This is a genomic window from Aeromonas sp. 160P (genome assembly GCF_055193095.1).
In genome coordinates this window covers 2737199-2852541 of sequence record NZ_JBUXKV010000001.1, presented here as the reverse complement: position 1 = coordinate 2852541, position 115343 = coordinate 2737199, and the positions used below count along the sequence as shown (strand labels likewise).

General features: G+C 57.9%; 97 protein-coding genes, 5 tRNA genes and 3 pseudogenes (1 of these 105 cut by a window edge). 56 read left to right on the top strand and 49 right to left on the bottom strand.

What is annotated here, in order from left to right:
* Positions 1-98, bottom strand: partial view of a CvfB family protein gene (locus ACY8FN_RS13465; RefSeq protein WP_101324676.1) — the start only. 793 nt of this gene lie to the left of the window's left edge; the window shows 98 of its 891 coding nt (coding positions 1-98); the start codon lies at positions 96-98; its stop codon lies off the left edge, out of view.
* A 213-nt stretch (positions 99-311) separates the two neighbouring features.
* Between ACY8FN_RS13465 and ACY8FN_RS13460 the strand changes: the two genes are divergently transcribed.
* From ACY8FN_RS13460 to ACY8FN_RS13445, 4 genes are all read left to right on the top strand, one after another.
* Positions 312-1526 carry a UPF0149 family protein gene (locus ACY8FN_RS13460; RefSeq protein ID WP_463100271.1) on the top strand — a complete coding sequence of 405 codons (1215 nt, stop codon included), beginning with the start codon at positions 312-314 and terminating at the stop codon, positions 1524-1526.
* A gap of 170 nt (positions 1527-1696) precedes the next feature.
* Positions 1697-2161 carry a MarR family winged helix-turn-helix transcriptional regulator gene (locus ACY8FN_RS13455; protein ID WP_162515569.1) on the top strand — a complete coding sequence of 155 codons (465 nt, stop codon included), beginning with the start codon at positions 1697-1699 and terminating at the stop codon, positions 2159-2161.
* Positions 2162-2163: 2 nt separating this feature from the next.
* Positions 2164-2352, top strand: coding sequence for a DUF4250 domain-containing protein (locus tag ACY8FN_RS13450; RefSeq protein WP_463100270.1), 189 nt, complete (start codon positions 2164-2166; stop codon positions 2350-2352).
* 166 nt (positions 2353-2518) lie between these two features.
* Positions 2519-2698, top strand: coding sequence for a hypothetical protein (locus ACY8FN_RS13445; protein ID WP_101324669.1), 180 nt, complete (start codon positions 2519-2521; stop codon positions 2696-2698).
* Positions 2699-2879: 181 nt separating this feature from the next.
* Here ACY8FN_RS13445 and ACY8FN_RS13440 read toward each other — a convergent pair whose 3' ends face one another.
* Entirely contained in the window at positions 2880-3467 is a 588-nt protein-coding gene (locus ACY8FN_RS13440; RefSeq protein WP_162517155.1) for an FMN-dependent NADH-azoreductase, read from the bottom strand.
* A gap of 226 nt (positions 3468-3693) precedes the next feature.
* Between ACY8FN_RS13440 and ACY8FN_RS13435 the strand changes: the two genes are divergently transcribed.
* From ACY8FN_RS13435 to ACY8FN_RS13415, 5 genes are all read left to right on the top strand, one after another.
* Entirely contained in the window at positions 3694-4584 is an 891-nt protein-coding gene (locus ACY8FN_RS13435; protein WP_463100269.1) for a DMT family transporter, read from the top strand.
* An 85-nt stretch (positions 4585-4669) separates the two neighbouring features.
* On the top strand, positions 4670-5848 hold the full coding sequence (gene purT / locus ACY8FN_RS13430) for a formate-dependent phosphoribosylglycinamide formyltransferase (protein ID WP_463100268.1): 1179 nt from the start codon (positions 4670-4672) through the stop codon (positions 5846-5848).
* A gap of 127 nt (positions 5849-5975) precedes the next feature.
* Complete coding sequence (hxpB, locus tag ACY8FN_RS13425; RefSeq protein WP_463100267.1) at positions 5976-6635, top strand: hexitol phosphatase HxpB; 660 nt, start codon at positions 5976-5978, stop codon at positions 6633-6635.
* Positions 6636-6906: 271 nt separating this feature from the next.
* Positions 6907-7110, top strand: a complete 204-nt coding sequence (locus tag ACY8FN_RS13420; protein WP_049049438.1) for a CPXCG motif-containing cysteine-rich protein — start codon at positions 6907-6909, stop codon at positions 7108-7110.
* A gap of 344 nt (positions 7111-7454) precedes the next feature.
* Positions 7455-8123: a hypothetical protein gene (locus tag ACY8FN_RS13415; protein WP_463100266.1), complete on the top strand. Its 669-nt coding sequence runs from the start codon at positions 7455-7457 to the stop codon at positions 8121-8123.
* A 181-nt stretch (positions 8124-8304) separates the two neighbouring features.
* Here the strand turns inward: ACY8FN_RS13415 and ACY8FN_RS13410 are convergent, their stop codons facing one another.
* Complete coding sequence (locus tag ACY8FN_RS13410) at positions 8305-8922, bottom strand: riboflavin synthase subunit alpha (protein ID WP_463100265.1); 618 nt, start codon at positions 8920-8922, stop codon at positions 8305-8307.
* Between the two features lie 132 nt (positions 8923-9054).
* Between ACY8FN_RS13410 and ACY8FN_RS13405 the strand changes: the two genes are divergently transcribed.
* The 7 genes from ACY8FN_RS13405 to ACY8FN_RS13375 all read left to right on the top strand — a co-directional run bounded on the left by ACY8FN_RS13405 (position 9055) and on the right by ACY8FN_RS13375 (position 11486).
* Entirely contained in the window at positions 9055-9261 is a 207-nt protein-coding gene (locus ACY8FN_RS13405; RefSeq protein ID WP_042023783.1) for a YaeP family protein, read from the top strand.
* Positions 9262-9408: 147 nt separating this feature from the next.
* Positions 9409-10788 carry an MATE family efflux transporter gene (locus ACY8FN_RS13400; protein ID WP_101347197.1) on the top strand — a complete coding sequence of 460 codons (1380 nt, stop codon included), beginning with the start codon at positions 9409-9411 and terminating at the stop codon, positions 10786-10788.
* A gap of 175 nt (positions 10789-10963) precedes the next feature.
* Positions 10964-11040: transfer RNA gene (locus ACY8FN_RS13395), tRNA-Val, on the top strand.
* A 13-nt stretch (positions 11041-11053) separates the two neighbouring features.
* Positions 11054-11130, top strand: a tRNA-Val gene (locus tag ACY8FN_RS13390).
* A gap of 18 nt (positions 11131-11148) precedes the next feature.
* A tRNA-Val gene (locus tag ACY8FN_RS13385) sits at positions 11149-11225 on the top strand.
* A 70-nt stretch (positions 11226-11295) separates the two neighbouring features.
* Positions 11296-11372, top strand: a tRNA-Val gene (locus ACY8FN_RS13380).
* A 37-nt stretch (positions 11373-11409) separates the two neighbouring features.
* Positions 11410-11486 (top strand) — tRNA-Val (locus ACY8FN_RS13375).
* Positions 11487-11644: 158 nt separating this feature from the next.
* On the opposite strand, the gene fdhD is transcribed toward ACY8FN_RS13375, so the two are convergent.
* From fdhD to ACY8FN_RS13345, 6 genes are all read right to left on the bottom strand, one after another.
* Complete coding sequence (gene fdhD / locus ACY8FN_RS13370) at positions 11645-12517, bottom strand: formate dehydrogenase accessory sulfurtransferase FdhD (protein ID WP_463100264.1); 873 nt, start codon at positions 12515-12517, stop codon at positions 11645-11647.
* On the bottom strand, positions 12514-14646 hold the full coding sequence (locus ACY8FN_RS13365) for a sigma 54-interacting transcriptional regulator (protein WP_463100263.1): 2133 nt from the start codon (positions 14644-14646) through the stop codon (positions 12514-12516). The genes fdhD and ACY8FN_RS13365 overlap by 4 nt, the downstream gene beginning before the upstream one ends.
* Before the next feature lie 469 nt (positions 14647-15115).
* Positions 15116-15538: a hypothetical protein gene (locus tag ACY8FN_RS13360; protein WP_101347195.1), complete on the bottom strand. Its 423-nt coding sequence runs from the start codon at positions 15536-15538 to the stop codon at positions 15116-15118.
* Positions 15535-15969, bottom strand: coding sequence for a hypothetical protein (locus tag ACY8FN_RS13355; RefSeq protein WP_303843713.1), 435 nt, complete (start codon positions 15967-15969; stop codon positions 15535-15537). The genes ACY8FN_RS13360 and ACY8FN_RS13355 overlap by 4 nt, the downstream gene beginning before the upstream one ends.
* A gap of 82 nt (positions 15970-16051) precedes the next feature.
* Entirely contained in the window at positions 16052-18196 is a 2145-nt protein-coding gene (gene fdhF / locus ACY8FN_RS13350; RefSeq protein ID WP_101324494.1) for a formate dehydrogenase subunit alpha, read from the bottom strand.
* 122 nt (positions 18197-18318) lie between these two features.
* Entirely contained in the window at positions 18319-18933 is a 615-nt protein-coding gene (locus ACY8FN_RS13345) for a 4Fe-4S binding protein (protein ID WP_042023801.1), read from the bottom strand.
* Positions 18934-19725: 792 nt separating this feature from the next.
* Here ACY8FN_RS13345 and ACY8FN_RS13340 point away from each other — a divergent pair.
* The 3 genes from ACY8FN_RS13340 to kup all read left to right on the top strand — a co-directional run bounded on the left by ACY8FN_RS13340 (position 19726) and on the right by kup (position 24115).
* Positions 19726-20535 carry a class I SAM-dependent methyltransferase gene (locus ACY8FN_RS13340; protein ID WP_463100262.1) on the top strand — a complete coding sequence of 270 codons (810 nt, stop codon included), beginning with the start codon at positions 19726-19728 and terminating at the stop codon, positions 20533-20535.
* A gap of 155 nt (positions 20536-20690) precedes the next feature.
* Positions 20691-21611, top strand: coding sequence for a hypothetical protein (locus ACY8FN_RS13335; protein ID WP_463100261.1), 921 nt, complete (start codon positions 20691-20693; stop codon positions 21609-21611).
* A gap of 635 nt (positions 21612-22246) precedes the next feature.
* Entirely contained in the window at positions 22247-24115 is a 1869-nt protein-coding gene (gene kup, locus ACY8FN_RS13330) for a low affinity potassium transporter Kup (RefSeq protein WP_463100260.1), read from the top strand.
* Between the two features lie 297 nt (positions 24116-24412).
* On the opposite strand, the gene ACY8FN_RS13325 is transcribed toward kup, so the two are convergent.
* A complete protein-coding gene (locus tag ACY8FN_RS13325; protein WP_042023806.1) occupies positions 24413-25807 on the bottom strand; it encodes a DEAD/DEAH box helicase in 1395 nt (464 codons plus the stop codon).
* 351 nt (positions 25808-26158) lie between these two features.
* Here ACY8FN_RS13325 and ACY8FN_RS13320 point away from each other — a divergent pair, with 351 nt between their 5' ends.
* Positions 26159-26986, top strand: coding sequence for a substrate-binding periplasmic protein (locus ACY8FN_RS13320; RefSeq protein WP_463100259.1), 828 nt, complete (start codon positions 26159-26161; stop codon positions 26984-26986).
* A 113-nt stretch (positions 26987-27099) separates the two neighbouring features.
* On the opposite strand, the gene aroC is transcribed toward ACY8FN_RS13320, so the two are convergent.
* Together aroC and prmB are read right to left on the bottom strand one after the other, a co-directional pair.
* A complete protein-coding gene (gene aroC, locus ACY8FN_RS13315; protein ID WP_463100258.1) occupies positions 27100-28188 on the bottom strand; it encodes a chorismate synthase in 1089 nt (362 codons plus the stop codon).
* Positions 28189-28200: 12 nt separating this feature from the next.
* Positions 28201-29136, bottom strand: coding sequence for a 50S ribosomal protein L3 N(5)-glutamine methyltransferase (prmB, locus tag ACY8FN_RS13310; protein ID WP_042024068.1), 936 nt, complete (start codon positions 29134-29136; stop codon positions 28201-28203).
* An 86-nt stretch (positions 29137-29222) separates the two neighbouring features.
* Here prmB and smrB point away from each other — a divergent pair, with 86 nt between their 5' ends.
* Complete coding sequence (smrB, locus tag ACY8FN_RS13305; RefSeq protein ID WP_042023811.1) at positions 29223-29747, top strand: endonuclease SmrB; 525 nt, start codon at positions 29223-29225, stop codon at positions 29745-29747.
* A gap of 57 nt (positions 29748-29804) precedes the next feature.
* Positions 29805-31089 (top strand): annotated as a pseudogene (locus ACY8FN_RS13300) (sensor domain-containing diguanylate cyclase).
* A 614-nt stretch (positions 31090-31703) separates the two neighbouring features.
* Here the strand turns inward: ACY8FN_RS13300 and ACY8FN_RS13295 are convergent.
* Together ACY8FN_RS13295 and ACY8FN_RS13290 are read right to left on the bottom strand one after the other, a co-directional pair.
* Positions 31704-33167 carry a chitinase gene (locus ACY8FN_RS13295; protein WP_463100257.1) on the bottom strand — a complete coding sequence of 488 codons (1464 nt, stop codon included), beginning with the start codon at positions 33165-33167 and terminating at the stop codon, positions 31704-31706.
* A gap of 307 nt (positions 33168-33474) precedes the next feature.
* Positions 33475-34695, bottom strand: coding sequence for a methyltransferase (locus ACY8FN_RS13290; RefSeq protein WP_463100256.1), 1221 nt, complete (start codon positions 34693-34695; stop codon positions 33475-33477).
* Positions 34696-34890: 195 nt separating this feature from the next.
* Here ACY8FN_RS13290 and ACY8FN_RS13285 point away from each other — a divergent pair, with 195 nt between their 5' ends.
* Entirely contained in the window at positions 34891-35469 is a 579-nt protein-coding gene (locus tag ACY8FN_RS13285; protein ID WP_463100255.1) for a PhnA domain-containing protein, read from the top strand.
* A gap of 214 nt (positions 35470-35683) precedes the next feature.
* Here ACY8FN_RS13285 and ACY8FN_RS13280 read toward each other — a convergent pair whose 3' ends face one another.
* Positions 35684-37210 (bottom strand): fumarate hydratase, encoded by a 1527-nt coding sequence (locus tag ACY8FN_RS13280; RefSeq protein WP_042023816.1) that lies wholly within the window; start codon positions 37208-37210, stop codon positions 35684-35686.
* 294 nt (positions 37211-37504) lie between these two features.
* Between ACY8FN_RS13280 and pabB the strand changes: the two genes are divergently transcribed.
* The 3 genes from pabB (at position 37505) to ACY8FN_RS13265 (ending at position 40913) form a co-directional block, all read left to right on the top strand.
* On the top strand, positions 37505-38788 hold the full coding sequence (gene pabB, locus ACY8FN_RS13275; RefSeq protein WP_463101173.1) for an aminodeoxychorismate synthase component I: 1284 nt from the start codon (positions 37505-37507) through the stop codon (positions 38786-38788).
* A gap of 43 nt (positions 38789-38831) precedes the next feature.
* The gene (locus ACY8FN_RS13270) at positions 38832-39398 is read left to right on the top strand and encodes a CoA pyrophosphatase (RefSeq protein WP_463100254.1); all 567 of its coding nucleotides are present in this window, start codon (positions 38832-38834) and stop codon (positions 39396-39398) included.
* Positions 39399-39614: 216 nt separating this feature from the next.
* Positions 39615-40913, top strand: a complete 1299-nt coding sequence (locus tag ACY8FN_RS13265) for a serine/threonine transporter (RefSeq protein ID WP_463100253.1) — start codon at positions 39615-39617, stop codon at positions 40911-40913.
* A gap of 270 nt (positions 40914-41183) precedes the next feature.
* Here ACY8FN_RS13265 and ACY8FN_RS13260 read toward each other — a convergent pair whose 3' ends face one another.
* Together ACY8FN_RS13260 and sstT are read right to left on the bottom strand one after the other, a co-directional pair.
* Complete coding sequence (locus tag ACY8FN_RS13260; protein WP_463100252.1) at positions 41184-42176, bottom strand: hypothetical protein; 993 nt, start codon at positions 42174-42176, stop codon at positions 41184-41186.
* A 205-nt stretch (positions 42177-42381) separates the two neighbouring features.
* Complete coding sequence (gene sstT, locus ACY8FN_RS13255; RefSeq protein ID WP_101315950.1) at positions 42382-43632, bottom strand: serine/threonine transporter SstT; 1251 nt, start codon at positions 43630-43632, stop codon at positions 42382-42384.
* Positions 43633-43988: 356 nt separating this feature from the next.
* Between sstT and ACY8FN_RS13250 the strand changes: the two genes are divergently transcribed.
* The 4 genes from ACY8FN_RS13250 (at position 43989) to ACY8FN_RS13235 (ending at position 51246) form a co-directional block, all read left to right on the top strand.
* Positions 43989-45902 carry a RecQ family ATP-dependent DNA helicase gene (locus tag ACY8FN_RS13250; RefSeq protein WP_463100251.1) on the top strand — a complete coding sequence of 638 codons (1914 nt, stop codon included), beginning with the start codon at positions 43989-43991 and terminating at the stop codon, positions 45900-45902.
* A gap of 594 nt (positions 45903-46496) precedes the next feature.
* Positions 46497-48419 (top strand): PrkA family serine protein kinase, encoded by a 1923-nt coding sequence (locus ACY8FN_RS13245; RefSeq protein ID WP_042023831.1) that lies wholly within the window; start codon positions 46497-46499, stop codon positions 48417-48419.
* 25 nt (positions 48420-48444) lie between these two features.
* Positions 48445-49716, top strand: a complete 1272-nt coding sequence (locus tag ACY8FN_RS13240) for a YeaH/YhbH family protein (RefSeq protein WP_042023833.1) — start codon at positions 48445-48447, stop codon at positions 49714-49716.
* A 9-nt stretch (positions 49717-49725) separates the two neighbouring features.
* Positions 49726-51246, top strand: coding sequence for a SpoVR family protein (locus tag ACY8FN_RS13235; protein ID WP_068978805.1), 1521 nt, complete (start codon positions 49726-49728; stop codon positions 51244-51246).
* Between the two features lie 174 nt (positions 51247-51420).
* Here ACY8FN_RS13235 and fadJ read toward each other — a convergent pair whose 3' ends face one another.
* Positions 51421-53568: a fatty acid oxidation complex subunit alpha FadJ gene (gene fadJ / locus ACY8FN_RS13230; protein WP_463101172.1), complete on the bottom strand. Its 2148-nt coding sequence runs from the start codon at positions 53566-53568 to the stop codon at positions 51421-51423.
* On the bottom strand, positions 53568-54878 hold the full coding sequence (gene fadI / locus ACY8FN_RS13225; protein WP_463100250.1) for an acetyl-CoA C-acyltransferase FadI: 1311 nt from the start codon (positions 54876-54878) through the stop codon (positions 53568-53570). The genes fadJ and fadI overlap by 1 nt, the downstream gene beginning before the upstream one ends.
* Positions 54879-55072: 194 nt before the next feature.
* Here fadI and ACY8FN_RS13220 point away from each other — a divergent pair, with 194 nt between their 5' ends.
* The 11 genes from ACY8FN_RS13220 (at position 55073) to ACY8FN_RS13170 (ending at position 67315) form a co-directional block, all read left to right on the top strand.
* Positions 55073-56023: an AAA family ATPase gene (locus ACY8FN_RS13220; protein WP_101324635.1), complete on the top strand. Its 951-nt coding sequence runs from the start codon at positions 55073-55075 to the stop codon at positions 56021-56023.
* The gene (locus ACY8FN_RS13215; protein ID WP_463100249.1) at positions 56014-56916 is read left to right on the top strand and encodes a DUF58 domain-containing protein; all 903 of its coding nucleotides are present in this window, start codon (positions 56014-56016) and stop codon (positions 56914-56916) included. The genes ACY8FN_RS13220 and ACY8FN_RS13215 overlap by 10 nt, the downstream gene beginning before the upstream one ends.
* The gene (locus ACY8FN_RS13210; RefSeq protein WP_463100248.1) at positions 56901-57440 is read left to right on the top strand and encodes a DUF4381 domain-containing protein; all 540 of its coding nucleotides are present in this window, start codon (positions 56901-56903) and stop codon (positions 57438-57440) included. The genes ACY8FN_RS13215 and ACY8FN_RS13210 overlap by 16 nt, the downstream gene beginning before the upstream one ends.
* Positions 57437-58429, top strand: a complete 993-nt coding sequence (locus ACY8FN_RS13205) for a VWA domain-containing protein (protein WP_463100247.1) — start codon at positions 57437-57439, stop codon at positions 58427-58429. The genes ACY8FN_RS13210 and ACY8FN_RS13205 overlap by 4 nt, the downstream gene beginning before the upstream one ends.
* A complete protein-coding gene (locus tag ACY8FN_RS13200) occupies positions 58420-59877 on the top strand; it encodes a vWA domain-containing protein (protein WP_463100246.1) in 1458 nt (485 codons plus the stop codon). Before ACY8FN_RS13205 ends, ACY8FN_RS13200 begins: the two co-directional genes overlap by 10 nt.
* Positions 59878-59897: 20 nt before the next feature.
* Entirely contained in the window at positions 59898-61400 is a 1503-nt protein-coding gene (locus tag ACY8FN_RS13195; protein ID WP_463101171.1) for a BatD family protein, read from the top strand.
* A gap of 21 nt (positions 61401-61421) precedes the next feature.
* Positions 61422-62021, top strand: a complete 600-nt coding sequence (locus ACY8FN_RS13190) for a sigma-70 family RNA polymerase sigma factor (RefSeq protein WP_139691741.1) — start codon at positions 61422-61424, stop codon at positions 62019-62021.
* Complete coding sequence (locus ACY8FN_RS13185) at positions 62014-62787, top strand: DUF3379 domain-containing protein (RefSeq protein ID WP_463100245.1); 774 nt, start codon at positions 62014-62016, stop codon at positions 62785-62787. The genes ACY8FN_RS13190 and ACY8FN_RS13185 overlap by 8 nt, the downstream gene beginning before the upstream one ends.
* A gap of 386 nt (positions 62788-63173) precedes the next feature.
* Positions 63174-64475, top strand: coding sequence for an outer membrane protein transport protein (locus ACY8FN_RS13180; protein WP_463100244.1), 1302 nt, complete (start codon positions 63174-63176; stop codon positions 64473-64475).
* A 252-nt stretch (positions 64476-64727) separates the two neighbouring features.
* Positions 64728-65972: an OmpP1/FadL family transporter gene (locus ACY8FN_RS13175; RefSeq protein WP_463100243.1), complete on the top strand. Its 1245-nt coding sequence runs from the start codon at positions 64728-64730 to the stop codon at positions 65970-65972.
* Positions 65973-66088: 116 nt separating this feature from the next.
* The gene (locus ACY8FN_RS13170) at positions 66089-67315 is read left to right on the top strand and encodes an EAL and HDOD domain-containing protein (RefSeq protein ID WP_463100242.1); all 1227 of its coding nucleotides are present in this window, start codon (positions 66089-66091) and stop codon (positions 67313-67315) included.
* Here the strand turns inward: ACY8FN_RS13170 and ACY8FN_RS13165 are convergent.
* Positions 67308-68471: a thiolase family protein gene (locus ACY8FN_RS13165; protein ID WP_463100241.1), complete on the bottom strand. Its 1164-nt coding sequence runs from the start codon at positions 68469-68471 to the stop codon at positions 67308-67310. The genes ACY8FN_RS13170 and ACY8FN_RS13165 overlap by 8 nt on opposite strands.
* A 121-nt stretch (positions 68472-68592) precedes the next feature.
* Between ACY8FN_RS13165 and ACY8FN_RS13160 the strand changes: the two genes are divergently transcribed.
* Positions 68593-68988, top strand: coding sequence for a MerR family transcriptional regulator (locus ACY8FN_RS13160; RefSeq protein ID WP_101347073.1), 396 nt, complete (start codon positions 68593-68595; stop codon positions 68986-68988).
* A 124-nt stretch (positions 68989-69112) separates the two neighbouring features.
* On the opposite strand, the gene rplY is transcribed toward ACY8FN_RS13160, so the two are convergent.
* The 5 genes from rplY to ACY8FN_RS13135 form a co-directional block, all read right to left on the bottom strand.
* Positions 69113-69400 (bottom strand): 50S ribosomal protein L25, encoded by a 288-nt coding sequence (gene rplY, locus ACY8FN_RS13155; protein WP_042023867.1) that lies wholly within the window; start codon positions 69398-69400, stop codon positions 69113-69115.
* A 113-nt stretch (positions 69401-69513) separates the two neighbouring features.
* A complete protein-coding gene (locus ACY8FN_RS13150) occupies positions 69514-70395 on the bottom strand; it encodes a hypothetical protein (protein WP_463100240.1) in 882 nt (293 codons plus the stop codon).
* A gap of 92 nt (positions 70396-70487) precedes the next feature.
* Positions 70488-74399 (bottom strand): ATP-dependent RNA helicase HrpA, encoded by a 3912-nt coding sequence (gene hrpA / locus ACY8FN_RS13145; RefSeq protein ID WP_463100239.1) that lies wholly within the window; start codon positions 74397-74399, stop codon positions 70488-70490.
* A gap of 243 nt (positions 74400-74642) precedes the next feature.
* Complete coding sequence (locus tag ACY8FN_RS13140; RefSeq protein ID WP_463100238.1) at positions 74643-75065, bottom strand: CBS domain-containing protein; 423 nt, start codon at positions 75063-75065, stop codon at positions 74643-74645.
* Positions 75066-75192: 127 nt separating this feature from the next.
* Positions 75193-76476 carry an HD-GYP domain-containing protein gene (locus ACY8FN_RS13135; RefSeq protein ID WP_463100237.1) on the bottom strand — a complete coding sequence of 428 codons (1284 nt, stop codon included), beginning with the start codon at positions 76474-76476 and terminating at the stop codon, positions 75193-75195.
* Positions 76477-76913: 437 nt separating this feature from the next.
* Here ACY8FN_RS13135 and ACY8FN_RS13130 point away from each other — a divergent pair, with 437 nt between their 5' ends.
* Positions 76914-78215 (top strand): D-amino acid dehydrogenase, encoded by a 1302-nt coding sequence (locus tag ACY8FN_RS13130; protein WP_463100236.1) that lies wholly within the window; start codon positions 76914-76916, stop codon positions 78213-78215.
* A gap of 353 nt (positions 78216-78568) precedes the next feature.
* Positions 78569-79681, top strand: coding sequence for an aspartate-semialdehyde dehydrogenase (gene asd / locus ACY8FN_RS13125; protein WP_463100235.1), 1113 nt, complete (start codon positions 78569-78571; stop codon positions 79679-79681).
* Positions 79682-79813: 132 nt separating this feature from the next.
* On the opposite strand, the pseudogene ACY8FN_RS13120 reads toward asd, so the two are convergent.
* A pseudogene (locus ACY8FN_RS13120) lies at positions 79814-80019 on the bottom strand (formate dehydrogenase accessory sulfurtransferase FdhD); the annotation flags it as partial.
* A 171-nt stretch (positions 80020-80190) separates the two neighbouring features.
* Between ACY8FN_RS13120 and ACY8FN_RS13115 the strand changes: the two are divergent.
* A pseudogene (locus ACY8FN_RS13115) lies at positions 80191-81068 on the top strand (FAD-dependent oxidoreductase); the annotation flags it as partial.
* Between the two features lie 497 nt (positions 81069-81565).
* On the opposite strand, the gene ACY8FN_RS13110 reads toward ACY8FN_RS13115, so the two are convergent.
* From ACY8FN_RS13110 to sdhC, 9 genes are all read right to left on the bottom strand, one after another.
* Positions 81566-82264, bottom strand: a complete 699-nt coding sequence (locus tag ACY8FN_RS13110; RefSeq protein ID WP_463100234.1) for a hypothetical protein — start codon at positions 82262-82264, stop codon at positions 81566-81568.
* A 94-nt stretch (positions 82265-82358) separates the two neighbouring features.
* Positions 82359-83231, bottom strand: a complete 873-nt coding sequence (sucD, locus tag ACY8FN_RS13105) for a succinate--CoA ligase subunit alpha (RefSeq protein WP_033116130.1) — start codon at positions 83229-83231, stop codon at positions 82359-82361.
* On the bottom strand, positions 83231-84397 hold the full coding sequence (gene sucC / locus ACY8FN_RS13100; RefSeq protein WP_287976602.1) for an ADP-forming succinate--CoA ligase subunit beta: 1167 nt from the start codon (positions 84395-84397) through the stop codon (positions 83231-83233). Before sucC ends, sucD begins: the two co-directional genes overlap by 1 nt.
* 116 nt (positions 84398-84513) lie before the next feature.
* Positions 84514-85704, bottom strand: coding sequence for a 2-oxoglutarate dehydrogenase complex dihydrolipoyllysine-residue succinyltransferase (gene odhB, locus ACY8FN_RS13095; RefSeq protein WP_463100233.1), 1191 nt, complete (start codon positions 85702-85704; stop codon positions 84514-84516).
* Positions 85705-85738: 34 nt separating this feature from the next.
* Positions 85739-88546 (bottom strand): 2-oxoglutarate dehydrogenase E1 component, encoded by a 2808-nt coding sequence (sucA, locus tag ACY8FN_RS13090; protein ID WP_463100232.1) that lies wholly within the window; start codon positions 88544-88546, stop codon positions 85739-85741.
* A 104-nt stretch (positions 88547-88650) separates the two neighbouring features.
* Positions 88651-89367: a succinate dehydrogenase iron-sulfur subunit gene (locus ACY8FN_RS13085; RefSeq protein ID WP_042023901.1), complete on the bottom strand. Its 717-nt coding sequence runs from the start codon at positions 89365-89367 to the stop codon at positions 88651-88653.
* 131 nt (positions 89368-89498) lie between these two features.
* Positions 89499-91265: a succinate dehydrogenase flavoprotein subunit gene (gene sdhA, locus ACY8FN_RS13080; RefSeq protein ID WP_101347062.1), complete on the bottom strand. Its 1767-nt coding sequence runs from the start codon at positions 91263-91265 to the stop codon at positions 89499-89501.
* A gap of 1 nt (position 91266) precedes the next feature.
* Entirely contained in the window at positions 91267-91611 is a 345-nt protein-coding gene (gene sdhD / locus ACY8FN_RS13075) for a succinate dehydrogenase, hydrophobic membrane anchor protein (protein ID WP_005333558.1), read from the bottom strand.
* Positions 91605-91982: a succinate dehydrogenase cytochrome b556 subunit gene (sdhC, locus tag ACY8FN_RS13070; RefSeq protein ID WP_021231296.1), complete on the bottom strand. Its 378-nt coding sequence runs from the start codon at positions 91980-91982 to the stop codon at positions 91605-91607. Before sdhC ends, sdhD begins: the two co-directional genes overlap by 7 nt.
* Before the next feature lie 64 nt (positions 91983-92046).
* On the opposite strand from sdhC, the gene ACY8FN_RS13065 reads away from it, so the two are divergent.
* From ACY8FN_RS13065 to ACY8FN_RS13055, 3 genes are all read left to right on the top strand, one after another.
* Entirely contained in the window at positions 92047-92247 is a 201-nt protein-coding gene (locus ACY8FN_RS13065; RefSeq protein ID WP_139244989.1) for a hypothetical protein, read from the top strand.
* Positions 92248-92424: 177 nt separating this feature from the next.
* A complete protein-coding gene (locus tag ACY8FN_RS13060; protein WP_101324615.1) occupies positions 92425-93711 on the top strand; it encodes a citrate synthase in 1287 nt (428 codons plus the stop codon).
* Between the two features lie 95 nt (positions 93712-93806).
* Complete coding sequence (locus tag ACY8FN_RS13055) at positions 93807-94124, top strand: DUF4377 domain-containing protein (RefSeq protein WP_101324614.1); 318 nt, start codon at positions 93807-93809, stop codon at positions 94122-94124.
* 77 nt (positions 94125-94201) lie between these two features.
* On the opposite strand, the gene ACY8FN_RS13050 is transcribed toward ACY8FN_RS13055, so the two are convergent.
* The 3 genes from ACY8FN_RS13050 to ACY8FN_RS13040 all read right to left on the bottom strand — a co-directional run bounded on the left by ACY8FN_RS13050 (position 94202) and on the right by ACY8FN_RS13040 (position 96024).
* On the bottom strand, positions 94202-94642 hold the full coding sequence (locus ACY8FN_RS13050; RefSeq protein WP_463100231.1) for an acetyltransferase: 441 nt from the start codon (positions 94640-94642) through the stop codon (positions 94202-94204).
* Positions 94643-94694: 52 nt separating this feature from the next.
* The gene (locus ACY8FN_RS13045) at positions 94695-95027 is read right to left on the bottom strand and encodes a YnfA family protein (RefSeq protein WP_101347059.1); all 333 of its coding nucleotides are present in this window, start codon (positions 95025-95027) and stop codon (positions 94695-94697) included.
* A gap of 151 nt (positions 95028-95178) precedes the next feature.
* Positions 95179-96024: a DUF5718 family protein gene (locus tag ACY8FN_RS13040; RefSeq protein ID WP_463101170.1), complete on the bottom strand. Its 846-nt coding sequence runs from the start codon at positions 96022-96024 to the stop codon at positions 95179-95181.
* 326 nt (positions 96025-96350) lie between these two features.
* On the opposite strand from ACY8FN_RS13040, the gene ACY8FN_RS13035 reads away from it, so the two are divergent.
* Positions 96351-96743, top strand: coding sequence for an NUDIX hydrolase (locus ACY8FN_RS13035; protein ID WP_101347058.1), 393 nt, complete (start codon positions 96351-96353; stop codon positions 96741-96743).
* A 74-nt stretch (positions 96744-96817) separates the two neighbouring features.
* Here the strand turns inward: ACY8FN_RS13035 and pdxY are convergent, their stop codons facing one another.
* The 3 genes from pdxY to ACY8FN_RS13020 form a co-directional block, all read right to left on the bottom strand.
* On the bottom strand, positions 96818-97681 hold the full coding sequence (pdxY, locus tag ACY8FN_RS13030) for a pyridoxal kinase PdxY (RefSeq protein WP_463100230.1): 864 nt from the start codon (positions 97679-97681) through the stop codon (positions 96818-96820).
* A 201-nt stretch (positions 97682-97882) separates the two neighbouring features.
* Positions 97883-98635, bottom strand: a complete 753-nt coding sequence (locus ACY8FN_RS13025) for a DUF429 domain-containing protein (protein WP_463100229.1) — start codon at positions 98633-98635, stop codon at positions 97883-97885.
* 83 nt (positions 98636-98718) lie between these two features.
* Positions 98719-99282, bottom strand: a complete 564-nt coding sequence (locus ACY8FN_RS13020; protein WP_101316123.1) for a VC2662 family protein — start codon at positions 99280-99282, stop codon at positions 98719-98721.
* 277 nt (positions 99283-99559) lie between these two features.
* Between ACY8FN_RS13020 and ybcJ the strand changes: the two genes are divergently transcribed.
* Positions 99560-99793, top strand: a complete 234-nt coding sequence (gene ybcJ / locus ACY8FN_RS13015; RefSeq protein WP_042023921.1) for a ribosome-associated protein YbcJ — start codon at positions 99560-99562, stop codon at positions 99791-99793.
* A 35-nt stretch (positions 99794-99828) separates the two neighbouring features.
* Here ybcJ and ACY8FN_RS13010 read toward each other — a convergent pair whose 3' ends face one another.
* From ACY8FN_RS13010 to ACY8FN_RS12985, 6 genes are all read right to left on the bottom strand, one after another.
* On the bottom strand, positions 99829-100302 hold the full coding sequence (locus ACY8FN_RS13010; RefSeq protein ID WP_162515645.1) for a DUF4442 domain-containing protein: 474 nt from the start codon (positions 100300-100302) through the stop codon (positions 99829-99831).
* A gap of 96 nt (positions 100303-100398) precedes the next feature.
* Entirely contained in the window at positions 100399-101454 is a 1056-nt protein-coding gene (gene aroG / locus ACY8FN_RS13005; RefSeq protein ID WP_139693587.1) for a 3-deoxy-7-phosphoheptulonate synthase AroG, read from the bottom strand.
* Between the two features lie 220 nt (positions 101455-101674).
* Positions 101675-102958, bottom strand: coding sequence for a 3-phosphoshikimate 1-carboxyvinyltransferase (gene aroA, locus ACY8FN_RS13000; RefSeq protein ID WP_463100228.1), 1284 nt, complete (start codon positions 102956-102958; stop codon positions 101675-101677).
* Between the two features lie 171 nt (positions 102959-103129).
* Entirely contained in the window at positions 103130-104218 is a 1089-nt protein-coding gene (serC, locus tag ACY8FN_RS12995) for a 3-phosphoserine/phosphohydroxythreonine transaminase (protein WP_463100227.1), read from the bottom strand.
* A gap of 225 nt (positions 104219-104443) precedes the next feature.
* Entirely contained in the window at positions 104444-105370 is a 927-nt protein-coding gene (locus tag ACY8FN_RS12990; protein ID WP_463100226.1) for an electron transfer flavoprotein subunit alpha/FixB family protein, read from the bottom strand.
* 109 nt (positions 105371-105479) lie between these two features.
* A complete protein-coding gene (locus ACY8FN_RS12985) occupies positions 105480-106232 on the bottom strand; it encodes an electron transfer flavoprotein subunit beta/FixA family protein (RefSeq protein WP_463100225.1) in 753 nt (250 codons plus the stop codon).
* Positions 106233-106401: 169 nt separating this feature from the next.
* On the opposite strand from ACY8FN_RS12985, the gene ACY8FN_RS12980 reads away from it, so the two are divergent.
* From ACY8FN_RS12980 to ACY8FN_RS12965, 4 genes are all read left to right on the top strand, one after another.
* Positions 106402-108063 carry an electron transfer flavoprotein-ubiquinone oxidoreductase gene (locus ACY8FN_RS12980; RefSeq protein ID WP_463100224.1) on the top strand — a complete coding sequence of 554 codons (1662 nt, stop codon included), beginning with the start codon at positions 106402-106404 and terminating at the stop codon, positions 108061-108063.
* Positions 108064-108075: 12 nt separating this feature from the next.
* Positions 108076-108171 carry a 4Fe-4S dicluster domain-containing protein gene (locus tag ACY8FN_RS12975; RefSeq protein WP_101324662.1) on the top strand — a complete coding sequence of 32 codons (96 nt, stop codon included), beginning with the start codon at positions 108076-108078 and terminating at the stop codon, positions 108169-108171.
* Positions 108172-108462: 291 nt separating this feature from the next.
* Positions 108463-109410 (top strand): magnesium/cobalt transporter CorA, encoded by a 948-nt coding sequence (gene corA / locus ACY8FN_RS12970; RefSeq protein ID WP_042023944.1) that lies wholly within the window; start codon positions 108463-108465, stop codon positions 109408-109410.
* A gap of 148 nt (positions 109411-109558) precedes the next feature.
* Complete coding sequence (locus ACY8FN_RS12965; RefSeq protein WP_101324601.1) at positions 109559-110020, top strand: DUF2919 domain-containing protein; 462 nt, start codon at positions 109559-109561, stop codon at positions 110018-110020.
* A gap of 13 nt (positions 110021-110033) precedes the next feature.
* Here ACY8FN_RS12965 and ACY8FN_RS12960 read toward each other — a convergent pair whose 3' ends face one another.
* Positions 110034-110753: a hypothetical protein gene (locus ACY8FN_RS12960; RefSeq protein ID WP_463101169.1), complete on the bottom strand. Its 720-nt coding sequence runs from the start codon at positions 110751-110753 to the stop codon at positions 110034-110036.
* Between the two features lie 297 nt (positions 110754-111050).
* On the opposite strand from ACY8FN_RS12960, the gene ACY8FN_RS12955 reads away from it, so the two are divergent.
* Positions 111051-111602 (top strand): lipoprotein, encoded by a 552-nt coding sequence (locus tag ACY8FN_RS12955; RefSeq protein WP_463100223.1) that lies wholly within the window; start codon positions 111051-111053, stop codon positions 111600-111602.
* 195 nt (positions 111603-111797) lie between these two features.
* Positions 111798-113795 (top strand): hypothetical protein, encoded by a 1998-nt coding sequence (locus tag ACY8FN_RS12950; protein ID WP_463100222.1) that lies wholly within the window; start codon positions 111798-111800, stop codon positions 113793-113795.
* Positions 113796-113891: 96 nt separating this feature from the next.
* On the opposite strand, the gene glgC is transcribed toward ACY8FN_RS12950, so the two are convergent.
* Entirely contained in the window at positions 113892-115166 is a 1275-nt protein-coding gene (gene glgC, locus ACY8FN_RS12945; RefSeq protein ID WP_463100221.1) for a glucose-1-phosphate adenylyltransferase, read from the bottom strand.
* Positions 115167-115343: the final 177 nt, after the last annotated feature.

The window sequence follows — 115343 nt, the reverse complement described above, 5'->3', positions numbered from 1 at the left end:
TACTCACCGGCTGCCAGCCAGGCACCACGGTCTTCAAGTTCAACGACGGTGAGGGTGTTCATCTTGCCAATCTGCATCATGGAGCTCTCTTTTTTCATTACCCGGATGGACCAATTGAACATGGCCCCTATGGGCGCGCATGTTACCTCAAGAGCGGTGATCTGGCCTAGTCCCCCAGCCACTGCATCCACTCCTTTCGTCGCGACGCCAGTCATTTGTGGTGATTAAATCGCCAAGCAGGTGCCCGTTTACTGTAAATACCCCCTTTTTTAGGTAGACTTCTCGGCTGTTCAAATTCAGAGGAACTGTCGATGACCCCATCCACTCGCACCCGCCAGCTTAATCAATGGATCCAGAGCCACAGTGATCAGGACATGACCTACCCGGCCCTGCACGGTTTTCTTTGTGCCCGTCTGGTGGGGCCACATAGCCCTGACTGGCAACATCCGCTGATGGGCCTGCTGGAACAGGATGCCGAGCTGGATGAAAAAAGTGCCGAGGCGCTGCGCCACCTCATCGCCGAACTGGAAGCGCAGGCTGATGACGCCCAGCTGGCCCTGCCCAGCCAGTGCCGCCTGCCCAGCGACAACCCGGAGCAGGTGTTTGAGCAGAGCCATCCCCTCGGTCAGTGGTGCTACGGTTTCAGCCAGGGGTTTGCCACCTGGCCCAAGCCGAAGGATTTGAACGACCTGACGACCCAATACCGATTCAGCTTGGCCGCCGAGCTCTGTCTGTTTCGTGATAAACCCATGGCCCAGATGCTCTATAGCGCTGCCGCCAGCGAGCTCCCCTTTGTCGAGTTTTGCAAACGCCAGCGTCAGAATATGAAAACCACCCTTAATCAGTTACTTAATATCGACCAATATCAGCCAGCCCCCAGCACCACTGTGGCGATGAGCAGCGAGCAGGCCCAGCAGTGGCAGCAATGGTTCGAACTGGCCGACCGTTGCCGGGACCATCAAGCCCGCCTTGGCTGGTTCGAGAAGATCATCGCCGATGCTACGCCGCTGTTTGACCAGGCCTTCTGGCAGCAGAATGCTGGCCACGGCTGGAGTGCCCCCGAGCTGCGTCCTCTGCTGGCGGCCCGCGCCGGACGTGCCGACTGCCTGCTGCGCCTTGGCAAGCTGGATGAAGCCAAAGCGGAGTATCTGGCGCTGCTGACAATCTGCATGGCCGATGAACCGGGTTGCCGCTACAACCTATCCTCCCTTTACGCATTGCAAGGGGATTGGCTGGCACTGGCCGCCCTGCTGGTACGCTTCGATGAAGCCTCCAGCTGGCTGCTCTACAACAAGGCGCTGATGCTCTTTGCCACCGAAGGAGCCGAGGCAGCCAAGCCCCATCTGCTGGCGGCCATCGAGGCGAATCCACACATTCCTGCCTGCCTGCTGGGCCAACGCAAGCTACCCAAACAGGATCCCGAAAGCTGGCAAGCGGGCAGCCGTGACGAAGCCGCGCTCTATGCCTTGCACACCCGCGAGGCCTGGCTCACCCAGAGTGCCCTGATTTGGTTGCGCAAAGGCTGAACAGCGATGGATTAAAAACCCGCCGGTCAGACCCGGTTTTTCCTTGATGGCGTGCGCCACCGCACATTTCATCGCAACCGGGTCAGACAAATCAGCTTGAGTTTCGTATCATCAATGTCAAAGTATCAAAAGAAACTGCATCTGATGCAGCCGTCACAGCAGGGTGTAATATGTCAAAAATCATAGCGTTACTCGCTCACTACCCGCCCTATCAGTTGGTTCATGCCGCCGAGATGCTGCGGGATACCTTCGAGCAGTTTTATGAACAGCGTTACCAGCTGACCGTACCGCAATGGCGCCTGATGATGGTGCTTGGCCCCAACTACCCCATCAGCCAAAAAGAGCTGGTCGAGGCGAGCGGCATGGACAAGGTGCGGATCTCCCGCGAGATCCGCCGGCTAGTCGAAAAAGGGATCATCTTTACCGAGAGCAGCGCGCAGGACAAACGGATCAGTCTGGTCTCCCTCACCAACGCTGGCCTCGCCCTCTTCCTGCAGCTCAAAAGCGAAGCTGGTAGCTGGCAACATACCCTGACCGACTATCTGCCGAGCGAATCCCGCGAGGCGATCCGCCAGCATCTGCACAGTGTCAGCGCAGCCATCGAGCAGTTGCAATCACTGGATCAGGAGCGGTAATCATGGATTTGAAAAAGTTCGCCACCATGGAGATCAACATGCTGCTGAGCGTCGTCAATATGCAGCTGCGTGATCGCTATGACGATCTGGACGATCTCTGCAAGGCGCAGGAGATCGATCAGGCGGCACTGGAGGCGCGGCTCGCCAGCGGCGCTTTTCACTACCAGCCAGCGCAGAAACAGTTCAGATAAAGACAGGTAGCGGGATCGGGATCACAGCGCCAACCATGGCGCTGGCTCTGCGGTAAAAAACTGATATGGTCTGACAAGCCCCGAACAAGAGGTGATGTACGGATACATCACGCTGTCACAAGAGGGCGCTAGATTGATTTCAGGTGAACAACGCAAGGATGACCCCATGATATTGATGACCCGCCAGAGCCTGTTGATCACGCTCTGTGCCCTGTTGATGATCAGTCTCTTCACCCCCCAGTTACCGCAAGGTACCGAGCAGTGGCTAACCACCCTGTTGCTGGGCCTGCTGGTTGCCGTTGCGCTCCTGCTCTTGCGCGGTTTTCGCCGCTTTATGATGGAGTAGTGACTCAGCCAGAGCTTCTATGCGGCCCGCTTGCCGCGATACTCTCTGTAGCAGTAACGCCTGTACCAATAACGTCTGTCGCAATCACATCGCTCCAAAAAACAAACGCAGCCTGATGGCTGCGTTGTGGTATCTGGCGGGGCAACCCCTTGAAGAGATAGCCCTTCTGGGTAGAGAACTCTTAGATAGCCAGGGTTTCCAGCTGCGCCTTGGCTGCGTCCATCCCCTTGCTCTGGGCATCCGGGCCCATCCCCATCCCCTCGGCGTAGATGAAATCCACCGCTTTGATGCCAATAAAGCCCAGCACGGTACGCATGTAAGGGGTCACCAGATCGGTGGCGCTGCCAACGTGCATACCGCCACGGGGGCTGATCACCAGCGCGCGGGTGTTTTCAACCATGCCGACCGGGCCCGTCTCGGTATAACGGAAGGTAACACCGGCGCGAGCCACCAGATCAATCCAGTTCTTCAGCTGGGTCGGGATGTTGAAGTTGTACATAGGGGCCGCAATCACCACCAGATCGCTCGCTTTCAGTTCAGCGATCAGCTCGTCGGACTGGGCGATCACCGCCAGTTGACGCTCATTGAGGTTGTCACCACCGCGCAGGCCGGAGGCCAGCTCGCCATCCAGCACCGGCAGGTTGAGGGCGGCCAGATCCCGCACGGTGACGGTGTCGCTTTGATGCTGGGCGAGGAAACCGTCGATCAGGGCGTTGGATTGGGAATATTGACCCAGGATGCTGGATTTGAGTACGAGGATATTGGCCATGGTGAAACTCCATTTGGTTGTCGGTTGAACAGCTTGGCTGTCGATGGAGGTCACTCTAAACATTGTGCTTATTTGCTGATAGCGAAAATAGATGCTCAACTTGTTCAAAATTTTTGATATTGGGCCACTTCCTCGCCAGCCGGTCTCATCCCTGCGCTTCAACCCTTGGCAGAACAAACGATTGCCGTTATGATCCGCCGCACTTTTTTCCAGCGACCCGGATCCCATGATACCCTCGCGCAGGCACTCTCCTTTGGCCGGTGCAGTCTGGATGATGGTGGCAGGACTCTGCTTCGCCGCCGTCAACAGCCTGAGCCAGTATGTCAGTTTCAAACTCGGCCTCCCCTCCACTCAGGTCGCCTTTCATCAATACCTGATCGCCCTGGTTTGCCTCGTCCCTTGGCTGATCCGCCACGGCTTGCGCCAATCCCTGCAGACCAATCAGTTTCGTCTGCACCTGTTGCGGGTGTTGCTGGCGGTGATCGGCATCCAGCTCTGGCTGTGGGCGCTGGCGGTGCCGATCCCCATCTGGCAGGGGATCGCCCTGCTGATGACCTCGCCGCTGTTTGCCACCCTGGGCTCCGCCCTGCTGCTCAAGGAGCAGGTGAGCCGCGCCCGTATTCTGGCCACCCTGGCGGGCTTTGCCGGCGCCATGCTGATCCTGGCCCCCTGGACCGACGAGTTCAGCTGGGCCTCCCTGTTGCCAGTGGCGGCGGCGCTGTTCTGGGCCGGTTACTCCCTGATGGTGCGCTATCAGGCGGCCAACGAATCATCCCACACCATAGTGGTCTACCTGCTGATCTTCAGCACCCCGTTCAACGTCATGCTGGCAATGCCACAGTGGCAGTGGCCAAGCGAGAGCCAATGGCTGCTGGTGGCCGCGTCCGGCGTGCTGACGGCGCTGGCCCAGATGTCCATCGCTCGCGCCTATAGCGTGGCGGAGGCTTCCTTCGTGCAGCCTTTCGATTTTGCCAAGCTGCCGATGAACGTGCTGGCGGGCTGGCTGGTATTTGGCTGGGCGCCACCCGGCCGACTGTGGCTGGGCGCCGCCATCATCATTGGCGCCATTACCCTGCTGACCCATCTGGAGCAGCGCGCTCACAAACCGGTTTCCTGAGGTACGCCATGCGTGCCTCTTTTTTTGCCCGCTATTCCCGCGATAGCGATTATCAACAGTGACCATCGACATCAGGAGAGATCGTATGTTTGGAACCGCAACCCGCCCCGGCGCCACCCGTGCCCTGCTGCTGGGCTCCGGCGAACTTGGCAAAGAAGTCGCCATCGAGTTGCAACGGTTCGGCATCGAAGTGATCGCCGCCGACCGCTACCCCAATGCCCCCGCCATGCAGGTGGCCCACGCCGCTCACGTGCTGGACATGCTCGATGGCAACGCCCTGCGCGAACTGGTCGCCCTGGTCAAACCCGACTTCATCATCCCCGAGATTGAAGCGATCGCCACCGATACCCTGGCCGCCCTTGAGCAAGAAGGGGTCAAGGTGGTGCCCAACGCCCGCGCCACCCAGCTCACCATGAACCGGGAAGGGATCCGCCGCCTCGCCGCCGAGACCCTGGGTCTGCCCACCTCCCCCTACCGCTTTGCCCAGAGCAAAGAGGAGTTTGTCGCCGCGGTCGAGGCCATTGGCATGCCTTGCGTGATAAAACCAGTGATGAGCTCATCCGGCAAGGGGCAGAGCGTATTGCGCGATCTTGCCAAACTGGACGAGAGCTGGACCTATGCTCAGGAGGGTGGCCGCGCCGGTCGTGGCAAGGTAATTGTCGAAGGATTCGTTCCTTTCGAGTACGAAATCACCCTGCTCACGGTGCGCGCCGTCGATGGCATTCACTTCTGCGAGCCGATCGGCCACCGTCAGGAAGATGGCGACTACCGCGAATCCTGGCAGCCGCAGGTGATGAGCGAACTGGCACTGGCCCGCTCCAAAGAGGTCGCTGCCAAGGTGGTCGAGGCGCTGGGCGGCTACGGTCTGTTCGGGGTCGAGCTCTTTATCAGAGGCGATGAGGTGTGGTTCAGCGAAGTCTCCCCCCGCCCCCACGATACCGGCATGGTGACCCTGATTTCCCAGGATCTCTCCGAATTCGCCCTCCATGTGCGCGCCATTCTGGGGCTGCCGATCGGCACCATCACCCAGTACGGGCCGAGCGCCTCTGCCGTGGTGCTACGCGAAGGGCACAGCCAGAATATCCGCTATCAGGGGATTGGCGAGGCGTTAGCGCTGGTACCGGGTGCCCAGCTGCGGCTGTTTGGCAAACCGGAGATCGCCGGTCGCCGTCGTCTCGGCGTGGCGCTGGCCCGCGCAGCGGATTGCCCGGATGCGGTAGAACAAGCCAAAGCGGTCGCTGCCAAGGTAGAGGTTGTTTTCTAAGGGCTTTTTTTGCCACAGCAAAACAAACGTTTGCCGATGTGATCGGGCGCAAGGGGCATGGCAATGCCCCTTTTGCATTTCCCCCTCAGGCTTATAATCCCCTCTTCAAATTTGTCAGGAGTACAAGATGTTAGCTGCCGTGATCTTCGATATGGATGGTGTTCTGATCGACTCGGAACCCTTTTGGCAACAGGCCCAGATGGCCGTTTTCTCCGAACTGGGTCACCCCCACACGGTAGAGGATTGTGAATCGACCATAGGCGTGCGCATCGATCAGCTGGTCGCCCACTGGTATCGCTTGCGCCCGTGGAGCGGCCCGACCCAGGAAGAGGTGATGCAGCGTATTCTGGATCGGGTCAATGCCCTCATTCTGAGTGAAGGTCAGGCCAAGGCTGGCGTGCTGGACGCGCTCGACCTTATCGAAGCGCGCGGGCTGAAAGTGGGTCTGGCCACCTCCTCCCCCTTTGCCATGGTAGAGGCGGTGCTCGGCAAGCTCGGCATTCGCGATCGCTTTATGGCTGTTCACTCCGCCGAGGTGGAGCGTTTCGGCAAACCGCACCCGGATGTCTATATCCACGCGGCCGAGAAGCTCGGCATCGAACCGGTGCACTGTCTTGCCATTGAAGACAGCTTTACCGGTCTGCTGGCAGCCAAGGCGGCCTCCATGACAGCGCTGATCGTGCCCGATCCTGCTCTAGTTGGCGATCCGCGTCTGGCCATCGCCAACTACCAGCTCAGCTCGCTAGCCGAGCTCAATGCTGAAATGCTGGCCAGCTGGGTCAAGTAACGCCTCCCGACGCCCCGTTGCGCACGCTTTCTCCTACTCGCGGGGGGCATCCAGCCCCCTGTTATTGCCAAACAACGTTGGCAATCCCCCTCTTTTCACCCGCGTTCCGCCACCAGATGGCCCCTATCGCACAGGACCCGCCCACCCGGTTGCGGCTTGCCATCGCTCAGGCTTGATCTCTGTCATAAACGTGCGTTTGCTCGCGGTTAACTCTCTGCAGCCCGACTAGAATCAGGGTAGATAGGCGGCCCCAGGGCCCGAGGAGGTTATCATGATCGAGTACACCAGCAAGCGCATCGTCTGCCCCCACTGCGGCCACCATACCCGGGTCGAGCTGGATGCCAGCCAGGGTGATCAGGAGTTCTATGAGGATTGCATGGCCTGTTGCAATCCGATCCACCTGCGGCTTCACCGCGACGAAGTGCGCGACTGCCTGCAACTGTTTGTGGATGCCGACGACGAGCAGATGTTTTGACGCCTATTTTCAATAGGTTAACTGAATATCTGCCTCAGTATGGTATGCCGTAGAGACAAGCCAGTAAGTAATGTATCTGTGTGGATTTTTAGTTTTATGATTCGCACGGTGATGCGTAATGGTTGTGCAATTTTCTACAAAATATCTCACTCTGCTCGGTATAGGTTCATTCTGAATTGGGGAATAGCAATAACTAGTCGCCTTCCCCATCTCAAAACCCGCATATGGTGAGCAACATAGAACTCCGACTCACTCCGTTAATTCATCGCCTAGGTCTAGATTGGTTACTGATCTTGTCGCTGGCATACTAGGGACTCCATCAACAACCAGAGAATGCAATCGTTATGACACTCAAACCGCCAAAGGCAACTAAAGGTGATGCTGCACACGCTATTGTGAAGGCTGGTCTTTCAGTCATACCAATAATAGGCGGACCAGCCGTAGAACTGTTCCAGTATGTTATACAGCCTCCCCTAGACCGTCGTCGTGGTGAGTGGATGCAGGAAGTTGGTGAAAGACTTCAGGAGTTGGAAGGCAACCAAGGGATCAACCTCGAAAAACTTGGACAAAATGAAGAGTTCATATCTGCCGTGCTGCACGCAACAACCATTGCTATGCGTACTCACAAAGAAGAGAAACGCGAAGCCTTACGTAATGCAGTGATGAATGTGGCTATAGGGCAATCACCCGATGAAGCACTTGAGCACATGTTTTTTGAATGGATCGACTCTTTCTCCGTTCTACATCTTCAAGTGCTGAGAGCGGCAGATAATCCCGTCCCTCCCCAAGGTATGTTTATGGGTGGGCTGATCGATGTTCTTGAAAATAGTCTCCCAAACATCAGACAGAGTCGGGATGTTTTCGAACAAATATGGAAAGATCTCTATTCTCGCAGTCTCGTAGACATTGAGAGGTTGGGTGGAACGATGAGCGGTTCTGGCCTAGCACAGAGACGGACAACTACTATTGGTCGTCAATTCCTCACCTTCATCTCAGAACCTGCCATCAATTAATTACCTCTTATCGCAACTACGTGTAGTTGTTTATGGATGCCGACGACGAGCAACTGTTTTAGTTGTGAGTCATAACCAGCCGAGCGGCTGTTAAGGGCAATTGAACAAGCCTAAAAATCAACAAGGGCCTGCATGGTGCAGGCCCTTGTTGTTTGCGTGATAACCGCAATGGCAGTGAGCGTTACCCGTCTGCACGGGCCGCCAACACCCGTTCCACGGTATCGACAATGGCCTGGGTCTGGGGATCAATCTCGATATTGGTCTGCCAGCCAGCCTTGACCCAACCGAGGTTGGTGCGGGCCAGAGTCTCGGGAATAAGGTGAACGCAAAACTCACCCTCGCGCACCTCACCAATGGTCAGACTGATGCCGTCGATGCCGATGTAGCCCTTGGTCAGCACATATTTCATCAGCGCGGGGGCAAGGCGATACCACACCTGCCGGTTGTTGGGGGTGTCAATCACACCAGTGACCTCTGCCATGCCGATGATATGGCCAGACATGGCGTGCCCGCCAATCTCGTCGCCAAAGCGGGCAGCCCGCTCCACATTGACCTTGTCCCCTACCTGCAACAAGCCGAGGTTGGTGAGACGCAGGGTCTCCTGCATCAGATCGAAGCTGACCAGATCCCCCTCGACCCGGGTGACGGTCAAGCAGCAGCCGTTGTGGGCAACCGAGGCACCGAGGGCCAACCCTTGCCCCCACGCCGGGCTCGGCATGCGGATCACATGGGTACGGAAGTTGGGTTGCGCCTCGATGGCCACCAGTTCGGCGGTCCCCTGCACTATGCCAGTGAACATCTCTCGTCTCCTGCTACGGCAAAAAGGGCAGGTTAACCTCGGGCAGAGGGTGAGACAAGGGTACAGGCTGACAAGCTTGCGCCCGATCGCTATAGTGACGCCGTTCAAATCAGGGTAAACAAGGAAAAAGAAATGCAGGTATATCAATGTTGCGAAGCGATCCGCATCGCCTATAACCAGATTGGCTCCGGTGAGCAGGGCTATGTTCCTAATGCCATTGCCGCCACCATCCGCGCCCTCAACGCCGTTGCCGCCGACGAGCGGGTGCCCGCAGATCTCCGTGAACAAGCCGCCTATGCCGCTGCCAACCTGCTGATCAGCGATCACGAAGACGCCTGATCCTGCCCTCGGGGGCGGCAACTATTTCGTCCTGGATGAATTTCAGGCTAGAATGCCTCCCCCCCCTTTGCACCTTCGTCCGAACGTGCAAAGGATCTTCCCGATTTCCGCTCTTTTTACTCTTATCTGATCCACTCGGAGGTGTCAGTGCAACGTTATTGGTCCGAGGCGAAGCAGCTCGTTCGTTTAGCCAGCCCCATTCTGGTCGCTCAAGTGGCTCAGGTCGCCATGAACTTCGTCGACACCGTGATGGCAGGTCAGGTCAGCGCTGTGGACCTGGCAGCGGTCTCCGTGGCGTCCAGCTTCTGGTTACCGATCATTTTGCTGGTGCAGGGGATCATCATGGCACTGACGCCCATCGTCTCCCAGCTCAATGGCGCCCGTAAGCGAGACGAGATCCGCCCGGCGGTGCATCAGGGCTTCTGGCTCGCCTTGATGGTGACGCCGCTGGCGATGATCGCCCTCTACTACAGCCCGCTGGCGTTGGCACATATGAATGTGGATCCGGTGATGGCGGCCAAAACGACGGGTTATCTACACGCCATCCTGTGGGGCCTGCCCGCCTTTGCAATGTTCCAGGTGCTGCGCAACTTTAGCGAGGGGCTCTCCCACACCATGCCCACCATGGTGATCGGCTTTGTCGGGTTGGCGGTCAATATTCCTGCCAACTACATCTTCATTCACGGTCACTTCGGCATGCCAAAGCTCGGTGGAGTAGGTTGTGGTGTGGCGACGGCCCTCGTGCTGTGGGCCATGCTGCTGGCGATGATCCTCTATGTGAAACTCTCCCCTCACTTCAGCAAGATCCGCCTCTTCTCCCAGCTGGTTCGCCCCAATGGCAGCCGGATCTGGCGGCTGTTTCGCTTGGGGTTCCCCATCGCCATGGCGATCTTCTGCGAGGTGACCCTGTTTGCCGTGGTGGCGCTGATGCTGGCACCGTTCGGCGCTGAAATCGTGGCCAGCCACCAGATTGCCCTGAACTTTTCCAGTCTGGTGTTTATGCTGCCGCTCTCTATCGGGGTGGGTGTCACCATCCGGGTGGGCCACAGCATAGGTGAAGGTCAGCCCCATCACGCCCGGGTGGCGGCCCGCACCGGTCTGCTACTGGGGGTGAGTGTCGCGGCACTCACCGCGGCGGTTACCGTGCTGCTACGGGAGCAGATCGCCAGCATCTATACCGATGACCAGCAAGTGATCACCCTGGCGGCCACCTTGCTGTTCTTCGCCGCCATCTACCAGCTCTCCGACTCGGTGCAGGTGGTTGCGGCTGCCGCACTGCGCGGTTACAAGGATACCCAGGCGGTCTTCTACGTCACCATCGTCGCCTACTGGGGTCTGGGACTGCCCACCGGCATGATCCTGGGTCTCACCGACTGGCTGGTGCCGCGGATGGGGCCGCAGGGCTTCTGGATCGGCTTTATCGTCGGCCTCACCAGTGCCGCCCTGATGCTGGGGGCAAGATTGCGCTACATCTACGGCCGCTTCGCCACCCCGGAGGCCTGCACCAGCTTGTCGCGGGCCCAGTAACCGAGCCCTGAAAAGCGACAACTCGCCTGCAAAATCAACAGGCTGCACAAGAACTGGGCAAACAGTCTGCTTTGTGCATATGGCTTGTTGACAGCCTTGGGGGGCATGGGTAGTATGCCGACCACGTCAGCAGTGCTGGCGATATGAAACGGGTATGCAGCCCGGTTCATCGAGTGGGTTTATAGCTCAGTTGGTTAGAGCACTACCTTGACATGGTAGGGGTCGTTGGTTCGAATCCAATTAAACCCACCACTTTTTCTGTGATGCGTCCTTAGCTCAGTTGGTTAGAGCACCACCTTGACATGGTGGGGGTCGGTGGTTCGAATCCACTAGGACGCACCATCTCAGAATACTGTTTATGCGTCCTTAGCTCAGTTGGTTAGAGCATCACCTTGACATGGTGGGGGTCGGTGGTTCGAATCCACTAGGACGCACCAATTTCAGTTTGAAAAAATTGAAGCTCTGAACGTAAAGCTCAGAAGATTCAATAAATGTGTTTGCAGATGTGGGTTTATAGCTCAGTTGGTTAGAGCACTACCTTGACATGGTAGGGGTCGTTGGTTCGAATCCAATTAAACCCACCACTCCCCTGCAAGCAGTAAAAGTCGCATTGCGCACCCTGCGTCCTTAGCTCAGTTGGTTAGAGCATCACCTTGACATGGTGGGGGTCGGTGGTTCGAATCCACTAGGACGCACCAAATTCTAAAAAGCCCGCTCAATTGAGCGGGCTTTTTGCATTCTCTTCTCCTGACTTGCGCCGGGTAGTAGTGACCTGATGGCCAACTGAATCACCCGGCGTGGCGGCAGTTCGGGCCCGCCACGCCCATACTATGCCCCTACTATGCGCCCCCGACAGTCACGCCAGCACAATACGTTGGCAGCCGCTGTAGATCTCGGCCCGCCCTGGGCGGCAAAAACCCACCAAGGTGAGTCCGGTCTGCTCGGCACGCTCGACCGCCAGCTCTGTGGCAGCCGAAATGGCGAGCAAAATCTCCACCCCTGCGCTGGCGCACTTTTGCACCATCTCGAAGCTGGCGCGGCTGGTCACCAGAATGGCGCCATCCCGCCGACCACTGCGGCACAGATGCCCCACCAACTTGTCCAGCGCAATATGGCGCCCCACATCTTCGCGAATGGCGAGAATATTGCCTTCCCCATCCAGATGCACAGCAGCATGGGTGGCGCCGGTGCGCTGCCCCAGCAGCTGGAGCGGGCGCAACGCCGTCAGCACCTTGTCGATATGAGCCACTGCCAGACGCTGGCTGTCGGGCAATCTTGGCTGGCTGCGGATCACCTGCTCCAGACTCTCGCTGCCACAGATACCGCAGCCGGTGCGGCCCGCCATGGTGCGCCGCTTCTCTTTGAGGCGATGGACGCAGCGGTTGGCCAGGGTAATGTGCAGCTCAATCCCCTGACAGCCCTCTATCTGCTCGATGTCGTGGATATCGAGCAGGCTGTCGATGATCCCCTCAGAGAGGGAAAAACCGATGGCGAAATCCTCCAGATCGGAGGCCGAACACATCATCACGCTGTGGGCGATGCCGTTGTAGACCAGCGCCACCGGCGTCTCGGAGGGGAGCGCCATCTCACTGTCGCTGGTTACCGTATCGGCGCGGTAGTGCACCACCTCGCGATGGATGGCGCAGCGGGCCAGCTCGCTCTGATCTGGGCTTTGCAGGCGCGGCTCGCCTTTCGCCTCCGGCAGTGCGGCATCTGATCCACCACTCATGGTGCGACCCCATCGATGATCTCGGGATCCCGGGCCGAGATGCCGAGCCGCTTCATCTTGGAGAGCAGCGTGGTGCGCTTCATGCCAAGGCGAGTGGCCGCCCCCCGCTCACCGGCCACGATGCCGTTGCAGTCGCGCAGGGCGGCGATGATCGCCTCGCGCTCCTCATGGGGGGCCTCGTTGGCAAACAGCGACGAGGCAGGTTCGTCATAGACCAGGGTCTCAATCTTGTGGTAGCCCTTGAGGGGCATCAGCTCGTCCGGCGAGAGGTTGAGCACATGGCCACGGGTCATCACCACCGCGCGCTCGATGACGTTCTCCAGCTCGCGGATATTGCCGTACCAGGGCAGCGACACCAGCATCTTCATGGCATCGGCGGGGATCGAGGTGATGGTGCGGCGCATCCGCTTGGCGATCTTCTTGATAAAGAAATTGACCAGCAGCGGGATATCCTCACGCCGTTCGCGCAGGGGCGGCAACTCGATGGGAAAGACGTTGAGGCGGTAGTAAAGGTCGCTTCGAAAGCGCTTGTTCTTGACCATGGAGAGCAGATCGCAGTTGGTGGCAGCCACCAGCCGCACATCCACCGCGATGGGGTTGCTGTTACCCACCCGCTCCAGCTCGTGCTCCTGCAATACCCGCAGCAGTTTGGGCTGCAGATCCAGCGGCATGTCCCCCACTTCATCGAGGAACAGGGTGCCCTTGTGGGCCCGCTCGAAGCGGCCGATGCGCTGGGTCAAGGCACCGGTAAAGGCCCCCTTCTCGTGGCCAAACAGATCGCTCTCGATAAGACCGGTGGGAATGGCGGCGCAGTTCACCTTCACCATCTCGTGGTCGCGGCGCTCACTCAGTTGATGAATGGCCTGGGCGATCAGCTCCTTGCCGGTGCCGGTCTCGCCGAGGATCAGCACGGTACTGTCGCTCTCGGCCACCAGCCGCAGCTTCTCCAGCACGCTCTCCATCACCGCGCTCTGGTAGATGATATGGGGGAACTCCCCCTGCATCTGCGGCTCGTTGATGCGAATGGTCTTCTCTTTGGCACCGTTGGTGTTGGAGATCTCCTGCTGCGCCTGCACGTTGTTCATGGCAATCGCGGTGCGCGCCGCCACCTGCTCCAGCAGAGAGATATCGATATCGGCAAAGAAATCGGCGTTCGGGTGGGAGAGGATCAACACCCCCAGCAGGTTGCCCCGATAGCGTAGCGGCAAAATGCAGGAACTCTCGGCTTCCGGCGGCAGGATCTGGGAGGTAAAGCGGCAGCGATTGCTGCAGCCGTGGCCGTGATCGCGATAGACAAAAAACGGCTCGCTGTGGCCGAGCGCCCCCTGCAGGCACTTCTGCTCGAAACAGGAGTGATCGATGATACCCGGCTGCTCACTCTGCTCGTTATTAGCCAGATAGCTTTTGAAACTGTCGGAGGTAGCGTTGTACTCGGCCAGACACAAGCTGCTGATGGCGAAGTGGTGCTGCAAGATGGTAAACAGGCTCTTGGGCAGCTCGGCGATGCGCACCAGTTTGATCACCGCATTGGTGACATCCACCAGAATTTTGCAGCTGTCCCGTTCAAGGCGCAGGGAGTTGGCCTGCTCCAGGGTGCGCTCCTTGTCGAGCACGTTTTCCAGCGCAATGGCCACGATGGCCGCCAGCTGGGTCAGTTTTGCCAGCGTCTCCATGGTGAAGCTGTCGAGCCGGGTGTTGATAAACTCGACTCCACCAAGATGGCTGCGGGCGGTGGTAATGGGGAGCTGGCAGTAGGAGCGCAGCCCGGCATAAATCCCTGCTGCATCGAGGGCGGGGCAGCGATTCTCAAAGCGGGCGGCTGAAAGAACGATGGCTTGCTCCTGGGTTTCCCGGGTAGGACGAGGGAAAACATGAAGCTCCGCTTTGGGGAAGACCAGGTGCTTTGGGCCGATCGCCCCCATAAAACAGAACGTGGCCTCCTCGCTCGTGCCCATATTGAGGATCAGATTGACCCGGGTCACGCCGCCGAAGCTGGCATCTATCTTGTTGAGTTTGTGGATAAAATCATCGAGCGTCACGGCCGACAAGAGGGATTTGGAGAGCAGGAGGAAACCGTCGTCCCAGATGGGAGAGATGTCGTCCAGAGGAATGGCACTCACATTTAGCATTCTGGTCTCACGTTACAGCTAGGCAGGAAAAACATCAGCAAGGACGGGGCGCTCCGTCAGATGTCGCAATAAAACACGTAGTCCATTAACGTTTAATCATAAAAATCAATACTCATTGGAATAGCATTGTATTGAGCGTTGAATCATAAGGTAGCCCTATTTTCAATACAACCATGGGGGCAAATAAGTGGACTCATGGCTCTGGATAGATGCCTTCCACACGTTTATTCGCCGCTCCACTCAGATCAGAATCGTTATCGCCAGTGGGCGGTCATTTTCAGCAACCTTTTGTCACGGGTTGTCGCGCGCCCGCACCAAGCCAACCATCTGATATTCCGCCATGAATGGGCCATCCTTCGTCCGAATGCGGGTCTTGCGTCTCCCGAACCCGATGACAGCTCCGGTGGCTAACCAGATCCCGTGTCATCCCTGCAACAGGGGGCATATCAGCATCATCGAGGTGAGGTTGTCAGCGGCATTCATTGGCGATGAGAGGTTGCCCTTCGACAAGGCTGGGCTGCCAGACGGCGTCAAGCATCAATTTGAGTAGCAGCTCGGGCGGATTATCGAGAAATCGGCCCGTTGCCTGCAGCAAACAGCCATCGGCCCGATACGCCTGGCTGGCCTGAACCTGCCCGGTTGCATCGACAATCTGGATGATACCGTTGAGTTTTCCCCGCTCGCCTGGCTGACAAGAGAGTCTGAGCTCGCGCGTCTCCCCCAACAGGGTGAACGCCCGGCACAGTGGCGGGGTATCCTCGTAATCGGGCCAATTGAAGAACTTGTATTGCTTGGCGAGTGTGCCCGCCCGCTGGCAAAACTGGTCAAACAGCAGGGCGATGCCCTGATACTCCAGATCCAGCAGTTGCGCTTGCTCTTCAATACGTTTCATATATTTGACTCCTTACTACCGATTTGTTCGAAAATTGATTTTCCAATATTGCCCGGATGGAGCTTGAGTCCACCGAAAATAAAGCCAGCTGATAGCAGCTGAAACGCCACCAATAACCAACTGATATTTTGCGATATGTCTACCGACACCACCTGATGAGTCAAATAGACCACCAGGGCAGAAAGACCCAGCAGCAGGGTATTGACCAGCGTGGTGGAGAGGAAGGCAACGAGCCAGGCCAACTGCACGCTCAGGGCCGCCAGCACGGCGCCCATGGCGATGCGCGCGGCGATAAAACAGCCGAAGAAACCAAAGCCCAGCAGAAATATCAATTCGTCGTACCAGAGGTAACACCCCATCCCCAATAACATTGCCAACAAATAGGCTGAAACATAAAAAATCCCGAACGAGATCGTTAATTCACGGCTCATGGTGGATACCTGCCAGCTGAAAAAAGGATGAGGGGATCCGGGCCCTGTAAACAGAGCCTGGATCCACTTTATTTAACGATGATTACCCTTTGGCGGCGCTGCGCAATTTCGCCTTGAGCGCGCTGTATTCAGTCTGGACGTACACTTCCGCCTCAGCCTGACCTTCAATACGCTCAATCTTGACCGCGCAGTACTTGTACTCGGGGGTGTAGGAGACCGGATCAAGGTGCTCGATGGTCAGCTCGTTACAAGCCCCAATCCACCACTGGTAGGTCATGTAGACCACACCGGCGTTGACCCGATCGTTGTAGTTGGCCCGGGTGATCACCTTGCCGCGTCGCGACGAGATCCACACCAGCGCCTGATCCTTCACCCCAAGCTTTTGTGCATCGCTCGGATGGATCTGCACATAGCCCGGCTCATCGGCCAGGGTCTGCAACGCCGAGCAGTTACCGGTCATGGAGCGGCAGGAGTAGTGCCCTACCTCCCGCACGGTGGAGAGCACCAGCGGATACTCGGCACAGGGCTGCTCCAGCGGCGCCCGCCACTCGGCGGCAATCAGCTGACCCTTGCCGCTCGGGGTAGTGAACACATTCCCCTCGAACAGGGTGCTGGTGCCCGGGTGATCCTCGGTCGGGCAAGGCCACTGCACGCTCTTGAGATCCGCTATCTTGTCGTAGCTGACCCCGGTATAGAGCGGGCAAAGGGCGCGCATCTCGTCCCAGATCTGTTGGGTGTCGCGATACTCCATGGGATACCCCATGGCGGTGGCCATCAGCGAGAAGATTGCCCAGTCTGGCTTGACGTTCTCAGGCGGTGTCACCGCCTTGTAGAAGCGCTGGAAGCCGCGATCTGCCGAGCTGTAAACCCCCTCGTGCTCGCCCCAACTGGTGGCGGGCAAAATGACATCCGCCATCTCGGCGGTCTGGGTCATGAAGATATCCTGCACGATCACCAGATCCATCCCCGCCAGGGTGCGGCGGAACTGGGCCAGATCGGCTTCAGTCTGCGCCGGATCTTCGCCAAAGATATAGAAGGCCTTGCACTTGCCCTCCTCCACCTTGTGACTCAGCTCGGTCAGACGGTAGCCGGGCTTTTGGGACAGCGCTGGCACGCCCCACGCCTTGGCAAACTTGGCACTGATCTCGGGATCGCTCACCGACTGATAACCCGGGAACTGGTGCGGCAGCATCCCCATGTCGCAGGTGCCCTGCACGTTGTTCTGCCCGCGCACCGGACCGCAACCGGTGCCACGGCGACCGAAGTTGCCGGTCAGCAGCGCCAGACCCGCCAGCCCCTTGACCACATCCACTGCCTGACCGTATTGAGTCACCCCCATGCCCCACAGGATCATGGAAGCAGGCGACGCGGCATAGGTGCGAATGGCGGCGCGGATATCGGCGGCCTTGAGGCCAGTGATCCCCTCGACATATTCCGGAGTGTACTTGGCGACTGTCGCCTTGAAGGTGTCAAACCCTTCGGTGTAGTTGGCGACGAACTCCTTGTTGTAGAGCCCTTCACTGATCAACACGTTGGCAAAGGCATTAACCAGCGCCATATTGGAACCGTTTTTGAGCGGCAGCCACTGATCGGCGATGCGGGCGGTCTCCACCATACGGGGATCACACACAATCACCTTGGCCCCGTTCGCCTTCGCCTTGAGGATATGGCGGGCGACGATGGGGTGAGAGTCAGCAGCGTTGTAACCAAACACCAGCAGGCACTTGGTCTCTTGAATTTCGGGAATGGCGTTGCTCATGGCGCCGTTGCCTACAGTTGTCTCCAGACCGGAGACTGAGGGTGCGTGTCACACCCTCGCGCAGTGGTCGACGTTGTTCGTCCCCAGCACTGCGCGGGCAAATTTCTGCATCACATAGTTGGCTTCGTTACCCGGGCCACGGGCAGAGCCGGTGGTCATGATGGCGTCGGCACCGTAGGTCGCCTTGATGGCAGCCAGACGGCTGCTGGCAAAGCCGATTGCCTCATCCCAGGAGACGGATTCGAGCTTGCCACCGCGCTCGCGGCGGATCATCGGGCTCTTGAGACGGGGGGTCAGCAGGTTGGTGTCGTTCAAGAAATCCCAACCGTAATAACCCTTGAGGCAGAGCTGCCCCTCGTTGGTCCGGCCGTTGGCGCCTTCGGCCCCCACCACCTTGTCGTTTTCAACCAGCAGGTTGATCTTGCAACCGGTGCCGCAATAGGGGCAGACGGTAATGACTTTTTTCATGACTCACACTCTTGTTTGTTAACGGTAAAAGGCGGTTAACGCTAAAAGGCCTTTAACAAGAAACGGCTGACAGACGGCGCCCAGAGCCAGCAAGGACCAAATGCGCACGCTACTCTGATGCCTCAACCCTGTGCCAACACCGGCTGGCGCTGGCAGACCGCCATCGCCTCGGCACTGGCCAGCTGCTTCTGGCGATTCAGCTCGCCCAGCGACTCCGGGGTCACCAGACGCAGCGCCTGGGTCGGGCACACCTCGACACAGGCCGGGCCCGCTTCACGGTGACGGCAGAGATCGCACTTCAAGGCTTGCGCCTTGGTCTGCGGGCGCTTGAACAGCGCACCGGCAGCGGGCGCCACCTCTTTCACCACCACCGCCATGGCACCGTAAGGACAGGCCACCACGCAGGATTTGCAGCCGATGCAGCGCTCCTGCAACACCTTGATGCAACCATCTTCGGTCACGATGGCATTGTTGGGGCAGGCCACGGCGCACGGCTTGTCTTCACACTGGCGGCAGAGCACAGGCGTGGTCACCTTGCTGCCGACGATCACCTTCAGGCGCGGCTGAAAATAGCTGTCCTTGGAGACCAGATGTCCATCCTCGATGGCAAGACGCAGGCCGCCCTCCCGCTCAACGGTACCCGTGCAGGACGTTGACTGGTGTGAAACGGCGCAGGCCACCTCACAGGTACGACACCCAATACAAAGACTGGGATCTGCAATCACGAAGCTGTTCATAGAGAGGGATCCTAAATGTTTCGTTACTGCCGCACTGGCATCGCCCGGTGTGGCCAAGTGCTAACCCCGGGGGGCCCACACTCGCACAGCGACGATACAGCCGGCTCACCCACAAAGCATTTATCAGACCAAAAACGGGAATGAGCGAAATAAAATTCGCAAGATACTGAAGTTAAAGGAGTAATGCGAATGGAGAACAGAAATTTTCAGGCCAGTGACGATGACGACCGACTCGCAGAACTGTGATCGACACGACAAAAGTGACGAGCTCGACACCGGCTGTCACTCCCCTGCCCCGTCTGATTATCGGGAGGATAAAAGGCTTAATCGGAGAGGATGCCGGTGTGGCTTATTGTTTGGTTTTACTGTCGCGCCAGCCCAGCTGCATCAAGCCAAACCGAACAATAAATCGCCCTTTAGTGACCATTTTATTGAACCAGAACGGGTTTTAGGCACCTGCCCCTTCAGTTTTTCATCTATCCGGTTACTATGTGCCACTTGGCAACCAGCTTCGTTGGGGTCGTTTTACATGAGGCTACGTAATCAAATCGCGCAGATTAAAAATAGCAGCCTGGAATTTTGAAAATGACTGAATGCAACTATAAAAACCAAAATAAAATACTGACTAAAGGAGGATTATTAATCCTCTATGCATACTTCAGAATATATATTGTATATTTATAGTGCAACTTAATTAAATTCATATGATTTTATAACCTTCTTGAAAATAGCTTGCTATAAAGAAGTGTTCATATGGAATTCATTCCACTAATTTAATAAGTAGAGTACACAGTGAAAAATATCATCAAGGCGTTGTCAGTATTAGCATTTTTCCTCTCAATAATATGGGCAATAGCAGAATTTAGCTATGAGCCCCTGATTGTCTCGATAGGTAGTGCGATTGCTTTGTTTACTGTTATTACACCAGAAAAGAAAAAGCGTAAAATATATCAGCGTGATCAAGCATCTTGTTTCTATGGGAAAATTGCCAATGACTATGATAAACGTAACACTCAATTCCTAAAAGAATCACATATTAATACAGTTAAACATTTGAAACGTGCAATAGATGGTCTTGAACATGCAAGTATTCTAGACTTAGGTGGTGGAACTGGGATTAATGTTGCTGCTCATTTTTTTAGTCGTAAAAATGTCACGTGGAATTATGTCGATGCAACCCCAGAAATGAAGACTACATTTGAGAAAAATGTTGTCATGGCAGATTTCAATCACACTGCCATGACCTGTGATTTAGATGAATTCATGCGCTCATGTGAGGAGCAATTTGATGCAATAGTTGTTTCATTTGTTCTTACATCACTTCCATATCCATTTGATTTAAAAAAAGCGGCCTCATTATTAAAGCCAAATGGCTCACTAATAATTGCAGATATCGAGCCAGAATACACAGCAAAATACCCAGAGTACAGTGTAAAAGTTGGTACCGAAGAACACGCTCTTTTGGTTACTCCAGTAAACCCTCTTGATTTAATCGAAAAGGGGTTGAGCGAAAAATTGGAGTTAAAGTTTTGCCAAAGTATCAAAAAAAATGGGGGAGACAGATATGCATATGTCGTAAATATGAAGCGACCATCTGCATAGTACCGTAGGGTGCAATAAGCGTAGCGCATTGCACCTCTATCGTTGGTGTTTATCAATGGTGCAATTCACTTCGTTCATTGCACCCTACGACTGTTGAGTTTGCTGGTTATGCTTTGCCAGCCCCTTAAGGAGCACGTTGAATTCATGGAGGATAAATGACATCTCAGGAGCTACTTGAAAAATCCGTACACAGCAGTGCTGTTATTCACCAGCCACATGCACTGAAAGCCTATTTATCGGCTCACTTTCTTGCGAAGCACCTTGGGCAACCGGAAGCCTTGTGGCAACAAACCGGTAAATTGATTGCCAAGGATGGGTTGCAGGTTTCAACAGTGCTCACCGAGCACGTGCAGCATGTCGCTTTTCCCGATATTCGCAGACTCAGGATTCTGGCGCGTGGTATCTATCCCGCTGCCTATCAGGCTGTTTCCCAGTGGCATGCCGAGTGCGGCTTTCACGATATCTTTGCATTCTATATCGCCAAGGCGACCAGAAAGCCTGAGTATTTATCCCATAATGTCACCATTTTGCTGGCGCTTAATGAGGTCTACAACATCCTTCCTCCCGAGTGGGTGCCTGCATTTTTAAATCGGGTCACGGAATTTGTCACGGCCACTTTCCCTCATGAAGAGATGAAAGAAAGTGGTGAGACCATTAAAACTTCACACTCGGTAGCATTGGAGGATGTATTGCACGCCTGCCTGCAGCAGCCCGGTTTTTTTGGCCATAACCTGATCACCCTTGCCTGGATAGTTCGTTGCAAAACCTCGTTATCTGATGCTCAATATGACGCCATGCTGGGTAATCTCTATTTACAAGCCAACAGTCCCCTTGCAGATCCTGAAGATGAACTTGATTTAAATTTGTGGGGCTTGTGCGCCACCCATCATGCCTCTGATGCGTTTATAGAACAAATACGGTCGTTGGTTTTTAACAGCAGCGTTAATCTGCACCAGATTACGTTAGCAGATACTCTCTGTTTCTTTCAGAAACAATACCCTGAGCATACGGCTGAATTAATAAGAGTGGCTGAGTATCAAACAAGAAAGTGTGATGAGTTGAGCTCACAAAAATGATGGTACGGCCCCACCGACATATATCAGCGTAGGGTGCAATAAGCGCAGCGCAGCGCATTGCACCTCTACTCTTACGCATTTAATGAGTGGTGCAATTCACTTCGTTCATTGCACCCTACCTATATATCCACTCTCGTTTTACTTGATAGTGGCTGCTGTTGTGACGGCCACGTTACGTTTCCGTCACCCCTTCCCTCTCGCACATCAAATAAAGACTCGATTACCACCCTACCCCAGCCTTTTTATCCACCTCACCATCCATTTATTAGTCAGCATTTTATCGTCTGTTTTTCAGCCGCTTCGATAAAAAATAGCGGCCAAAAAAGATCCGCAGATAAAGCAAACGGTTGTCGGCGTTGTCGTGGTCTATTTCAATCGCCGGAAGATTAATAATCTTACTCAAATTGAACTTTTGATTATTTATAACTGAGCATAGTCCCGCAGAGTGTGTGTCATTATAAGCTTAACAGCAGATGAACAGACTGTGTTCCATGACAAGCAGATCACCATTCGGTTAGTCCCCTTTCCCATCGCAAGCCATTAATTCTATCCCGATTAAATATCACTATTTTGCTGATATGTCGGGCCCCTGTGCGTTGGCAAACGTGTAAACATCAAACTGACAAGATGAACTCATGAACTGTGATAAACAACAAGCCATGTCCGGCGTGATGCTGGCGGCGATTGGCGTGGTCTATGGCGATATCGGCACCAGCCCGCTCTACACCCTGCGCGAGTGCCTGTCAGGGCAATTCGGGTTTGGCGTTGAACCCGCCTCCATTCTCGGTTTTCTGTCGCTGATCTTCTGGCTGCTGATCCTGGTGGTGTCGGTCAAGTACCTCTCCTTTGTGATGCGGGCCGACAACGCCGGTGAAGGGGGCATTCTCACCCTGATGTCGCTGGCCACCCGCAATACGCCAGAGAAGCTGGTCCCCTTGCTGATCATCCTCGGCCTGATTGGCGGCAGCTTCTTCTATGGGGAGGTGGTGATCACCCCGGCGATGTCGGTGATGTCGGCCATCGAGGGGCTGCGGCTGGTCGCCCCCTCCCTCGACCCCTATATAGTGCCGCTCTCGGTCTTGGTGCTGACCCTGCTATTTGCCATTCAAAAACACGGTACTGCCATGGTGGGCAAGCTGTTTGCCCCCATCATGCTGATCTGGTTTGCGACGCTGGCGCTGCTGGGGCTGCGCAGCATCATTCACAACCCCGAGGTGCTGGCGGCGCTCAACCCCGTCTGGGCGATGCGCTTCTTTATGACCTATCAGGGCGCCTCTTTCTTTGCCCTCGGCGCCGTGGTGCTGGCCATCACCGGTGTGGAGGCGCTCTACGCCGATATGGGCCACTTTGGCAAAAAGCCGATCCGCCGCGCCTGGTTTATGGTGGTGCTGCCCTCACTGGTGCTCAACTACTTCGGGCAAGGGGCGCTGCTGCTCGATAACCCCGCCGCCATTGCCAACCCCTTCTTCCTGCTCGCGCCGAAATGGGCGCTGCTGCCGCTGCTGGTGCTGGCGACCATGGCGACGGTCATTGCTTCGCAGGCGGTGATCTCCGGGGTATTTTCCCTCACCCGACAGGCAGTGCGGCTCGGTTATCTCTCACCCATTCGCATCGTTCACACCTCCGAACTGGAATCCGGCCAGATCTATATTCCGGTGATCAACTGGCTGCTCTATATCTCGGTGGTGATTGTGATCGTGAGTTTCGAGCACTCCAGCAATCTGGCGGCCGCTTATGGCATCGCGGTGACCGGCACCATGGTGCTCACCTCGATCCTGTTCTGCTCGGTGGCGAAAAACAGCTGGGGCTGGAACGGTTATCTGGTGGCCGCCCTGCTCGCCGCACTGCTGGCCATCGATGTGCCGCTGTTTGCCGCCAACCTCGCCAAGATCTGGTCCGGTGGCTGGCTGCCACTCACCCTGGGGGCGGTGATGTTCACCCTGATGACCAGCTGGAAGAGCGAGCGTTTCCAGCTTATTCGCCGCTTGAACGAGCACGGCAACTCCCTTGAGCCAATGATCGCCTCGCTGGAAAAATCCCCGCCGACCCGGGTGGCCGGTACTGCGGTCTATATGTCGCGGGTGGTCAATGTGATCCCCCATGCGCTGCTCCATAACCTCAAGCACAACAAGGTGCTGCACGAGCGGATCATCCTGCTCACCCTGCGGGTGGAAGAGGTGCCCTACGTCCACAATGTGCGACGGGTCTGCATCGAGCAGCTCTCCCCCACCTTCTGGCGGGTGGTGGCGAGCTACGGCTGGCGCGAGACCCCCAACGTGGAGGATATCTTCCTGCGCTGCAACGCCGAGGGGTTGAGCTGCCGGATGCTGGAGACCTCGTTCTTTATGGCCCACGAGTCGCTGATCATGAAGGAGCGCCCCTGGTACATCTACCTGCGCGGCAAGCTCTTTATGCTGCTGCAACGCAACGCCCTGCGCGCCCCGGATCAGTTTCAGATCCCACCCAATCGGGTGATCGAGCTGGGCTCGCAGGTGGATATCTGATGGCATTTTTGCTGGCCTAAAGAACGCCAACAAAAAGAGAGGGAGGCTTTGGCCTCCCTCTCTTTTTACGGTTAGGCACGGGGATGTTCCCCCTTCACCTTCACCTTCACCCTCATCCCCACCCCTTCTCCCGCGAGGGGTGCTGGTAGCGTACCGCAGGTGTGGCAAGGCGGCTGCCATATGCAGGGCTGATACCACTGACCCACAGCCGGTGTGCGACAAAAACAAAAAGCCCTGCCAGATTGGCAGGGCTTTTTAGATCAACCATACAGCTGTGGAGCCAGGCTCCCGAGCCGCTTACTGGTTGTGAGTGGAGCGACGGGGGCGACGGGCTTGCGCCGGTTTGCCAGCACCATCAGCCGGACGCTGGCCACCTTGCGGCTTGGGCTTGCCACCGTTACCGGTACGCGCGCCACCGGCGTTAGCACCGGAAGAGGTACGACCTGCACCCTGACGCTGACCTTGCGGACGGGGCGCACGACGCTCTTCACTGGGATCGCGAGGCTCTTTGCGCAGCGGCGCGCCGATACCACGGGCGATGTTGTCCAGGGTCTCGCGGGAGGCTTCAAAACCGGCCACCTGCTCGCACGGGATGTTCTGCTTGGTCAGACGCTCTATCGCCTTAATCAGCTTGCCTTCATCGGCAGCGACCAGGGAGATGGCGTGACCGGCAGCACCGGCACGGCCAGTACGGCCGATACGGTGAACGTAGTCTTCTGCCACGTTCGGCAGCTCGAAGTTGACCACTTGCGGCAACTTGTCGATATCCAGACCACGGGCGGCGATGTCAGTCGCCACCAGCACCTTGACGCTACCATCTTTGAAACCGGCCAGCGCGCGAGTACGGGCACCCTGGCTCTTGTTGCCATGGATGGCGGCTGCACTGACACCGGTCTTGTCGAGGGTCTCGGCAACGCGGTTGGCCATGTGCTTGGTACGGGTGAACACCAGTACCTGCTGCCAATCGTTGCTGGTGACCAAATGGCTCAGCAGGCCGATCTTGTTGGCCTTGTCGCACGGGTGCACCAGCTGCTCGATACGCTCGGCAGTGCTGTTGCGCGGGGCAACTTCGATCACCGCCGGGTTGTTGAGCAGGCCAGTGGCCAGCTCGCGGATCTCTTCGGCAAAGGTCGCGGAGAACAGCAGGTTCTGACGCTGTTTCGGCATCAGTGCCAGGATCTTGCGGATGTCGCGGATAAAGCCCATGTCGAGCATGCGGTCCGCTTCGTCCAGTACCAGGATCTCCACTTCGTCAAACTTGACGGCATTCTGGTTGTAGAGATCCATCAGGCGGCCAGGGCAGGCCACCAGCACGTCCAGACCACGGCGAGTTGCCATCATCTGCGGGTTGATGCTGACGCCGCCAAAGACAACGTGGCTGCGCATCGGCAAGTGTTTGCCGTAGTTACGCACGCTCTCGCCGACCTGGGCAGCCAGCTCGCGAGTCGGAGTCAACACCAGCGCACGAATGCGGTTGGGCGAAACCCGGCGCTTGCTCTCCATCAGACGTTGCAGCATCGGCAGGGTAAAGCCTGCGGTCTTGCCGGTCCCGGTTTGGGCCGCCGCCATCAGGTCACGACCAGCCAGAACGGCGGGGATCGCTTGCAACTGAATGGGAGACGGGGTGTCGTAGCCTTGCTCGGCAACAGCACGCAACAAGGGTTCGGACAGACCGAGGGAAGTAAAACTCATAGATACCTGCTAGGGATAGTGGCGCCGGATAACGTTGTGGTGGGGCTCCTCTGCTGAGCCGATGCCATCTCACAAGTCTGGGCCTATTGAGAAAACAACGATTTCCCCGGGGAGCAGAGCAAAGGGGAAAGAATAGAGGCGCAGTCTAACGGAGTTGCCCGGGATAAACGAGAAAAATGTGACATTCCTCCCAGCACGAACAGAAAAGTCCTCTGCAGCCTCCCGAATAATCCCGTTAATCGGTGACACAAGCACCACACTATTAACTGACAACTTAATATCTGCCCCCGCAGCCATGGTGAGCGGCAGGCAGAGGCTCGGGATAGCACAACAAAATAATGAGGTTTAGCGATGACCACGCGATGTTTTCCCCATGGTCGCAGGCTTACCCTGATGAGCTTGTTACTACTACTGGCCCCGACGCTGCAGGCCGATCCATCCCTGACGGTGGCCTGGAGTCACTGGCCCCCTTTCAGCCAGATAGATGACAAAGGGCAACTCGATGGCCTGGATGTCAGCCTGACCCGCCAGATTTTGCAACGGGCGGGCTTTACCCCCAAATTTCGTGAGTTCCCCTGGGCGCGGGCGCTGCATCTGGTGGAGCACGATCAGCTGGATGTGGCGATGGCCGCCCTGCCACTGCCTGAGCGCCAGAGCTATGCCCGCTTCTCGGCACCCTACCGCCAGAGCGCCTATGTACTGCTGAGCAATAACCCCATCCCCGGCCATCAGGATCGCTGGGACAAGCTCGATAATCTGGCCGCGTTGTGCAACGAGAAAGGGCTAAAGATCGGCAAGTTGCGGGGTACCCGCCCCATGCATCAGATGGATAGCTGCCCGGCGCTTAAAATGGCGACCGAATACAATGCCGATGACCGACTTATCGATCTGCTGCTGGCCCGTCGTCTCGATGGCGTCATCATGGAGTGGCAATATGCCCACTATCGGCTGGCCCAACTGGGGGCCGACCGGTTTATCAGCTGCCAGTTGTTGCTGCACCACCAACCGGTCAGCCTGATGTTTGCCAAAAACAGCGTGAGCGAAGAACAGCTCCTCAAGGTCAACGAGGCCATTCACGCCTTGCCCAAACCCCACAGCAAGTTCTCGCCACCCAGCTGTCGCCTCAATGCCGATCCGGGGGCTGCGGATCTGCTGACCCGCACCCTCCGCAAACATTGACGGAGTAAGCCGTCCCCCGGAAATAGCAAAGGCGACCCGAAGGTCGCCTTTGTGTTAGTTATCAAACCGGAACCCCGAACAGGGGGTGATCAGCCGATAGGCAGCAGCACCGATCAGCGCAGCTGCGGGGTGTGAGTTAACACCCCTTGATTCTGGCCGCGATGGCGCAGCAGGTGATCCATCAATACCAGCGCCAGCATGGCTTCGGCGATGGGCACCGCGCGGATGCCGACGCAAGGATCATGGCGACCCTTGGTGATCATTTCGATTGCCTCACCCTCGGTATTGATGGTCTTGCCCGGTACTGTGATGCTGGAGGTCGGTTTGAGCGCCATGCTCACCACAATATCCTGACCAGACGAAATGCCACCCAGAATGCCGCCCGCATGGTTGCTGGCAAAGCCCGCCGGGGTCATCTCGTCGCGGTGCTCGGAGCCTTTTTGCTCCACCACCGCGAAGCCGTCACCGATCTCCACCCCTTTCACCGCATTGATGCCCATCATGGCATGGGCGATGTCGGCGTCGAGACGATCGAACACCGGCTCACCGAGCCCCACCGGCACATGGCGCGCAATGACCTGCACCTTGGCACCTATGCTGTTGCCCTCTTTTTTCAGGTCGCGCATGTATTGATCGAGCTCCTCCAGCTTGCCCGCATCGGGGAAGAAGAAGGGATTTTGCTCAATCTGCGCCGCGTCGAACGCCTCGGCCTTGATGGGGCCGAGCTGGGAGAGGAAACCGGTGATCTCGATGCCATGCACCTGTTTGAGGTACTTCTTGGCAATGGCCCCTGCCGCCACCCGCATCGCGGTCTCACGGGCAGAAGATCGACCGCCGCCACGATAGTCGCGCTGACCATACTTCTGGTGGTAGGTGTAGTCCGCATGGCCGGGCCGGAACAGATCCTTGATGTCGGAGTAATCCTTGGAGCGCTGATCGGTATTCTCGATGAGCAGCCCGATGGAGGTGCCGGTGGTCTTGCCCTCGAACACCCCGGAGAGGATCTTCACCTCATCCGGCTCACGGCGCGGCGTGGTGTAGCGGGAAGTGCCCGGCTTGCGCCGATCCAGATCCCCCTGCAGATCCGCTTCGCTTATCTCCAGCCCCGGTGGGCAGCCATCGACCACGGCGCCCAGCGCCAGACCGTGGCTCTCGCCAAAGGTGGTGACCCGAAAGAGAAGACCAAAACTGTTCCCTGCCATGCGTGCTCCTGCTTAGTTCTTGTAGATGGCGAAATGATCCTGATACTGCACCAGCTCTTCACGGGTCATCACGAACACCCCGTGACCGCCGTTCTCGAATTCAACCCAGGTAAAGGGGATCTCGGGGAACTGGGCTTCCAGATGGATCATGCTGTTGCCTACTTCGACCACCAGCACGCCGTTATCCTTGAGGAAGTCGGCGGCATGGGCCAGCATGCGCTTGGTCAGTTTCAGGCCGTCAGAGCCCGACGCCAGTGCCAATTCAGGCTCGTGACGGAACTCTTCCGGCAGATCCGACATATCTTCGGAGTCCACATAAGGCGGGTTGGAGACAATCAAATCGTACTTGTCACCGGCTGGCAGATCGCGGAACAGATCGGAGCGGATCGGAATAACCTGCTGCTCCACCCCGTGATCGTCAATATTGCGCTCGGCCACGTTCAACGCATCGATGCTGATGTCGATGGCATCAACCTCGGCTTCCGGGAACTCGTGGGCCATGATGATGGCAATGCAACCGGATCCGGTGCACAAGTCCATGATGCGGGTCGGCTCATGCTTGAGGAACGGCGCGAAACGGTTAGCCACCATTTCGGAAATCGGCGAGCGCGGGATCAGCACCCGTTCATCGACATAAAACTCCCAGCCGGCGTACCAGGCCTTGTTGGTCAGGTAGGCGGCAGGCACCCGCTCCTGTACCCGACGAATGATCAGCTCCGCCAAACGATGGCGCTCGCTGCTGGTCAAACGGGAGTGGCGCATGGCCGGGTCTACATCCGGTGGCAGATGTAACGCGGGCAGTACCAATTGCACAGCCTCATCCCAGGCGTTGTCGGTTCCGTGTCCGTAGAAAATCCCGGCGTCGTTGAAACGACTCATGGCCCAACGCAACATGTCCTGGATGGTGTGCATCTCGGCAACCACCTCATCGATAAATATCTTGTCCAAATCCACCTCCAAGTCGAGTAATATCCGGCCCGAGCACCCACTGCATAGCGGGCACGACGCATACCTAATAAAAAAATGAGCATCTGATGAAAAAAACGCCCTCACAGACAGAAGAGGAAACCCTGCTGTTCCGCGATGCGATAAAAGGTACCCGGAAAATCAAGCAAGATACCATAAGGGCCGAGTTACGCCCGGTCAAGCAGAAACGCGAATTGCGTGAAACCCGCGAAAAGCTTGGGGTTGACCACTATTTCAGCGATGAGTATCAGCCTCATCTCGACGAAGATGGGCCGACCCGTTACGTGCGGGAGGATGTATCAAAATTTGAGCTTAAAAAGCTCAAGCGGGGCATTTATCCGCCGGAGATCTATCTCGATCTGCACGGCATGAACCAGCAACAAGCAAAACAGGAGCTGGCCGCCCTGCTCACCCTCTGCCAAAAAGAGAACATTCACGTTGCATCCGTGATGCACGGCATCGGCAAGCATATTCTCAAACAGCGTATTCCCAGCTGGCTGGCCCAGCACCCCAATGTCCGCGCCTTCCATCAATCCCCCCGTGAATGGGGTGGCGACAGCGCCATTCTGGTATTACTCGATATCGAAGAGTAGTTGGCCATCCATGCGCCCTATACTGACTATCAATAGGTTATTGACAGTGGAGGTCGCATGTTTACACAAGGCTCCCATGCCGACATCAAGGCATCCCTCGATGCCATCGGCGCCGCCGTGGCAGTGTTCAGCCTCGACAAGGATGACCACTTTGTACTGGTCTCAGCCAACGATACCTTCGCCAATGCCTTCGAGCTGGATGTGCTTGGCTGCATTGGCAAGCCGCTAAGCGAGCTGTTCCCCCGCTACATCACCAACACCATCGAACAACCAATGCACGAGTGCGTCAGTCAACAGACGGGGATCGAAAGCGAGCTGCCCATCGATACCCTCTCTCGCACCAGTTGGTGGCGCTTTGTGCTCTCTCCCATCATGCCCGAACAACCGCGCATCATCCGCATTATCGTCACCGCCATCGACATCACCGCCAAAAAGCAGCTGGAAGAAGCGCTCGCCACCAGCCGACGTCGCTTTGAAGCCGTCGTCAACTCAGCCTATGACGGCATCATCAGCGTCAGCAGCGACTCGCGCATCGAGCTGATTAATACCGCCGCCTGCGAGATGTTTGGCGTCGATCAAAGTTATCTTGGCAAACCTGTTACCACAACGTTTTCGGGCGAACCATGAGGGCTATTTCAAAGCCTTCAGCAACTCCCCTATCAACTCGCGCCCCATGCATGCCCGCGCCTCGGTGATGGGACTGCGCCGCGATGGCAGCGAATTCCCGCTTGAAGTGACCATCGCCAAGATCAACCTTGGTCAGACCACAGAGATGACCGCCATCTTGCGGGATATCTCAGAGCGAGCCCGACTGGTGGAAGAGTTAAAAGTGGCCGCCACCACGGATCCGCTTACCGGTATTGCCAACCGGCGCCGTTTCAGTGAACTGGTCAATGCCGAGATGCAGCGCTGCCAACGTTTTGGCCGCACCATGAGTCTGCTGATGATCGACATCGATCACTTCAAACAAGTCAACGACACCTATGGCCACCAGCAGGGGGATCAAGCCTTGTTGAGTCTGGTTAAGCGGATCGGCAAACAGCTGCGGGAGGTCGACATGCTGGGCCGCTGGGGCGGAGAAGAATTTATCGTGCTGTTGCCGGAGACGGCGCTGGATCAGGCCTGGGCCGGCGCAGAGCGGATCCGGCTGGCGGTGGCGTCGGCGGCCCACCCACTGGCAGACTCCCTTGAGGTAACCCTCACCATCAGTATCGGGATCAGCACCAGCAAGGGTCCCCTCGACAGCGTCGAACAGATGATCACCCGGGCCGACACCGCCCTCTATCTGGCCAAAAAACAGGGCCGTAACTGCTGCCGCAAGGAGGAGCAGGAACCGACCTGATGGCACACTCCCCTGCCCTTTGGTGACTCCGGCACTATTACCCCTTGGTGGCTCCGCCACCATTGCCCGAACAGCAATAGCCAACAGCAGCGTTACCTCTTCGGGGCGCTGCTTTTTTGGATGGAAGCCCCCTGTCGCACACCTTCTCTGCTGACCCTCGCTGCATATCACATTGATTACCCCGCTCGCAGTCAAAATAAAATACGCTTAACTACGCCCCATCCTCCGTCAAGAAATAGGGACATGAAATCTTTACATCCGATATTTCGACGTTCTATAAAAATACGCAAAATATGTGCATAACAGGCGTAACCTGCAGCCAGATTGCCTAGCAAAAAACCAAACGCAACATGATTAAATTGCTCGATAGCAGGCATTAACACAGCGCTCGGCCATTAACCATCAAGGTTGTTTGATAGTCGTAGCCCGACGAAAATTAAAATGCGAAAAAAATAAAGATGCTCAATAAATAGAGCGATGCCCCCGGCTGACTCATCACATTGATAGATGGATATCTGCATCAACACTGCCAAATATTATCTGCCATTAATCAAATATGTAAAAAAGGGGGCCAAGCCCCCTCTCTTTAACCCATTAACGGCTGGACTATCTCTTTATTTGGCCGTCACCAACGCCCATGGGCCACCTTTGGCGGGATCATCCCCCTGCGTCCACCATTTGGCCTGATAGACGGCACCCTTGTAGCTCACCTTGCTGCCAGCGGTATAGACCTTGCTGACATCCCAGGCCGCATTGCCATTAATGGGCGGATCGACCGGATCTATCGGTGCAGGATCAAGCTTGGCGACGATCCGCACTTTAGGCCAACTGGCGTGCGATCCATAAAAATTGGTCACGCACTTCTCGTAATCACCCGGCACCAGCGCGGAGTAAGCGGTCTGGAAGCCCACCAGCTCGCACTCAAAGGAGTAACCACCCGGGCGATCCGGATAGTATTTCCAGTTACCATCCCAGTTGGTGTAGAGCACATCGGTGGCGCCGTTGAGATTGAGGCTGCCATAAGGGGTCTGCTGCCAGCAGGTGTTCTTCTCATCCCCCTTGACCGGGATCTGGTAGTGCTTGGCCAGCCCTTCCCAGTAGCGAATACGGTTAACCGGTTGCCCCTTCTCCTTGTTCTGCTCGCCGCATTCGATGCCACCGTTGATGACATTGATGGTGGTGCCAAAGCCGTAGCCGATACCGGCATCAGTTTCCCGCGTGGAGGGCACCCAGGTGCGATCAATCACGTGCAGCATGGCCGGTTTCGGGGCCTGCGGAGTGAGGAAGAACCAGATGGCCGAAGCGAGGTTGAGCCAGGAGTCGGCCACCAACCCAGGGTTATTGAGCAGCACCGAGGCATCGCCATCAAACATCACCTCGGAGAAGGCGCCGTAGTTAAAGTGGTAGGAGAGCTGCTTGGCGCCGCGGCCGAAGTATCCCTGACCGGTGCTGCAGGGCCACTTCTTGTTCTGCCAGTCGTTCTGGCCGCAGCCGGTGGTGTAGCCGGTCTGTCCCTCTGACCAGCCCATCTCCCGTACATGCACCAGCGCCTGCTGCCACTCTTCCAACCCCTGCGGGTTATCGGAGACGTTCTCCTTGGCGATATGGCCACCGGTCTCCTGCGAGAAGTGGGCAAACGCCGTCACAATGGATTTTTTACAGATGGCATCGGCATCACGCCCGTCGCTATATTCCCCGCAGAATGCCGGGAATTTACCGATGGCCCGCAAGAAGCGGACATAGGTATATTCCGGCGCCGCCATCTGGGTTAAATATTCCCATTCAGATTGGGGAAACACCCGTTCAACCCGTTTTACGTTGTCAGGATTGCTTGCCAGACCCGGTTCAATGGCATCGACTATTTTATTGGACCGGGTGGCCAATGCCTTGGCCCATATTGCATACATGGGATTGGCCGTCTTGGCTTTTTCCACGGCGGCCAGATCCGGTGCCGCAATCACATATCCTCCCGCATTTTGCGGATCGGGTTGAATATTCATGGCTGCACTCATTGCGGCATAGCTTGGCAATGTGCAGGCAGCAGCGATCAGCCAGGCGCAACGCTTGGGTTTGAACATGTGTACCATCCTTGTTTGGGAATAACGCGCTCCAAGAGTAGGTGTTTCAACCACTAAGTTCACGATGAGAATTAAGAGATAGACGGAATTTGTGAGCCATTTCACCTTGTGATATCCAGCACACCTGAAACGAAGAAAAAGAACTCAAATGACAACACAAAAGCGTGATCTGTCGCCAGTTTTTGCCAGAGTGAGACGGTCAGATGAACTGTCAGCAATTCATTATTCGAGATACAAAAAATGGCTGACACGCTCAGCCTGTCAGCCATCATCAATGTTCAAGAAAAATGCTCAAGAGAGCCCGGCGTCAGGCGCGCACGGCGCGGATCAGAATATTGCGCGGGGTCATTGGTTTGGCGCAGAACTCCCCCACTTCGACCCGATAGCCCTGCTCTTGCATAAAGAGCGCGCGATCCAGAGCCAGCCAGATCTCGAGGGGACGGCGAAACAGGTGGCGCACCAGCTCCATGCGGGCAACATCACCAAAGCGGCGCTCCCCTTGCGCCAGCAATGCTGGATAGTCGAGTCCGGCAGGCAAGGTTATGCCCTTGCGCTCTGCCGCCCACACGCAAAATGCCTCGAAACTGCCGGTCAGCAGGCTCTTTTGCATATTGGGCACCGGCAGATACTCATCCACCCCGCGCACCTGCCGCTGCAGGCAGTCAAATCCGAGCCGCCATATCACCTCCAGCTCTCGCAAGCGGGCGATCCGCGCCCCGCCAGTCACCGTCTCCTGCAACGGCAGCTTGAGATCTGCCTTGCTCAACATCAGCGCACTGGCCTTTGCCGCCGCAGACAGCGGGCGATAGTGGCTGGTGCGGATCAGGTGATAACAACAGGGAGAAATAGTCACCCCGCTGGCACTGCGCTCGGCCACCCGCTCCAGCAGATGGGTATGCAGCTCGCCGCAGGCATGAAGTGCCATAGCGTGGTGCTCGGGGGCGATCAGCGCCGCCGACTCGGGGGCAAAGGCATCGGCGCAGGTAAAGGTCATATTGGCGCCATCCCGCTCTGCCAGCAGCCGCCCTTCGTCGCAGAGCTGCGGTTGCAGTTCAAGGCTCAGGATCGGAGCTTGTCGATGGAGCGACACCAGCCGCCCGAGGTGGCCCTTGCCGGCACACCACTCCAGATAGGGGCCCTGATGGGCGGGCAAGCAGGCAGTGAATGACTCGATCTGGGCCTGTTTGCGCCCCGGCATATTCAATGCCATTGCCTTGCTGCAGGTGATGGGTTCAGGGGGAAACAGGGCAAGCTGGCTAAGTTGTTGCAGCTCGGCCCCTTCGGCAATCCAGGGCGCCAGCAAGCAACTGAGGGCCCCCATATCCCCATCAAACTCGGCCAGCTGGGCCAGGGTCAATCCATTGAGCAGGGCAGCCAGATCAGGGGCCTCATCAGCAAAGGCCATCGCCAAATGATGGTATGGCTGATATTGCCACCAGCGCCGGTAGCGGGTGAGCAGTCGATCCAGTTGTTGAAAACGTTGAGCCAGCACGAATGCCCCTGCCTTGCAGTCAAAAAGGAGGCTCATTCTAGCGATCCCGCTTCAAAATGCACCCTCAATACCCGGTAAATCCATCGTTAACAGCAAGCTGTGCGCCTTTCGCTCGCAACCATCAACCAGGGTGACCTGACAAAGTAGGGGGTTTTATGCTATATTCCGCCCCCTCTTTCACGCGCCCCGCCCCTCGCGGGTCGCTTTACCACTAGCTATGGGACCAACAACATGACCATCAACGCCATCCTGCAAGCGCGCGCGGGCGCCAAGTGTGAACTGTGCAGCGCCGAGCAGGCGCTGACCGCCTTCGTGGTGCCTCACTCCCCCGCCAGCGACGATGATCACAGCGTTGCCATCTGCGACACCTGCCGTGGTCAGCTGGAACAACCGGATACCCTGGTGGTCAACCACTGGCGTGGCCTGAGTGACAGCATGTGGAGCCAGGTGCCTGCGGTGCAGGTGATGGCATGGCGTCAGCTGAAAGCACTCTCCGCTAAGGGTGAAGTGTGGGCTCAGGATCTGCTGGACATGATGTACATGGAAGACGACGCCAAGGCCTGGGCCGAAGCCGGACTGGCTGACGAAGATGACGACAGCGTGCCGACCATTGACTCCAACGGCGCCGTGCTGCAAGAGGGCGACTCCGTCACCCTGATCAAGGATCTGGAAGTGAAAGGCGGCGGTTTCACCGCCAAGCGCGGCACCCTGGTCAAGGGCATCCGTCTGACCAACAACCCGCTCCATATCGAAGGCAAGGTCAACGGCGTGCAGATCGTACTGGTTGCTGCCTACCTGAAAAAGGCCTAAGCCAGGCGCGATAGCTCTGCTGGCAGCAGCATGAGCACAACGAGAAAGGATGGCGTCACGCCATCCTTTTTTATGGCTGCTTTTATGCCTACTTGCCGCTCTCGGCCAAGCTAAGCCAGCCATTTGCCAACAACAGAACAGCAAAAAGGCGCATCCGGATGGATGCGCCTTTTTTACATTGCCACTGCCGTTAACCGGCAGCGGGCACGGTCACTCAGGAGGAGAGTTTGCCGTCCAGCTCTGCAATCTTGGCAGACCAGTAGGCCGGGCCGGTTTCGTGGATATTGTTGCCTTCGGAGTCGACCGCAACGGTCACCGGCATATCTTCCACTTCAAACTCGTAGATCGCTTCCATGCCGAGATCGGCAAAGGCCACGACCCGCGCCTTCTTGATGGCCTTGGCCACCAGATAGGCGGCGCCGCCCACCGCCATCAGATAGACGGCCTTGTGCTGCTTGATGCTCTCGACGGTTTTCGGGCCACGCTCGGATTTGCCGATCATGCCGATAAGGCCGGTGTCACCCAGCATCATGTCGGTGAACTTGTCCATCCGGGTGGAGGTGGTGGGGCCCGCCGGGCCAACCACTTCGTCACGGACCGCATCGACCGGGCCAACGTAATAGATGAAGCGGTTGGTGAAATCGACCCCTTCCGGCAACCCTTCACCATTTTTCAGCATGTCGGCGATGCGCTTGTGGGCCGCATCACGACCGGTGAGGATCTTGCCGGACAGCAGCACAGTATCACCGCTCTTCCAGCTGGCCAGCTCTGCCTTGGTGATGCCATCAACGTTCACGCGGCGCACGTTAGCGCCCGCTTCACGGGTGATTTCCGGCCAGTCGCTCAGTTTCGGCGGGGTCAGTTCGGCGGGGCCAGAACCATCCAGCTCGAAGTGAACGTGACGGGTGGCGGCACAGTTGGGGATCATCACTACTGGCTTGGAGGCGGCGTGAGTCGGTGCGGATTTGACCTTCACATCCAGCACTGTGGTGAGGCCGCCCAGACCCTGGGCACCGATCCCCAGCTTGTTGACCTTGTCGTAAAGCTCGACCCGCAGCTTCTCTTCGGTGGTCTTGGGACCACGGACGATCAGCTCCTGAATGTCGATGTGCTCCATCAGGGCCTCTTTGGCCAGTACCGCGGCTTTCTCGGCGGTACCGCCGATGCCGATGCCCAGCATGCCGGGTGGGCACCAGCCTGCCCCCATGGTCGGCACAGTTTTCAGCACCCACTCGACGATATCGTCAGAGGGGTTGAGCATCGCCATCTTGGATTTGTTCTCGGAGCCGCCGCCTTTGGCCGCGATGCTCACTTCTACCTTGTTGCCGGGGATCATGTCGATATGCACCACGGCAGGGGTATTGTCTTTGGTGTTCTTGCGACTGCCCGCCGGATCGGCCAGCACCGAGGCGCGCAGCGGGTTGTCAGGATTGGTGTAGGCACGGCGGGTACCTTCGTCCACCATCTCCTGCACTGTCATGTCGCTGTCCCACTGGACTTGCATGCCGATCTTGACGAAACAGGTCACGATGCCGGTGTCCTGGCAGAGTGGACGATGACCTTCGGCGGACATGCGGGAGTTGATCAGGATCTGGGCCAGCGCATCTTTGGCGGCCGGGTTGGCCTCGCGGTCATACGCTGCTTTGGCAGCCTGAACAAAATCTAACGGGTGGTAATAGGAGATGTACTGGAGGGCATCTGCGATAGAATCGATGAAATCCTGTTTTTTTATAATGCTCATATCATCCTCACTGGTCCTTTTCCCTGCCAGACGGCAGAGCAAGGGCTTCCATATGATGGGCCGTGCTGACGTGCTGGCTAAAAACTATCAACCAGCAAAAAACGAACGACACGGCAGTTTTTTCTTAAGTCACCGACACCTATGATACGCTTGCCCACCAGCACCGACTAGGGTTCAGGGACTAAACTGTTGCCTGTGTAACATAAAATGACGCCAACACTTCATATCCATCATCTAGACCATAGCGCTGAACTCCATCAGCTTTTTGCCCGCCTGCAACATCAGCCGTGGGCCATGTTGCTGGAATCGGCGGGGCCACTCGGCGCCGACAACGGCTTTGACATCATCAGCGCCGATCCACTGGCGACCCTCGAGACCCGAGGTCTTGTCACCACCCTCAGCCAGCATAACCACGTCAGCGAACACCATGAGGATCCCCTCGCCCTGCTGGCTCGCACCCAGCAACAACTGCTGGGGGTGCTGGATCTGTGCGCCACTCGCCTTCCCTTTATTGGCGGCGCCCTCGGTCTGTTTGGCTATGATCTGGGCCGCCGCTTCGAGCGGCTCCCCGTGCAGGCCGCCGCCGATATCGCGGTACCCGACATGGCGGTGGGCATTTATGACTGGGCGCTGCTGCGTAGTGTGGCGACCGGTGAATGGCAGCTGGTGCACTGGGGGGATGAAGCGGGCCTTGCCAAACGGCTGGCCTGGCTTGAGCAACAACAAGCCAAACCGGCCCCCGCTTTCGCCTTGCAGGGGTCATGGCAGAGCAATATGAGCCGCGCGGAATATGGCGAGAAGTTTGCCCGCATTCAGGAATACCTCGCCGCGGGGGATTGCTACCAGATCAACCTGACCCAGCGTTTCAGCGCACCCTATCAGGGGGGGGAGTGGCAGGCCTATTGCCTGCTGGCGGCCGCCAACAAAGCTCCTTTCTCGGCCTTTATCCGCTTGCCGGACAGCGCGCTGCTCAGCCTCTCCCCCGAGCGGTTTCTGCTACTCGATGGCCGCCATATCGAGACCAAGCCCATCAAGGGCACTCGCCCTCGCCACCCTGATCCGACTACCGATCAGCAAGTTGCGCTGGAGCTGGCCCGGGCCGACAAGGACAGATCAGAAAATCTGATGATCGTTGATCTGCTGCGCAACGACATCGGTCGGGTCAGCCGCCCGGGCTCGGTCAGCGTGCCTCATCTCTTTGCGGTGGAGTCGTTTCCGGCGGTGCACCATCTGGTCTCTACCATCCACGGTGAGCTCGATGCGCGCTGGCAAGGGGTCGATCTGCTGCGCGCCTGTTTCCCGGGCGGATCGATCACCGGCGCCCCCAAGATCCGCGCCATGGGGATCATTGAGGAGCTGGAGCCCCAGCGGCGCAATGCCTATTGCGGCAGCATCGGCTATCTCAGCCAGCACGGCCGGATGGATACCAGCATCTGCATTCGCACCCTGATCGCCGAAGCGGGTCGCCTGCACTGCTGGGCCGGTGGCGGCATCATCGCCGACTCCGATGCCGACAGCGAATATCAGGAGACCTATGACAAGGTCGCCCGCATCCTGCCGCCCCTCTCGGCGCTGTAACCGTCCCCACTGTCACGCTACCACACAGGAGAACGCCCCCGCCATGGATCGCCACGAACTGTTGACCCGCTTCCAGTTGCAGCAGCCCGCCCCGGCCCATCGCCTCGCCATTGGCGGGCTCAGTCCGGCTGCGGTGTTGATCCCGGTGGTGATGCGCGACGAGGGGCTCAGCGTGTTATTGACTCGGCGCAGCCCCCAGCTGCGTCATCATGGGGGGCAGATCAGCTTCCCCGGCGGACGGCAGGATCCCGGCGATGAGAACCTGATTGCCACGGCACTGCGGGAAACCGAAGAGGAGCTCGGCATTCCGGCGCAGCTGATCGAGGTGATCGGCACCCTCAACCCGCTCAATACGGTGTCGCGATTCGAAGTGCTGCCGGTGCTGGGGCTGCTCGATGGCAACTACCCCCTCATCCTGAGTCCAGATGAAGTGGATCACGCCTTCGAAGTGCCGCTGACCCGTCTGCTGGATCGGCGCAACCACATCCCCCTGACCATTACCAGAGGGGGAAAACAGCACACCCTCTACTGGATCCCCTGGCAACAGCACTTTATCTGGGGGGCTACCGCCAGCATGATCTGCCAACTTGCCCAGCACCTTGCAAGATAACAATTCACCTACATTTGCCAGAGCGAAATTTAATCATTAACACTAAACTAACGTGCCAGATGGTAAACAAAAATTGAATTTTTAGTATTTCGCTCACATTTCCATAAAAAAGTAGGGTTTTTAGCCTTTAAAAAATGAATCTGATCAACATTTTTGATTAAAAAAACCGTATCCTTGCGCCGACTTAATAAGAACCACACATTCGGGGTGAGATAGATGTCTAATACTGTCACTGGCACGCAAGATGCTGCGACTGCAACGAAGCCACAAACCGGCTTCACTCAATCCACTGGTTGGCAAAAACGTGACTCTACCTGGGTCATCAGCCTGTTCGGCACCGCGGTCGGCGCAGGTATCCTGTTCCTGCCGATCAACGCGGGCATGGGCGGCTTCTGGCCGCTGGTAGTGATGGCGCTGCTGGTTGGCCCCATGACCTATTTGGCCCACCGTGGTCTGGCTCGTTTCGTACTCTCCTCCAGCAAGCCCAATGCTGACATCACTGAAGTGGTAGAAGAGCACTTCGGCGTGGGTGCCGGTAAATTAATCACCCTGCTCTACTTCTTCGCTATCTACCCCATAGTGCTGATCTACGGCGTTGGTATTACCAACACCGTTGAGAGCTTCATGGTCAACCAGCTGCAGATGAGTGCACCACCGCGCTGGATCCTCTCTATCGTGCTGATCCTGGGCATGATGTCGGTGATGCTGGCCGGTGAGAAGCTGATGCTGAAAGTGACCGAGTTTCTGGTCTACCCGCTCATTGCCATTCTGGCCGGTATCTCTTTGTACCTGATCCCGGACTGGACCGGTGCTGCACTGGCGCAAGTGCCCTCCGCCAAGGATTTCGCCTCTACCCTGTGGCTGACCATCCCGGTACTGGTGTTCTCTTTCAACCACAGCCCGGCTATTTCCAGCTTTGCAGTGGCCCAGCGCCGTGACTACGGTGATCAGGCGGTCCAGAAATCTGATGCCATCCTCAAGCGCACCGCTGGCGTACTGCTCTGCTTCGTGATGTTCTTCGTCTTCTCTTGTGTGATGAGCCTGACGCCTGCCCAGCTGGCTGAAGCCAAGTCCCAGAACATCGCCGTGCTCTCCTATCTGGCCAACCAGCATGCGAGCCCCATCATCTCCTACTTCGGTCCGCTGGTTGCGTTTGTGGCCATCGTATCCTCCTTCTTCGGTCACTATCTGGGTGCCCGTGAAGGTCTGAAAGGGATGATAGTGCAGAACATGCGCAAATCTGGCAGAGAGCCGAATGCCAAGAAAGTCGAGATGTTCATCATCGCCTTCTTCATCTTGACCCTGTGGGGCACCGCCATTGCTAACCCCTCTATTCTGGGCATGATTGAATCCTTGGGCGGCCCGATCATCGCCACCATCCTGTTCATCATGCCGATGTACGCCATCAAGCGTGTACCGGCCATGGCGAAATATCAGGGCCATATCAGCAACGTCTTTGTCGCTGTGATGGGGATGATCGCTATCTCCGCTATCCTGTTCCAGCTGGTTGGTTAATCCCCCAACCTGCCGCAGATAGCAAAAAGCCAGCCGGTTAACCGGCTGGCTTTTTTTATTGCGTTTATCCTGCCCTGAATATGTTTGACTCCTCATCATGCGGTTATTGCGGTGTCGTAATCCGAACTCACGCAGCAACCTGGTACACAGTCCTTATCTGGCAACAGCATCATGATGTTGTCAGCAAGCTGCTGCGAACCTCAGCCAACAAAAATGCCAGTCGGGTAAGCGACTGGCATCTCTTGCAAAGCACGCACTATCTCTGGCTGATTAAAGCGGCTGCACTTCCAACACGAATGGCGTCAAGCCGGTGATTTCAGGGATACCGATCATCAGCGTATCTTTCTGACCATTGCTGTTACCCGGCTTCATGGTCAGATAAGCGGTGACACTGGCGTTGCGATTGGCAAAATCGCGCATCTTTGTTTCCCAAAGCCCCTCATAAATTTTTCCGTCTTTGATATCAGCAGACCCTTTTAAGGTATTGAAGCTGCATGAGCGATTATTCCAACCGGTCAGCGTCAGCTTGTTCAGACCTTTAGTGTTGGCCTCTGTCTCACCGCTGACAGAACACCCCTCTTTAAACAGGATGGTCAGCTTGACTCCCGAGCCATTGTTGCTGCGCTCGGTTTTGAAATCCTGAAACAGTGCGCTCTCCCCAAGGTTGTACCAAGAGTCCGCGTTTATCGGCGCGGTAACCATCGGCTGCAATGCCACTTGGCCGCCCCAATTCTGAATAGTGAGCGCTGAATCGATTTTGGCTTTGACGGCTCGATAATCGAGCACCCAGAGTGACTGGCTGCTTCCCGCCGTACCAGGCACAGACGCCATCTTGACCAATCCATCGACATTGGTGTTGGACTTTTGCTCTGCCGAGTCAAAGACACTGGGCTGGCTTTTGCTCACCAGCAGCGACAACGTCAGGGGGTAGCCCTCACCTTTGTTCAGAGAAGAAAAGCCTTGAGGGAAGGTATAAGTGCTGACTGTGGTGCTTCTTTTTTCAGCAATGTTCATCGCCCAACCCGTGCCCTCTGTAGAGGCCGGATAGACAAAACCGACCGCACGATAGCTGTCGTTGACCGGACGATTGATTAACTGTCCCTGAGCGTCCATCAGGACGGGGAGATAGGCACCAGCATCCGGCAGCACCCTCGGTTGCGGCTCCGGTGGTGTGGTACCACCACCACTATCCCCACCACCGCCGCCACAACCGGCCAACCCCAATGCCCCTACCATGGCCAACCAAAGTGTTGTTTTTTTCATGATTGAATCTCTTTTTAGCCTGAACCTTATTATTTCGCTGCTATTTTAGGGGGGCGGTTCTCCCGCTGTCTGCCTGCCATTTGTAACCAAACATTTCGTCAAAATAGATGTTCTTTTGCGCACAGCTCCCCTCAACAAATCTTGGCCAGCTGATATAAAAAGCCCCTCACAGAGAGGGGCTGAATCGAATAGGCAAGCTACCGGATCACCCTTCGCGGCTGGGCAGCGCTGCGGTCTCCAGCAGGGTTTCATCTTCGGCCATGCAAGCAGCCGCGGTGAACAGCACGTCGGTGGAACTGTTGAGCGCTGTCTCGGCAGAATCCTGCAGCACGCCGATGATAAAGCCGACGGCCACCACCTGCATGGCGATGTCGTTGCCGATACCAAACAGGCTGCACGCCAGCGGGATCAGCAGCAAAGAGCCACCGGCTACGCCGGACGCGCCACAGGCACTGATGGTGGCAACCACGGAGAGCAGCACAGCAGTCGCCAGATCCACTTCCATCCCCAAGGTATGTACCGCCGCCATGGAGAGCACGGTAATGGTGATGGCCGCACCGGCCATGTTGATGGTGGCACCCAGCGGGATGGAGACCGCATAGGTATCTTCCGGCAGACGCAGTTTTTCACACAGGGTCATGTTGACCGGAATGTTGGCGGCAGAGCTGCGGGTAAAGAAGGCGGTCACGCCGCTCTCTTTGAGGCAGGTCAGTACCAGCGGATAGGGGTTGCGCTTGATCTTCCAGAACACGATCAGCGGGTTAACCACGAAGGCGATAAACAGCATGCAGCCGATCAGCACCACCAGCAGTTGGGCATAGCCAAACAGGGCGTCGAAGCCGGTCTCGGCCAGGGTCGAGGCAACCAGACCCAGAATACCGAGCGGGGCGCAGCGGATCACCGCTTTCACTATGGTGGAGACACCGTGAGAGAGATCGGTGATCAGCGCCTTGGTGCTCTCGTTGGCATGGCGCATGGCGATCCCCAGACCAATGGCCCACGCCAGGATCCCGATATAGTTGGCCTCCATCAGCGCCTTGACCGGGTTGGTCACCACGTTGAACAGCAGGGTCTGCAACACCTCGGTGATGCCACCCGGCGGGGTGATCTCGGCGGTGTTGGCCACCAGATGGAGGTTGGTGGGGAACAGGAAGCTGGCGACCACTGCGACCACGGCCGCAGAGAAGGTACCAAACAGATAGAGCAGCAAGATCGGTCGCATGTTGCTCTTCTGACCCTGCTTGTGACCAATGATGGCCGCCATGACCAGTACGAATACCAGCAGCGGCGCCACCGCTTTCAGTGCGCCAACAAACAGGCTGCCGAGCAGACCTGCCGTTTTCGCCCACTCGGGTGCAAACAGTGCCAGCAAGATACCAAATACCAGACCAACCAGGATCTGGCTGACCAGACTGGTGCTATTGACCAGCCGAAGGAGGGGGTGTTGTTGTGTCATCAAAAAAGTCCCTAAGCACCGTAGTGCATGAATCATGAGTCCTGTCAGCAATCTTGCACCCGAGAAACCCCTGTCGCCCGAGTGTGGTGTCTGTGGCCAGCCTTCTGTCGGGCCGATCCGCCAGTCACCGGATTGCATGACGGAATATCCCATTCGCCATCTTTTTTTTCCAGAGACTCACCAAAAAATATCCCGTTTCCATCACAAAAAACCGCAACAAAACCTTAACCACAGCGCAACCACCCATTTTTGTACGTTTTATCAACACTCTCTGCCTTCGCCTTCGCGACCATCCCTGTGCCATCCGTGACCGGCGTCGCTGTGCTATCATCCCCAATTTGCTGCGGAGCCTTGCCATGATCCCATCCCTGCTCAACCAATATTTTGGTTTCTCCGAACTCAGACCAGGTCAGGAACAGGTCATCAGCCGGGTGCTAGCTGGCCAGAGTGCCGCCGCCATCTTTCCCACCGGCTCCGGCAAGTCCCTCTGTTACCAGCTGCCTGCCCTTGCCCTGCCCCATCTGACCCTGGTTATTTCGCCACTGATTGCGCTGATGCACGATCAGCTCGCCTTCCTGAAAGGCAAGGGGATCAGCGCCGCGACCCTCGACTCAAGCCAGAGCCCGGAAGAGAGCCGCAGGGTGATGCAACAGGCGCTGGATGGTCAGCTCAAGATCCTGATGATCTCGGTGGAGCGGCTCAAAAACGAGCGTTTTCGCCGCTTTATCGAGCAAGTCCCCCTGTCACTGCTGGTGGTTGACGAAGCGCACTGCATTTCGGAGTGGGGCCACAACTTTCGCCCCGACTACCTCAAGCTGCCGAGCTATCGCCATGACCTGAAGATCCCGCAGGTATTGCTGCTGACCGCCACCGCCACACCGGCGGTTATTCAGGATATGCAGGCCAAATTTGGCATTGAGCCAGCGGGGGTCGTGGTCACCGGTTTCTACCGTTCAAATCTTGATCTGGCGGTCATGCCACTGGCGCCCGATGCGCGGGATGGCTGGCTCGCGCAGGCGCTGGCCCAAGAGCCGACAGCACCCACCATCGTCTATGTCACCTTGCAGCACACCGCCGAAGCGTGCGCTGAGCAGCTCATTGGGCAAGGGATCAACGCCCGGGCATACCATGCCGGACTCGACTCGGCGCTGCGCAGTCAGATCCAGCACGACTTTATGGCAGGCAAGGTGGCTTGCATCATCGCCACCATTGCCTTTGGCATGGGGATCGACAAAGCGGATATCCGGCGGGTCATTCACTACGATCTGCCAAAATCCATCGAGAACTACAGCCAGGAGATTGGCCGCGCCGGGCGGGATAGCCAGCCGTCACGCTGCATCGTGCTGGCCAACCAGAGCCAGTTGCCGGTGCTGGAGAACTTCGTCTACGGCGATACGCCGGACTTGAGTGCCATCCTCCAGCTGCTCGCCATCATCGGACAAAGCGGTGCCGAGTGGGAGTTCACTCTGCTGCGTCTCGCCAATGAGACCAATATTCGCCAGCTGCCCCTTAAAACCCTGCTGGTCTATCTGGAGATGGCGGGCATCATCACCCCGGCCTACAGCTACTACGCCGACTACCGCTTCAAGTTTGTGCTGGATAAAGGCGATATATTGAGTCGTTTCAATCCGGATCGACGCCAGTTTCTGGAACAGCTGTTCGCCTGCGCCCCGCAAGCACGCAGCTGGTGCACCATGGACTTCGATGCGCTTTGGCAGGGTTATCAGGGGGAGCGGCAGCGGGCCGTTGCGGCGCTCGACTACCTGCAGCAGCAGGGCTTGATCGAGCTTGAAAGCAAGCAGATGACCGAGGTCTACCGGATCACCCGTCAAGGGTGGGATAACGAACAGGAAGCCCACGCCCTGCACGGCCTGTTCTTGCAAAAAGAGCAGAGCGAGCTGGCCAGACTGCAGGCCATGCTCGACTTTTTCACCTCACAGGAGTGCCTGAGCTACCGCCTCGCCCGCTATTTCGCCGATGAGGCAGCACCGGTTCACTGCGGCCACTGTTCGGTCTGTCGCGGCGAGGTGGCGCATCTGCCTCCCCTGCCCCAACTGACCATGCCAAACGAGGCAGGGATCCGCGCCTGGTGCGATCCGCTGATCGCCAAGACCGGCTCGGTAGATACCCGGGTGCTGGCCCGTTTCCTGTGTGGTATCGCTACACCGCTGACTAGCCGGGTCAAGGCCAAATCGCTGGCGGGCTCTGGCCAGTTGGCCGCACACCCGTTTGCCCGCGTCCTGGCGGCAGTGCAGCAGGCCTATCCCTGATCGGTGTTCACCCACGCCCTCTACACCCACCAGCAGACATTCACTTCTGCAGACGCCGGAAAAAGAAGACCCTCGCGGTTGCGAGGGTCAAGCCAACGGAAACGTGCTTAAACAGAGCTTGGTGAGGCAACAGTCAACTCTCTTGCTAAAGCGTCTTGCTGATCACACCTTGCCAATCTAGGGCACTCAAAATGTAGCGTCAATGTAAAAAATAGAGCTTTAACACCAAACAGATCAACTGACGTTAACGTGCACGTAATGATGATTTTGTTCATAATGGCGTTAGCCATTGTCCCCACTGATTTTCCCTTCCCGCCGTCTCACTCGCGCAACAAGTTTCCACTCCCTGATAAACATTTATTTTTTATGTCTTTGACATTTACCTCACTATCGTGGCAAAAATAATTTAACAGTCAGTAACATAGCGGTGTTGTTGACTGACCCGGCCCGCATAAGGAACGAGCTGGTTTCTTCAGAATTTAACCAATCCACCGTGATGGACTACTGGGTGCCGTTGACTAGTCTTTAACTAGGTACCACACAACAACAGTGTTCCACTTTTTCAGGGTAAGCGACTATAACGAGGGCAAAGTTATGGGCATATTCGAGCATTACCAACAGCGATATGAGAAAGCAAGGGAAGAGGAGTACACCATTCAGGAGTTCCTGGATATGTGCAAGCAGGACAAAGCCTGCTACACCTCCGCAGCAGAACGCCTGCTGACCGCCATCGGTGAACCTGAGATGGTAGATACCTCTGCCAACCACCGACTGAGCCGCCTGTTCTCCAACCGTGTCGTGGCACGCTATCCCGCATTCAAGGATTTTTACGGGATGGAAGAGGCCATCGAACAGATTGTCTCCTACCTCAAACACTCCGCTCAGGGGCTGGAAGAGAAGAAGCAGATCCTCTATCTGCTGGGTCCCGTTGGCGGCGGTAAATCCTCGCTGGCAGAGAAGCTCAAATCACTGATGCAAAAGGTACCTATCTACCGCATCAAGGGCTCACCGGTTAATGACCACCCCTTCTGCCTGTTCGACATTGAAGAGGATGGCGAGATCCTCGAAAAAGAGTACGGCATCCCACGCCGCTACCTGCGCCCCATCATGTCCCCCTGGGCAGCCAAACGGCTGCACGAGTTTGGTGGCGACATTACCCAATTCAAAGTGGAGAAGGTCAATCCTTCCATCCTCGATCAGATCGCCATCGCCAAAACTGAACCGGGGGATGACAACAACCAGGATATCTCCTCGCTGGTCGGCAAGGTCGACATCCGCATGCTGGAGCATTTCGCCCAGGATGATGCCGATGCTTACTCCTACTCCGGTGCGCTGTGCAAAGCGAACCAGGGGGTGATGGAGTTTGTCGAGATGTTCAAGGCCCCGATCAAGGTACTGCACCCGCTGCTGACCGCCACCCAGGAGGGGAACTACAACGGCACCGAAGGGCTCTCTGCCCTTCCCTTTGACGGTATTTTGCTGGCCCACTCCAACGAGTCCGAATGGCAGCAGTTCCGCAACAACAAGAACAACGAAGCCTTCCTCGACCGGGTCTACATCGTCAAGGTGCCTTACTGCCTGCGCGTGTCGGAAGAGGTGAAGATCTACGAAAAACTGCTGATCAACAGTGAACTGACCGAGGCCAAATGTGCACCGGGCACCCTCGAGCTATTGGGCCAGTTCTCGGTTCTCTCTCGTCTGAAAGAGCCAGAAAACTCCAGCCTCTACTCCAAGATGCGGGTCTATGATGGCGAGAGCCTCAAAGACACCGATCCCAAGGCCAAGAGCTATCAGGAGTACCGTGACTACGCCGGTGTGGATGAAGGGATGCATGGTCTGTCGACCCGTTTTGCGTTCAAGATCCTCTCTCGCGTCTTCAACTTTGACCACGCAGAAGTAGCGGCCAACCCGGTGCATCTCTTCTATGTACTGGAGCAGCAAATCGAGCGTGAACAGTTCCCGCAAGAGCTGCACGATCGCTATCTGGAGTTCATCAAGGGCTACCTGACCCCACGCTATGTGGAATTTATCGGCAAAGAGATCCAGACCGCCTATCTCGAGTCGTACTCAGAGTACGGTCAGAACATCTTCGATCGCTACGTCACCTACGCCGATTTCTGGATACAGGATCAGGAGTACCGTGACCCCGAAACCGGCCAGCTATTTGACCGTTCGTCGCTCAACAGCGAGTTGGAAAAAATTGAAAAACCTGCCGGGATCAGCAACCCGAAAGATTTCCGTAACGAAATCGTCAACTTCGTGCTGCGTGCCCGGGCCAACAATGCAGGCCGTAACCCCAACTGGACCAGTTACGAGAAGCTGCGCACCGTGATCGAGAAGAAGATGTTCTCCAACACGGAAGAGCTGCTGCCGGTTATCTCCTTCAACAGCAAAACCTCGGCCGAGGAGCAGAAGAAGCACGATAACTTTGTCGAACGGATGATGGAGAAAGGCTACACCCGCAAACAGGTGCGACTGCTCTCCGAATGGTATCTCAGGGTACGCAAGTCATCCTGACCCTGCCGTGGTTCAAGGGGGAGTTATGGCGCATTTTATCGACCGCAGGCTCAACGGCAAAAACAAAAGCGCTGTCAATCGGCAGCGCTTCATTCGCCGCTACAAGAAGCAGATAAAACAAGCGGTCTCGGATGCTGTCTCCAAGCGCAGCATTCAGGACGTAGACAAAGGCGAGAACATCAGCATCCCGACCAAGGATATCGGTGAACCCCATTTCCATCAGGGGCAAGGCGGTAAACGGGAGATGGTGCATCCCGGCAATGACCAGTTCATCTCAGGTGACAAGATTGACCGCCCCAAAGGAGGGGGCGGTGGTCAAGGCTCTGGTGAGGGGCAAGCATCCAATCAGGGAGAAGGGGCTGACGACTTCGTGTTCCAGATCTCCAAGGATGAATATCTCGACCTGCTGTTTGAAGATCTGGAGCTGCCACGACTGCAGAAAACCCAGCTCAACCAGCTGATGGAGATGAAAACCTACCGGGCTGGCTACACCTCCAATGGCGTACCCGCCAACATCAACGTGGTGCGTTCTCTGCAAAATTCGCTGGCACGCCGCATGGCGTTGCAAGCGGGCAAGAAACGTCAGCTCCATGAGCTGGAAGATCGGCTGGCCCTGCTGGCCACCGATCCCAACGAACACTTTGCCGAAATCGCCCAGCTTGAGAAGGAGATCAGAGAGCTGAAACGGCGGATCAATGCGGTGCCGTTTATCGACACCTTCGATCTGAAGTTCAACAACTTCGTCAAGCGGCCGGTTCCCTCCAGCCAGGCGGTGATGTTCTGTCTGATGGACGTCTCGGGTTCCATGGATCAGGCCACCAAGGAGATGGCCAAGCGTTTCTATATCCTGCTCTATCTGTTCCTGAGCCGGACCTACAAGAACGTCGAGGTGGTCTATATCCGCCACCACACCCAGGCCAAGGAGGTGGACGAACACGAGTTCTTCTACTCCCAGGAGACCGGCGGCACCATCGTCTCCAGTGCGCTCAAGATGATGAACGACATCATCAACGAGCGTTATCCGGCCAATCAGTGGAACATCTATGCGGCGCAGGCATCCGATGGGGATAACTGGGCCGATGACTCACCACAATGCAAGGAGATCCTGGCACGGGACATCATGCCGCGAGTGCGGTACTACTCCTACATCGAGATCACCACCCGCGCCCACCAGACCCTGTGGCACGAGTATGAGTCGGTGGCCAGCCAGTTCCCCCACTTTGCGATGGAACACATTCGCAAGGTTGAGGATATCTATCCGGTGTTCCGTGAACTGTTCAAGAAACAAGCGGCGTGAGGAGGTCCTATGATCGAAACCGAAAAAAGAGTAGCGCCACTGGATGACGGACCGGACTGGAACTTTGAGCTGCTGGAGACCTACCACCAGGAGATTGCCCGGGTCGCCCGATCTTACAAGCTCGACACCTATCCTAATCAGATCGAGGTGATCACCGCCGAGCAGATGATGGATGCCTACTCCAGTGTCGGTATGCCGCTCGGTTACCAACACTGGTCATTTGGCAAACGCTTTATCCATACCGAGCGCAACTACAAGCGCGGCCAGATGGGGCTGGCCTACGAGATCGTCATCAACTCGGACCCCTGCATCGCCTATCTGATGGAGGAGAACACCATGCCGATGCAGGCGCTGGTGATGGCCCACGCTTGCTATGGTCACAACTCCTTCTTCAAGAACAACTATCTGTTCAAGGCGTGGACTGATGCCTCCTCGATTATCGACTACCTGCTGTTCGCCAAAAAATACATTACCGAGTGTGAAGAAAAACACGGTATTGACGCAGTAGAGCGGTTGCTGGACTCCTGTCATGCCCTGATGAACTACGGGGTGGATCGCTACAAGCGGCCCCAGAAAATCTCGATGGCCGAGGAAAAACGGCGCCAAAAAGCACGGGAAGATTACCTGCAAACCCAGGTCAACGAGCTGTGGCGTACCCTACCCAAGCAGCATAAAGCGGCGGGGGTCGAGGACAGACGCTACCCTGCCGAACCTCAGGAGAACATTCTCTACTTCATCGAGAAGAATGCCCCCTTGCTGGAGCCCTGGCAGCGGGAAGTGGTGCGCATCGTGCGCAAGATCAGCCAGTATTTTTATCCGCAAAAGCAGACCCAGGTGATGAACGAGGGGTGGGCCACCTTCTGGCACTACACCATCCTCAACCACCTCTATGACGAGGGCAAGCTGAGCGATAGCTTCATGATGGAGGTGCTGCACAGCCACACCAACGTGGTCTATCAACCGGCCTATAACAGTCGCTACTACTCGGGGATCAACCCCTATGCGCTGGGGTTTGCCATGTTTACCGACCTGCGCCGCATCTGTGAGAACCCGACCGAGGAGGACAGATACTGGTTCCCCGATTATGCTGGCAGCAACTGGGTCGAGACCCTCCATTTTGCCATGCAGAACTTCAAGGATGAGAGCTTTATCAGCCAGTTCTTAAGCCCCAAGGTGATGCGGGACCTGAAGCTGTTCGCCATTGATGACGATGACCTCAAAAACTATCTCAAGGTCTCCGCCATCCATAATGACGAGGGGTACCGTCAGGTGCGCAATACCCTGTCGGCCCAGTACAATCTCAGCAATCTGGAGCCCAATATTCAGGTCTACAACGTGGCAGTGAAGGGGGATCGCTCCCTCACCCTGCGCTACGTGCCACACAACCGCATCCCCCTTGGCGACTCGCGCCATGAGGTGCTCAAGCACCTGCATCAACTGTGGGGGTTCGACGTGGTGCTGGAGCAGGATAACGGCGATCTGCCAGCAGACATCATCGGCCGCTGCCCGGAGCGAAAACCGGGGATCTGACCGGTTACCAGATCTCTCTACGGCTCACTTCGGTGGGCCGTTTTTTTATCTGCTCTCAACCACCTTGCGTGTTTTCTCTGCTCAGATCACGGCCGCAGACACCACACATGCAATAGAAAGAGGCCCGCACTGTGGTACGGGCCTCTTTGTCTTGCGGTCAATCTGCCACGGTTATCAGTAGAAGGTCTGCTGCTCTGCCGCCATCGCCTTGAGGCGGGCACAGGGGGCGAACCGGTCGCCGTGACGCTTCTGGTAATACTCAAGACGACCAACCAGATGATCGATCCCGAGCTTGTCCATATAGCGGAACGGGCCGCCGAGGAACGGCGGGAAACCGATGCCGAAGATGGCACCGATATCGCCATCACGGGCCGAGGCTACCACACCGCTATCCAGCGCCATGGCGGCTTCGTTGAGCATCAACAGCACGCAGCGCTCGGCGATTTCTTGGCGGGCAAGCTTGGCTGAAGGTTTGATCCCTAGCACGCCATAGACGCTCTCGTCCACCTTCTTCTTGCCCTCTTTACCGGTCAAGCGATTACGCGGGGCCGCCTTGCCGTAGAGGTAGAAGCCCTTGCCGTTCTTGCGGCCCTTGCGATCGTTTTGCAGCAGCTTGTCGAACGCCTTGGGCGCCTGGAACTGCTCGCCGCCCAGCTCTTGCTCGAGGATGGGGGAGATCTTGGCACCCACATCGATCCCCACCTCATCGAGCAGGGTGATGGGGCCAACCGGGAAGCCGAAGTCCAGCAACGCGCTGTCCAGCACCTCCACCGGCTCCCCTTCCAGCACCAGTCGCGCCGCTTCGTTCATGTAAGGGGCGAGGATGCGGTTGACGTAGAAACCGGCTTCGTCTTTCACCACAATGGGCGTCTTGCCCTGAGCACGGGCAAAAGCCAGGGTGGTAGCGACCGTCTCGGCACTGGTGCCGGCGTGGGGGATGATCTCCGCCAGCGGCATCTTGTCCACCGGGCTGAAGTAGTGCAGCCCCACGACTCGCTCCGGGTGCGCCGCCTCTGCCGCAATCTGGTTGATGGGCAGAGAAGAGGTGTTAGAGGCAAACACTGTGTGCTCACCGCACTCGCGCTCCACATCCTTCACCATCTGGTGCTTGAGCGCGAGATCTTCAAATACCGCCTCCACCACCATGTCGATCCGATGAAAACCGGAGTAGTCGACGGTACCGGTCAGCAGGCTCATCTGTTTTTCCAGCTCGCTGCGCAGTAGTTGGCGACGCTTGAGCTTCTTGGCCAGAATGTCGTAGCTGTAGCGCATGGCATTGCCGATACCGGTGCTTGCCACATCCTTGATCCGCACCGGCACGCCCGCCTTGGTGGCGGTGACAAACGCAATGCCGCCGCCCATCAGACCACCGCCCAATACGGCGGCATGGGCCACCTTGCGCGGCTCGGCCCCTTGATAAGTGACCTCTTTCTTCATCTCGGTAGTGGCAAAGAAGATGGAGCGCAGAGCGGCAGATTCCGCCGTCATCACCAACTCGCCAAAGTGACGGGATTCGGCGGCAAGACCGGCCTTCATCCCCTCCTCCACGCCGATCCGCACTACCTCGAGGATCCGCTCTGGCGCAGGATAGTTACCACGGGTCTTGGCTTTCACCCCTTTGCTGGCCTGATCGAACAGCACCTTGCGGCCCAACTTGTTGGTCTCCAGCACCTTGCCTTGCAGATCCCGCTTCAATTGATGACGCGGTTTGCCTTTTTTGGCCAGCTTGATGGCGGCATCCAGCAGGATGGAGGGCGGTACCAGATCGTCCACCAGCCCCAGCTTTTTAGCTTGTTTGGCCCGCACCTGCTTGCCGGTCAGCATCAGATCCAGCGCCTTGGCCACCCCAATGAGGCGCGGCAAGCGCTGGGTACCACCCGAGCCTGGCAGCAGGCCAAGCTGGACTTCCGGCAATCCCAACACAGTTTTACCGTGATCCGTCACCACCCGGCCATGACAGGCCAGCGCCAGCTCCAACCCGCCACCGAGGCAAGGGCCGTGGATGGCGGCGATCACCGGAATGGTCAGTGCTTCGATCTCGGCAAAGATCTCCTGCCCTTCTCGCGACAGGGTCTCGGCATCCTTGGCACTGGTGCAGGCGGCCAGCATGGTGATGTCGGCGCCGGCGATGAAGGAGTCCTTCTTGCCAGAGGTGATCACCAGCCCAATCAGATCCTTGTTACGCTTCACCTCGGCCAGCACGGTGCGGATCTCCTCCACAAAGGCAGCCTTGAGGGTATTCATGCTCTCGCCCGGCACATCCATGGTGAGGATGCCGATACCATCTTTGCGAACATCCAGGGAAAAAGTCTTAGCGCTCATCATTCAACCTCCAACACCATAGCCACGCCCAATCCACCCGCCGCACAGGCGGTGTTGAGCCCAAATCCCCCGCCGCGACGACGCAGCTCGTGCAGGGTCTGGGTGATCATCCGCGCACCGGTCGCGGCAAAGGGGTGGCCATAGGCCAGCGAGCCACCGAGGACGTTAAATTTATCCATGTCCACTTCACCGATGGCCTGATCACGGCCCAGCTTGTCACGGGCAAACTCGGGGCTGGCAAACATCTTGAGGTTGGCCAGGGTCTGGGCGGCAAAGGCTTCATGCATGTCGATCAAGGTTAGATCGCTGAGCGTGATCCCGGCTCTGTCCAGCGCCAGCGGCGTGGCATAGGAGGGGCCCATCAGCATGTCTTGCCACACATCGATGGCCGAGAAAGCGAAACTGCGGATATAGCCCAGCGGCTCGAGACCCAGCTCTTTGGCCCGCCCTTCCCGCATCAGCAGCACGGCGGCGGCGCCATCGGTCAGCGGCGTGGCGTTGGCCGCAGTGACAGTGCCATGGACCCGGTCAAACACCGGCTTGAGCTTGGCGTAACTCGCCAGATCGGAGCTTTCACGGATATTGTTGTCCCGCTCCAGCGGTGACTTGTAAGGGGGCACATGGGCGGTAAACACCTCGCCGCTGAGCTTGCCTTGCGCCCACGCTTCTGCAGCCAGGGTGTGGGAGCGATGAGCCAGCGCATCTTGTGCCTCACGGCTGATATGGTGGCTCTTGGCCATCTGCTCGGCGGTCTGCCCCATGGAGAGGCCAGTAGAGTATTCCGCCACCGCCGGTGGCACCGGCAGCAGATCCTTGATCCTCAATGTCCGCAGAATATTGAAGCGCTGTTGCAGATTGCGTGCCTTGTTGAGATCCACCAGAGTGCGAGCCAGCTTTTTACTCACGCCGATGGGCAGCACAGAAGAGGAGTCGGCACCGCCAGCGATGGCGATATCCACAGTGCCAGCCATGATCGATTCAGTGACGTTGGCCACCGCCTGAAAACTGGTGGCGCAGGCGCGGGAGACGCTATAGGCATCCGTGGCAATGCTCATGCCAGTGCCGAGCACGATCTCGCGGGCAATGTTGGGGGCTTCCGGCATCTGCACCACCTGACCGAACACCAGCTGATCGATGAGGGCGGGGTCGAGATCGGTGCGGGCGAGCAGCTCGCTCACCACCAGTTTGCCGAGATCGACTGCAGGCACGCCATGAAAGGCGGTGGCCTGCTTGGCAAAAGGGGTACGCAGCCCCGCCACGACGGCAATCCGTTCGCCCTGGCGAGTCGTCAGTTTCAATGGCTGTTTCATCCTGGCTCCTTGGTTAAACGCAAAGATAAAAAGGTAGAGGTCTGACCTCATTGCGCCACATCTTAACAATCCACTCACAAGTTTCATACAGCTGATTGAAACTAAATTAAGCGCAGCAAGGCCCCTTCACTCGCCCTTGGGGAGCAACTGGAGTATAAAAAGATCAACTTCCATAAAAACAACGGGTTTATCGCATGGCAGCGGCCGAGTTCAGCGCGCTTAGGGACTATCTTGGCAGTCAAATTCTGGGGCAGGAGGAGCTCATCGAAGGGCTCTTGATCGCCCTGTTATGTGAAGGACATGTATTAATCGAAGGGGCGCCCGGCCTTGCCAAAACCCGCGCCGTCAAGGCATTGGCTGGCGCCGTTGAGGGGCGCTTCGCCCGTATCCAGTTTACCCCCGATCTGCTCCCTGCCGACCTCACCGGCAGCGAAGTGTTTCACCCGCAAGATGCCAGTTTTGTATTCCAGCCGGGCCCCCTGTTCAACCATCTGGTGCTGGCAGACGAGATCAACCGGGCGCCCGCCAAGGTGCAATCAGCCCTGCTGGAAGCCATGGCCGAACATCAGATCACTGTGGGCAAAAAGAGCTGGCGGCTACCGCCACTCTTTATGGTCGCCGCCACCCAGAACCCCATCGAACAGGAGGGGACCTATCCCCTGCCGGAGGCTCAGCTCGACCGCTTTTTGCTCAAGCTGATAGTGGATTACCCCAGCCCCACCATGGAGCTGGCCATCTTGCAGCTTAACGCCAGCGGCGAGCAGCTTGGCGCTGCGCCGGTGACCCTGAGCCAGACCACCTTGCAAAGTGCCCGCAGTGAGGTGCTAGCGGTCAGCATGCAGAGCAGACTGGAGCACTATCTGGTAGAGCTGGTCTGCGCCACCCGCCCGGGCAGCGGCCTGTGCCCCGCCCTTGAGCCGCTGATTGCGGTGGGCGCCAGCCCCAGAGCGACACTGGGGCTGGCCCGATCTGCCCGCGCCCGTGCCTGGCTCGCGGGGCGTGACTATGTGCTGCCGGAAGATATCCAGCTGCAGGCCTATCCGGTGCTACGCCACCGCCTGATCCCCAGCTATCAGGCACTGGCTGACAATCTGGATAACGATATCCTGATCGCCCAACTGCTGGATCAGGTGCCATGCCCCTAGACCCCGGCCTGCATCCCGACATAGATCTGTCACTGCCACGGCTGCTCAATATCCGGCTCTGGGCCAAGGCCAGGGCCAGGCCGAAAACAGGTTTGAGCAGCAGCGAACGCGGCAAACCGGGTCGCTCGCCTGGGCTCACGTTTCGGGAACTGCGCGCCTATCAGGCTGGTGACGAGGTACGCCATATCGACTGGCGGGTCACGGCGCGCCTCGGTCGCCCCTACACCCGCCTCTACAGCGAGGAGCTTGATCAAGCGCACTGGCTGCTGCTCGATCTCTCTCCTGCCATGTATTTCGGCTCCACGCTGCAGCTCAAGGCGCGCCTCGCCTGCGAGCTGGCGGCGGCCCTGATCTGGCAAGGGGAGAAGCAGCACAACACCCTGATCTGCCACGGACTTGTTTCCCATCGCCAGAGCCAGCGCGGCAGCGTACTTCCCCTGCTAGAATCTCTCTGCCACCACTACCAGCAAGGGCTGGCACGGCGGGTACTCTCCCATTCACTGGCCGACACCTTGGCCAGCGTGAAGCTGCCCCACGGTGCCAAACTGACGCTCATCACCGACCACAGACCCTGCGAGTCGGCGCTCTGTCAGCAGTTGCAGCTGCTCTCGCGGCGCCACGATATCCACTATTGGCAGATCCGCGATCCCCTCGAAGCCGCCCTGCCCCCTGACGGCCAGCTGCCAGTGACCATCGATAGGCCAGCCCAGCACTATCAGGGCTGGCTGGATGGGGGCCATGCCGGTTTCTCCCGCCGCTACCAGCAAGCCGCCGAGCAGCAGCTGGCCCACGGCAAGCAGCAGTTATTGCCGCTGGTACAGCGCCTCTATCTGCTCGATAACAGCCAGACGCTGCAACAACAGTGGCAGGAGGGGTTATGTCATCAGGGGTAATAGCGCCAACAGATCTCGGCACTGCCAGTCCCACCTCCGAGGCCATGACCGCGCAGTTGGCCGCCCTGATGCGAGACATCCACCCGGGGCCTGATCTGATTGAGCAGAGTCTGGACCCCAGAATACAGGCGTTACTGTGGCTACTGATCACAGGTTTATTGCTGCTACTGATCGCCCTGTTTGCCCGGCGGTTGCTACGTTACCGCCGCTGGTGCCGCCAGCTGGAGGGTGATCCGGCGCTACTGGTGACGCGCATACACGAGGCGCTGCGCCATGAAGCGCTGCAACGCTGGCCCGAGGCGCGCCAGTTGCAGGGAGAGGCGTGGCTCGCCTTCGTCGATCGTCACGGCGGCAGCGATTTCAGCCAGTTCTCCCATCACTGGAGCAGTTGGCTCTATGGCAGCCAGAGCCCGACCCGCGAGCAGTGCGAACAGCTGCGGCAAGAGTACCGCCGCTGGGGTCAAACCCTCTTCTTACCGTGTTCTCCCCGCTCAGGGCGTAAAGCCGCGCGGAGACATTCATGACCCTGGCCTGGCCCTGGTTTGCGCTGGCGCTGGTGCTGCCCTTGCTGGTGCGCTTCGGTTTACCGCCCCTGCGCCGTGGTTATCTGGCTCACCCCGGGTTTGCTCTGCTTCGCCCCCACGCCGGATTGCCGCTCTGGCGCGCCATGCTGCTCTGGTGCGCCCTTATCCTCGCCCTCTGCCGCCCCCAGTTATGGGGTGAACCGGTGATCCGATATGAAGGGAGCCGGGATCTGCTGATCGCGGTCGATCTCTCCGACAGCATGCGCACCCCGGATATGCTCGACAGCGGCGAGCAGCAGGCGCGGCTAACGGCGGTGCGCCAGCAGCTCAAGGCGCTGATCGCCAAGCGGGCCGGAGACAGGGTTGGCCTCATCGTTTTTGCCGATCACGCCTACCTGCTCTCTCCCCTTACTCAAGAGATCCCGGCGCTGCTGACCTTGAGCGACGAGCTCGATTTTGATCTGGTCGGCCGCACCACCGCCCTTGGTGAGGCCATTTTGCTGGCACGCCAGCATGGGGACCCTAATCGCCCGACAGCTCTGCTGCTGGTGACCGATGGCCGCAATACTGCAGGCAATGCCGACCCACAGCAGGAGGCCAAACTCGCCGCGGCGCAGGGAATACGGATCTATACGCTGGGGGTCGGAGCCGATCCCGATACCTTTATCCAACCCTACGATGAAGCGGGCAGCGGTCAGGCCGATCCCAGCAGCGAGCTGGACGAGCCGCTGCTTAAAGAGCTGGCGCAGATCGGCAAGGGGCATTACTTTCGGGCTCGCACCCAGAGCGATCTCGATACCATCAACGCGACCCTCAATGCCCTTGAACCTGCCCCCATGCCAATTGCCCACTATCAACCGGTGACCGAGCTCTACCCCTGGCCGCTGGCACTGCTTTGTGGCTTGCTGCTTCTGCCTGCTGGACGCGGCAGGCTGGAATTTCGCAAGGTACGTAGCTGGCTTGCCCGAGGCGCGCGCAGATGGAGCTGATCTTGCTGCGCCCCCTGTGGCTGATCGCTCTCATCCCTTGGATCTGGCAAGGGTGGCGCCGTCGTCGCCAGCCCCCGCTGCTCGCGCCAGCCATGCACGCTTATCTGCTGCCATCATCCCGTTCCGAGCGCCCCTGGCTCTGGCTCTGGCTGGCGACACTGCCGATCATTTTGGCCCTGAGCGGACCGGCACTGCGCAGTGAGCTGCAACAGCAGCCTGCGGCACCGCTTGATATCTGGCTGCTGGACTTGTCACGATCGATGACCGCAACCGACCTCAAACCGGATCGGGCAACCCGGATCAGATGGCAGTTGCAGCAACTGCTCAGCCACGCCGAGGGCGAGCGCATCGCGCTGATCCTCTACGCCGGTGATGCCTACCTCGCCATGCCGCCCACCCGGGATCATCAGGCCCTCGCGTTACTGCTGCCCGACTTGCGCCCCGATATCATGCCGCTGCAGGGCAGCAACCCGGCACGGGCCATTGAACTTGCCATGCAACAACTTGCCCCCGGTGAGCAGGCTCGTCTGCTGCTGATCACCGACGACCTCACCACGAACCAGATGGAACAAATTAGCGCCTTGTGGCCTTGCCAGCAGCGCCTGCTTTGCCGCGACACCCAACCGGCTCGCCTCGATATCCTGCTCGCCAGCAGCGGCCAAGCGGCCTCCATGCCCGCCATTGCTGCCAATGAGCTGGGTTTTGCTACCCGCATGCCGGCACAACTGCCTGCCCCCGATAGTCAGGCCATGGCCGCGCTGGCCAATCGCCTCGGCGGTGAGCTGCAGTGGCTTGGCAGCGACGCGCCGCGCTTTGCGCCGCTGCCCGCCACTAGCTCGGCCCTCACCCCGGCGCCACTCGATTTGGGCCCCTGGCTGCTGATCCCCTTGTTACCGCTGGCCTTGCTGGCCAGAGTCGGCGCCCGGCTGATGGTGGCGCTGATCATGGTACTACCGCTGCTCGTCCCTCAGGATCTGCAAGCAGCAGATGGGATGGAGCTGCGCGCCATGCAGGCTTATCAACAGGGGGAATTTCAACAGGCCGCCCGCACCTTCAATGATCCGATCTGGCGCGGCAACGCTTGGTATCGGGCCGGTGCCTATCGGCAAGCCATTGCGGCCTATCAAGAAGCCGCGAGCGCCACCGCCCACTACAACCGCGGCAACGCCCTGCTGCAACTGGGTGAGTTTGCCCCCGCCAAAGAGGCCTATCTGGCGGCCCTGGCGCTGGAACCTGGCCATGAAGATGCGCTCTATAACCTCTCGCTGTTACAAGGCGGCGCGGCGGCGGCCCCCGACCCCAACAACAGCAAACAACCCGAACCAGCGGCTGATCAGCAGGCGACGGCAATGCCCCTGCCACCCTCTCCCCCGGTGTTGCTGCTGGAACAGCGACTGCGCAAAGAGGCACTGCGCCGGGACCTGATCAAGGTGGAGGAGCCCTGGTGACGCGAGCAGGATGGGGACTGTTGCTCGCACTGGCGAGTCCGCTTGGCTGGGCCTTGCCGCCCCGCGCAGAGCTGCTGCCGGGTGCCGATCCCAGCGATTGGCTGCTGATCATCGAAGCGGATGGCGAGCGCCAGAGCAGCGAGCTGGAGATCACCCCCTTGCTGCGCCAGTTTGCGGTGGGCAGAGTGACCATGAGCCGGGTCACCACCCCGGTACAACAACTGACTCGCTGGCAGATCCCGCTGCACCAGAGCAATTCACCCGCAAATACAGAGGTGGTGATTGCCCCGCTCAAACTGGGAAATGAGTTCACTCCCTCGCTCACCCTGCCATTGAGAGAGGCGAAAACAGCAGCGCTGCCGCAGCCCGCAGCCCCCTCGCCCCTCGAGATGCAGGCAAGCCTTGATCATCAGGGCCCGCTCTATCCCGGCCAGCCAGTGATCTACCGCCTGACCCTCTGGCTGCCCACCAGCATGCAAAACCCGGGACTGAGCGAGCTGAGCTCAACCCACTTCACCATCCGCCGCCTCGGCAGTGATGAGTGGATCGCCCCTGCACAAGCTGGGCTGCCCGGCCGACTGACCCGCAGCTGGCTGATCCAGGCAAAAGCACCAGGGCTCTGGCATATCGACTCCCCCCGCTTGCAAGGCCAGTTGATACAGCAAGGGAGCAACCCACAGCGACTCTCAGCCAGGGCGGCCCCTCTTGCGATACGGGTAGACAAGGCCCCCGCCACTGCGGTGGCATCCCGCCTCACCCTGACACAACGACTGGAACCCGGCACCGCCACAGAGGTGGGGGAACCGCTGATCCGGATCCTGACCCTGACCATGGAAAATGGCGATGGCAGCCAACTCCAGCTTGCCCGGCTGATGGCGCATCAGCTGCCAACCGGGGTGCAAGCCCATCCTGATGGCGAGCAGCAACAGGAACGCTATCGCGAGGGAACACTGCTGTTTGAACGGGAGTGGCGACAAACCCTGGTCGCAGAGAACAGCGGCAAGTATCAGCTCCCCCCCATTGCGGTGCCCTGGTTCAGCACCCAAAGTGGCCGGATTGAGCAAGCCAGTCTGCCCGCTATCGACCTGACTGTCCTCGCGACGGCTCGCCCACAACCAGAGAGTCAGCCGCCACAGATGCCAAGGCCAGAGAGCCTCTGGTGGGTGCTGCTCGCGCTAGCCCTTCGTGCCGTGCAGCGCCACGGGCCACGCTGGTGCGCCTTCTCTCGACTTCAACGGGCATTGGCCCGGCATCAACCAGAGGCGAGCCGCAAGGCGCTGATCCACTGGGCTGCCTTGCGCTGGCAGGTTCCCTATTATCAATTAAGCCAGTTGCCCGGCGCTGGGCATAATCAGATCCGTGACGCGCTAAATGAGCTCGAACGAGCCTGCTTTGCCCCCCCGGCAGCTGGCCAATCCCTGCAGTGGCGCCCCCTTGCGCGTGCCCTGACACCCCATGAAACGATGGCCATTTCACAGCTGATTTACCTGTTGGCTCGCCTGAAACAATGTCCCTGCGACTAGCCTCTTGACAAGGATTGCCCCATGGCTCTGCTGTTTTTTAGCAAAAAACGCGCTCAACAGCATATGGGTGGAAATGATCCGGCCACTGCGCCGGTCTCTACTCCTATGGCTGACAAACAAACCAAATTTGAAGCACTGGTCCATGCGCTGCACGGGGATCTCTACCGGTATGGCTACTGGCTGACCCGTGATCCCAACGTGGCGGAAGATCTGGTACAAGAGACCTTTCTGCGTGCCTGGAAGGCGATCGACACCCTGCAGGATGACAAAGCAGCCAAGGGGTGGCTGATAACCATCCTCAGACGGGAGAACGCCCGCCGCTTTGAACGCAAGCAGTTCGATGTGGTCGATCTCGATGATTTCCCGCAAAGTGATCCTGACGCCTTACACAGCGAGCAAGAGATGGAAAACGAATGGCTGCGCCGTCACATCACCCGCCTGCCAGAGGAGTATCAAGAACCACTCCTGCTGCAAGTCGTAGGGGGATTCAGTGGTGAGGAGATAGCCAAGATGCTCGGCCTGAACAAAAACACTGTCATGACCCGACTGTTTCGCGCCCGCAACCAGATCAAAGAGGCGATGGAACAGAAAAACCAAGCAAGAGGACACGGACATGGATGAACTCGAATTTCGCCGCAACGCCATGATCCAGCCCAACGATCAACAGCCCGACTTTCTCGAGACTGCCGATGCCAGCCAGGCCAATCGCCACTACCTCGACGAGATGAAGCAGTTTGACAGAACCCTCAAGCGCGCCATGCAGGTAGACGTCCCCGCTGGACTGGCCGAGCGGATCCTGCTCAAACAAGCCATGTTGCAAGATATGCCCGATGACAATATTCATCCCCTCAACAGCGCCACCACATTAGCCAGCGATCGGACACAGTCCCCTTGGCGCCAGATCGCCATGGCTGCATCGGTGGCCTTCTTGTTGGGGATGAGCACTCGCTGGATCAGCCTGCCAGAAGCGACCCCCACCGCCAGCTCCCTCGCCCAAGTGGCGATGGCCCATGTCTATGACGAAGCGCCCTTTATCCAGGGAACGGATGAGAGGGTCAACTTGCACAGCATCAACAGCAAGATGGAAAAATACGGGGCAACCCTGAGCGGGATGAATGGACTTAACGTCACCTATGCCAATCACTGCTCGTTTTACCAGGGGCCGGCCTTACACATGGTGATCCAGGGGAAGATGGGACCCATCACCCTGTTTTTGGTGCCCAAACATGTCCCCCTCACCCTGCAACAGGCCAGCTTTGAAGATGGCATCCTCAAAGGGGAAATAGTCCAACTCAAAGGGGCCAACATGGTGCTGATTGGCGAGATGAAGGAGCCACTCGACCCTGTTGCCACGGCCCTGCAGTCGCGCTTGCACTGGGCCATTTAACAAAGCTTGACAGCCCCTGAATGACAGGTGGCGGTGGTAAGCCGCTGCCTGTTCTATCCCCTTGCGCCTCTTTACCGCTGATTTGCCTCAAAATTCCGAAAAATCAGTAAAATTATTTTTGTGACCGGGATCGGTTATCTCGGTCAATAATCCGGCGTTACCCCTTGAAAGTGATGAATTAAACAGCAAGTTAAAACAAATGATTAACACAGTAGTCACTTTTATGTATTCTGCTGTCACTGGTCTGATTTCTTACCTCCTACCAGATCCATAGAATCGAACCAGAATTGACAAGAAGAAGCTGAAATAAAAACGGATTTTGCCGTGATCTGCACCGGACGTGCAGCCTTCATTGGCAAAAAAATCTGCCTACAAGAGAGAACTCCATGACGACAACTATTTTCAAGAAGAGCCTGATTGCCGCCACCATCGCACTGGCCACCGGTCAAGTCCATGCTGCGGCATTCCAGTTGAACGAGCACTCAGCCTCCGGTCTGGGTCGCGCCTATGCAGGCGAAGCAGCCATCGCCGATAACGCCTCCGTGCTGGCCCGTAACCCGGCAGCCATGACCACCTTCGACAAGATGGCGGTCTCCGTCTCCGGCACCTATATCAAGCCGGATGTGGATGTGGATGGCAAAGTCGCCGGTGTCGTTCCTGCCAGCGCATCTGGCATTGCTCCCGCAGCCTTTGTTCCCGCCTCTTACTTTATTCAACCACTAAATGACCAGTGGGCTTGGGGTATCGGCCTCTTCTCCAACTACGGTTTGTCTACTGAATACGACAAGAGTTTCGCGGCTGGTGCAGGGGCAGGTGATACCTCCCTCATTACTTTGAATATCAACCCCAACATTGCATATCGAATCAATGAGCAATTCAGTATCGGCGCGGGTATTAATGCCGTTTACGGTTCCGCCGAATTAAATCGTTATGCCGGAGTCTTGGCTCCTGCCCTGTCTCGCCCGAGGAGTCAGGGCGGAACAGGCATTCCTCATAGTGCAGATAAAAATATTTCAAGTCTTAAAGGTGATACATGGGGCTTTGGCTGGAACGTTGGTACTCTCTATGAAGTTAATGAAAATCATCGCTTTGCGCTGACCTACCGCTCCCAAGTAGACCTCAGTTTCGATGGTGATTTTAATGGCACTAGATCGGGTTACAAAACCGTTGACGGCAATCTGAAGCTTGATTTGCCTGCTCAAGCCGAGTTTGCCGGTTATCACCGTCTAAACCAGCAGTTTGCCGTTCACTACTCCGTCAACTGGACCGATTGGAGTGCATTTGAAGAACTGAAGGCAACCAGTTCTCAATGCAAAGATGGTATATGTCTGCAAAAGGATGAGAAATTCAAAGACTCTACTCGTTATGCCATCGGCGGTACTTGGTACATCAACCCTGCCTGGGAAGCGCGTTTGGGCTTTGCTTATGACAAGACCCCGATCGAAGCTGAATATCGCAGCTTGAGCATTCCTGACTCTGATCGTATCTGGTATAGCGCCGGTACAACTTACCACTTCAACCCGGATATGAGCTTGGACTTCGGCCTGACCTATATCGATGGCAAGAAAGTTGACGTTGATGAAGGTCTTGTTACTCATGGCCCTGCAAGCCCAACAAACCCGCATTGGGTCGGTACTTCCCATGGCGATGCATTCCTGGCTTCTGTTGGCTTCAACATGAAGTTCTGATTATTGATAGAATGGAAAGAGCGCCGCCAGGCGCTCTTTTTTTATCCGAAAAACCCATTTCAGCGCACACATGTAGCACACACGTGTCTATTTTTCTTTTCCAATCAATCTATTAGAGTGCCTCATCCCAGCATTAAATCTTGTTTTACCTAGATACCGGCCATTACCGTTGCCTTACTGGTCATACCATATAAAATCCCGCCTCCATTCATATGACCTATTGAACCTTCGGGTAACAGCAAGGATTTTGCCATGCATCCCATCATCAAACCGTCCGCAATCGCCCTGCTGGTGATCGCGGGCCAGACCCATGCCGCCGGGTTCCAGCTGGCTGAACAGTCCGCTACAGGTCTGGGGCGCGCCTTTGCCGGTGAGGGCGCCATCGCGGATAACGCCAGTGTGCTCTCCCGCAATGCGGCTGCCATGACCCGCTTCGATCAGATGGCGCTATCTGGCGGTGCCATCTATGTCAGCCCAGACGTCAATATCGAAGGAAAAACGACCGGTTTACTGACTCATGCTGATGCTACAGCTCACGACATCGCGGCAGCAGCCTGGGTACCCAACGCCTATCTCATCATTCCACTCAATGAGCAGTGGCGCCTCGGCTTCTCGGCTACCTCTTACTACGGTCTTGGCGTCAAGATGCCGGATAACTACAGCGCCGGCCACTTTGGCAATGTCTCCGATATCAAGACCATGGATCTGGGTACCTCACTCGCTTATCGGATCAATGAGATGTGGTCGGTGGGGGCCGGAATTTCGGCCATTCAGGGCGAAGGCGAAGTCGGCGGTGTATTTAATGTCGGCAAACATAAGATAGTGAAACATCTGGAAGGCGATGGATGGGCTTTAGGCTGGAACGCTGGGGTGCTGCTAACTCCGTCGCAAAATACACGGGTAGGTCTGTCGTATCGCCACGATACAACACTGACGCTGGAAGGTAATGCTCAAGGAGCAAACGGCTTGACCCCATACGAGGATACAGGACGCCTTGATTTACCATTGCCAGCAACCTCTGAATTGGCGGTCTTCCATCAGTTGACCGACAAACTCGCACTCCATGGCAGCCTGAACTGGACCAACTGGAGTAAATTTGTGCAATTGGAAGCAGACCTAGATCACCAAGGCTCAATGCACATCAAGGATGAGCACTGGGAAGACAGTTGGCGCTATGCCGTCGGTATGACCTATCAGGTCACACCCAAGTGGCAACTGCGATCCGGTGTGGCCTATGACGCAAGTCCGGTGCCAGCCGATCGTCGTACTATCTCCATACCTGATGCCGATCGGCTCTGGTACAGCCTGGGGATGGGGTATCAGTTCACACCCAACCTGACCGTGGATCTGGGGCTGACCCTGATCGATGGCAAAAAGGTGGATGTCACTGAAAAAATGGAGCTGCAACCGGGTAATCCGCAGACGACCTCCACCTTCCAGGGCACTTCCGAAGGGGACGCCTGGCTGGCTGGTGCACAATTGAGCTATCTCTTCTAAATTCCTTCCCTGCAGAAAAACACTATGCCAATTATTGCCTTACTCCATATGGTGAGCACTGGCATAGTGTTCTGCTACACCATAAACTCAACCCAGTACCCATACTGGAGCAAGGCATGTATTCCTACGTAGCAAGACAGCCAATCCTCGATAGAGACCTCAATACCTATGCCTATGAGCTGCTCTTTCGCGATAGTTTGAATAACGTCTTCCCTGGTATCTCCTCCCAGCAGGCTACTTCGCGTCTGGTGGTCGAACAATTCCTGCAACAGAACATCGATCAGCTGCTGGGTGGCCTGCCCTGCTTTATCAACTTCCCTCACTCACTGCTGTTGGAGGGCTTGGCAGAGTGCCTGCCGCCCGAAAAAGTCGTGATCGAAATTCTGGAAGACTCGCAGCCGGATGATGCGTTGCTGGAAAAGGTGAAACAGCTGCACAAACTGGGTTATCAGCTGGCGCTCGATGACTTCACCATGTCGCCGGATTGGGAGCGTTTTCTCCCCTTTATCCATATCATCAAGTTTGATTTGCGTGCCACGTCGTTGCTGCTGATCAAGGTGTTTATCCAACGTCATACATCACTTGGATTAACCTATCTGGCAGAAAAAGTGGAGGACAAGGCCGAGTTCGAACGGGTCAAAAGCATGGGGATCCAGCTGTTCCAGGGCTTTTTCTTTAGTCGCCCAGAGATGGTCAAGCAGGCCACCATGGCACCAGCCCAGGTCGTGGTGATGCAGTTGCTCAATGTGGTCAACGAAGCCGATCCGGACTTTAACCGGATTGAACAGTTATTGAGCCAGGATGTGTCCCTCTCCCTCAAGCTGCTACGCTACGTCAACCACCTCAAAGGGCAGAGCAACCCTATCTCCTCGTTTCGCCAGGCAGCCATCTACCTCGGTGATACCCAGCTAAAACGTTTTGTTTCGCTGATCGCCACCACCAGTGCAGGTAAGGGCAAGAGCGCCGAGCTCTACCAGATGTCGCTGATCAGAGCACGTTTCTGCGAGCTGCTCGCCCATGCCCATGCCCCGGCCCAGCAGTCACAACAAGCCTTTATTACCGGCCTTTTCTCTTTGCTGGATGTGTTGATGGAACAACCCATGGACAAACTACTGGGGACGATCCCCTTAGTCGAAGATATCCGGCTGGCGTTGCTGAAACGCCAAGGCAACCTCGGTTTTTATCTGGCGTTTTGTGAAGATTATGAAAATGCCAACTGGTCGCGGATCACCGCCAAGACAGCACAGTTAGGGCTCAATGAGGACAAGGTGAGTCACCTCTACCTGACGGCAACCGCCTGGGTCAATGAACAGTGGCAAGCGATGACTGCCCCGGTTAAATGACTTCAACCGCGATGGCGGTCGCCTCTCCGCCACCGATACAGAGGGTAGCCACCCCCCGACGCAAGCCCCCTTGTCTCAACGCAGTGATCAGCGTCACCAGAATACGCGCGCCGCTCGCTCCCAGCGGATGCCCCAGCGCACAAGCCCCGCCATGCACATTGACCTTGTGATGAGGAATGCCACAACCGCTCATGGCCAGCATGGTGACCATGGCAAAGGCCTCGTTGATCTCGAACAGATCCACCTCGTCCACCGACCAGGCCAACCGTTCAAGCAAGCGTGATATTGCGCCGATAGGTGCAGAGGTAAACTCGGCGGGCAACGCCGCATGGCTCTGATAACCGACAATCCGTGCCAGCACCGGTATCTGCCACGCGCGCGCGGTGGCGCCATCCATCAAGATCAGCGCCGCCGCGCCATCCGAGATTGAGCTCGAATTGGCAGCTGTGATGGTTCCGCCCTTGCCAAACGCAGGTTTCAGGGTAGGTATTTTATCCGGTCGCCCCTTGCCCGGCTGTTCATCTTCGGCCAGCAACAGCTGGCCATCGCGATAACATGGCGCTAGCTCCATGGCAAAAGAGCCCGCTTGCTGCGCCTGACGAGCCCGTTGCAATGATGCCAGAGCAAACGCATCCATGGCGCTGCGGGTTAGCCCGGCATGATCCGCACTGTGCTGGGCATGCACGCCCATCAGCTGGCCATCATAGGCATCCTGCAAGCCATCAAGAAAGAGGTGGTCCAGCACCTGTTGATGACCCATCCGAAAGCCGCTGCGGGCATTCTCCAGCAAATAGGGGGCGCGGCTCATGCTCTCCATTCCGCCCGCCACCACCACCCGGTTATCTCCCAGGCGAATGGAATCTGCCGCCAGCATCACCGCCTTCATGCCGGAACCGCACACCTTGTTGACCGTGGTGGCGGGTACACTAGCAGGCAGCCCTGCCTTCAACAGCGCCTGTCTGGCTGGTGCTTGGCCCATCCCTGCAGCCAGCACGTTACCCATGAACCCTTCATCGATCTGCGCAGGATCAAGCCCGCTTTGAGTCAGTGCTGCCGCAATGGCGCAGGCCCCCAGCTCAGGGGCCGTCATCGCTGCCAAGGCCCCCTGAAATGCCCCCATGGGGGTACGCTTTGCCGCCACAATCACAATATCCATCTGCTGCTCCTTCCTTGTTACATGGCCATAACATAGGCTGTCTGGCGCGATGGAACAAGAGTTGCAGTGCCGTTTACGTTTAGGTAAGGTGCCCATCAGGAACGTTCGCCAAGAAGCCTGTATGAACAAAAGCAAGGATGATAAACGGCGCTACAGCATCAGTGAGCTGGCCCGGGAATTTGATATTACAACGCGCAGCATTCGCTTCTATGAAGATCAGGGGCTACTGGATCCAGGCAGAGAGGGCCAGACCCGGATCTACAGCAAGCAGGATCGGGTACGCCTCAAGCTCACCTTGCGTGGCAAACGGCTTGGTTTCAGTCTGGCGGAGATCCGCGAATTGTTTGATCTCTACGATGCCGACAAGAGCAGCCGCAGCCAGCTGCAGACCATGCTGGGGCTGGTCGCAGAGAAGCGGGAGACGCTGCAACAGCAGATGGAAGATATCAGGATGGTACTGCTGGAGCTGGATGCTGCCGAACAGCGTTGCCAGCAAGCACTCTGTCAATTGAGATAGCCAGGATCAACTAGCACCGCCCGGCATCTCATGCTTCGGGTCGCTGTTAGCTGGCTTTATGAAATACCAGATAGCAAAAAGCCACTCCTGAGAGTGGCTTTTTCTTCAACTGAATAGCTCGCGATTAAACGCGAACGAAGTCCAGGTGAACCAGCTTGTAACGTACCGGGTGACGCTGGATAGCTTTCACTTTTACGTTAACTTCTTCGCCATTGATAACCATGGTCAGTACAGACTCATAGAATTCCGGCTTCTCTTGAGCCAGAACAATTTTCTTGTGGTCAACAGCGATGGACAGAGCTTCTTTACCAGCACCATAGATGATGGCAGGAACTTGGTCAGCGTGACGCAGGCGGCGGCTCGCACCTTTCCCCAGGTCAGTACGGACTTCAGCTTGGAATACGAAAGACATAGTGTGTATCTCTTTTAAGATGAATTTATGGTGTTGACTGCGACCGGTCAACACCTCGCAAAACGAGCGCGAATACTACCACGGGCTAAATAGGGATACAAGGTAGATGCCCCTTACCTCCGCTGCCCCTGCTCCAGGCGGGCAAATTGCTGCTGGCGCTGGGCCGGACTCAAGGCATCAAACTGCGCCAGTGTCTCGGCGCGAGGGCAATAAAGTCCATCCCCCGTCCTGACATGGATGCTGTTACCGAGCTGCCCCTGATTTTCGGCTACCAGCGCCAGCAAATAGCTATAGGTATCCGCCCCTTGGGCACTGGATAACTGGTTGGCAATGCGCCACAGGGTCTCGCCCGCGGCGACCTGATGGCACACCGTATGCTGCATACCCGCTGCCGGAGCAGAGAGGGTGAGCATGGTATCGCTGGTTACTGATGACTCAGCCACGGGACTGGCCAGCGTCATGTCGGCAGGCTTCATCCCGCTGGTGGACAGCATTCCCGCTGCTCGCGGCGTCAGCCCAAGCATTGCCAGCAGGGGTTCGCTGTTGTCAGCAGGAATGGGAATATCAATGCCGCCAAACGCCCCTTGGGGGATATGAAACTCGGCGATAAAAGGGGCCACAGACTGCGCAGTATCAACATCAACCGGCGAACGGCTCCCCTGCCGCATCATGGCAACGGCCTGGCCGGGCGCGACCCCATAGGCCATCTCATCGATACGCTGCAACCTTGCCAGATAGGTTTTGGAAAGCTGCGCCTCCCCCTCGAACAGATCAAAGGGGGGCACTAATCTGGCAGGAAACAGGATCTGCCAGCGACCTTGTTTCTGCTTTTGAGCCAAAGGCGGAAACTGATTGCCGCGCCAGGCAACAAACATCGCAGGCGGGGTACGCGCCAATGGGTAGTATTCCGGGTTTAATTGCACCCATGTGTGTTCCGCAATGGGTTGATAGCCGCTGATCATCACCTGCGCGACACCTAACCAGATCCCCAGCATCCTTGCCTCCTGATCCCCAGAGGAAGGGAGCCGCCACACAGCAGCCCCTTCTCATTCTCTATATCACGCTGTTAAAACAGACAGATAGCAGCTTAGCACTGCGCAATGGCGTTAAGCACCCGTTTATCTGAAACCGGATAGGGGGTCCCCAGATTCTGGGCAAAAAATGACACCCGCAGCTCCTCGATCATCCAGCGGATATTGGCCACCTCGGTCGGTACCAGCTGGGATTTGGGGATCTTGGCCAGCAGCCCCTTGTAATCGCTTTCCACGCTCTGCACCTTGAGCATGTAGACCCGATCCCGGTTGGGATCGATGGCCAACTTTTCCATCCTGCGCTCGATGGCGCGCAAGTAACGCAGCAAGTCCGGCAGCCGCTGCCAGCCGGTCTCGGTCACAAAGCCTTTATGGATCAGTTTGTCGAGCTGGAGCTGAATATCTGACATGGCAAACGCGGTATCGAGCTGCATCTTGCCCTTGAGCCGCTTCTTGATCTCATGGGAGAGGGTCAGCACTGCCTCTACCTGCTTGGCCACCTCCACCACGGCATCGTTGAGCTCGGCTCGGACAAACTCTTTGAGCCCCTCAAAACCGGCCTCATCCCATGCCAATCCACCATGCTGGGCGATCAACTTGTCACAACCGCAGGCGATGCAGTCATCGATCAGCTCAGCCACCTTGCCAAACGGGTTGAAGTAGAGACCCAGCTTGGCCTTGTTAGGCAGCTTTTCTTGCAGGTACTTGATGGGAGAAGGCACGTTAAGCAGCACCAGCCGGCGCTGACCCGCCCACATCAGTTGCTGCTGGGCCACCGGACTTTCCACCAGCTGGATGGAGACCGAGTCTTTCTCATCCACCAGCGCCGGATAAGCCTTCACTTCGAAACCGCCCCGCTTCTGGCTGTACTCCTGCGGCAACTCGCCAAAGCTCCACAGGGTCAGGCCGGATTGCTCGATATCGTCATCCGCCACTTGCGACAGGGTCTCCTGCACCTTGCCACGCAGGGATTCCTTCAGCGCGTCCAGATCTTTCCCTTCCGCCACCTGCTTGTGCTTGTCATCCACCACCCGGAAGGTGAGCTTCAGGTGATCGGGCACCGCATTCCAGTCCCACGACTCGCGAGGCACGGTGACACCGGTCATTCGCCGCAATTGGCGCTCCATCTCGTCCAACAGCGGCCCCTGCTCGGGATTAAGGCTGGCCAGCAGCGCATCGGCATAGTTGGGCGCTGGTACGAAGTTTTTGCGCATCGGCTTTGGCATCGACTTGATTAGCGCGACCAACAGCTCATGGCGCAGCCCGGGGATCAGCCACTCAAACCCTTGCACGTCTACCTGATTCAGTAGCGGCAATGGAATATGCAGGGTAACGCCATCGGCCGCCTCCCCCGGTTCAAACTGATAGCTCAACTTGAGCTTGAGCCGCCCCTGCTGCCAGAAGTTGGGATAATCAAGATCACTGATGTGGGCCGCATCGCCCTTCATCAACATCTCTTTCTCGAAGTTGAGCAGCTCGGGATCCTGCTTGTGGGCCTCCTTCCACCATTTGTCGAAGTGGCGGCTTGATATCACCTCCTCCGGCAGACGGGCATCGTAGAAGCGGAACAGGTCCTCATCATCCACCAGAATGTCGCGGCGACGGGATTTGTGCTCCAGCGCCTCCACCTCGGCCAGCAGCTTGCGGTTTTCGCCAAAGAAACGGTGACGGGTCTCGAAATCCCCCTCCACCAGCGCGCGGCGGATAAACAGCTCACGGCACAGGGCCGGATCCAGGGTGCTGAAGTTGATGGTCCGCTCATTGACCAGGGTCAGACCATAGAGGGTGACCTTCTCTTTGGCCATCACGGCGCCATTTTTCTTCGACCAGTGCGGGTCGCTGTGGTGCAGCTTGATGAGATGCGCCGCCAGCGGCTCCACCCATTCGGGTTCGATCTTGGCGTTGACCCGGGCGTAGAGCCGTGAGGTCTCTACAAGCTCGGCGGCCATCACCCACTTGGGCGGCTTCTTGAACAGACCAGAAGCTGGAAAGAGGTGGAAACGGCCGTTGCGCGCGCCGAGAAACTCCGGTTTTTCCAGATCCTTGTTGCCGATATGGCTGAGCAACCCGGTCAACAGCGCGCAGTGCACCGTCTTGAAGTCTGCCGGTTCATGGTTGGCTTTAAAACCGAGCTCTTTCACCGTCTGGCGCAACTGGAAGTGGATATCCTGCCATTCACGAACCCGCAGGGAGGAGAGAAACTCCTTCTGGCACATGCGACGGAACGGGTTGCTGCCCAGCAGATCCTGCTGCTCTTTGAGGTAGTTCCACAGATTGACGAAGGCGAGAAAATCCGAGTCTTTGTCTTCAAACCGTCGGTGTTGCTCGTCGGCGGCCTGCTTTTTCTCCATCGGCCGCTCGCGAGGGTCCTGGATACTGAGACCGGCGGTGATCACCATCACCTCACTCAAACAACCGGTTTGCGCTGCGGTGATCACCATCTTCGCCAGACGGGGATCCAGGGGAATGCGCGACAGCTGACGACCGGTATCGGTCAGTTGCAGTTTGGCTTCCAGCTCCTGCCCTTGTGATTCACGGGCGGGCAGTTCACGTACCGCCCCCAGCTCTTTGAGCAGCGTCAGGCCATCTTTGATGTGACGCGACTCGGGTGGCTCAACGAAGGGGAAGGCCTCCATATTGCCAAGCCCCAGCGCCAGCATCTGCAAGATGACCGACGCCAGGTTGGTACGCAAGATCTCGGGATCGGTAAAGGCCGGACGGCCGTTGAAATCCTCCTCCGAGTAAAGCCGGATACAGATACCGTCCGCCACCCGGCCGCAACGCCCTTTACGCTGGTTGGCACTGGCCTGGGAGACCGCCTCAATAGGCAGACGCTGCACCTTGGTACGCCAGGAGTAACGGCTGATCCGGGCAGTACCCGGATCGATGACATAGCGGATGCCCGGCACTGTGAGTGAGGTCTCTGCCACGTTGGTGGCGAGCACGATACGCCGTCCGGCATGCTGCTGGAACACCTTGTTCTGCTCGGCGTTGGAGAGACGGGCGTAGAGCGGCAACACCTCGGTGTCGCGCAGATTGAGCTTGCGCAAGGCATCGGCGGTATCACGGATCTCCCGCTCACCGTTCATGAAGATCAGGATGTCCCCCAGCCCTTCACGGGCCAGCTCTTCTACCGCGTCGAAGATCCCCTGCAGCTCGTCGCGCTCCTCCAACCCTTCACTTTTATCACTGGCAAGGGGGCGATAACGCACATCAACGGGATAGGTCCTGCCGGAGACCTCGATCACCGGCGCCTTGTTGAAATGGCGAGAGAAACGCTGCGGATCGATAGTGGCCGAGGTGATGATCACCTTGAGATCAGGGCGCCGTGGCAGCAGTTGCTTGAGGTAACCCAGAATGAAGTCGATGTTGAGGCTGCGCTCGTGCGCTTCATCGATGATGATGGTGTCGTACTGGGTGAGCATCCGGTCATTCTGGATCTCTGCCAGCAAAATACCGTCTGTCATCAGCTTGATGTGGGTCTGCTCGCTCACCTGATCGGTAAAGCGCACCTTGTAACCCACGTATTGACCCAGCTCGGACTCCATCTCCTCGGCAATACGAGCAGCCACGGTTCGGGCCGCCAGGCGGCGCGGCTGAGTGTGGCCGATAAAGCCCTTCACCCCGCGCCCGAGGGCCAGACAAATCTTGGGGATCTGGGTGGTTTTGCCCGAACCGGTTTCCCCGGCGATGATCACCACCTGATGTTCACTGATCGCTTTGGCGATCTCCCCCTGCTTCTGACTGACCGGCAGGTTGGCTGGATAGGTGACCTTGGGCACACCCGCCAGACGTGACTGGTAACGCGCCTCGGCGGCGACCAGATCAGCAGCAATGGTCTCAAGCACAGCAGTCTGCTTAGCCTCCGGCAGTTTCTTGACCCCGTGCAGACGGCTGGAGAGACGACGGGCGTCGAGGTTCATGCAGGCGGAAAGGCGGCGGCGCAGCGCCTCGATAGAGAGAGACAAGGTACGAATTCCTTAAATGAGAGCCCGACAAGGGGCCATATCGATAAGCTGCGGCAGATCCTAAAGAGCGAGTGACACAGGTGCAAGCCCTAACATCATGCAAGCCAAGCGGCCGGGATGTGCCACTGATGAACAGCGCACGAATTGGAACATTTTTTGTGATGGCATACATGATCGCGAATTGATGCCCCAACATAGCCAAAGCAGGCCGAAGCCTGCTTTGGGGAAGAGGATATCTGGGGATCAGCCGTGGGAATGGTGGACAAAACAACTGGTAAGCTGGGCGTGAATGGCTTGCATCACGTTGTGGCGGTTGATCACCCCGAGCAGCCGTCCATCCTGCACCACCGGATAGATCTTCGGCTTTTGCCCCATCATCATCTCTGCCAGCGCCAGAATGCTGGTATCGGGTCCGACCGTCAGCACCTCGTTGCGCATCACATCCTTGACCTGCGCTACTTGCTCGCAGTGATAGGCCTCCTTGAGCATCACAGCAATACAATCCTGCTCCGATATCCAGCCAATCAAATGCCCCTTCTCATCCACCACCGGGCCGCCCAGTTGATGACTGTTCAAAAATTTTTCGACCGCAGACTGCACCATCATGTCGGCAGTGAAGGTAATGGGCCTGCTTTGCATATAATCTTGGGCTTTTAGCGATTCCATATCAGCTCCCCTATTCACCTATTGTGGCCAGTAACGCTGGCCTCATGCGCTCATTGCTGCAAGCGCTATGCACAGCTTATTGCAAGCATAGCTGGCTCGCGGTTAGGTGTGCGCCGCCCCCCGCACGTTAGTGGTCATATAAATCAACCGCTTTGGCAACCGGAATAGCCGCCTGCATCATTGCTGGCAGATTATCAGCGAGGACCGCAACCACTGCAGGATCGACGCGCCCCTGACCTGCCAGTTGCAACATAAAGGCAAGCGCCTCACCTGTGGGCAGACCGCGCCGATAAGGCCGGTCCTGCACCATCGCCTGAAAAATATCTGCAACCCGTAAAATGCGTGCCTCCAATGCCATAGCAGAGGCGGGCAGATGAAATGGGTAGCCCTCTCCATCAGGCTCTTCGTGGTGATAGGCTGCCCAACAGGCAATCTCTTCAAATCCCTCGATATGGCGCAAGATCTGGTAAGTTTCGAAGCTGTGGGTATTGATAACGGCACGCTCAGCCCCCGTCAGACGGCCGGGTTTATCCAAAATTTCGTCCGGCACCCTGAGCTTGCCCAGATCGTGCAATAACCCCGCGATTTCGAGCATGTCGCAATGAGTCGTACTGACCCCCATATCTTCGGCTAGCAAACGTGACACACGAGCAACCCCCAGGGGGTGGGCCATGGTAAAGGGGCTCTTGGCATCAACAATGCCGGAAAAGATCCGCGCCAGCGCTTTCAGTTCTCCATTGGAGGTCAAACAAGGTTCCCGCTCCCGCAACATTTCCAACATGTAATCATTGATGGCTCTCGCTTCCAGTTGCAGCCAAAAAGCTTCCGCACGGGAGGTGTCCAAAAAGGCATCCACCAGCTCGGGGGCAAAAAACTCGCCACTACATGACTGCAATTTTGCGCGAATGTCACCGGTATGCAGCAACAGTGTGCCATCACCATAATAGGGTGCTGCCAGCGCATCACAGCGATCCACCAGAAAGATAAGGTTCGCCTGAAGAGCGACCTTGGCATCGACTTCACTCAGCTTGCACAGCTGATGCCAGTGGGTGTGATGATAACGGATGGGCAGAGCCAGAGGGGCCAGCGGTCGAAAGTCCTTGAGTAGTTGATATCCCACCTCACAGTGGCACTGGGACGACTCCCAATCGAACTCGCTAACAAGGTGATGGTGAGTCATCGTCGAGGAGACACCGATATCGTGCAGCACCCCTAACTCGAACAACAAGCAGCGTTCAACATCATTCATTCCCAAGTTCCGGCTACATTCTGCAGCCATGATCCCGACCCGCTTACCATGAGCCACATCACCGATCCCCACCAAATCGAGTGACGCCGACAGGGCATACACCACTTGGCGAAGATCTACCTGCAACGAAATTGTGCTCGTCCCTGCATGCTCATTGTTCATGATCCACATCCCATGCGGTGCTATTTTCTACGTTATGCTGAATAGAATGAGTCGATTTACACGCTCTTAAATATTAAGTTAGTCAACAAAAGCCGCTTTTACCTCATAGCCCCGATAAAGCAGGCACTGTCACCACAACGAGTTGGAAGGCCAGTCTGCAATCAGCTCGGGGAGCACCATCAAAATACACCCGCCTGCCAATACCTTGCTTCGCTATCCTGGCGTTGCCAGACTTGCCCCCGCCCTGCTGGCAGTGATTTCCCCACGGCCAAACGAATGACATACCACAGGCCCCTTGGCCAGATTAGGCCACACATAACATATAACTGGGGCATCGCCCTTTTAGCACCACAAACACCAGCCAATTCGACAGCGGCAGATGAAGATCCCAATCCTGCGCAGAGCGGTTGAATATCCTGTGGCAGCTGATTAAGGTGGTGGCCACATCAGAACATCAGTCAAGGAAAGACGGTATGAAGATTGTCATACTCGGTGGCGGCGTGATCGGAGTAACCAGTGCCTGGTATCTGGCCAAGGCGGGGCATCAAGTCACCCTGCTGGAGCGGCAGGGGGGCGTTGCCCTTGAAACCAGCCATGCCAACGCCGGGCAGATATCCCCGGGCTACGCCGCCCCTTGGGCGGCCCCCGGCATCCCCCTCAAGGCAGCCAAATGGATGCTGCAAAAGCATGCCCCCTTCACCGTGTGTCCCACCGCCGACCCCTTCCAGCTGCGCTGGATGCTGAGGATGCTCGCCAACTGCACCCCGACCGCCTATGCCACCAACAAGGGCCGCATGGTTCGCCTCGCCGAATACAGCCGCGACTGCATGAAGCTGCTGCGCGACGAGCTGAGCATCGATTACGAAGGGCGCCAGCTCGGCACCCTGCAGCTGTTTCGCAGCCAATCCCAGCTCGATGCCAGCCAGCGCGATATCGAGGTGCTGGAGGAGTATGGCGTCCCCTACCAGTCCCTCGATGCCAGCGGCTGCGAAGCGGCAGAGCCTGCGCTGGCACGAGTGCGCGGCAAAATCGTCGGCGGCCTGCGCCTGCCCGGCGATGAGACCGGCGACTGCTTCCGCTTCACCAAGGCCCTTGCCGTTGAAGCCGAGAAGCTCGGGGTCAAGTTCGTCTTCAACTGCGACATCGACGAGATAGAGCAAGCCCGGGGCCGCGCCGTGGCGGTGCGGGCGGGCGAGCAGCGCTATCGCGCCGATGCCATCGTCTGTGCGCTCGGCAGCTATGCCACCGGTTTTCTGCGCCCGCTGCTGCGCCCACTGGGGCTGGAGCTGCCGGTCTATCCGGTCAAAGGCTACTCCCTCACCCTGCCGATGATCAACGCAGACGCGGCGCCGCGCAGCACTGTGCTCGACGAGACCTACAAGGTGGCCATCACCCGTTTTGATGAGCGGATCCGGGTCGGCGGCATGGCGGAGCTGTCGGGCTACAATCTTGCCCTCAACCCGAGGCGCCACGACACCCTGGCGATGGTGGTCGGCGATCTCTTTCCCGAAGGGGGCGATATCAGCAAGGCCGAGTTCTGGACCGGTCTGCGCCCCATGACGCCGGATGGCACCCCGCTGGTGGGGCCGAGCCCCATTCCCGGCCTCTGGCTCAATACCGGCCACGGCACCCTGGGCTGGACCATGGCGGCCGGTTCGGGTCAGCTGTTGTGCGATCTGATCAGCGGCAGCGAGCCCGCCATCAGCGACGAGGGGCTGACCCTGGCCCGTTACGGCTAAATGCGTAGCCGGTCAGGCTAATTCACTCGCCCCCCAGACAACAGCAGAGGGCGTCCTCACCCGTTTTATTGACAGGCCACCGCCATAACCGGTGGCCTTTTCGTCTGATGTTGACCTTGTCCCTGCCCGCCTGACGCAGCGGCGTTGCCGCTGCCGGTTAATGCAGCAAACGGCACAGAATATTGCGCAATTCGACTTGCGCAAGCCGCCACAATCCGTAATGTGGATAGACGCATTTTTCGCAGCGCATATTTTTTAAATGACCTGTAAACCGCTTGTAAACAGGCGTCGCCAGACAAGGGGTTACGGGTGTCACCGCGAGTTTCTTTAGCAGCAATCCAGGGTAGGACAATATGAAAAAAGTAGGTTTGGTCGGTTGGCGTGGCATGGTGGGATCGGTTCTGATGAGCCGGATGCAGGAAGAGCAGGATTTCGCCCATATTCAACCCACATTCTTCACCACCTCCCAGGCCGGTGAGGCCGCTCCCAACTTCGGCGTCGATGCCGGTACCCTGCAGGACGCCTTCGATATCGAGGCGCTGGCCAAGCAGGATATCATCATCACGGCGCAAGGGGGCGACTACACCAAGGATGTCTATCCACGCCTGAAAGCCGCTGGCTGGCAGGGTTACTGGATTGACGCCGCCTCCTCCCTGCGGATGGAGAAAGACGCCGTCATCATTCTGGATCCGGTCAACGGCGACGTGATTGAGCAGGCCCTGAACGATGGCATCAAGACCTTCGTTGGCGGCAACTGCACCGTCAGCCTGATGCTGCTGGCCCTCGGCGGCCTGTTCAAGGCCGATCTGGTGGAGTGGATCAGCGTGGCAACCTATCAGGCCGCCTCCGGTGGCGGTGCCCGCCATATGCGCGAGCTGGTGACCCAGATGGGCATGCTGCGTGACGAAGTGGCGGTCGAGCTGGCCGACCCTGCCTCCGCCATCCTCGACATAGAGCGCAAGATCACCGAGAAGACCCGCTCCGGCACCCTGCCGGTGGACAACTTCGGTGTGCCGTTGGCCGGTGGCCTGATCCCCTGGATCGACACCAAGCTCGACAACGGCCAGAGCCGTGAAGAGTGGAAAGGTCAGGCCGAGACCAACAAGATTTTGGGTATCGAGCACGCCGTCATTCCGGTGGATGGTCTCTGCGTGCGGATCGGCGCCCTGCGCTGCCACAGCCAGGCGTTCACCATCAAGCTGAAAAAGGATGTGCCGCTGGCGGAGATCGAAGCGCTGCTGGCTGCCCACAACGACTGGGTGAAAGTGATCCCCAACGATCGCGACATCACCGCCCGCGAGCTGACTCCGGCAGCCGTTACCGGCACCCTCAGCATTCCGGTCGGCCGCTTGCGCAAGCTCAATATGGGCCCTGAGTATCTGGCCGCCTTTACCGTGGGTGACCAGCTGCTGTGGGGCGCCGCCGAGCCGCTGCGCCGCATGCTGCGTATCCTGCTGGCCCGTTAATCCACGAGCCAAACGCAGAAATAACAAGGGCGGGAAGTCACACTCCCCGCCCTTTTTCTTTATCTCATTTTTGCCTGCCCTCTTTGCCCGTGGAGTAGGCCCGTGGCCGTGGCCTTGCCCTCTCTCTTGCCGTCACTTAAGCAAAATGCGCTGGCAACCGCTGTAGATCTCGGCCCGCTCGGGGCGACAAAAGCCCACCAGAATCGGCCCGGTCTGCTCGGCCCGCTCGACCGCCAGTTCAGTGATGGCAGAGATGGCGAGCAAGATATCCCCCCTGCGCTGACGCACTTTTGCCCCATCTCGAAGCTGGCGCAGCTGGTCACCAGAATGGCGCCGTCATAGGGAAAGGGAATGTGGGACAGCCACCTTTTAGGACAATAGGGCGTATCCTGCAAACTGCTTTGACGGGAGCGAGCAATAGTCATAGCTAATTCCTCGACAGAGACTCATCAGGTCAAGTACAGCGCTAAGCCGCTGTCAAAAAGATGGGTGTCCCAGATTTCGACATCTGCGAACAGCACAACATTGAGGCGCAGCTGAGAGTCGAAGGCACCTGCTACACAGCCACCAGCGAGGCCCAGCGCGGCCTGATGGAGCCGGTATTGCAGGAACTCAAGCGCGCAGACCTTAACCAGTGGCAGGCGATTGAAGAAGGTGAACTGGCGAGCCAGAGCGGCTCCCACGTTCATCTGGAGGGGCTCTACAGCCCCCACGCCGGTTCGGTACAACCGGCACTGCTGGTGCGCGGCCTGCTGCGGGTGGCACGGGAGCTGGGGGTCGAGGTCTATGAACACACCCCCATGCAGCGCCTTGAGGCGGGCCAGCCTGCGCGAGTGCAGACGCCGCAAGGTGAGGTGCGTGCCAGCAAGGTGGTGCTGGCCCTCAACAGCGCCATGGTGCAGCACTTTCGCGAGTTTCGCCGCAGTATCGTGCTGGTCTCCTCCGATATGGTGATAACCGATCCCGCACCCTGCGCCGCTTCTTTCCGGCGCTCAAAGAGGTGCCCATCGCCGCCAGCTGGTGCGGCGCCTCCGACCGCTCGGTAGATGGCCTCCCCTTCTTCGGCCACTGGCGAGGGCAGCCCAATATCGTCTATGGCCTCGGCTACTCTGGCAACGGAGTGGCACAAAGCTGGATCGGCGGCCAGATCCTGGCGGCCCTGGTGAGAGACGAGGTGCGGGAGGAGGACAAGCCGTGGCGCGACTGCGCGCTGGTCAGCGGCCCGCGCGGCTATTTTCCGCCCGAGCCGTTTCGCTGGCTGGGGGCCATGGCGGTGCGCAATGCCATCCGGCGCAAGGAGCGGGCGGAAGATGAGAACCGCCCAGTGGCCTGGTATGACAAACAGCTGGCCAAACTTGCCGATGCGGCGGGCAAGGCGGATAAATAGCCCAGTCATAGAGGGCAACCATTTCTCATACTGTTTCGCCCCACACCCTATTTCTTGAAAATGCCGACCCGAGGGTCGGCATTTTTACAGGTGAAATCTGAGGGAGCATTATCGCCAAGCGTGATCCGCTGATGGGCCCCAGCGGCGGCAGGGTTGAGATAGCGTGATTTGTAGGTTGGCGCAGAGCGTAGCGAAGCCCAACAGGCGAGCGTGATTGCGCCAGCCCGAGCGGGATAAACAAGGATATAGCTAAGCCGTAAACAGATTGACAGGCATATTTCACGGTAACGTTGGGCTTCACTTCGTTCAGCACCAGCCTACTTTTTAGCCCAACATATGAAATTTATACGAGTGCTAACATCCTGTTTATGCCGTGATCAAAGCCAACCACAGGTGCTTGTGATAATGTGCCCCACTATTTTACCTTCCATCTCAGTGTATATAGCTAAGATTACTCATAAAAAAACAGTTATTAACTATGCATGAGATTCTATTTATCACAAAACAGAAAAATCATGAAGATTTATAGAGCCGAGATGATTTACTACAGAAGAGTTATCTCGTTGATACCATATCTTATGATATAAATCCCCATTATTATTTAAATTTACTCCTGATGGATGTATACACTGCCCTAACACATTAACGTTGTTCATTATTGTTTTAAACTTCCTACTTCCGACCATGAGAAAGTGAACCTTATAAGTGCTCTTTAAGTTACTCAATAACTTAGATGTATTTCCCATCAGTGATTGTCCTGAATCATCTTGTCTGTTTATTAACATTAAATTATGTTTCGATTCCAAGTAGACGGCAAACTCCCACGCTGAGATATTATTCATTCTAAGGTATGAAAGAATGCGTATTGATTTATTGGATGACCCAGACATTAGATTGAAACACATTTCTAATGAATCTTGAATTTTAACCCAACCATCAACCAAAAACGCCACTTCCTTATACCCGTAAGTTATATATCTACTATTTAATGCACGTAGAGATGGAACTTTTACCATCAAAGTCTTCCCACCTAGAGATTGTTTGTATGGCTCCTTCCCCTCTATAATAAAAAAATCATCGCGGTCTTTTACTTTTATTTCACACTCAGTCTCAAAGTTAGCCACCCAACAAAACATACAATCCACCACCTTTTTATTTATTATGTTTTTAATTAAATTTAAAATATAAGAGAGCATTATTTTACGATAATAAAGCTCATGATGTTTTACATTAATCTAAAAAGCCGCCCATCGGGCGGCTTTTTTATTAGAGATAACGGGCTAACAGGAATTACCAGCCGGTCACTTCGCGCAGAGCCTTGCCGATATCGGCCAGAGAGCGGACGGTTTTCACACCGGCATCTTCCAGCGCAGCAAACTTGTCGGCGGCGGTACCCTTGCCACCGGAGATAATGGCGCCAGCGTGGCCCATCCGCTTGCCGGGAGGCGCAGTAACACCCGCGATATAGGAGACCACCGGCTTGGTGACGTGGGCCTTGATATAGGCGGCCGCGTCTTCCTCGGCGTTACCGCCGATCTCGCCGATCATCACGATCGCTTCGGTCTGCGGGTCGTTCTGGAACATCTCCAAAATGTCGATAAAGTTGGAGCCCGGGATGGGGTCGCCACCGATACCGACGCAGGTGGACTGGCCAAAGCCCTCGTCAGTGGTCTGCTTGACCGCTTCGTAGGTCAGGGTGCCGGAGCGGGAGACGATACCCACCTTGCCCGGCTTGTGGATGTGGCCCGGCATGATGCCGATCTTGCACTCACCCGGGGTGATTACACCCGGGCAGTTGGGGCCGATCATCCGCACGCCGGTCTCTTGCAGCTTCACTTTGACATCCAGCATATCCAGAGTCGGGATGCCTTCGGTGATGGTGACGATGAGCTTGATACCCGCGTCGATCGCTTCCAGGATCGCGTCCTTGCAGAACGGCGCCGGGACATAGATGACGGAGGCAGTGGCGCCGGTCGCTTCAACCGCGTCACGGACGGTGTTGAACACCGGCAGCCCCAGATGGGTGGTGCCGCCCTTGCCCGGAGAGACGCCGCCCACCAGCTGGGTGCCGTAGGAGAGCGCCTGCTCGGAGTGGAAAGTACCCTGACCGCCGGTAAAGCCCTGGCAGATGACTCGGGTTTCCTTGTTAATCAGTACGCTCATCAGTTGGCCTCCGCTGCTTTGACGACTTGCTGCGCGGCATCGGTCAGACTCTTGGCCGCAATGATGTTGAGGCCGCTCTCGGCCAGCTTGATACCACCCAGCTCGGCATTGTTGCCTTCCAGACGCACAACCACGGGCACCTTGACCCCCACTTCCTTGACCGCACCGATAATGCCTTCTGCAATCATGTCGCAGCGCACTATGCCGCCGAAGATGTTGACCAGCACCGCTTTGACGTTGCTGTCGGAGAGGATGATCTTGAACGCTTCGGTCACCCGCTCCTTGGTGGCGCCGCCGCCAACGTCAAGGAAGTTGGCCGGCTTGCCACCGTGCAGGTTGACGATGTCCATGGTGCCCATGGCCAGACCGGCACCGTTGACCATGCAACCGATGTTGCCATCGAGGGCCACATAATTGAGCTCCCACTGGGCGGCATGCGCTTCGCGGGGGTCATCCTGTGACGGGTCGTGCATCTCGCGCAGCTTGGGCTGACGATAGAGAGCGTTGGCGTCGATGTTGATCTTGCCATCGAGGCAATGCAGGTTGCCCTGAGCGGTGATCACCAGCGGGTTGATCTCCAGCAGTGCGAAATCGCAATCCAGGAACATCTGGCCCAGCCCCAAGAAGATCTTGGTGAACTGCTTGATCTGATCGCCGACCAGACCCAGTTTGAAGGCCAGTTCGCGGGCCTGATAGGCCTGCGGACCCACCAGCGGATCGATGGCCGCCTTGTGGATCAAATGGGGGGTTTCGTGAGCAATCTTCTCGATATCCACGCCACCTTCGGTAGAGGCCATGAAGACCACGCGGCGTGAGCCACGGTCAACCACGGCACCCAGGTAGAGCTCTTTGGCGATGTCGGTGCAAGATTCAACCAGGATCTTGGTGACCGGCTGGCCGCCCGCATCTGTCTGGTAGGTCACCAGATTTTTGCCAAGCCAGTTCTGGGCGAAGGCACGGATCTCATCCTTGCTCTTGGCCACTTTCACGCCGCCCGCTTTACCGCGACCACCGGCGTGCACCTGGCATTTGACGACCCAGATATTGCCGCCAATCTTGTCAGCCGCTTCGGCCGCTTCTTGTGGGGTAGCACAGGCATAACCTTCGGAGACCGGCAGGCCATACTCGGCAAACAGCTTTTTTGCCTGATATTCATGCAGATTCATAGATGCTCTATCCGTGTTGTAGGTATTTCCGTCCGGGGTTGGTGTTTCTCAATCCCCTATGAATGGGGGCCTGGGCGGCCCCTCGTTATCTTTCGCTCACTCGGGTATTACAGTGCTCAGACGTCCAGCAACAGACGGGTTGGATCTTCCAGCAGCTCCTTGACGGAGACCAGGAAGCCGACCGATTCGCGTCCGTCGATGAGACGGTGATCGTAGGAAAGTGCCAGGTACATCATCGGCAGGATCTCGACCTTGCCGTTGACCGCCATCGGGCGATCCTGGATCTTGTGCATCCCCAGAATGGCGCTCTGGGGCGGGTTGATGATCGGGGTGGACATCAGGGAGCCAAACACGCCACCGTTGGTGATGGTGAAGTTGCCGCCCGTCAGTTCATCCACGGTCAGCTTGCCGTCACGGCCTTTTCCCGCCAGATCCTTGATGGCCTTCTCAATGTCCGACAGGCTCATGTTGTCGCAGTCGCGCAGCACCGGGGTCACCAGCCCACGCGGGGTGGAGACGGCGATGCTGACATCGAAGTAGTTGTGGTAAACCACTTCATCGCCATCCAGTGCGGCATTCACTTCCGGATAGCGCTTGAGGGACTCCACCACCGCTTTCACGTAGAAGGACATGAAGCCGAGCTTGATGCCGTGCTTCTTCTCGAAGATCTCGCCGTACTGCTTGCGCAGATCCATGATGGGCTTCATGTTGACCTCGTTGAAGGTGGTCAGCATGGCGGTGGTGTTTTTCGCTTCCAGCAGACGCTCGGCAATGCGCTTGCGCAGACGGGTCATCGGCACCCGCTTGTCGCTGCGACCGCTGAGCGGCGCCACTTTGGCAGCAGGTGCCGCGGCGGTGACCGGTGCGGCAGCAGCAGGCTGGTTCTTGGCCTTGATGTAGGCTTCCACATCTTCCTTGCTGATGCGACCGCCCTTGCCGGTGCCGCTTACCTTGCTCACATCGATGTCATGCTCGCCAATCAGGCGGCGCACCGAGGGGCTCAGACCATCGGCGCCGTCATCGGCCACCGCTTCAGCCGGTTTAGCCTTGGTCTCTTCACCCGCCACCGGGGCGGCGGTGAAGATGGCAATCAGCTGACGGGACAACACGGTCGCCCCTTCCCCTTGCAGGATCTCCCCCAGCACACCGGCTTGCGGTGCCGGCACTTCCAGCACCACCTTGTCAGTTTCGATGTCGACCAGCACTTCGTCACGGGCGACCAGATCACCGGGCTTCTTGTGCCAGGTGGCGATAGTGGCATCGGCCACTGATTCCGGCAGGTCCGGTACCTTGATCTCGATAGTCATCTAATCAGTTCCTTTTACTTCTATGCCAGAGGCTTTACAGGGTAAGGGCATCTTCCACCAAGGCTTTTTGCTGCTTGGTGTGGACAGACATATAACCAACGGCCGGCGAGGCTGACGCGGGGCGACCGGCATAACGCAGGGTGGCACCGACCGGCAGCACCCCATCGTAGTGGTGACGGGTGCAGTACCAGGCGCCCTGGTTCTGTGGCTCTTCCTGACACCAGACAAAATCGGTGACATGGCTGTAGTGGGCCAAAATGGCGCGCACTTCCTCTTCCGGGAAGGGGTAGAGCTGCTCAATCCGCACCAGTGCTACATCCTGCTGCTCGGCCTTGCGACGGGCATCGAGCAGGTCGTAGTAGACCTTGCCGGAGCAGAACACCACCCGCTTGACCGCTTGCGGATCCAGCGCGTCGATCTCGCCGATGGCATTCTGGAAGGTGCCTTCCGCCAGCTCTTCGAGCTTGCTCACCGCCAGCGGATGACGCAGCAGGGATTTGGGCGTCATCACGATCAGCGGACGGCGCATCGGGCGCACCACCTGACGACGCAGCATGTGAAATACCTGCGCCGGGGTAGAAGGCACGCACACCTGCATGTTGTGCTGGGCACACATCTGCAAGAAACGCTCGAGACGGGCGGAGGAGTGCTCCGGTCCCTGCCCCTCGTAACCGTGCGGCAGCAGCATGGTCAGGCCGCACATCCGGCCCCACTTCTGCTCGCCGGAGGAGAGGAACTGATCCACCACCACCTGGGCACAGTTGGCGAAGTCACCAAACTGGGCTTCCCAGATGGTGAGGCCAGCCGGCTCGGCGCTGGCGTAGCCATATTCAAAGGCCAGTACCGCGTTTTCGGTCAGTACCGAGTCGTAAATCTCGAACGGCCCCTGCTCGTCGTGCAGGTTGCACAGCGGGGTGTAGGTGCTGGCATCGGTCTGATTGTGGATCACGGCATGGCGGTGGAAGAAGGTGCCACGGCCGGAGTCCTCACCGGTGAAGCGGATGCGGGATCCCTTGTCCACCAGGGTGGCGTAAGCCAGGGTCTCGGCAAAGCCCCAATCCAGCAGCTTCTCGCCTGCCGCCATCAGACGACGGTCTTCGTAAATTTTTTCAACCTGACGCTGCAGCACATGGGTCGCCGGATACTGGCTCACCCGATCGCCGAGGGATTTGAGGTAATCCAGCGGCAAGGTGCTGTCATAGTGCATCGCCCAGTCGTGACCCAGATAGGGGGTCCAGTCGACGGAGTGCAGCTCCATCGGCCGCCACTCTTTGCTCACCCGCTCGCCGCGATCCAGGGTATCGCGATAGTCGTTGACCAGGGTGGTGGCCAGCTCCTGACTGACCGCGCCCTCGGCCACCAGCTGATCGGCGTAGATCTTGCGCGGGGTCGGGTGCTGTTTGATCTGCTGGTACATCAATGGCTGGGTCGCGCTCGGCTCGTCCGCCTCGTTGTGACCGTGACGACGGTAGCAGACCAGCTCGATCACCACGTCGCGCTTGAAGGTGTTGCGGTAATCCAGTGCAATCTGGGTCACCAGCACCACGGCTTCCGGATCATCGCCGTTGACGTGCAAGACTGGCGCCTGCACCGCCTTGGCGATGTCGGTGCAATATTCGGTGGAGCGCAGATCACGATGGTAAGAAGTGGTGAAACCGACCTGGTTGTTGATGACGATCCGCACCGTGCCGCCGACGCCATAAGCACGGGTCTGAGACATGTTGAAGGTCTCGGCCACCACGCCCTGGCCGGACATGGCCGAGTCACCGTGAATGGTGATAGGCAGCACGCTGGAGCCATCCTTGTCGCCATGGCGATCCATCCGCGCACGCACCGAACCGATGACCACAGGGTTGACGATCTCGAGGTGGGACGGGTTGAACGCCAGCGCCAGATGCACGTTGCCACCCGGGGTCGCGAAGTCAGAGGAGAAGCCCATGTGGTACTTCACGTCACCGGTACCCCAGGATTCCCCATGCTTGCCAGCGAACTCATCGAACAGGTCTTGTGCGCGTTTGCCGAGCACGTTGATCAGCACGTTGAGGCGGCCACGGTGGGCCATACCGATGACGGCCTCTTTGCAGCCCTGCTCACCGGCGCGACGGATCAGCTCCTTGAGCATGGGGATCATGGCATCGCCCCCTTCCAGCGAGAAGCGCTTGGCCCCCGGGAACTTGGCGCCCAGATATTTCTCCAACCCTTCGGCGGCGGTCAGGCTCTCGAGGAAGCGGGTCTTCTCTTCGAGGGTGTAGCTCCCCTTCCCTTCAATGGACTCGAGCTTGTCCTGCAGCCAGCGCTTCTCCTCGGTGGAGGTGAGGTGCATATAATCGGCACCTATGCTGCTGCAGTAGGTCTTTTTCAGGGAGGCGTAGAGATCACCAAGTACCATGGTTTCGCGACCGATGGCGTAGGAGCCCACATTGAAGGTGGCCTCCATGTCTGCGCCCTGCAGGTTGTGGAATGCGGGGTCCAGTTCGGCAACGGTTTCACGCTGCCACAGGCCCAGCGGGTCCAGATTGGCATTCTGGTGACCACGAAAACGGAAGGCATTGATCAGCTGCAGCACCCGTACCTGCTTGGCATCCACTTGGGGATCGGTAACAGGGGCGCTGTAACGGGAAGGATCCTTGGCCAGACGACGGAAATAATCGCGGACCTGGGAGTGAGGTTGTTCAACCACGTGGCCATTGACCTGGGGCAGCTCGCTAAACAGGCTGCGCCACTCGTCGGACACGGAGTCAGGATTTTCCAGAAAGGATTCGTAAAGACCCTCGATATAGCTAGCATTCGCACCAGCCAGGTGAGATGACTCCAACCAGGCCTTCATCACGCCGTTATGCATTTCTATCCCTTGTACATCTTGTTACTGCTGCGCAGCTTGTAGGGTTCAAAAAGCCATCCTGCCACGGGTGGGATGGCTCTCCAGACGTTGGGCTAGCCCAAAAACTAAACGGCCCGATTGAGCAACATCGACTTGATCTGGCCAATCGCCTTGGTCGGGTTCAAGCCTTTCGGACAGACGTTCACGCAGTTCATGATGCCGTGGCAGCGGAACACGCTAAAGGCGTCGTCCAGATTACCCAATCGTTCGGTGGTCGCGGTGTCGCGGCTGTCTGCCAGCCAGCGGTAGGCTGCGAGCAGCCCGGCCGGACCGATGAACTTGTCAGGGTTCCACCAGAAGGAGGGGCACGAAGTGGAGCAGCAGGCACAGAGAATGCACTCGTACAGGCCGTCAAGCTTGGCGCGCTCTTCGGGGGATTGCAGGTGCTCACGCACCGGCGGCAACTTGTCATCGTTGATGAGGAAGGGTTTGACCTTCTCCCACTGGGTGTAGAACTGGGTCATGTCGATCACCAGATCACGGATCACCGGCAGCCCGGGCAAGGGACGCAGCACCACGTTATTGCCCTTCTTCAGCAGATCAGAGAGCGGGGTGATACAAGCAAGACCGTTCTTGCCATTCATGTTGAGACCGTCAGATCCACAGACCCCTTCGCGGCAAGAGCGGCGGAAGGAAAGGGTGGGGTCCAGCTCTTTCAACTGGATCAGTGCATCGAGCACCATCATGTCGGAACCTTCAGGAATATCAAGACGATATTCCTTCATATGGGGGACGTTATCAACATCCGGATTGTATCTGTAGACAGAGAATGTGACGTTCATAGGGCTTGGCTCCGCAATCAGTAATACCGCACGTTGGATATAGAGGGAGGGGTGTTCCTCCCCTCTGTTCACAGACCGGCAGATGTCGCGACATACCGAGAATGTGACCTTCATTGTGCTTGTCTCCGCAATCAGTAAGTCCGCACCTTGGGTGGGAACGCTTCACGGGTTTTCGGAGACATGTTGACCGCGCGACGGGTCATGGACTCGGAGTCCGGATGATAGAGGCTGTGGCACAACCAGCTATCGTCGTCCCGATCCGGGAAGTCAAAGCGGCTATGAGCACCGCGACTCTCGGTACGGAAGTTGGCCGCCACCGCGGTGGCAAACGCCGTCTCCATCAGGTTGTCCAGCTCCAGGCACTCGATGCGCTGGGTGTTGAACTCCTTGGAGGTGTCATCCAGCCGGGCACGCTTGAGGCGCTCGCGAATGAGTTTCAGCTCGGCCAGCCCTTCGGCCATGGCATCACCTTCACGGAACACCGAGAAGTTATTCTGCATGCAGGTCTGCAAATCTTTGCGGATCTGCACCGGGTCTTCCCCGTCACGGCAATTTTCCCAGCGGTTGAAGCGTGCCATGGCGGCGTCGATATCAGACTCGGATGCTTCGCGGCCATGCTCCATCTCGCCCAGGGTGTTGACCAGATACATGCCAGCGGCACGGCCGAACACCACCAGATCCAGCAAGGAGTTGCCACCCAGGCGGTTGGCGCCGTGTACAGAAACGCAGGCAATCTCGCCCACCGCAAACAGACCGACCACAGGTACGTCATTGCCATCTTTGTCTTGTGCCAGACACTGGCCATTCACGTTGGTCGGCACGCCGCCCATCATGTAGTGGCAGGTCGGGATGATCGGAATAGGCTCTTTGACCGGATCCACGTGGGCGAAGGTACGCGACAGCTCGCAGATGCCCGGCAGACGGGATTCCAGCACCTCTTTGCCGAGGTGATCCAGCTTGAGCTTGATGTGCGGGCCCCAGGGGCCGTCACAACCACGGCCTTCGCGGATCTCGATCATGATGGAGCGGGCCACCACGTCGCGACCGGCCAGATCCTTGGCGTTGGGGGCGTAACGCTCCATGAAGCGCTCGCCATCTTTGTTCAGCAGATAACCGCCTTCACCACGACACCCTTCGGTCACCAGCACCCCGGCCCCGGCGATGCCGGTCGGGTGGAACTGCCAGAACTCCATGTCCTGCACCCCTACCCCGGCGCGCAGCGCCATGCCGACCCCGTCACCGGTGTTGATGTGGGCATTGGTGGTGGACTGGTAGATACGACCGGCGCCGCCGGTGGCCAGCACGGTGGCCTTGGCCTTGAAGTAGACCACTTCGCCGCTCTCCATATCGATGGCGGTACAGCCAACGATGTGACCGTCCTGGTTTTTCACCAGATCCAGCGCATACCACTCGGAGAAGACAGTGGTCTTGCTCTTGACGTTCTGCTGATAAAGGGTGTGCAGCAGGGCGTGACCGGTACGGTCAGCGGCCGCCGCGGTGCGAGCAGCCTGCTCGCCACCAAAATTCTTGGACTGACCACCAAACGGACGCTGGTAGACAGAACCGTTTTCAAAGCGGGAGAAGGGCAGGCCCATGTTCTCCAGCTCGTAGATGGCCTCGGGGCCCGTCTTGCACATGTACTCGATGGCTTCCTGATCACCGATGTAATCGGAACCTTTCACCGTGTCATACATGTGCCACTGCCAGTTGTCGTCGTGGGCATTGCCCAGCGCAACCGTGATCCCGCCCTGAGCGGAAACCGTGTGAGAACGGGTCGGAAAGACCTTGGATAACAGAGCGCAGCTCTTGCCAGACTGGGCAATCGAGAGCGCGGCGCGCATACCGGCACCACCGGCACCAATCACCACAGCATCAAATTCACGAGTTGGAATAGTCACCTTACACACCCCACAGCACGACGAAACCCGTCATCAGATAGACAAACAGCACCACGACCAGAGCAAATTGCAGCGCCCCGCGCAGCCCTACCGGCTTGATATAGTCAGTCAGCACCTGCCACAGACCAATCCAGGCGTGGATCAGTACGCAGAGCAGGGTCAACAGGGTGAATACTTTGGTGAATGTTTTGGCGAAGAAGCCTGCCCACACCTCGTAGGTAATGTCGTTAAACGCGACAAAGCCCACCAGATAGAGCACGTAACAGGTCATGATGAGGGCGGTGGCGCGGATCAGGATGTAATCATGAACGCCGCTGCGCCCGAAGGTTGCAGAATTGGTTACCATACAAGCACTCCCGCCAGTACCGCCAGGATCGCGGTGATCACAAAGGCCACACGGGCACTCTGATTACCGGATTCCAGCTCTTCCCAATAGCCCATATCCATGACCAGATGACGCAAGCCGCCCACAATGTGGTATGCCAGCGCAGTCAGGATCCCCCACAGCACGAGTTTGACCAGGAAGTTGTCCATGATGGCAACCACGGTGGCAAACCCTTCGGGAGAGGCGAGTGAAGTACCAAGCATCCACAGCAAGATGCCCAGTGCCACAAAGGTGATAACCCCTGAAACACGGTGCAAGATGGATGCAATGGCAGTGACAGGAAAGCTGATCGTCTGTAGGTCGAGGTTGACCGGTCTCTGTTTGTTTTTCACGCTTGCCCACTCAGCTCCATTGAGCACGTTAGTTATTGTTTTAACTCACACTTGAGGGCACGGGATGGTGATTGTTGGTTATTTGTTACCAAAACACGCTGAAAAAGCCAAAAATCCAGTTTTCGGTTTCACATCAGGCTTTGCCAACGCGTTTCAAACGCCCACAGCCATGACCCACGTGGCGCAGTATATCGGCGGCTTTAACCGAAGACAATCAAACAGCTACAAAGAAAACACAAAACCGCAAACTGGATCTCATATTTAATTTAACATTTCATTAATGTCGTTAATGGGGTCCCAGCAAAATTGACATTGATAAGGAACTCTGTTTCAAATAAGGCGCTCCAGCCGCCTCGGTATGGGTAACAACCTTTGCCAGCGTCATGAAAGTCGTAATAGAGTAGGACTGGAACCAAATTATAAAGAGCAAAGGAGACGTGCTATGGCTGATAAAATAGCCACCCTACACCTACCCGGAAAAGATCCGGTCGAACTGCCTATCCTCTCTGGTACGATCGGACCGGATGTCATCGATGTCAGAAAATTGGGCGCTCAAGGGTATTTCACCTTCGACCCCGGTTTTATGGCCACCGGTTCTTGCAAATCCGCTATTACCTACATCGACGGCGATCAGGGTGTCTTGCTGCACCGTGGTTTCCCCATCGCCCAACTGGCGACCCAATCGAGCTACCTCGAAGTCTGCTACATCCTGCTCTACGGAGAAGCACCGACCAAGGCACAATATGCCGAGTTCCACCGACTGGTGACCCGTCACACCATGGTGCACGAGCAGATCGCCTTCTTCTTCCGCGGCTTTCGTCGTGACTCCCACCCCATGGCGATCATGTGTGGTGTAGTCAGCGCCCTCTCCGCCTTCTACCACGATGCCCTCGATATCAACAACGAGCAGCACCGCGAGATCTGCGCCTTCCGTCTGCTCTCCAAGATGCCGACCCTGGCCGCCATGTGTTACAAGTACTCCATCGGTCAGCCGTTTATGCAGCCCCGTAACGCCCTCTCCTATGCGGGCAACTTCCTGCACATGATGTTTGGCGTGCCGACCGAAGAGTACAAGGTCAACCCCACTGTCGAACGGGCCATGGATCGTATTTTTACCCTCCATGCTGATCACGAGCAGAATGCCTCCACCTCTACCGTCCGTCTGGCTGGCTCCTCCGGTGCCAACCCGTTCGCCTGTATCGCTGCGGGGATCGCCTCCCTGTGGGGCCCGGCTCACGGCGGTGCCAACGAAGCCTGCCTGCGCATGCTGGAAGAGATCGGCTCGGTGGATCGCATTCCCGAGTTCATCGCCAAAGCCAAAGACAAGAACGATCCGTTCCGTCTGATGGGCTTCGGTCACCGGGTCTACAAGAACCACGACCCCCGTGCCCAGGTGATGCGTCAAACCTGTCACGAAGTGCTGACCGAATTGCAGATCAAAGATCCGCTGCTGGATGTGGCCATGGAGCTGGAGCGCATTGCGCTCTCCGACCCCTACTTCGTCGAGAAGAAGCTATACCCCAACGTGGACTTCTACTCCGGCATCATCATGAAGGCGATCGGTATCCCGATGAGCATGTTCACCGTGATCTTCGCCATCTCTCGGACCATCGGCTGGATTGCCCACTGGAACGAAATGCACTCGGATCCGGACCAGAAAATCGGTCGTCCCCGTCAGCTCTATATCGGCCAGCCACAGCGGGAATTCGTTCCGCTCGAGCAGCGCTAACAGGCTGAATCAACATAATTTGTTACAAAGGCGGTCATTGACCGCCTTTTTGTTTGCCGCTCTAATGCCCCCCTTTCCCTTTGAAGGATCCCATCATGAAACCACTGCTTATCAGCGCCGCCCTGCTGCTGACCGCCTGTCAGGGCTCGGTCGCCCCGCAGGGGGAGACCCTCTATATCAACAGCCAGCTGGTCGATTGCGTCGGGGTTGGCCCGATGCAATGCATGCAAGTGCGCAGTGACGAACAGCAACCCTGGACCTTCTTCTATCAGCAGATTGAGGGCTTCCAGTTCGAGCCTGGCTACCAGTACCAGCTCAGCGTCAGCAAGGAGCAGCTCACCGATGTACCGGCCGATGCCTCCTCTCTGCGCTATCAGCTGATCAAGGTGGTGAGCAAAGTCGCCAGCAAGTAACAGGGGGGATCAAAAAACGGGGGATGGCAGACGCCATCCCCCGTTCGTTTATGGGTACAACGCCTCATCAAGAGCAACTAGCGCGTCGCCAGCGCCATATGCAGCAGCGGATAGGGCTTGCCCTGACCATCCAGCGCTGAGCGCCCCGTCACGGTGAACCCCATCTTTAGATAGAAGCCCACCGCCTGTTCGTTCTGCTCGTTGACGTCAACCTGCGTCACGCCACCCTGACCGATGGCATGTTCCACCAGCAGACGACCCACACCGCCGCCGCGCGCCTCGGGGGCCACAAACAGCATCTCCAGCTTGCCCTCGTGCAATCCGCTAAAGCCCGCAATGTTCCCATCTTCTGTGCGGGCACAGTGCAGTGTCACCGCATCGAAGTAGTGTTCGAGAATAAGGGGTTTGAGGGCCAGGATCTCGGCCTCGGGCAGGAAGTGGTGGGTTGCCCGCACCGAGGCCTCCCACAGCTCGATAAGGGGGTGATGATCTTCCGCGTTCGCGTATCCAATCTGCATGATGATTTCTCTGTTGAGAGCGAGGCTAGCCCTCAGCGTTTTCCCCATCATCTTATCCATGACGAGGGGCGAACATGATGATAGCCATCCCTATTAAGGCAACGAAAGAGCCGACAAGATCCCACATACTGGGCCGAATACCATCCACTAGCCAGAGCCAGCAAATAGCCACGAAGATGTACACACCACCATAGGCCGCATAGACGCGTCCAGCAGCGGTCGGATGCAACGACAACAACCAGGCAAACAGCATGAGACTCAATGCTGCGGGTAGCAGTAACCAGATGCTGCGACCTTGAGTCAGCCAGAGATATGGCAAATAACAACCAAGGATCTCGAAAAAAGCCGTAACCAGAAACAAGGCTATCGTTTTGAGCTCAAGCATGAACGGCCAGCGCCCCCTGAAAAATGGGGGATTCTAAGGCAAGCCACTGGATAAAGTAAGTCGAGCGATCTATTTGACCGTCCATTCAAACAAGCCTCCCGCAACAAACCTGAGTAGTCTGCCTTGCTGGTGCAGGGCAGACTGTGGTTGATTAGCGAGCCTGCACCGCCTGCAGCAATACCGAAACGTCGGTGCCAAAGCTGCGGGTACGGATCGCCTCGCGGATATCCGCTTCGCTATAACGGCTGCCGGGGTAGACCACCACGCAGGCGGTGTCGCCCGGTTTGAGGAAGTGGGTCTCGCCAAACGGGGTATAACGGGTGGCACCGATACTGATCAGGGCGTGGGGAGGGTGTCCCGCCTGCGCCAGCAGCCCCTGAATGTGCTCCGCCGGGCCCTGGTCCTGCTGATGGTTGAACTTGTCGATGGCCCAGTCGAGCAGCTGACCGTGGAAGTAGCTGTAATCGATGGCGGCGCTGTCTACCCCGTAAGTGTGCAGCTCACCGTCCCGCTCCAGATAGCAGGCGATGCGATAGTCATCGAGTTCGCAACCGGCGGCAAAACTGGAAAGTGGCAGCAGCTTGGCCGCCAGCCCCTTGCTCTCTTCGCCCCAGTTCTTCTTCTCGCTGATCTTCTTGGCGTTGGGACGGCGGATGGAGCAGTCGTTGTAGGCACCAAAGGCGCGGGGATGGATCGCCACCACCTGCTTGTCGGCATACTCCAGCTCGCACCACAGGGCCACTTCCGGCTCGATCTGCACCTTCTCGTCACCGCTGACCGCCGCCTCCGGCAGGAACACCGCCTTGTCGCTCAGCGGGAACACCCCAAGCTGGCCCGGGTGACCCGGCACGAAGAAGGGAAACAGCGCCTTGGGCGCCGTGGTATCACGCACCACCACCGCCACGAAGTCTGATGCTTCGCCTGCCTGCTCCAGATGACCGGCGAAATTGCCCGCTACCCCGAGTCCGATAAACTTGCTCTCTGCTGCTATCTGCATCTTGCTCACCTGCATCTTGCCTACGTCAGGTAGCAGGCCATCGCCCACTACCGCTAAAGTGGCAAGATTAAACCACAAGGCCCCCACCTTCGCCCAGTCCGGGCCCGTGCTGGTGTGCGCCAACCCGCTTTTTTAGCAGCGGTGAGCCTGCACTTGCGCACCATTTCACCAACGCAGTCACCGTGCTGGAAACAGTGCGTTTCCGGCCTCTCCCCTCTTTCCCCTTGGGACTCAACTTCATATTTGTTAGGCTGCCAGCATGCAAAACAGCGGCGCGCTTGACTGCGCCCCGGCCCATCACGGCAACCCCATCGGAGAGAAAACGGATGATCGACAAACTCGCCTGGCTCACCTTTAAAGATCAGCAACTACTCTGCGCCCGCTCCCACGGCAAGGCGATCTACTACATCCCCGGCGGCAAGCGGGAACCAGGCGAGAGCGATGAGGCAGCACTTATCCGCGAGATTGAAGAGGAGCTGGCTGTCACCCTGCAACCCGACACCCTGCGCTTTGCCTGCGAGTTCAGCGCCCAGGCCGATGGCAAACCGGCAGGGGTCGAAGTGCGACTGCGCTGCTACACCGGCGAAGCCAGCGGCACCCCGCTCGCTTCGGCCGAAATTGCCGAGCTGCGCTGGCTCGACAGCACTCATCTCGATGAACTATCCCCCGTCTCCCGCCTGCTGTTTGCCTGGCTGGTTGAGCAGGGGCTGATCCGCTAACCCCACAAACGAGAGCGGTGCAAACAAAAGAGGTGAGCCAATGGCTCACCTCTTTACATCCGAAGCTACCTACATCAGGGCAGTTTCACCGCCCGCACCAGAACCTCTGGCAGGGCAAAGGCATCTTGCGTGGCGATCAGTTGCAGCTCGTAAGCCTGCTGGCGCCAGGTTTCTTGCAGCACCGCATCCACCGAGGCGTTAGTGCGCTCGAACGCGCTGACCGCATCGTGGCCTGCCAGTAAATTAGCCAGCATCAGGGCGCTGATGAGATCGCCAACCCCCACCGGCTGGCGGGCAAAGTCGTAGAGCGGACGAGCAATCAGGTAATCCCCTTGCGGGGTCGCCAGCAGCATCTCGAAGCGGCTGGAATCCTGCGCCGCGCGACCGAGATGCTTGACCAGCACCAGCTTGACGCCACGGGCCAGCAGCTGATGGGCGGCGGCGCGGGTCTGGTCCAGATCCGCCAGATGGGTATCACAGAGGGTCTCCAGCTCCAGCAGGTTGGGGGCCATCATGTCGGCCACCGGCAGTGCCTGCTCGGTCAGAAAACGGGTGACGCCGGGGGCGACGATACACCCCTTCTCCGGATGGCCCATCACGGGGTCACAGAAATAGATGGCAGCGGGGTTCGCAGCCTTGACAGCGTTGACCACGGTCAGGATCTCGTCCCCCTGCTCGGCGGAGCCAAGATAACCACTCAGCACGGCGTCACAGCCACCGAGCACCTCGATATTGCCCAATCCCTCAACCAGCGCGCTGATATGGCCCGCCGGCATCGCCATCCCCTGCCACCCCTGGGCATATTGGGTATGGTTGGAAAACTGCACCGTGTTGATGGGCCATACATCCATACCAAGGCGGCGCATGGGGAAGACGGCCGCGCTGTTACCGGCACAACCAAAGACCACGTGGGACTGAATAGAGAGAACGGATTTCATCGGGAATACCACAGCAAAGGATCAGCAAGGTGGGCAATATATCGGATGAAGATAACGATGCGCCACCTTGGCGCGGGATGAACAGGCAATTTCCTGACTAAAGACAGGTTTTTTGCACCATTTAGCCAAATTCGGAACAGTGAGCGGCGCCATGGTACGCCGCCCCCCCGTCCGTCATATCCCGTTGCGCTCAACACCACACTAGCGAGCAAAGTGATAAACCCACCCCTCATCACGAGGCATGTCACTTGGCGGTTGCACCAGTGCGGGCAGCGCAGCCACCTTGCCACCAGCGGCATATTGCAGCGCCATCAGGGCGCAGAGCGCCGCATCGTAGCGATCTGTATCCGGTACCACATCATCAGGCAGCAGCGAAGCCAGCTCGGGCCGTGCCGGAGATGCCTTGCCGCCGACTTTGGCCAGTGCCGGATAGACCTCCAGCACGGCGCGGCTGGCCAGCTCCTGCACCTTGGGCACCAGTTGCAGATCCGCAAGATTGGGCAGCATGGAGAGCGCCAAGGTAGCGTTGTTGCCGAGCCGGTCGAAGGTGGCCGAGAGAGGCTTCTTGCCGTACTGCTGATACAGCCAGCGCTCGCAGTCGCGATAGGCGTAGGGGTTGTCTATCTCCCGCTCGGGGGTGGCGCAGCTGTGTGGCTGGCCGTTGAGCAGATCGCGCAAAGCGCGGGGAAAGGCGAGCGGCGCATCGATACCAAGCGCCAGTTGCGGGCAAGCCTCGACCTGCGCCAACGCGGTCTCATTTTGCAGGGCCGGACGCAGCAGAGCGGCCAGATCCGGTGCCACCCGCGAGCTCAGGCGAAACAGCGGCGACACCCCGAGCCAGTGCAGGCTGTTTGAATCAGCCAGCCAGCCCACCACGGCCACCGCCTGGGCGCTGCCCTGCCAGCCACGCACATCCCAGCCGATCCCGATTGCACTCATCTGCCCTGCCGTCATCAATTACCTCTTTTTGCCTGTCACACGTTGCAAGGGGCACAGGGTAATCAGCAGATGCCCTTAACGCAAAGCGAACCGTCTTGTCAGAACGATTTCTGGAAGTTCACCAGCGGCAGAATGGGGAAAACGCCGTTGGCCGCGTAGTTGGCGAGCCCGATCTGCAGGCCATCGAGATGTTGGGTGGCATTGATAAAACCGATCTGGAAGGTGGTGCGCTCGGCATAGTTGACCAGACCAACGTTGGCCAGCGCGTTGCCCTTGGCGATGTTGACCGCCCCCCAGTTGAGCCCCTGCACATTGTTGGTCAGGTTGACCAGCCCCAGATTGACGCCGGTATCCTGCCCTTCGTGCCAGTTGATGGCGTTGATGGCGACCCCGTTAAACTGGTGGCGCACCCGCCCAGCGCCGAGGAAAATCCCGAGTTGCAAACCGCTGAACTGATCCACATCAGACAGCGCGAAGATCGGCAGATCAATGCCCTTCACCTGACCGGTGCGGCCATAGAGCAGCGAGGCGCGGGCCCCCTCTACCTGATGGGAGGCGGGCAAATTGACCCCGGGCAGCGAAATCTGCACCGGAGTACTGGCTTGCGCGACACCGCACAGGGTAAGGGCGCTGCACGCCACTAGCAGGCGGGCCAGTTGCAGTCGTGAAAGTGTCATGGGGATTTCCTTGGGCCGTTGAGAGTGACCCGATCCTAACAGTCAGGGGAGAGTGTGGGCACACCAGCGGGGACGAGGTGCGTCACGATACGTCACGGCCGCCAGCGGCGGTATCCCGCGATTTTTGGCGGATTGGCACACGGATCAGCACTATCTGGCACTTTTTCGCCTGACATACCGGCCTTTCCTTTCATTGCCTCACTTAACTGCCTAAAATAGCCGCCCTGCTGTAATCGGCATTCATCCATCTAGAGGATTTTCCATGGAGACGTTTTTGCTCGAAGGCCACCCCTTCGTTGCCTTGTGTGACCTTATCAAACATCAGGGTTGGGCCGACTGTGGTGGCGCATCCAAGGCGCTGATCGCCGAAGGTCTGGTAGAAGTAGACGGCCAGATCGAAACCCGCAAACGCTGCAAAATCGTGGCGGAGCAAGTCGTCAACTTCAACGGCATGAAAGTGGTGGTCAAAGAGGGCATCAGCCCGGAGATTGGCTAACGCCCCGAGTCAGGGGGGCTGCCTCTGACAACCCGCTAGCTGGCCTTGATCGACAGGGTCAGTACAAAGCGCGCCATCGCCTCATCCCCGTTCAATGACGGACAGGTGGCCACCACCTGGATGGGGCGGTTGATGCGCTGACCGGTCGCCAGCGACTCGTCGATCATGGCATCGATCTCCTCCCCCGCTGCGCAGTCAAACTGCACATCCCCTTCCGGGCGTTTCAGAAATTCCCCCTGCACATCCTTGAAAGCAAAGTGCACCTTCTTGCGCCGCTGCCGCCCCTTCTCCATCACCAGCAGACCGCCCACCAGATCGGCGCCGGTGGCCAGCGCACCAAAGTACATGCTGCCCAGGTGGTTGCGGGTACGCCAGCCAAGGGGAATGCGAATACGCAGCGCCCTGGCGTTCATCTGTTCGATAACGGGAGCGCAAAATCCGATGACGGGAATGTAGCGCCAGGCAAATAGCCGAAGCGCCAGATTGGCTTTGAAGCGTTGCAAATCCATATGCGAACTGATCCGATGAGTTTGTGTAAACAGCATGTTGCCAGCATGGCAGCTGTTCTACAAGGCTTCCGATGACGCTGGAAGCCTGTGACTCAGTTAAACGGCATTGCGGGTGGCGACACCATCCGCCAGATTGCGCAGCAGCACTTCGGTGTCGGCCCAACCGATGCAGGCATCGGTGATGCTCTGGCCCACGGTGAGTTCACACCCTTCCACCAGATCCTGACGACCTTCCACCAGATGGCTCTCCACCATCACCCCAAACACCGCCTTGCTACCGGCACGCAGCTGGCCAGCCACATCCTCGGCCACCACCATCTGGTTCTTGAACTGCTTGCTGCTGTTGGCATGGCTAAAGTCGATCATCACCTTTTGCGGCAGACCGGCTTTCTCCAGCCCCTTCACCACCTCGCTGACATGGGCCGCGCTGTAGTTCGGCTCACGGCCGCCACGCAGGATGATGTGGCAATCAGGGTTACCACGGGTCGCCACGATGGCGGAGTGACCGTATTTGGTGACCGACAGGAAGTGGTGCGGCGCACTGGCAGCCCCGATGGCATCGATGGCGACCTTGATGGTGCCGTCAGTGCCGTTCTTGAAGCCCACCGGGCAGGAGAGACCGGAGGCCAGCTCGCGGTGAACCTGAGATTCGGTGGTACGGGCACCGATAGCGCCCCAGCTCATCAGATCCGCCACATATTGCGGGGTGATCATGTCGAGGAATTCGGAGGCGGTCGGCAGCCCCATGTCGTTGAGATCCAGCAGCAGCTTGCGGCCAATGCGCAGACCGTCGTTGATCTTGCAGCTGTTGTCGAGGTACGGATCGTTGATCAGCCCCTTCCAGCCCACAGTGGTGCGCGGTTTTTCGAAGTAGACCCGCATCACGATCTCCAGCTGACCTTTCAGCTCGTCGCGCAACGCCTTGAGGCGCTTGCCGTACTCCAGCGCGGCCACCGGATCGTGGATGGAGCAAGGGCCAATCACCACCAGCAGACGCTCATCTTCACCGGTCAGGATCCGATGAATGGCCTGACGGGATTCGAAGACCGTATTTGATGCGGTCTCGGTAGCCGGAAACTTCTCAAGCACCGCGACCGGGGGTAATAACTCTTTGATTTCACTGATACGAACGTCGTCGGTTTGATGCTGCATGACAAGGCTTCCTGCTAGATGACTGCGATTAAGAAATCTCAACATAGCCCGCGACAGCGCATGTGTAAATAGGAAATTACAGCAATCGCAAAACTATTTTACGAGTCAATCTTGCAAGTTATTGAAATGATGCTAGACGAACTGGCAATGCGGGTGAGGAAGGCAAAAAGGCCCGCTCAGCGCGGGCCCGAAGCGTCGATGATGACGGATTTGTCAGTGATCAGCCACGCTGGCTGATACTGGCCAGCTTGTCGAAGTAATCGGGGAAGGTCTTCGAGGTGCACTTGGGATCATTGATGGTGACCGGGGTATCCGACAGCGCCACCAGCGAGAAGCACATGGCGATACGGTGATCGTTGTAGGTATCGATCTCGGCGTGCTTGAGCTGGGTCGGCGGGGTCACGGTGATGAAGTCCCGCCCCTCATCTACCTCAACACCCAGCTTGCGCAGTTCGGTCGCCATGGCGTGCAGACGATCGGTCTCCTTCACCCGCCAGTTGTAGATATTGCGGATGGAGGTCGGCCCCTCGGCAAACAGTGCGGCAACGGCGATGGTCATGGCCGCATCGGGAATATGGTTCATGTCCATATCCACCCCGTGCAGCGGCGCTTGCTCAGCCTCGATAAAGTCATCGCCCCAGGTGATGCGCGCGCCCATCTTCTCCAGCACGTCGGCGAAGTGAATGTCGCCCTGAATGCTGTGCTTGCCGATGCCGGTCACCCGCACCTTGCCCTTGATGGCGCCCGCCGCGAGGAAGTAGGAGGCGCTGGAAGCATCCCCTTCCACCAGAAAGTCACCCGGGCTGATGTAGGTCTGGTTGCCCTTGATGTAGAACAGCTTGTAGTTGTCGTGCTCGATGACCACCCCGAACTGCTTCATGATGTGCAGGGTGATGTCGATGTAGGGCTTGGAGACCAGCTCCCCCTTGATATGGATACGGGTATCTCCGGCCGCCATCGGCGCCGCCATCAAAAACGCCGTCAGGAACTGGCTGGAAACGGAGCCATCGACATGCACGTCACCGCCCCACAGCCCCTTGGCATCCACTACCAGTGGCGGATAGCCATCTTTTTTCAGGTACTGGATATGGGCGCCCGCTTCACGCAGGGCATCCACCAGATGACCGATGGGGCGCTCTTCCATGCGCGGCTCGCCGCCTAGGGTATATTCACCGGAGCCGAGACACAGCGCGGCGCAGAGCGGACGCATGGCGGTACCGGCGTTGCCGAGGAACAGATTGACCGGCTCTTTCACCGCAAAGCTGCGGCCCAGACCCTGCACGGTGCACTCGGTCTTGTCGGCGGAGAGCTTGTACTTGACCCCAAGCTGGGTCAGCGCAGCCAGCATATGACGAATGTCATCGCTGTCGAGCAGGTTGGTCAGACGGGTGGTGCCACGGGCCAGCGCCGCCAGCAGCAGCGCACGGTTAGAGACACTCTTGGAGCCGGGCAGATTGACCTCTCCGGCCACACGAGAAATGGGTTCCAAACGCAACGAGTTCATAGACTTCCTGTGCTATCTCAAAATAAACGCCTGTCCGGACGTTAACAGCCTGCGTCCCGCTCGGCAAGGGCACTTTCAGGGGAAATCCCACGGCGAACGCCAGTCCGCTGGTTCTGTTGAAAAAAAGACGCCGGGCTATCCCCGGCGTCTTTGGTGGCAAAAGTTCAGCCTTTAACCGTGACGCTTGGCAAAGCCATCCATAAAGCTCACCAGGGCCTTCACCCCCTCCAGCGGCATGGCGTTATAGAGGCTGGCACGCATGCCACCGACGATGCGGTGCCCCTTGAGGGCCAGCAGGCCTGCGGCTTCCGATTCAGCCAGGAACTGCTTGTCCAGCTCGGCATTTTTCAGCTGGAACGGGATGTTCATCCGCGAACGGCAGCTGACATCCACCTGATTACCGTAGAAGCTCGACTGATCGAGATAGTCATACAGGAAGTCCGCCTTCTCCTTGTTGCGCGCTTCCATCGCCTCAAGACCACCCTGCTCTTTCAGCCACTCGAACACCAGACCGGCCAGATACCAGGCGTAGGTGGGTGGCGTGTTGAACATGGAGTCGTTCTTGGCGGTGAGCTTGTAGTCAAAAATCGAGGGCACATCGGCTCTGGCCTGATCCAGCAAGTCGTCGCGCACAATGGCGATGGCAAGCCCCGACGGCCCGATATTCTTCTGGGCACCGGCATAGATGATGCCAAAGCGGCTCACGTCGAGAGGACGGGAGAGGATGGTGGAGGAGAGATCCGCCACCAGCGGCACCTCGCCGGTGGCCGGGATGTCAAACATCTCGATGCCGTCGATGGTTTCGTTCGGGCAGTAGTGAACATAGGCCGCATCGGCGCGAAACGCCGGGGTCGGCAGCAGGTGAGAGATCCCCTGCCCGTTCTTGGCAACCCCCTGGAAGGTCTGGATATCGCCATACTTTTTGGCTTCATCCACCGCACTCTGGGACCAGACGCCGGTCAGCAGGAAGTCCGCCTTCTTGTTGGCGCCACCCAGCAGGTTCATGGGCACAGCGGAGAACTGACCGCGACCACCACCGTGCATGAAGAGCACCTTGTAGTTGTCCGGTACTGCCAGCAGGGAACGCAGATCCGCTTCGGCCTTCTCGGCAACCGCCATGTAAGGCTTGCCGCGATGGGAAAGCTCCATGACCGAGGCTCCCAGCCCCTGAAAATTACAAAATTCGCGCTGGGCGCGCTCCATGACTTCAACCGGCAGCATGGCGGGGCCGGCGCAGAAGTTGTAAATCTGTTTGCTCATGACGCTTTCCGTGAGTGGATGAGAGGAATCGATGACTTGTCAGGTTTTACACAAGAGCCGCCACCGGATCAAAGGCTTTTTGGGAGCTGGCTCAACCTTTTACCGTCACTCTGCATCCCCCTTGCAGCAGAAAAAGCCCTGAACGGGTCAGGGCTTGCAGGGAACATGCACAGAAATGGCGGGCAGATCGCATAAACGACCACTGCTGCGCCGTTTCTGACAAATTTACAGTTTGGCGGTGAGCTCCGGCAGCAGGGTGAAGAGATCCCCCACCAGCCCGTAGTCCGCCACCTGAAAGATCGGGGCCTCGCTGTCCTTGTTGATGGCCACGATCACCTTCGACTCCTTCATCCCCGCCAGATGCTGGATGGCCCCCGAGATACCGACCGCGATATAGAGCTCGGGTGCGACCACCTTGCCGGTCTGCCCCACCTGCAGGTCGTTGGCCACATACCCCGCATCAACGGCGGCCCGCGATGCGCCGACCGCCCCCCCCAGTTTGTCGGCCAGTGCGTCAATCAAAGCAAACTGCGCCTTGGAGCCAAGGGCTCGGCCACCGGAGACCACCACCCGGGCGGCGGTCAATTCGGGCCTGCTGGAGCGCACCGCGCGGCGCTCGACCAGCCGGGTACGGCCAGCGAATTCGGGCACGGCCAAGTGCTCGATGAGAGCCGGCCCGCCTGTCGCCGCCTTGGCAAAGGCGGTCGCCCGCACCGTCATCATCTTGACCGGTGCCGAGCTTGCCACTCTGGCAATGGCATTGCCGGCATAGATGGGGCGCAGGAAGGTGTCGTTGCTTTCGATACCGATCACCTCGGAGAGCATCTCCACCCCGAGCCGGGCCGCTACCTGGGGCAGCAGTGCCTTGCCCATGGCACTCGCCGCCATCAGGCAGTGGCTGTACCCCTGACACCAGCTGACCAGCAGCTTGTCGACCCCATCCAGCAGCCCGTCGGCCAGCCGAGGATGTTCGGCAAGCAGCACCTTGTCGACACCGCCGAGTACAGCCGCCTGCTCACCCGCCTCGGTCAGCCCCTGACCCAGCAACAGCAGATCGACCTGACCACCGATGGATGCGGCGGCGGTGACCAGTTGCGCCACGTTGTCGGCCAGATGGCCCTGATGATGTTCGGCAATGATCAGCACGCTCATGGCAGCTCCTTAGCGTCATTAGTCAATCGTTCCATCCCCTGCATCAGCGCACTAGACCCAAGCTCGACGACGAGTCGCACCTGACGATGTTCAGCTATCACCAGGGCATTCATGGCAGCACCTTCGCTTCGTGTTTGAGTTTGTCCACCAGCTCGTCCACCGAGCTCACCTTGATCCCGGCGCTGCGGGCTGGCGGCGCCATCACCCCGAGCAAACGGGTCTGGTTGGCCACCTCAACGGCGAGTGTCGAGAACGGGGCGCTATCAAGCGGCTTGCGCTTGGCCTTCATGATGTTGGGCAACGAGGCAAAACGCGGTTCATTCAAACGCAGATCGGCGCTCACCACCGCAGGCAGCGGCATGCCCAGGGTCTCCAGTCCGCCGTCGATTTCACGGGTCACCAGCAGTTCCCCCGCTTCCACCTTGAGGACGGACGCGCAGGTCGCCAGCGCCCACTCATTGAGGGCTGCCAGCATCTGGGCCACCTGATTGTTATCCGAATCGATGGACTGCTTGCCGAGCAGCACCAGATCCGGCTGCTCCTGCTCACACACTTTGTGCAAGGCGCGGGCGACGGTCAGCGGGGCGAGCGTCTCATCGGTGACATAATGCAGCGCCCGATCCGCCCCCACTGCCAGCGCATGGCGCAGCTGCTCGGCCGCCGCGTCCGGGCCGAAGGTCACCACCACCAGCTCGCTGGCGATACCCGCTTCCCGCAGCCTGACCCCCTCCTCCACCGCAATTTCACAAAAGGGGTTGATCCCCATCTTCACATTGGCCAGCTCCACGTCGGAGCCGTCTCCCTTCACCCGGATCTTGACGTTGTAGTCGACTACCCGTTTGATCGCGACCAGCAGCTTCATGGGGTCATGCCTCGTCTCTTTGGATTGAATTCATTAGTGTGCCTCTGCGTTTGTTGCAGTACGCTCTTCCCTGATTTTTTGCTTTTTCTTGCTCAGTTTTGCTTACAACTACTTTACGTTTACGTAAACTACCAGCATTACCCTAGGCCAACCAGAGCGCAGAGGCAAGATGGAACGGGAAGCAATGGAATTTGATGTCGTCATCGTCGGCGGCGGTCCGGCGGGGCTCACTGCAGCCATCGCCCTGAAACAGCAGGATGCCACTCTTTCGGTCTGTCTGCTGGAGAAGGGGGCCGAAATTGGCGCCCACCTGCTCTCCGGCGCCCTGTTTGATCCCGTCGCCTTGCAAGAGCTGCTGCCGGATTGCTGGCAGCAAGCGCCGCTCGGCGTACCGGTCAGCGACGATCAGGTACATCTGCTGCAAAGCGAACAACGATCCCTGCAACTACCCGCCTGGGCCGTACCGCCCCGGATGCACAATCAGGGTTGCCATGTGGTCAGTCTTGGCAATCTCTGCCGCTGGCTCGGCCAGCAGGCGGAAAAACTGGGAGTCGAAATATACCCGGGGTTTACCGCCAGCGAACTTATCATGGAAGCGGGCCGGGTCAAGGGGGTTATCACCGGCGATCTGGGACTGGATCGCGCGGGCAACCCGAAAGCTGATCATGTGCCCGGCATGGCGCTGCTCGGCCGCTACACCCTCTTTGCCGAAGGGGCACGCGGCCATCTTGGCAAACAGCTGATCGCCGACTTCAATCTGGCAAGCCCTGCCCAGCCCCAACACTATGCCATCGGCTTCAAAGAGCTGTGGCAGCTGCCGGCAGGTCAAGGCAAGGCGGGACAGGTGCTGCACGGTAGTGGCTGGCCCCTCGGCAAGCAGGGCGGCGGCGATAGTCACGGTGGTTTCTATCTCTATCAAATGGAGGGGGATCAGGTGGCGGTCGGGCTGATTGTCGATCTCAACTACCAGAATCCCTGGCTCAGCCCGTTCGACGAATTCCAGCGCCTCAAACATCACCCGCTTATCGCCGACCTGCTGCAAGGGGGGGAGCGCATCAGCTACGGCGCCCGCGCCATCACCAAAGGGGGCTGGCACGCCCTGCCCCGCATGCACTTCCCGGGCGGCCTGCTGATCGGTTGTGATGCGGGCACCCTCGACTTCTCCCGTATCAAGGGGATCCACACCGCCATGAAATCGGGGATGCTGGCGGCAAAAACCGTCGCGATGGCACTGCGGGGGGGCGATGAGGGGGGACGGGATCTGGCCCAGTATGGCGACGAGCTGCAACAGAGCTGGCTGGCCCGCGAGCTCAAGGCGGCGCGCAACTTTGGCGCGGCCCTCCATCGCTATGGTCCCTGGTTGGGCGGCGCCTTCAACTGGCTGGAGCAGCAGCTGTTTGGCGCGAACTTGCCCTTCAAACTGCCCGGCTCTTTTACCTTATTAGATAGGGAGCCTGATTATCGCCAGCTGCGCATGGCCAGCCGCTGCGAACCCATCCATTACCCCAAACCTGATGGCAAGCTGAGCTTTGACAAGCTCTCGTCTGTGTATCTCGCCAACACCAGTCACGACGAGGATCAGCCCTGCCACCTCAAACTGCAGGACGAACGCATTCCGGTAGAGGTCAATCTGCCCACCTGGGCTGAACCCGCCCAGCGCTACTGCCCGGCCGGGGTATTTGAAGTGCTGGAAACGGAAGGCGCGGCAACACTGCAGATCAACGCCGCCAACTGCATTCACTGCAAAACCTGCGACATCAAGGATCCCAGTCAAAACATCGTCTGGACACCGCCACAGGGGGGATCCGGCCCCAATTATCCCAATATGTGATGACGTACAGCGATACCAAGATGCGGTGACATCAAGGATACTCAGCCCCAAAACATCACATGGACGCCGCCACAGGGGGGATCCGGGCCCAACTATCCCAATATGTGATGCAGCGGGGCGATAGCAAAAGATTGCCCCAGCCATCCTTCCCCCCTGTCAGGCACAGGTTCGACCCCACACGGCCGCTCAGCTGATCCGACCTCGCTGCTTTTTTAAACAAACACGCCAGACCCCCTATGAATTGGCCCTGACAAGCGCGGCCCGCCCCTGTATAGTTCGCCGCATTCAGGTTTTCCATCGGCCCGTTTTGCTTATCCACGGGATCGCTTTCTGTGCGATCTAGGCCGCATGACCTGTGCAACCATCCCTGATGACCCATGACTTTTTAAGGGGGGACAGATGATCACCGCCTACATTCTCAATAACAAGGTGCTGGACATAGTCACGCTCGGGCCTGACGACATAGTGCCTGACAACACGATCTGGCTGGATGCCTACAAACCAGACACGGCAGAGCGAGAATGGTTGACGGGCCTGTTTCTGGAAGAGGTTCCCGACAAGGAAGAGCTCGACGACATCGAAGCATCTGCCCGTTTTTACTGGGATACCGATGGTCTGCACATTCACTCTCTGTTTCCCCAGCGGATCGGCCGTGACACCAAGGGTGTCCACGTCTCCTTTACCCTGCGCAATAACCTGCTGATCAGCATTCGTGAAGATGATATCGGGCTGGTGCGCCTGCTGCGCCACTATATGCGCCAGGATCGGCTGGAGGTGGAAGATGCCCTCGATGTGTTGCTCGAGGTGCAAAATCTCAAGGTGGAGTACCTCTCTGACCTGATCGAAGATGGTTACAAGACTCTGGAAAACACCGCCGATCAAATCTTCGAGCCTGACCAAATCAATTCAATGCTCAAGGAGCTGATGGCGCAGGAAGAGGCCAACGGCCAGATCCGTCTCTCCCTGCACGATACCCGCCGCGCCCTGCGATTCCTCAAGCGCAGCCTGCGCCAGCGCATGAGCCTGGAGCAGAACAAGTGGATCGACGAGATGCTGCACGACGTGGAATCGCTGTTGCCTCACACCCAGTTCCTGTTCGACAAGATCAACTTCCAGCTGGAGGCCTCCATGGGGGTCACCAATCTGGAGCAGAACAAGGTGATCAAGATCTTCTCGGTTGCCGCGGTGATCTTCCTGCCGCCAACCCTGATCGCCAGTATCTACGGCATGAACTTTGGCCGGATGCCGGAGCTGGCCTGGGAGTATGGCTATCCCATGTCGCTGGTGCTGATGGTGATGTCATCGCTCGGCACTGGCCTCTTCTTCAAGCGCAAAGGCTGGCTGTAACACCGCTGACATGCGCGGCGATATCTGCAGAAACACATTGGGGGGCATGGCCCCCCGATTAATTCGCGCAGCTTCCAACGCCTTGCAAAGGGCGCTCCCTCGCCCCATATCCCCTCAATCACTCCATTCATGTGGATAACGGGCAACCATGACCCTCTACCCCGAACACCGATATGACGATCACGGCCAGTTGCGCCCGCCCCTCTGGTTCTGGCCCATCGCCCTGCTGCTGACCCGCTCGGTCTGGCTGTTTCTGATGGCTGGGGTGACCCGCGAGAGCGGCAGCGAGATCCTGACCCTCTTCTATCCAGACAAGATCACCCTCTACATCAGTCTGCTGACCGACGTGCCCGCCATCCTGGCGCTGCTCGCCTGCGGTGGCACCTATCAACAGACCCAAAGCATTCGTGCCAGACTCAGGCGCCACAGCCCGACCCTGTTGCTCTGCTCTGCCGTGAGCGGCCTGCTGATGCAACTGCACAGCCTCAATCTGCAGAAGTGGTCGTTCAGCTGGCCCACCGCGCTGGTGCTGGTCGCCAGCCTCTGGTCCCTCTGGTATCTGCTGCGCAGCCGCCAGCTGCGCGAATATGCCGCCGACCAGCCCCACTAGCGGGTTTGGCATCCTATTGGCGCGTGACCCGGATCTGCAGGGTCTGGCGCTCGCTCTGGCTGCCTCGCGCTCCCTGTAGCCGGGTGCCGAGGCTGCTCCCTTGATCCGCAGAACTGGTCGAAAGCTCCCCCACCGTCAACCACTGACCCGGGGCCCCGCTCACTTCGGTGGCACTCTGCCCCGTGCTGATGGTGCCCTGATCCAGCCTCACCTGTTCGCTGCTGAGCGCGATCTGCACCCGATCGCCAATCAAGGTGGCCGTGGCATAGAGGCCGTTCACCAGCGGCATCATCCCCACCACAGCCCCCCCGTTCCATTGATAGAAGGTCACAGGTTGATAGGAGCCCATCTGCAGCAGCACGGGGCGGCCCGAAAGCCCACGCACCTGCCAGCTGTCGTTCTGGCTGCGTTGGTACTGCTGGGCGTTGCCATCAAGCAGCCACTGCCGTTTGGCCTCGTCACGACTGATTGAGCCCCCCAGTTGCTGACCGCTGGCTGCCCCATCCACCCGCCACTCGATAAGCAGGCTTTGCGGCGGCTGGTTGATCTGCGCCAACGTGGCTTCAGCCTCCTGCAGTTGGGCTGGCGTACCGCTCAGTACCAGCTGGTTGCCCATGGCGCTTACCCCCAGCTGGGGGTAGATCTCCTTGAGGGTCTGCACCGCCGCCTGCGCCTCGAAGACCGGAATGACCTTCACCTCGGCCCACAGCGACGGGCTCCAGAGCCCCATCATGCAGCCAAGCCACAGCAGCACTCTGCGGCCAACCTTGCCCATCCGAACCATCGCGCTCTCCTCGTTCTCTGTACTCTTCTCGCTCTCTGTTCTTGTCTCTCTCTGCTCAGGCGTAGACCCACCCCTGCAGCCAACTGCTCGGCCCTACTCGGTTCACCCGTTGATGATGAACCCGGTGGTTGCCAAAAAACAACCGGGAATGCAGCCACCCCGTGATTTGCCACGGTATGAGGCTCTCATTCCACGCCCATTATCGCGTAAGATAGCGCCCTCATATTTGCCCACGCGGAATCTATCATGTTGAAACAGCTGTTGTTACTCCCCCTCGCCCTGCTGCTGGGGGCCTGCTCCCTGACCCAGTACAACGTCAGCGAGGCCGAAATCAACCAGTACCTCAAAGATCAGGTCTCTTTTGAAAAACAGCTGGGGATCCCCGGCATCATGTCGAGCAAGATCCGTCTGGACGAGATGCAGAGCCGCATCGGCCGCAAGCAACCGGATCGCATCGAGCTGGATGCCGCTGGCGACCTGCAGGTGAGCAGCCCGCTCGGCAGCCAGCAGATGAAGATCCGCTTTGCCCTGAGTGCCCGCCCGGACTATGTGGCCGACCAGGGCGCCATCTATCTGCGCGACCTTGAGCTGCTCTCGGTCAAGACCGAGCCAGCCGATATCGGGGCCGCCCTCACCCCGCTGCTGCCCACCTTCAATCAGTCGCTCTCCCTGTTCCTGTCGCAAACCCCGGTCTACCGCCTCGACAGCAGCCGCAAGAACGAAGCCAGGATCAAAGACAAGGTCGAAGCCCTCAAGGTAGAGCCGGGCCGTCTGGTCATCCCGTTCAAGGTGCTCTGATCCCCGCCGCACTGGCACTTTCATCGCGATCAACAGATAACCGTCCTCTTCGACAGCACACTTCCGGTTTAACGTGCTGCCGATCAGGGCGGTTTTTTACTTCTCAAGTCCCCTCCGACACAGCATAATGCAGACCATTCTCATTTAGATTCGTCATGAGAAGCGTCAATAATAAAACCAATGGTGAGAAGGGACATGAGAAAAACCGTACTGGTTCAGGCGATCGCCTGCGCACTGATCAGCGGCGCCGCACACGCAGCCGTCAAAGTCGAAGACAAGACATTCAATACCGCTGCCAACATGCTGGCCTATACCGAATTCGAGCTTTCCGGTGAGCCGCTGGCCGAAGCGCTGGGGCTGGATCTGGATGTGCTGGATGCCAACCGTGCCGATGAGCCGACCCCGTTCGACTTCGCTGCTGGCATCGAATCCTATGAATACTCCGAAGAGGCGATGTACGCCCTCAACTACCAATCCGGCATGGGTCCTCATCTGGTAAATGGGCCGCAAAACCTGGCCCGTGGCGGCACCATGGCCGATCTCGGCAAACGGGTACTGGCCATGGCTGACGCCGTTGGCTTCCCGGCTGATGAAGTACCGCAGGGCATGTATCCCCTCTCCCTGCCCTACGCCTCCGCCAATCCGGAGTTTGCCCAGGCCGTCAACGCCACCCCGGTTAATGGCGACCAGATCACCATCAAGACCGCCAAAGGCACCGAGAAAACCGTCAAGACCCAGGTGCCGGCCTACTTCCGTGACTACAGCACCCTGCGCTGGAGCGGCAGTGACAACCTGCTGGTGCCCGCAGCCGTGGGCGGCATCCTGCTCAAAGAGGTGATGTGGTCGCAAGACTTCCTTGGCGGCATGCACGTGGCCGAAACCGACGAAGAGGTAGAGGCCGCCTCCACCACCATGGATCAGGATGGCAAGCACAAGCTGGGCGTCTCTGCTGCCGACGGCTTCAACGGCATGATGCTGACCGAACAATCCATCGACAAGCTGGCCATCATGCAGAACCAGCTCGGCTTCGATGGCAAACAACTGGGCGCCAAAATCACCCCGCAGTACGATCCGGCCAAAGGCGTGATCTACTTCCCCCATCAGGTGAAAGTGACCGAAACCAGCAACAACGATGCCGGTGCCATCGGCAAGCTGGAGGTGGTGGATGGCTCCGCCCAGCTGCGCGATGCCTGGATGATGCTGTGGCCGCTCTCCGAGTTCTATGCCTTCAGCGATCAGCGCAGCGCCAACACCAACCAGAACCCGGCCTTCCACGCCGTGTTTGACGGCGCGCCGTTTGCCGCCGCACCGGCTGCCAACAAGGCCAATGACCTGGCCAAAGCCGTCGCGGGCAGCGATGCCTTCTCGCTGGCGATCAATCTCTCCAACCTCACCTTCAAGAACCTGGCCGCCCTGCACTTTGATGCCAAAGCCGGAACTCTGGTCGACAGCTGGCAGGCGGGCAAACAAGGCAAGCATGTCACTACCTTTGACGCCGCCTACGCCCTGGTCGCCCTGCAGATCTTCCAGCGCGCTCAGGATGCGCTGCCGGTCGGTTACGCCGCTGGTGACAATGGCGAGCTGAACCTCAAGACCAAGCAGGGTCAACAGGCGCTTGAGCTTATCCGCAAGCAGGCCGATTTCATCCTTGCCAACCTCAAGGGCAAAAATGGTCTGGTGCATGACGGCATCACCCTGGGTGGCAAGCTCGATTCCGGCCACTCCATCGATGCGCAGTTCGCGGCCATCCGTGGCCTGACCGCCGCCTTCCTCGCCACCTCCGATGCCAAGTACCGCACAGCCGCCCGCGAGCTGTTCATCGCGGCTGATAAGGCCTACTTCAATTCCAAAGCAGGCACCTGGCTGGCTGGCAAACAGGGTGAATACACCCCCTGGACCCAGGCTGCCATCTCCGGCGCCCTGCGCTCTGCCATGCTGAACCTGCGCAACGAAGGGGCCGAGCAGGCGCCCGAGCTGGAGCTGGCCAAGCTGACCGGTCAGTATGTCAGCTGGTTCCGTGGCACCGTCAACGGTGGCATGCAGATGGCCGAGTGGATTGGTGACTCCGGTGAGAACATCATCGAAGGTGCCGGCAGCGACACCGATGAAGATGGGGTACCGCAAGTGACCGCAGCCGGTGGCAAGCACGGCACCGCCATGGTGATGGCCGCCAAAGCGGTGGTCAGCGAGTAATCATCGCCATTCACCCACATGTAAAAGGGAGCCAATTTGGCTCCCTTTGCATTACAGCGTCTGACACAGTTTCAAGGAACTTTTTTCACAACCCGGCTAAACCAGCTTGTCCAGCATCACCTTGGTCACCAGCACGATCCCCTGCTCGGAGCGGTAGAAGCGGCGGCTATCCTCATCGGCATTCTCGCCCACCACCAGCCCATCGGGCAGGACACACCCTTTATCCACCACCACCCGGCGCAGACGGCAACCTGCCCCCACTTCAACCCCCGGGAAAATGATCGCCTGATCCAGGGTACAAAAAGAGTGAACCCGGACATTGGTAAAGATCACCGAATTGAGCACGAAGGAGCCACTGACGATGGCGCCGCCAGCAAACATCGAGTTGATGGTCATGCCGTGCTGACCGTTGCGGTCCTGCACAAACTTGGCCGGTGGCGTCAGGGTCTGGCTGGTCCAGATCGGCCAGTTTTCATCATAGATATCGAGTTCGGGCACCACAGAGGCGAGATCCATGTTCGCCTCCCAGAATGAATCCAGGGTCCCTACATCACGCCAGTAAGGCGCTTGCCCCTCACGGGCACCGACACAAGACATATTGAAGGGATGGGCATAGGCCTTGCCTTCCTCAACGATACGGGGGATCAAGTCCATCCCGAAATCATGTTTGGAGTCCTGATTGAGAATGTCTTCCTCCAGCAGTTGATAGAGGTACTCCGCCTCGAAGATATAGATCCCCATGGAGGCGAGGGAGCGATCATCCCGACCCGGCATGGCGGGCGGATTGGCCGGTTTCTCTACAAAGGCGCGGATCTTGCGCTGCTCGTCAATGTCCATGACCCCGAAGGCTGACGCCTCGGCCCGTGGCACCTCGATACAGGCCACCGTCACCTTGGCACCAAGGCGCACATGGTCGAGCAGCATGGCGGCGTAGTCCATCTTGTAGATGTGATCCCCCGCCAGCACCACTATGTATTTGGGACCGTAGTCACGAATGATATCGACGTTTTGATAAATGGCATCGGCGGTACCACGATACCAGTGCACTTCGTCCACTCTTTGCTGGGCAGGCAGCAGATCGATGAACTCGTTCATCTGATAACGCAGGAAGGACCAGCCCGATTGCAGGTGACGCAGCAGACTGTGAGATTTGTATTGTGTCACTACACCCACCCGGCGGATCCCCGAGTTGATGCAGTTGGAGAGCACAAAATCAATGATCCGGAATTGGCCACCGAAATGGACGGCAGGCTTGGCACGATTAGCGGTCAACTGCTGCAAGCGACTGCCACGTCCACCCGCCAGCACCAGTGCCATACTCTGATTTAACAATTGTCGTGCTTTGGCACTATTTTCTGGCTCTAGCAACATGATTTACCTCTGCCCTGTTTGATCTATTTTCAACCTATCTTCGCTGGTTTAGAGGACGCTGAAAGTGGTTTCACTCACATTTAACCGATCTCAATTGGCCCTTTTCGCCAAGTTGCGAGGAATAGCATGATTTGATCTGCAAGCTTGGTTAAAATTCCCCCATAAAGCAGCCACTTC

Excerpts from the sequence above, each read along its gene's own strand:
- ACY8FN_RS13460 (WP_463100271.1), top strand. The coding sequence starts at position 312 with ATGACCCCATCCACTCGCACCCGCCAGCTTAATCAATGGATCCAGAGC.
- ACY8FN_RS13455 (WP_162515569.1), top strand. The coding sequence starts at position 1,697 with ATGTCAAAAATCATAGCGTTACTCGCTCACTACCCGCCCTATCAGTTG.
- ACY8FN_RS13450 (WP_463100270.1), top strand. The coding sequence starts at position 2,164 with ATGGATTTGAAAAAGTTCGCCACCATGGAGATCAACATGCTGCTGAGC.
- ACY8FN_RS13445 (WP_101324669.1), top strand. The coding sequence starts at position 2,519 with ATGATATTGATGACCCGCCAGAGCCTGTTGATCACGCTCTGTGCCCTG.
- ACY8FN_RS13440 (WP_162517155.1), bottom strand. The coding sequence starts at position 3,467 with ATGGCCAATATCCTCGTACTCAAATCCAGCATCCTGGGTCAATATTCC.
- ACY8FN_RS13435 (WP_463100269.1), top strand. The coding sequence starts at position 3,694 with ATGATACCCTCGCGCAGGCACTCTCCTTTGGCCGGTGCAGTCTGGATG.
- purT (WP_463100268.1), top strand. The coding sequence starts at position 4,670 with ATGTTTGGAACCGCAACCCGCCCCGGCGCCACCCGTGCCCTGCTGCTG.
- hxpB (WP_463100267.1), top strand. The coding sequence starts at position 5,976 with ATGTTAGCTGCCGTGATCTTCGATATGGATGGTGTTCTGATCGACTCG.
- ACY8FN_RS13420 (WP_049049438.1), top strand. The coding sequence starts at position 6,907 with ATGATCGAGTACACCAGCAAGCGCATCGTCTGCCCCCACTGCGGCCAC.
- ACY8FN_RS13415 (WP_463100266.1), top strand. The coding sequence starts at position 7,455 with ATGACACTCAAACCGCCAAAGGCAACTAAAGGTGATGCTGCACACGCT.
- ACY8FN_RS13410 (WP_463100265.1), bottom strand. The coding sequence starts at position 8,922 with ATGTTCACTGGCATAGTGCAGGGGACCGCCGAACTGGTGGCCATCGAG.
- ACY8FN_RS13405 (WP_042023783.1), top strand. The coding sequence starts at position 9,055 with ATGCAGGTATATCAATGTTGCGAAGCGATCCGCATCGCCTATAACCAG.
- fdhD (WP_463100264.1), bottom strand. The coding sequence starts at position 12,517 with ATGAGTGGTGGATCAGATGCCGCACTGCCGGAGGCGAAAGGCGAGCCG.
- ACY8FN_RS13365 (WP_463100263.1), bottom strand. The coding sequence starts at position 14,646 with ATGCTAAATGTGAGTGCCATTCCTCTGGACGACATCTCTCCCATCTGG.
- ACY8FN_RS13360 (WP_101347195.1), bottom strand. The coding sequence starts at position 15,538 with ATGAAACGTATTGAAGAGCAAGCGCAACTGCTGGATCTGGAGTATCAG.
- ACY8FN_RS13355 (WP_303843713.1), bottom strand. The coding sequence starts at position 15,969 with ATGAGCCGTGAATTAACGATCTCGTTCGGGATTTTTTATGTTTCAGCC.
- ACY8FN_RS13345 (WP_042023801.1), bottom strand. The coding sequence starts at position 18,933 with ATGAACAGCTTCGTGATTGCAGATCCCAGTCTTTGTATTGGGTGTCGT.
- ACY8FN_RS13335 (WP_463100261.1), top strand. The coding sequence starts at position 20,691 with ATGACATCTCAGGAGCTACTTGAAAAATCCGTACACAGCAGTGCTGTT.
- kup (WP_463100260.1), top strand. The coding sequence starts at position 22,247 with ATGAACTGTGATAAACAACAAGCCATGTCCGGCGTGATGCTGGCGGCG.
- ACY8FN_RS13325 (WP_042023806.1), bottom strand. The coding sequence starts at position 25,807 with ATGAGTTTTACTTCCCTCGGTCTGTCCGAACCCTTGTTGCGTGCTGTT.
- ACY8FN_RS13320 (WP_463100259.1), top strand. The coding sequence starts at position 26,159 with ATGACCACGCGATGTTTTCCCCATGGTCGCAGGCTTACCCTGATGAGC.
- aroC (WP_463100258.1), bottom strand. The coding sequence starts at position 28,188 with ATGGCAGGGAACAGTTTTGGTCTTCTCTTTCGGGTCACCACCTTTGGC.
- smrB (WP_042023811.1), top strand. The coding sequence starts at position 29,223 with ATGAAAAAAACGCCCTCACAGACAGAAGAGGAAACCCTGCTGTTCCGC.
- ACY8FN_RS13295 (WP_463100257.1), bottom strand. The coding sequence starts at position 33,167 with ATGTTCAAACCCAAGCGTTGCGCCTGGCTGATCGCTGCTGCCTGCACA.
- ACY8FN_RS13290 (WP_463100256.1), bottom strand. The coding sequence starts at position 34,695 with ATGAGCCTCCTTTTTGACTGCAAGGCAGGGGCATTCGTGCTGGCTCAA.
- ACY8FN_RS13285 (WP_463100255.1), top strand. The coding sequence starts at position 34,891 with ATGACCATCAACGCCATCCTGCAAGCGCGCGCGGGCGCCAAGTGTGAA.
- ACY8FN_RS13280 (WP_042023816.1), bottom strand. The coding sequence starts at position 37,210 with ATGAGCATTATAAAAAAACAGGATTTCATCGATTCTATCGCAGATGCC.
- pabB (WP_463101173.1), top strand. The coding sequence starts at position 37,505 with ATGTTGCTGGAATCGGCGGGGCCACTCGGCGCCGACAACGGCTTTGAC.
- ACY8FN_RS13270 (WP_463100254.1), top strand. The coding sequence starts at position 38,832 with ATGGATCGCCACGAACTGTTGACCCGCTTCCAGTTGCAGCAGCCCGCC.
- ACY8FN_RS13265 (WP_463100253.1), top strand. The coding sequence starts at position 39,615 with ATGTCTAATACTGTCACTGGCACGCAAGATGCTGCGACTGCAACGAAG.
- ACY8FN_RS13260 (WP_463100252.1), bottom strand. The coding sequence starts at position 42,176 with ATGAAAAAAACAACACTTTGGTTGGCCATGGTAGGGGCATTGGGGTTG.
- sstT (WP_101315950.1), bottom strand. The coding sequence starts at position 43,632 with ATGACACAACAACACCCCCTCCTTCGGCTGGTCAATAGCACCAGTCTG.
- ACY8FN_RS13250 (WP_463100251.1), top strand. The coding sequence starts at position 43,989 with ATGATCCCATCCCTGCTCAACCAATATTTTGGTTTCTCCGAACTCAGA.
- ACY8FN_RS13245 (WP_042023831.1), top strand. The coding sequence starts at position 46,497 with ATGGGCATATTCGAGCATTACCAACAGCGATATGAGAAAGCAAGGGAA.
- ACY8FN_RS13240 (WP_042023833.1), top strand. The coding sequence starts at position 48,445 with ATGGCGCATTTTATCGACCGCAGGCTCAACGGCAAAAACAAAAGCGCT.
- ACY8FN_RS13235 (WP_068978805.1), top strand. The coding sequence starts at position 49,726 with ATGATCGAAACCGAAAAAAGAGTAGCGCCACTGGATGACGGACCGGAC.
- fadJ (WP_463101172.1), bottom strand. The coding sequence starts at position 53,568 with ATGAGCGCTAAGACTTTTTCCCTGGATGTTCGCAAAGATGGTATCGGC.
- fadI (WP_463100250.1), bottom strand. The coding sequence starts at position 54,878 with ATGAAACAGCCATTGAAACTGACGACTCGCCAGGGCGAACGGATTGCC.
- ACY8FN_RS13220 (WP_101324635.1), top strand. The coding sequence starts at position 55,073 with ATGGCAGCGGCCGAGTTCAGCGCGCTTAGGGACTATCTTGGCAGTCAA.
- ACY8FN_RS13215 (WP_463100249.1), top strand. The coding sequence starts at position 56,014 with ATGCCCCTAGACCCCGGCCTGCATCCCGACATAGATCTGTCACTGCCA.
- ACY8FN_RS13210 (WP_463100248.1), top strand. The coding sequence starts at position 56,901 with ATGTCATCAGGGGTAATAGCGCCAACAGATCTCGGCACTGCCAGTCCC.
- ACY8FN_RS13205 (WP_463100247.1), top strand. The coding sequence starts at position 57,437 with ATGACCCTGGCCTGGCCCTGGTTTGCGCTGGCGCTGGTGCTGCCCTTG.
- ACY8FN_RS13200 (WP_463100246.1), top strand. The coding sequence starts at position 58,420 with ATGGAGCTGATCTTGCTGCGCCCCCTGTGGCTGATCGCTCTCATCCCT.
- ACY8FN_RS13190 (WP_139691741.1), top strand. The coding sequence starts at position 61,422 with ATGGCTCTGCTGTTTTTTAGCAAAAAACGCGCTCAACAGCATATGGGT.
- ACY8FN_RS13185 (WP_463100245.1), top strand. The coding sequence starts at position 62,014 with ATGGATGAACTCGAATTTCGCCGCAACGCCATGATCCAGCCCAACGAT.
- ACY8FN_RS13180 (WP_463100244.1), top strand. The coding sequence starts at position 63,174 with ATGACGACAACTATTTTCAAGAAGAGCCTGATTGCCGCCACCATCGCA.
- ACY8FN_RS13175 (WP_463100243.1), top strand. The coding sequence starts at position 64,728 with ATGCATCCCATCATCAAACCGTCCGCAATCGCCCTGCTGGTGATCGCG.
- ACY8FN_RS13170 (WP_463100242.1), top strand. The coding sequence starts at position 66,089 with ATGTATTCCTACGTAGCAAGACAGCCAATCCTCGATAGAGACCTCAAT.
- ACY8FN_RS13165 (WP_463100241.1), bottom strand. The coding sequence starts at position 68,471 with ATGGATATTGTGATTGTGGCGGCAAAGCGTACCCCCATGGGGGCATTT.
- ACY8FN_RS13160 (WP_101347073.1), top strand. The coding sequence starts at position 68,593 with ATGAACAAAAGCAAGGATGATAAACGGCGCTACAGCATCAGTGAGCTG.
- rplY (WP_042023867.1), bottom strand. The coding sequence starts at position 69,400 with ATGTCTTTCGTATTCCAAGCTGAAGTCCGTACTGACCTGGGGAAAGGT.
- ACY8FN_RS13150 (WP_463100240.1), bottom strand. The coding sequence starts at position 70,395 with ATGCTGGGGATCTGGTTAGGTGTCGCGCAGGTGATGATCAGCGGCTAT.
- ACY8FN_RS13140 (WP_463100238.1), bottom strand. The coding sequence starts at position 75,065 with ATGGAATCGCTAAAAGCCCAAGATTATATGCAAAGCAGGCCCATTACC.
- ACY8FN_RS13135 (WP_463100237.1), bottom strand. The coding sequence starts at position 76,476 with ATGAACAATGAGCATGCAGGGACGAGCACAATTTCGTTGCAGGTAGAT.
- asd (WP_463100235.1), top strand. The coding sequence starts at position 78,569 with ATGAAAAAAGTAGGTTTGGTCGGTTGGCGTGGCATGGTGGGATCGGTT.
- ACY8FN_RS13110 (WP_463100234.1), bottom strand. The coding sequence starts at position 82,264 with ATGCTCTCTTATATTTTAAATTTAATTAAAAACATAATAAATAAAAAG.
- sucD (WP_033116130.1), bottom strand. The coding sequence starts at position 83,231 with ATGAGCGTACTGATTAACAAGGAAACCCGAGTCATCTGCCAGGGCTTT.
- sucC (WP_287976602.1), bottom strand. The coding sequence starts at position 84,397 with ATGAATCTGCATGAATATCAGGCAAAAAAGCTGTTTGCCGAGTATGGC.
- odhB (WP_463100233.1), bottom strand. The coding sequence starts at position 85,704 with ATGACTATCGAGATCAAGGTACCGGACCTGCCGGAATCAGTGGCCGAT.
- sucA (WP_463100232.1), bottom strand. The coding sequence starts at position 88,546 with ATGCATAACGGCGTGATGAAGGCCTGGTTGGAGTCATCTCACCTGGCT.
- ACY8FN_RS13085 (WP_042023901.1), bottom strand. The coding sequence starts at position 89,367 with ATGAACGTCACATTCTCTGTCTACAGATACAATCCGGATGTTGATAAC.
- sdhD (WP_005333558.1), bottom strand. The coding sequence starts at position 91,611 with ATGGTAACCAATTCTGCAACCTTCGGGCGCAGCGGCGTTCATGATTAC.
- ACY8FN_RS13065 (WP_139244989.1), top strand. The coding sequence starts at position 92,047 with ATGGTGATTGTTGGTTATTTGTTACCAAAACACGCTGAAAAAGCCAAA.
- ACY8FN_RS13060 (WP_101324615.1), top strand. The coding sequence starts at position 92,425 with ATGGCTGATAAAATAGCCACCCTACACCTACCCGGAAAAGATCCGGTC.
- ACY8FN_RS13055 (WP_101324614.1), top strand. The coding sequence starts at position 93,807 with ATGAAACCACTGCTTATCAGCGCCGCCCTGCTGCTGACCGCCTGTCAG.
- ACY8FN_RS13050 (WP_463100231.1), bottom strand. The coding sequence starts at position 94,642 with ATGCAGATTGGATACGCGAACGCGGAAGATCATCACCCCCTTATCGAG.
- ACY8FN_RS13045 (WP_101347059.1), bottom strand. The coding sequence starts at position 95,027 with ATGCTTGAGCTCAAAACGATAGCCTTGTTTCTGGTTACGGCTTTTTTC.
- ACY8FN_RS13040 (WP_463101170.1), bottom strand. The coding sequence starts at position 96,024 with ATGCAGATAGCAGCAGAGAGCAAGTTTATCGGACTCGGGGTAGCGGGC.
- ACY8FN_RS13035 (WP_101347058.1), top strand. The coding sequence starts at position 96,351 with ATGATCGACAAACTCGCCTGGCTCACCTTTAAAGATCAGCAACTACTC.
- pdxY (WP_463100230.1), bottom strand. The coding sequence starts at position 97,681 with ATGAAATCCGTTCTCTCTATTCAGTCCCACGTGGTCTTTGGTTGTGCC.
- ACY8FN_RS13025 (WP_463100229.1), bottom strand. The coding sequence starts at position 98,635 with ATGACGGCAGGGCAGATGAGTGCAATCGGGATCGGCTGGGATGTGCGT.
- ybcJ (WP_042023921.1), top strand. The coding sequence starts at position 99,560 with ATGGAGACGTTTTTGCTCGAAGGCCACCCCTTCGTTGCCTTGTGTGAC.
- ACY8FN_RS13010 (WP_162515645.1), bottom strand. The coding sequence starts at position 100,302 with ATGGATTTGCAACGCTTCAAAGCCAATCTGGCGCTTCGGCTATTTGCC.
- aroG (WP_139693587.1), bottom strand. The coding sequence starts at position 101,454 with ATGCAGCATCAAACCGACGACGTTCGTATCAGTGAAATCAAAGAGTTA.
- aroA (WP_463100228.1), bottom strand. The coding sequence starts at position 102,958 with ATGAACTCGTTGCGTTTGGAACCCATTTCTCGTGTGGCCGGAGAGGTC.
- serC (WP_463100227.1), bottom strand. The coding sequence starts at position 104,218 with ATGAGCAAACAGATTTACAACTTCTGCGCCGGCCCCGCCATGCTGCCG.
- ACY8FN_RS12990 (WP_463100226.1), bottom strand. The coding sequence starts at position 105,370 with ATGAGCGTGCTGATCATTGCCGAACATCATCAGGGCCATCTGGCCGAC.
- ACY8FN_RS12985 (WP_463100225.1), bottom strand. The coding sequence starts at position 106,232 with ATGAAGCTGCTGGTCGCGATCAAACGGGTAGTCGACTACAACGTCAAG.
- ACY8FN_RS12980 (WP_463100224.1), top strand. The coding sequence starts at position 106,402 with ATGGAACGGGAAGCAATGGAATTTGATGTCGTCATCGTCGGCGGCGGT.
- corA (WP_042023944.1), top strand. The coding sequence starts at position 108,463 with ATGATCACCGCCTACATTCTCAATAACAAGGTGCTGGACATAGTCACG.
- ACY8FN_RS12965 (WP_101324601.1), top strand. The coding sequence starts at position 109,559 with ATGACCCTCTACCCCGAACACCGATATGACGATCACGGCCAGTTGCGC.
- ACY8FN_RS12960 (WP_463101169.1), bottom strand. The coding sequence starts at position 110,753 with ATGATGGGGCTCTGGAGCCCGTCGCTGTGGGCCGAGGTGAAGGTCATT.
- ACY8FN_RS12955 (WP_463100223.1), top strand. The coding sequence starts at position 111,051 with ATGTTGAAACAGCTGTTGTTACTCCCCCTCGCCCTGCTGCTGGGGGCC.
- ACY8FN_RS12950 (WP_463100222.1), top strand. The coding sequence starts at position 111,798 with ATGAGAAAAACCGTACTGGTTCAGGCGATCGCCTGCGCACTGATCAGC.
- glgC (WP_463100221.1), bottom strand. The coding sequence starts at position 115,166 with ATGTTGCTAGAGCCAGAAAATAGTGCCAAAGCACGACAATTGTTAAAT.